Here is a 115,343-nt window from a genome sequence, read left to right as displayed (position 1 = left end):
CTTCAATGTGGTCGTATTCGTGTTGGATGATTCGGGCGGTGATGCCTTCAAACCACTCTTCTTTCAACTCCCAATTCTCATCATAATACTCGATAAGTATCTTCGGCTTGCGGGAAACATCCTCTCGGATCCCAGGAATGCTCAAACAACCCTCATTGAAGTCCCATTTCTTGCCTTCTTCTTCGAGAATGATAGGGTTGATGAACACTTTTACAAAGCCATCCAACTCTGGATGCTCTTCGCAGAATGGCGTGGCATCTACAATAAACAGTCTTATGCTGAGTCCGATCTGTGGCGCGGCCAATCCAACGCCCGAAGCGTTGTACATCGTCTCGAACATGTTATCCACCAACTGTCCCAATTCGGGGTATTCAGGGTCGATGTCTTCCGCTACCTTCTTCAAAACGGGATCACCGTAGGCAACGATCGGGAGAATCTTGGTTTTCGTCTTCGTTTCGCTCATCTGTTCAAACTGTTCTGCTGTTCCATGTACGATTGCAGGATGATGGTGGCACTCACCTTATCGACCATCGCCTTGTCCGCACGCTGTTTCTTCTTCAGGCCGCCCTCAATCATTGCTCCAAACGCCATCTTAGAGGTGAATCGCTCATCCATTCGGTCGATCTGTACATGAGGGAACTGCTTTTTCAGCCGTTCTGTCAGTTGATCGGCACCAGCGGCAGCCTGTGCGGGTTCGTTATTCAGGCGTTTCGGGTCACCGATCACAATGCAATCCACCGTTTCGGTTTCCATGTATTTCTTGAGGAAATCCATCAGTTCGTTCGGATGCACGGTTGTGAGGGCCGAAGCAATGATCTGCAACGGGTCGGTGGCGGCAATTCCCACGCGTTTTGTCCCATAATCCAATGCCAGAATCCGACCCATTTACCTGCTTTCTGAAGCGCGGCAAAGTTAAGGATTATCTTTGCGGCCATGAGAACAGATGAATTGCGAGAACTTATTGAGCAGGCGTGGGAAAACCGCGGAATGCTGAGTTCAGAAAAGACGGTTTCGGCTGTGCGGGAAGTGGTGGCGTTGCTTGATGCGGGTCAGCTTCGCGTGGCCGAACCGAACGGAGATGATTGGAAAGTGAACGAATGGGTGAAGAAGGCGGTGATTCTGTATTTCCCGATTCAGAAGATGGAAACGATTGAGGTCGGGCCATTTGAGTTTCACGACAAAATTGCGTTGAAGAAAGGTCACAAGGAAGCTGGTGTCCGTGTGGTGCCTCATGCCATTGCGCGCTACGGTTCGTTCTTGGAGAGTGGCGTTATCATGATGCCATCGTATGTGAATATCGGGGCGTATGTGGCCACAGGGACCATGGTCGATACGTGGGCAACTGTCGGTTCGTGTGCGCAGATCGGCAAGGGTGTTCATTTGAGTGGAGGTGTCGGTATCGGAGGCGTGTTGGAGCCGATTCAGGCTGCGCCAGTGATCATTGAAGATGATGCGTTCCTCGGTTCGCGAAGCATTGTGGTGGAAGGCGTGAGAGTGGGGAAGGAAGCGGTGCTTGGAGCCAATGTGGTGCTTACCAAAAGCACGCGTATCATTGACGTAACGGGTTCTGAACCCAAAGAAATGAAAGGCTACGTTCCACCACGTTCGGTGGTCATTCCAGGAACGTACCCGAAGGAATTCCCTGCGGGAACTTATAACGTGCCTTGTGCCCTGATTATCGGTCAGCGGAAGGAGAGCACTGACCAGAAAACTTCGTTGAATGACGCGCTGCGTGAGTTCAATGTGGCAGTTTAGCGGAATGGTCCGCAGCGGAAGGCATATACGTTTCTACAACCGTCACCCTGAATTCATTTCAGGGTCTAAAAAGATGCTGAAACAAGTTCAGCATGACATCCGCGGGTGTTGGCTGATTTTACGGGCCCTGAATGGATAAGATTCTCGTCATCCAGACCGCCTTCATTGGTGATGCCATCCTTGGAACTGCGCTTCTGGAGGAGTTGCATCGGCAACACCCAAACGCCAAGATCGATTACCTGGTGCGGAATGGGAATCAGTTGCTTTTTGAGGAACATCCGTTCTTGAATGAAGCGTTGGTTTGGGACAAGCAAGCTGCGAAATATGCAGGGCTTTGGCGCATGTTGGGTGAGGTTCGAAGCAGGAAGTATGACGCGGTTTACAATATTCAGCGGTATGCAGCCAGCGGTGTGATCACAGCGTTTTCAGGAGCCAAGCTGAAGATTGGTTATAAGAGCAATCCGCTTTCGTTTCTGTTCTCCAAAAGTGAGGAACATCGTTTCGGAAATGGATTTGAGAATGTGCATGAGGTGGATCGCGTGCTTGATCTGATTGGGGACATTCCGAATCGTGTCAATCCGAAACTCTATCCAACTGAGGAGGGCATTGAAGTCGTTGCTGAGTTCAAAACGCAACCGTTCATCACCATCGCGCCAGCTTCTGTTTGGTTTACCAAGCAGTTGCCTATTGAGAAATGGATAGAATTCGTTGCGAAAGTTCCGAACGAGTTGAAGGTTTACATCATTGGTGGAAAGGGCGATTCAGCCATCGCGCAGCAGATCATCAAGAACGCTGACCGCGAAGTGATAGATCTGACAGGAAAGTTGAAACTGCTGGAAACAGCTGCTCTGTTGAAGGATGCGAAAATGAACTTCGCCAATGATTCGGCACCTGTGCATTTGGCTTCGGCTGTGAATGCACCGATGACCGAGATTTTCTGTTCTACGGTTCCTGAGTTCGGATTCACACCACTTTCTGAGAACTCGCACATCATCCAAACCAACGAAAAACTGGATTGCCGCCCGTGTGGCATGCACGGCAAAGCGGCCTGTCCGAAAGGGCATTTCAAGTGCGCCAATGTTGATGTTGGCGAAATGGTTTCCTGTTTGGAATAGACGTTCTATGCGTTGTCGTGACGACAACTGAATGTGCGTTACGAGCGAGGACGCTCGCGATGGCAGCGTAGAAATGATTCCCCAATTGTAGGGGCGTATGGAAATACGCCCGTTTGTTGAGGTTTGGGCGTATTTCCATACGCCCCTACATAGATGGTATTGGTAAATTCGCGCCCCCAATGCAAATGCAGCAACATATTCAGCAGCCGATCTTCAAGCTGGTTTCCGATACGGCCAAGGAACTTGGCGCGGAGGCCTACGTGATCGGTGGTTACGTGCGCGATTGCATCCTCGGTCGCGAGACCAAGGACATTGATGTGGTTTCCACAGGCAAGGGAATTGAATTGGCACAGGCCGTTGCTTCGCGATTGGGCGGTTCGAAAATCAGTGTGTTCAAACGCTTCGGCACAGCCATGATCAACCACAGGGATCTTGAGGTGGAATTCGTAGGTGCGCGTAAGGAATCTTACAGCGAGGATTCGCGGAAACCTGCGGTGGAAGATGGCACCATCAAGGACGATCAGGATAGACGGGATTTTACCATCAACGCCATGGCCATTAGCTTGAATGAAGGTTCGTGGGGCGAGTTGGTCGATCCGTTCAACGGTGTGGAAGACCTGAAGAAAGGTATCCTCCGAACTCCGTTGGAACCTGCCAAAACTTACAGCGATGACCCGCTGCGGATGATGCGCGCCATCCGTTTTGCCACGCAGTTGGATTTCCAGATCGAGGAATCATCTTTCCAGGCGATCTATGAGAATCGAGAACGGATCAGTATTGTTTCCAAAGAGCGCATTGCCGATGAACTGAACAAAATTGTGATGGCGAAAGTGCCTTCCAAAGGGTTCAAACTGCTGTTCAATACGGGGCTTTTGCACCTCATATTTCCTAAAATGACGGAGCTTTTCGGGGTGGATGTCATTAACGGTAAAGGCCACAAGGACAACTTCTACCACACACTTCAGGTGTTGGACAATATTGCACCGAACACGGACAACTTGTGGTTACGCTGGGCGGCCATTATGCACGACATTGAGAAGCCGATCACCAAACGTTTTCATCCGAGGGTTGGGTGGACGTTCCACGGGCATGAGGACAGAGGTGCGCGTTCGGTCCCCGACATCTTCCGCGACCTTAAACTTCCGCTGAACGAGAAGATGAAGTACGTGCAGAAGTTGGTATTCCTTCACTTGCGACCTATCGCACTAGTGCAGGAAGAAGTGACCGATTCCGCTGTTCGTAGGCTGCTTTTCGAAGCAGGCGATGACATCGAAGACCTGATGATCCTGTGCGAGGCCGACATCACCAGCAAGAACGATGCGAAGGTGAAGCAGTACATGAAGAACTTCGAACTCGTTCGTCAGAAACTGAAGGAAGTGGAGGAGAAGGACCGCGTACGCAACTGGCAACCGCCTGTGAGCGGAGAGGAGATCATGAAAGCTTTCGGAATTGCCCCAGGCCGTGAGGTGGGCATCATCAAAGACGCCATCAAAGACGCCATCATGGACGGCCAGATAGACAATTCACGCGAAGCGGCCATTGCCTTTATGACCGTTAGGGGTGGGGAATTGGGATTGAGTGTGGTTGAAGAGTTGAAGTGACAAGTGGTCGTTCCGTTGATTTACGTATGAATGGCAAAATAAAATAGCCACAGAGACGCAGAAATCACAGAGGGTTTCACTGAATTTTCTGTGAAATCTGTGAAAATCTGTGTTTCTGTGGCCAAAAAATGTCTTTTCAAAAGTTATAACCGATAAGGGATGAAGCGAAAAAGTGAGGAGATTGAAACCATTGTCTCATCATCGGGTTTAACATCCGTTTTTCTTTTTTCCGTTATTCGTCCAATCGAATTTTAGGCATGGCAGTTTACCGATTCCGAGTTTACATTGAGGATGACCACGAGGTCTACCGCGACATTGACGTGCTTGGCAAGCAGCGTTTTGCCGATCTGCACCGCGCCATTGTGGAGCATTTCAACTTTCAGCAGGGGCAACCCGTGGAGTATTACAGCTCCGACCAGCAATGGTATGCGGGAGATACGGTGGTGGAGTTGGATGCCAACATGGAAGGCGACCACCAGCGCATTGTAGACCATATTACCGTTCCGCGCCAGCGTTTTGTGTGTGCCACCATCAGCTACAAAGAGGTGGAACTGGCCATCGAACTGCAAAAGGTGCTGCAGGAGGAACCAGGTGTCAAATATCCTACGTGTGTTCGGAAAGAAGGCGACCCGCCCTACTACACGCAGCCACCGCCAGAGCCTATTGCTTCGGATCCTGAAGATGAGCCTACGGCAGACATGGACATAGACATGTTTGATGATGACGGACCATCTGAAGAGGATATTGAGCGCATTCAGAAAGAGGCGGAGGCAGCCAGCAAGAAGGCCGATTTCAAAGCCCCGTCCATCGATTTCAGCAAGCTGGGAGCATTGTCTGAAGACGATGATGAGGAGGAAGATGAAGAGGATGATGATTCCAACGATGATGGCGAAGGAGGCTTCGAAGACTTCAATATGGATGACCTGATGTGATTCAGTTGACCAGTTGATTAGTTTACCAGTTGATCAGGGAATTAGTTGATCAGTTTGGATGAGCCCTATTTATCGTTCCAATCAATCGCAAATTGCAAATCGTCAATCGTCAATCGCCAATCCTTTACGTCATTTGCGGCCCCACGGCCGTTGGCAAGACCGATGTGGCCATTGAACTGGCCGAGAAGCTCCAGACCGAGATCATATCGGCCGATAGCCGACAACTTTACCGAGAGATTCCTATTGGAACAGCTCAGCCTACGGCCGAACAGCTAAACCGCGTCAAACATCACTTTATTGCCGAACGCTCTTTGGAGGAAGACTACAACGCGGGCATGTTTGAGCGGGATGCGTTGGAGCTTCTCGACCGACTTTTTGAGCAACACGATGCCGTGGTTTGCTGTGGCGGAACAGGGCTTTACATCAAGGCGCTGTGCGATGGGTTGGACAACCTGCCCGAGGCCGATGAAGAACTTCGCCAGCAACTGACCGAACGGCTGGAAACCGAGGGGCTTGCTTCCCTCCAACAGCAACTGCAGCAGCTCGATCCTGTGCATTACGCCAAGATGGATGTCCAGAATCCGCAGCGTGTTGTGCGTGCGTTGGAGGTGTGCCTTTCCATGGGAAAGCCGTTCTCATCCTTTCATAGTGGTGAGAAAGTGCAGCGACCTTTCAAGGTTATCAAGATCGGGTTGGAGTTGCCGCGCGAAGAGCTTTATGATAGCATCAACAAGCGTGTTGAGGTGATGCTGGCCAGCGGTTGGCTCGATGAGGCCAAGGCCGTGTTCGAAAAACGCCACCTCAACGCCCTCAACACGGTCGGTTATAAGGAACTGTTCGCCCACCTCGAAGGAAAAATGACCTTGCAAGAGGCCATCGAAAAAATAAAGACCAACACCAGGCGCTTCGCCAAACGGCAGATGACCTGGTTCAAGAAGGATGAAGACATTCAGTGGATGCAGCGTCCATCGGTCAGCGAGCTCATCAACTTATCGTAAAAAACCATCGGGTCGGAACAAGTTCCGAGGGCATTGTTCCTATCCCTAAAGAGGTTCCTATCACGTCAGGAGGACATTTCTGCGCGTAAAACCCCCTTCCTGATCGGTCAGGGAGGCATTTCTCATTACAGAATTGGGTCCCTAACGGGTCAGGAGGGCATTTCTGCATGAAAAAATCCCTTCCTGACGCGGCAGGATGTGGTTTCTTGTACAGGAATCGACATCCTGACCCGCTACCATGTCGATAGTTGTACAGGAAACGACATCGGAACGTCTTCCGAAGGCAATGTTTCTGCCGCCAAAGTGTTCGGAACATCTTCCGATGTAGATAATTGTACAGAAAACAGCATCGGAACATCTTCCGAAAGGCAATGTTTCTGCCGCTAAGGGGTTCGGAACATCTTCCGATGCAGATAATTGTACAAAAAACGACATCGGAACATCTTCTGAGGGCATTATCCGTACGGAACCATGGGTCGGAAGGTCATGCACATTCGATTCTGCATGCAAAAACCTATCTGTAATTCGTGCAAATGGGCCGTTACTTCTCGGTTTCCGTGTTGCGGAAGCCATCTTTCAGCTCCGCGCCTCTCAATTCAAGGTCGGTGCGGTTTCTGTTGGCGCAGGGCAGCGCATGATCCCAGCATTTATCGGTGGTGGTGGGGTAGTAGACGGTGGCGTCCACATTGGGCATGGTGGCAAATTCGGTGGGGCGCGTGGGTGGTTCCTCCTTTAGGATGGTTCGGCCAATGGCCAACATGGGAAGCAGGGCCGCCAACGGCAGGAACCGCAGCCATTTGCCAACCCGCAGTTGGGTTGCAAGCACGGCCAGCGAGTAGGCCAGAAAGAAGAAAACGATGCCGTAGATGAACCGTGGGTTCGGGCCCGACTGCCACCAGAAAGCAAAACTGATCAGCACGGTAAGTGCAAGAAAAAGGTTGAACGCCACGCGGTTGGTGCCTCGGTGGCGATCGATCATGAACATATCTGCCACAACCAGCAGAAAGCTGCCCGCAAACACAAATGCCATCAGTCCGAGTACGGTTTTGGATTGCACCCCGAACCAGAACGGCAGCCAATCGTTCATGGGGCGACCGTAGTTGGCAAGGTCGTAATTGCCGAACCGCGCATGCACGTCCACCATCTTGCGGGCGTTGGCGGCAAGCTCGTTCGGTACTTTCCAATCAAAGCTGAAAAGGTCCAGACTCTCCATCGGAAACACCAGATACCCCGTTTGCATCACGTTGCGCAATACCCAAGGCAGCGCCACCACTACGGCCAAGGTGGCGGCAAGGCCGATGGTGTTCCACCGCTGCTTTTTCAGTTCCATCCACGCCAGTGGAATTATGGCAATAACGTGGAGCACAGAGAGTACTTTAATGGTGGCCGCAAAAACGATGAGCAGCGCAAGGAGTGGCAGCGATGCCTTTTCGCGCTGCGTGGCAACAAGCGAAAGATAGGTGAGCGGGATGAGCGTGGAAGGCAGGTCGGGCGCGGTGCTGGTAAGAAAACGCAGCAGCAGAAAGAACGGAAGCGGGAACAGCGCCCAGATGGCATCGAAAAGGTCGGAGCGGTGCCGTAGCCGTTCAGCAGAAGCGATGCAACCCAACCCGATGAGGATGAAAAGGAAGGCATTGAGGTCGTTGCTGCCCGTTGGGTCGATGCCGTTCAGGTCGAACGCGGCCGAAAGCAGATGCCAATGCGAATTGAACCCCAAGCGGTCGTGGAGGTTTGCCAGCCCAGGCACCACAGGGTAGCTGTTGATCCATTTCATGAACTGGATGTAATACAGCCCCGAATCGTTATTGAGCGATGGCATTGCTGTAAAGACAACTGCTATGCCGATGAGTCCGATCAGCGCACCCCAACCGAATACCGACCATGTTTTCAGTTCTTGGAACATGGTGGAGATGGCTTTCTTGAAGGTGCGCGACAAAATGAGAATACAGATGAACATCAAAACCATGCTGAAATTGATGGTTATCGGCATCCATAGTGAAAGCAGTCCAAGAATGGTGGCGTTTACCGCAGCACCTACAATTGTTGCCAGAATGAAATTGTGAACGGGGCGTTCTTCCAGCGTTGCGTTTAGCTTTTTAAGGACCCAAAGTCCGATGGGAGCCCAAGTTTGCAGGGCAATGAGCCATGAAATTAGGATCAGGGGCAGTTTCATCCGTTAAAAATCGAAAGTATTCTTTCTTCTCGAAAGCTTCAGGTCTTGCAGTACCTGCGATTTCACATTGAGGTTGAAGTTCCATTGCTGCTGCTGCCCGAACGGAACCCATGTCATGCTGAACTCCCAGCAATGCAGGTCGCGGTAAATGGTCACCGAGGTGTAGCTCATCTTCTTGTTCACGAAATCGTAACCTGATGTGGCACCGAACTTCCACTTAGGTGTAATATTGATGTCTCCCTGAAATTGTAGCGTTTGCGTAAGACGGCTGGCGCTGGTGGCCGCATTGGTGTTGTTCAGTTGCAGGTTGTAGCTCAGGTTGAGGGTCCACGGCACGTTGAAATCCACGTAAGCGCCCTTGTTGGCGTTGATCTGCGCCAGTTCGCCCTCTGTTCCCTTATCGCTGGTATAGTCGGTCTGTTTGCTTTTGCCGTTGAGTTTCAAGGTCATGGCCACGGTGGCAGTGGTCAAACGCGTCAGCTGCTTGTTATCATACACCAACCATTTGTTGATCTTCCGCCCCAGCGAATCCTGCGCGTACGGAGTGAAGTTCATGATCACGTTCACGCCCAAACGTTCCAAGATGGTGGTTCTTCCGTTGATGTTGATGTCGGAGAAGTTGAGCGAATCCGCAAAGAAGTTGTAGCTGCTTCCCACGTTGAGCTGCTCGAGCAGTTTCACCTTTTTGAATCCCGTGATGGTATCCTTTTTCGAACGCACCTTCATCTCCAACTGGTTTCCGAAACCGAAGGTGGCTGCGCCCGTGTTGGTGGTGGGCGGCCTGCCGTAAATGCTCAGCGCATCCTGACTGTAAGAACCCACCGTGCCGTTGGTGCCATAGTAGCCTACCGCATCTTTGGCCATTTTGGGTTTGTAGGTAAAACCCACTTTTGGGTTGAAGACGTGTCGGATGCCGCGTATCGGTCCTTTTTTGAATTGCACCAACCCGTACAGCGTGGTGTTGGCGTTGATGCTGGCGTTCACATCGCGATTGCTGAAGAATCCATAGGTCGTGTCCACATCCAGCGTCTGGGTCTCATTGTTCCATTGCTTGTTCAGCTGCTGGAAGAACCAGCGCTCGTTGTAGGAAACAGACGGACTGATGGTGAAATACTTGAATGCCTTGAAGGAGGTGGAAATGGGAATGCTCTGAATGATCCCGTTGCGCATTTTGGTGAGCGATGACCGTGTAAAGAAAGTGGAGTCCACGGTCAGCAGGCTATTCTCCATTCGCATGGAGTAGCTCACCCCGATCTTCTCGTACCAGCGTTGTTTGCCCACTTGGTTCTTTCGTTTGAAAGGGTAGAAACGCTGCACGTTGAACGAGATCTGCGGCAGCGTTACGCTCACTTCGCGTGTTTTTGTGTTCTGGCTGTGCTTAATGTTCACGTTCAGGCTGTACGGTTTTCCTATCCACCGCTTGGAGAAGGCGATACTCGAGGTGAACGTGTTGGTGAGATAATCCTGAGCATTGTTCACCAGTCCGTTGGCAAAGAACGTGGCCGTTCCGAAGTTCACATCAGAGGAGAAGGAAGTGGTTGGCCGTGCCTTCGGGTCCTGCGTGTGTTTCCATCTTACGAAGTAGTTGTTCTGCACGCTATAATCAGGAAATTCCTTGCGGCTGTTGCGCAGGCTGCTGTGGCTCAGCTCAATTCGACCGCTGTACTTGTAGCGTTTCTTGTAATTGGAGGTGACGCGTACTGCATAGCTGCCATGCGTGTAGATGTCGCCCGTGAGGGCAAGGTCTATTTTGTCTCCAAGATTGAGGTAATACCCCATGTTCTTGAAGAAGAAACCTTGGGTCGGAGATTCGCCATAGGTGGGGAATATGATGCCCGATTTACGTCCCTGCTTGTTCGGAAACCACGCAAACGGAACGACCAAAGGTGTGTACACTCCTTCGAACATGAGAAAGGCGGGGCCGCTCACGATCTTATCATCGGGGATCACCTTCAACTTCTTGGCTTTGATCATGTAATGCGGATCCTCAGCATCGCACGTGGTATAGCCACCATCGGCAATGTAGTAGTAGCCTTCGTCCATCTTCTTCACCTTGTCGCCATGCAGGAAACCTTCACCTTCCTTGGTTATCACCTCAACGATCTTTCCTTTCTCTGTTTCGAAGTTGTACCGCATTTTACTGGCAGAGAAATTCTGATCGCCCGTTTTGAACTGCGGCTGCCCGATCTTGTTGCCAGCTGAGTCCAAAACTCCTTCCGCATACACTTCCTTGGTCTCCTGATCGATCTCGATGTAGGCCGCTTTGAGTTCAATGTCCTTGTAATTGATCTGCGCGTCTCCGAACAGAAAGACCTTCTTCAGATCCACGCTGAAGCGGATGGAATCCTTGGCGTGATACTTCACTTCCGCATCCAGATCGGTCTTTTTCTCTTTGGGAGGTTTGGGCATCGAATCGTTGACGGTAGAATCTTTCTTCGCCAATTCCTTGGCAAGATTGAAACTTGTATCCACCACCGTTGGAAAAACCGTATCGAGACGGCTTTTCTGCTTCTTGCCAATGACATTTGGCTGAGTATCAGTAGAATCCGATACAGCGGTAGGCTCCACGTTCTGAGCCCATCCACCAATGGCCCCGAACATCAACACAATACACAACAAATGGGTTCTGATCACGGGAGCCACACTAAACTTTGCTACCTCCTTCTATTCGGGGAAAAGGCGTTATTTTTAGGCGTTCAAAGCTAACCATTTCAGCGGGGAACACGGGTGGGATAATGATGCATTCGCAACTGGCTGGTAAACGGCCATTTCTTCTTTTTCTTGCATTCCTTCTGATTCCTTTTTGGGGATCGGCCCAAGGTGCGGATGCTCCTTTCCGAATTCGGACCATTGTTATTGATGCAGGTCATGGTGGTCACGACCCAGGTAATTTGGGAACAGGTCGCTACAAAACACGGGAGAAAGACATTGCCCTCGATGTGGCACTTCGGGTAGGCGGTTACATTCAAACGCAGTTTCCAGAAATAAAGGTCATTTACACCCGCGACAAGGACGTTTTTATCGGATTGAACGAAAGGGCAGATGTGGCGAACAAGATCAAAGCCGACCTTTTTCTGAGCATCCATTGCAATGCAGCGGCCAATTCTTCTGCCTATGGTGTGGAAACCTACGCGTTGGGACTTCACAAGAACCAAGAGAACTTGGAAGTGGCCATGAAGGAGAACTCCGCCATCTACTTGGAGGAGGATTACAAGACCAAGTACGAGGGTTTTGACCCGAATTCACCTGAAAGCATCATTGCACTCACCATTATGCAAAGTGCTTTTTTGCAGCAGAGTTTGGCCATTGCCAAGTATGTTCAAGACCAGTTCAAGAACCGCGTGGGACGAAGAGACCGTGGTGTGAAGCAGGCAGGTTTTCTGGTGCTGCGCAGAACGACCATGCCCAGTATTCTTATCGAACTGGGTTTTCTCACCAACTCATCAGAAGAGGACTTTTTGAATTCAGAGAACGGCAAAGCGTATATGTCCTCGGCCATCTTCCGTGGTTTCAAGGAGTATAAGGAAATGGTGGAAGATCCGCTGCCAGAAGGCTACGTGGAGCCTGCACCCAAAACAGAAGTTGCTGAAGCCAAACCGCTTGAAGAAGCGAAAAAACAGGCGGCTGAACTCGAAAAGGCCAGAAAAGACAGCATCAAGAAAGCGGACGAACAAGCGCGTTTGAAAGCCGTGGCCGATTCGTTGGAACAGGCCAAGCAGAAACTGATAGACGAGAAGAAGAAGCGTGAGGCTGAGTTGGCCAAGAAAGAGGAATTGAAGCAGAAGGCTGAAGCTGAAAAGCAGGCGCGTCTGAAGGCCGAAGCCGATTCGCTGGAGCAAGTAAAGCGCGAGAAACTTGCCGAAATGGAGCGCAAAAAGCGTGAGTTGGAGGAGCAGAAAGTGAAAGAACTGGCGGCTCAGAAAGCGCGGGAAGATTCCTTAAAGCAGATAGAAGTGGAGAAGGCCAAGAAGGAATTGGAATCCAAACAGAACGCAAAAGAATGGCTGGAGGAGATAAAAGAGGCCAAGGAAGAGGAATTGGAAGAGGCAAAGCGTAAGGCCGCGACCGAATCGGAAAAGGAACGCTTGGAGGCCATCAAGCGTGAGAAAGAGAAAGAATTGGAGGAAGCTCGAAAGAAGCAAGAGGCGGAGGCGATGCATCAGCGTGTCGATTCGCTTGCCGCAATAAAATTGGTACGTGAGCAGGCTCGCATCGATTCCATAGCGCGGATTCAGGCATCTGCCGAAAAGGCGAAAAACGATTCCATCGCAAAACTGGAAGCGGCAGAACAGGCCAGAAAGGATTCCATTGCCGCTGTTATCGCTGCGGAGCAGGCCAAGAAAGAAGCCATGAAACAGGCAGAGGAGGAGAAGGCGCGGCAAGCAGCCAGACAAAAGGCGCAGCAAGATTCCGTTGCAGCCGTGCGAAAAAAGGAGGCAAAGGACCTTCAGGTGACCATTGATGACAAGAAAGCGGCCACGCCCGAAGAGGCCGAACTGCTCTTCCTTCAATTGCGCAAAAAGCAATTGGAGCAACGCATTGCGGAGCTCAAAGGCCAGAATGTGGAAACCGTGACCAAGGAAGTGATAGAAGAACGGGCCACACAGAAACCAAAACCTGAGAATCCTGTGTCACAGACAGTTGTTCCAGGACTTATCTTCAGAGTTCAGGTGGTCACTTCTGCGAAACCGCTCTCGGCAACCGATCCGCAGTTCAGAGGGCAGCAAGTTTGGCAATACGAACAGGGTGGTCTTTATAAATATACTGTTGGTACTACGCAGGATTTTGAGGAAATCACTAAACTGCAAACCGATTTGAGAAACCTCGGTTTCAAAGGGGCTTTCGTAGTGGCATTCAAAGATGGAGAACGCATCAAGGTGTCGGAAGCCCGAGAGATGTTAAGCAAATAATATGAAGTATTCGAAAGAGATACGTACTGGATTTATTGCTATTGCAACCATTGTAGCGTTCGTTTGGGGCTACAATTTCCTGAAGGGAAATGACATTTTCAGCAAGCAGCGTATTTTCTATACAACCTATGAGAATGTGGGCGGGCTCACACAATCCAACGCTGTTACCGTTAACGGTTACAAAGTAGGGCTGGTAAAGGACGTGTATTTTGAGCCTGTCCTTCAGAAACATCTCATTGTAGAGTTCATGCTAACGGCAGATAATTACGAAATACCAAGAGGAACCAAGGCCGTGCTTGTTTCCGACCTCCTCGGTACAACCAGCATCAATCTGATAACAGGAAGCGAAGAAGGATTTTATCAGGAAGGCGATACGCTGGTGTCGGAGATAGAGGAGGATATGCTTACTGGACTGAACAACCTTTCTTCCAGCCTTGCCACCACAAAGGTGAAAGCAGACAAGCTGTTCGATTCGCTGGATTCGTTGGTCAATGATTTTCACTACGTATTTGCCCCGAGGAATAATTCGTCCTCGCTTAAAAGGGCCATGATGGATCTGGAGGCGACCATGGGTAACCTGAAGGAGGCATCGCTGAGGATCGATGGTATTCTGGCTGAGGATGGAAAGCTCGGTCAGATATTGGCCGATGTGGAAGGATTCACATCTACATTGAACGAGAACAAGGACGAGATCGATAACCTGTTGAACAATCTTTCCAGTTTTTCCGATACGTTAGCGGCCGCAGAACTGGCCTCAACCATCAATAATGCGAACAAGACATTTGCGGAGTTGGCCGATGCCATGGAGAAGATCAACAAGGGAGAAGGAACCATCGGAAAGCTCTTCGCCAACGATTCCATTTACAATAACCTCGAAGCTGCCACCCGCGACCTCGATAGCCTGTTTGTTGACATAAAAGCGAACCCGAACCGCTATGTGCATGTTTCGGTTTTCGGTAGAAAGGAAAAGAAGAAAAAGTAGTCACGTTTAGATATGGAGTACATCCCACAGATTCTGTTTCTCATCATGTTGGCGGTAGGTTTCGGCCTGTTTGCCAAAAGCGCGATGCGCATTCGTAGAAACGTCCTTCTCGGAAGAGACATCGACAGAAAAGACCGCGCCAGCGATCGAATGAACCTGATGCTCCGCGTGGCATTGGGGCAGTCCAAAATGGTGGTTCGGCCCATTGCAGGAACGCTTCACATCATTGTCTATGCAGGTTTCCTGCTGATCAATATTGAGGTGGCAGAGATCATCATCGATGGTCTTTTTGGAACGCACCGCATTTTCGCACCAGTTCTTGGAGGACTTTACACCGCTGCCATCAACTTCTTCGAGATTCTGGGTGTGTTGGTGATTGTTGCCTGTGCCATTTTCCTTTGGAGAAGGAACGTGATGAAGATCGGTCGTTTCCACAGCACCGAAATGAAAGGATGGCCGTTCAAGGATGCGAATTACATCCTGATCATTGAGATCGTGTTGATGTGTGCACTTCTGATCATGAATGCGGCCGAAGCCAACTTTCCAGACGAACATCGAGCTGCAGGACCATTCCTAATTAGTGGCTTGATTGCCCCAGTTTTCTCTGGAATGAGTTATGAAACGCTTCACCTGATTGAGCGCGTTTGCTGGTGGGCGCACATCGCGGGAATCTTGTTCTTCCTGAATTACCTTCCTTACTCCAAGCATTTTCACATCATTCTTGCATTCCCTAACGTGTACTTCTCCAAGCTCACACCCAAAGGTCAGTTCACAAACTTGGAGTCGGTAAAGAAGGAAGTGGAGTTGATGCTCGATCCGAATGCCGATCCATTTGCAGCACCTGCAGAGCCTGCTGGCGAAGCTGAGCATCAGCGTTTCGGGGCGAAAGACGTTCAGGACCTCAGTTGGGTTCAGTTGATGAACGCTTACAGTTGTACGGAATGTGGCCGCTGTACCTCAAATTGTCCAGCAAATATTACTGGCAAGAAGCTTTCTCCGCGCAAGATCATGATGGACACACGTGATCGTTTGGAGGAGGTTGGTGCCATTATCGATGTGAACAAAGGCACCTTTGTGGATGACGGAAAATCGCTTTTGCACGATTACATCACGCCAGAAGAATTGTGGGCATGTACTTCGTGCAACGCATGTACGGAGGCCTGTCCTGTCAATATCGATCCGTTGAGCATCATTATCGATCTTAGAAGATACTTGGTGATGGAAGAGTCGAGTATGCCAGCGGAATTGGCACCTGTAATGAGCAATTTGGAGAACAACGGTGCGCCATGGCAGTTCTCACCAGCAGACAGATTTAACTGGGCACAGGAAGGATAGATTGAAGTTGACAGAGTTGATAAGGTTGACAAAGAAATAAGTTTTGATAGCGCAGTTCCCCCTTTAAAAGGGGGGGGCGAGGAACGAGGCGGGGGATTAAAACGAGACGGAGGATTTGATATAAAGAACTATGAGTGAAGCATTGAAAGTACCAACGATGGCCGAAATGATGGCCGCTGGCGAAACGCCTGATATCCTGTTTTGGGTTGGATGTTCGGGTAGTTTTGACGACCGCGCCAAGAAGATAACCAAGGCGATCGTCAAGATTCTGAACAAGGTGGATATGAAGTTTGCCGTGCTCGGAACAGAAGAAAGCTGCACTGGCGATCCCGCCAAACGTGCTGGTAACGAGTTCACCTTCATGATGCAGGCCATGAGCAACATTCAGGTGCTGAACGCCTATGAAGTGAAGAAGATCGTGACCGGTTGTCCGCATTGCTTCAACACATTGAAAAATGAGTACCCTGAATTGGGCGGTAAGTACGAAGTGATCCATCACACGCAACTGGTTCAACAACTCATCAACGAAGGAAAGTTGAAGGTTGAAGGTGGTGAGTTCAAAGGCAAAAAGATCACGTTCCATGATCCATGTTATTTGGGTCGCGCTAATGGCGAATATGAAGCGCCACGCAGCGTGATTGAGAAGTTGGATGTTGAATTGGCCGAGATGAAGCGTTCGCGTGCCAACGGACTGTGCTGTGGTGCAGGTGGTGCACAGATGTTCAAGGAAGCTGAGCCGGGCAACAAGGAAGTCAACATGGAAAGGGCAGAGGAGGCTTTGGCTCTGAAACCAGATGTGATCGCCACGGGATGTCCGTTTTGCAATACCATGATGACCGATGGTGTGAAGTACAACGACAAACAGGACGAAACGCAAGTGCTTGACGTGGCCGAACTCATCGCTCAGGCGAATGATCTATAATAGCGCTCAGTCCACGGACGACAGTCGATAGAAACAAATAGAACCATGGGCTGTTGACTATGGACAATCGACTCTCAGTATGAAAACAACACTCGAAACATTCGAAGGATTCGCACCCAACTCAAGAGCTTGGGTGTATCAAGCATCTCGAAATTTGACTGATGCCGAAGCTGCCGAAGTGAAGCAACTTGCCAGCACATTTGCAGCTGATTGGAAAAGCCATGGCGCGCCTCTGAAAGCCGCTGCCGATGTGCTTTACAATCGTTTTCTGGTAATGATGGTGGATGAAGATGCTGGTTCAGCCAGCGGTTGCAGCATTGATAGTTCTGTAGCTCAGATACGCTCCATTGAGCGGAAACTGAACATCGACCTTTTCGATCGAATGAGCTTGGCATATCTCGATTCGGATGGTCAACTCCAAACCGTTCATGCCAATAAAGTTTCAGAAGCATTTGAACACGGAGCTTTGAACGAGCAGACCACGGTTTTCAATAACATGGTCACTTCCTATTCAGAACTTCAGACCAATTGGCGAATTCCGTTGGTGAAGAGTTGGGCTGGTTCGCGTATCAAGGTGGCTTAATTATCATTTCGAGCTATTCTTCTTATCTCGTCTTGTATATAATAACGTGGTACATTTCATTTGCTACATTGTAGCCGATGAAAATGACGGATGAGTTTAAGTTTATTTGGCAGGGTAATCGATTGCTTCTGATTGTTTTGCTATTGGCCTCTTTCTTCTCAATCTGGAAGTTAGGCTCAACGGACGTTGAGGATTGGGATGAGGCAAGACAGATCGTTACTGCTGTGGAAATGGCTCATCGCGGTAATTACATCGACTATTATTATGGGGATGAGATCGATACATGGAATTCGAAACCTCCTTTGCTCATTTGGTCAATGACCGCATCATATCAACTGTTCGGCCCAAGCGTATTCAGTTCTCGTTTGCCATCTGCATTGGCCAGTATTGTGTTTTTAGTTGTCGTGTTTTCTCTGGTCAGTTTGTACCGGTCCAAGCTGTTCGCATTTGGCACCTGTCTTATTCTCATGTCAAGCAGGGCCGTATTTGAGGCGCACATTGGCCGAACAGCAGATTTTGATGGGTTTCTGATATTGTTTCTGGCCGCGTTCGCGTACTTCTTTCTGCTATATCATGATTTCGGTTATCGCTGGGCGATTCTTGTGGCCGGAGCATTTCTGGGTCTGGCCTTTTACAGCAAGGGCACGACCTCCGTTTTTCTCTTACCGGGCACGTTGGTTTTTGTACTGCTTTCAGGTACGTTTCGTAAGGTGCTGAAGGATCCGAATGTCTGGTTGGCGTTCTTAATTTATGTAGGGATGGCATCCAGTTGGTTTTACCTCTCAGGAAAATATGGTGCCTCGTTTGATGCATCAGAAAGTCATTATGGGAGCGATGGAGCATTGAGCACCATGCTGATCAATGACACTTGGCAGCGGTTCATAGGCCAAGGCACATTTGGTGAGGAACGAGGAACTAAGCCGTTCTACTTTTTTGTCATACTGGACATTTTGATGGGCTTATGGAGTTACATTTTTTACGCAGGAGTTATTCTTGGTGCGTATCAATTGTTTAGAGGAAATTGGAAGGAGAAGATTCGTTCGATTCACAACAAACCTCTGCTGTTTTCAACTTCCATGATATTAACGGTCATGCTGATACTCGATCTATCGGCTGTAAAACTTGGTTGGTACTACGCTCCGATTTTCATGTTTGTGGCCATTTTGACAATGGAGACCATAGCTTACATATCGGAGAAAATTCGCCCAATGAAGTGGGTATTCGGTGGTTTGTTCTTGGTGCTGTTAATAAAGCAGTTCTTGTTTATCAACTCCCGTCCGGCCAAGACCACGAGTTGGCTTGAAGAGAATGCCAAGGAAATCTCTGGAGCTAACTGTATATCGGTAGATGGCGAACTGCGGCCAAGTGTCTACGCTTCTCTAAAGCTGAGAAACTACAATACGCACTTGTTGCCATCAAACGAAACCTGTGTTTCTCAAGGTCTGATGGTACTCAGAAAGGGAGAAGATCCGGCTGCTGTAAACTTGTCTTGCAACGAAGAGTTCTGTCTGGTGAAGTACTGAGTTTTATTACTGACCGATTCATTCGAATCACCACTCAAAAATATCTTCCAATTTCTCAGGCCATTCTTTATACGACAATGGAAGTCTCAAGCTCTCGCCAACTGGTAATCCTGTATCAGTACCTCGGCTGGAATGTGCATCTGCTGGTGAATGGCGCGTATCATGTCAATGCTTAGGCCGCGTTTCAGATTCAGGATCTCGCTTGCACGGCTGCGGCTTCCTATCACGTTGCCAAGGTCGGCATCGGTCATGCCGCGTTGCTCCATCATAAATCGGATGGCATCTATCGGATGTGGCTCTGACAACGGAAAACGTTCAGCTTCGTAAGATTCTATTAGAAGTCCAAGCACTTCCATTTCTTCCGTTCCCGTTCCGTCTGTTTCTGTCTGGTGGACAAGTTCATCCAACCGGGCAACTGCTGCGTTATAGTCGGCTTCTGTTTTTAATATTCTCAATTCACCGTTTGCCATTTCATATTGTGTTTGCGTCAATCTTGTCGTATTCTGCATGGGTGCCAATGAAGCGTATCAGCACCTGTTTGGCATTGAAGAGAACCTTCACCACCAATCGGTAATGGTTTCCCTTCAGGTTGAAACAGAATCGGTCGTTCTTCAACACGCTCACGTATGGAAACTGTTCCTTCACCTCGGCCGCGTTGTTCCATTTCGCATGCTTCACAATACTTTCCCAAGCTCGTAGCTGCACGTCAATATCACCATGCTTTCCTGCAAAGTCCCGCAATTTCCTTGATGTGATGATGTGCATGCTCTTACAAACTTAATAAATATTCCCAAAATGGGAAAATGCATCACTTTTGTGTTTTTGCATTGGCTCTTCACCACTCAAAAATATCTTCCACCTTTTCTGGCCGATCTTCAATTCGCCAGTCAAAGCCTTCCAATTTCATATCGTTCAGATTCACCTTGTTCATTGGGTAAAGCGTGGCATCTGGCTGGGTAAGGAAGGTGATGTCTTTCACCTTATTGTCGGAAATGATGATGATAAGGTTACTGGCCTTTGCTCGGTTCACATTCTCCGGTTTGCCACCGCCTTCTTCCGCAGCGTAATAGATGGTCTCGCCATTGCCTTCCACAAACACACGCCTCAGTTTCTGCTCCTTGAAAAACCCCGTCATGTAGCGTCCTTTTATCTGGTTGAACATGGCGCTGTCCTCTTCCGAAATGATCATCGAATTTTCCTTCATAAAGAGTTTGTCGATGCGGTTGTTCCTGTTCTGGATCCACATGCTGTCTGCCGTCAACTGGTTCTCATCCGACCAAAGAATCGGGTCTCGGTAGAGCCTGATCGTACTATCAGCGTATGAGTACACCAGCGAATCGCACTTGCCGCGCATGTCGGGTTTAAAGAATTTCACATGATGAAAAGCGAATAGAATTCTGCGGTCGATGACCGTATCGATGATGCTCAGTAGCGTATCGGCATGCAGAAAAAGTGAATCGCTTCCCATGGCCTGGATCATCACTGCGCTGTCTGTCAACAGCACCATATCGCCCACTTCGTAGTATTTGGCGCGGCCGCCCGTAAGAATGATGTCTTGCGAAGTATCGGCCACTTCCACATTTCCGATGGCGATGCCGTAGCTGTGCTTCTTATTGTAATACAGGCTGTCACCTTTGATAGACTGATCTTTACTGAGTACGGTGGCGTCATTGCTGAACTGCGAAATGTCGAGTTCCGTATCGTACCACCCGAAATTGCTGAGGACCGTATTCTCATCGCTGATGATCTTCGTTGGTCCGAGGAAGAAAGCAACTTCGGTTTTGGTGTTGTAACGCAGCGTGTCGCAATAAAGCGTGTATTGCTCGTTCACCAGTTTTACACTGTCCTTGAAAAACACTTCTTCAAATGTGCTGTAGTAGTAGCCGATTCGGCTGGTGAGCGTGTTTTCGCTGTCCACGATCTTTCCGCCCGTGTTGTACCACGCCTGCTCGCTTTTCATGTTGTAATCGAGCTTGTCGCTGGTCAAGGTCATTTCGTTATCGATCAATTTGACCTGCCGCTTGGCCTTGGCGAACTCCGTGTTTCCGTTGTAATTCAATTCCTCGCACCACATCTTGATGCTGTCGCCCTTGTTTATGAACACGTGCGAGAACGCATCCATGCTGTTGTCTTCATAGAGATAGGCGCTGTCGCAGTACATCAGCGCACCTTCATGTTCAAAAACCACGTTTCCCAGCAGTCTTCTCGCCTTGTGGCCGAGCGATTCATCATACTCAAGTACCTCGGCATTCCGCAACTCGATCTTCTTCACTTTCTTCTCTTCTTGCGCCAGCGCGAAAAAGGCAAGATGAATCAGACCGAAAATGAAGAGCAGACTTCGCATTGCGGCCAAAAATAGTGGCTCTGGGGTTGTTTTTGGAGAATTAAGGAGGCTTATCCAGCCTTTTTGAAGACAGCCTTTTCGAGTTCGATAATGCGGTCGTTGAAATCGGCAAGTTTCATCAATGCTCTTGTATTTTCAGCCAGTTGAACATTGGTTTTGCTCAAGTTTTTTTCAAGTTTGTCAAATCGCTTGTTGCTATCAGTTCGAAGGCCAGAAACTTCATCGCGAACTCCTTTCACATCATTTCGCAATTCGTGAACCTCTGCAAGAAGTTCGGCCATCACTTCGATCAATCGATCTTCATTTTTCATCACTTAAAGATAACTTATTGTGGTGAATCGCCTTGATGCCTTTCAATCGCTTCTTTCCATGAAAGAAACATGGCATTGAAATGTTTGAGGCATTCGTTTAGGAAGGTCGGGTCAACCACTTTCTGGAGGTTTTCCAAACTACCGATCTGCTCTGTCGGAACCTTATAGGATTGTTCCATCGGACCTGCTTCCATCTTTACAATGTAGCGTTCGTTGTAGCTGAACAGCGTAATGGTAATACTCGGATGGGGTATGCGGCCTACGACTCTCATGATTATTTACACTGAGGTTACACTGAGAAAGGAGTTGCACAGAGGATTTTCTTCACGTTTTCTGGGTTCTTATTAACCTCGATGTATCTCATTTTCTCCATCATCTCTGTGCAATTGTATTGTGATGAGCGCAGCGAATGCCTCTAAAACTTCATCACAATTTTGGCATTCACCCGTCTCGTGGTCAGATAGTTTGGAACTGCGTACTGGCGATTGGTAATGTCGGTTATCCACAGGTAGCTGAGCGTGTTGTTCGTTCCCAAAAGGTTGAACACCTCCAAACTGATCCAAATGGATTTGAAATGTTTGAGCGGGTTTTTCGGCCCTATCAACTTCTTCTTTTCGCCAAGAAGCATGTACGAGAAACCGATGTCGACTCTTCGGTAAGGTGGGATTCTCAGCGTATCGCGGTAGCGAACGTTATCAGGTGGTCCGAACGGCATTCCCGAACCGAAAACCAAGTTGAGGTGCATTTTCAACTGCGGAAGTTTCGGCACATAATCCTGAAAATACAGCGAGAAATTGACGCGCTGATCTGTTGGCCGCGGAATGTAACCTGGCTCGCGTCTCACGCTGTCCACAGCTACCTGATCTTCCACGCTGTAGCCGATCTTTTGTCCTTCGGCATTGTAGTAATCGTAGTAGTAATCATCCAGAATGTCTTCTTGAACGGTCATTACCGACATACTCGCCCAGCTTTCGATGCCTTTCACGAATTCTCCGTTCACCTTCAGGTCAAGTCCAGTGGCATAACCGCGGGCATTGTTCTGCGCGTAGTAGCGGATCTGAACGTTATTGATCTCGTACGGCACCAGGTCGTTAAGGTATTTGTAATAGACCTCGGCCACCAGTTTAAAGGGCCGTCTCCACGCCTTGAAATTCCAGTCCATGCCTGCTACTGCATGGTACGACTGCTGGGCACGCACATTGGTGTTGATGTTTCCGTAGATGTCACGCAGTTCTCGATAGAAAGGCGGCTGGTAGTACATCCCGCCCGAAAGTCGGAAAAGCATGTCGGCCTTTTTCCATTTCGGATTGAACGAATAATTGGCGCGGGGCGTAACGATAAACTGCTTGTTCACGGTCCAATAATGGTAGCGCAAACCAGCCGTGACGCGGTGCTTGCTGGTATCGGCAAACATCCAAGTGTTCTGAATAAACCCGCTTACGCGATTGCTCTGCAAACTGATCTGTGTTTTGATGAGTTTTTGCAGCTCCAACTGCTGCGAACTCAGCGGAATGGAATATCCTGCCGAATCGTTCATGTTCCATTCGCTCAGCCTGTCCTTGATGCTCTCGTGCTGGTACGTGATGCCCCATTCCAGTTTCCGTTGGCGCTCAGACCAACTTCCGATGTGGCGCATGGAGACCACATCAGCGATCAGGTAATCTCGTGCGTGATTCAAGAAGGTTCCGATGCCTCGGTTGTAGGCTACATCGCCAAAGCTGCTGGAACCGAAACTGTTGTCCAACTGGCCGATGAAATACTGCCCTTGAATGTCAAAAGTGTTGTCTGCTGTAGAGCGGAAAGCCGAAGCGATGAGCTTGAATTTCAGTTTGGAAGTTGGCCGATATTCGGTTGTCAACGCACCGAGCATCGTCTCAAATTGGCTGATGTCCTGACCATCGAAATAAACGGTCAACTGCAACGCATTGCTTATCGTTCCGAAAGAAGTAACGCGGTCCTGCGGCACGAACTGGTAGCGGTTCTGCGCGTAATTGGCAAGGAAACTAACGCTCCATTGTTCATTGATGTCGAAGTTCAAAAGACCTTGCGCATCAATGAAACGCGGGCGGTACTGCCCCTTCGTATCGAGACTGCTCAGGATGTATTGATTGGTGCGGTAGCGAACGCCAGCCAAGTACGAGAACCGATAATCCTTGGATGAACCTTCCACGTGTGCCGCTCCGCCCAGAAGGCTTCCCGTAACCGAAGCGGCAAATTTGCGAGGCCGTTTGTATTTCACATCAAGGACGGACGACATCTTATCGCCATACTTGGCCTCGAAACCTCCAGCAGAGAAATTCAGACTTCCCACCAGATCGGGATTCACGAAACTCAACCCTTCCTGCTGGCCAGAACGAACGAGAAACGGCCGGAAGATGAGTACATCGTTCACGTAAATGAGGTTCTCATCATAGTTTCCACCTCGCACATTGTACTGCGAACTCAACTCATTGTTCGAACTCACACCGGGGAATGTTTTCAGCACGGCTTCAATTCCACCGCTGACGGTGGGAATCTCCAGAGCCACTTTCGGGTCCACGCGCTGCATGGTGGTGGTACGGTTGGCCTCGTCATTCACCACCGCTTCACTCATCAGGTTCTCATTGATCTTGAGTGTGCGGTTCAGAACCTTTACCTCGCCAGGGGCAAGTGTTACTTCGTAGGTCTGCGCTTCATACTGAAGATGTCGGAAGCTGATCTTCACCTTCACATTTGCAGGGATCTCGAGTGAGTAATTCCCTTTGGCATCCGTGGTAGTTCCGCCTGGATAGCCCATTGGTGCCACACTCACCACATCAATGGGCTGATTGTTCTCGTCCAGCAGTTGACCTTTTACCGTTGCTTTTTGCGCCAGTACGCTGAAGCTCACCAACATCATCAGTCCGAGCGATAGCACCGCTCGCAGCGTTATGTTCTGGAATGTCATCAAGCGGATCAGCGTTTCTTCTTACGTTTAAAATCCCCGTTTTTCCACGCCTTAATGAACTTGGCCCAAGCAATTGGGTTCAAGAGATTATTGGGTGGCAGCTGACCCGCGTAGTACAGTTGGTTGCCATATTGATGCATGGCCACTTTGAAGCTCTCACTTCCATCGGCCTGCATGGCCTCCATCCGTTCTTTCATTTCGGCCCGCGCCAAGTTACGTTCTGCCCGCTGCTTGTCATCTTCTGGTAGCCGCAGGTTCAAAAATGCCTCTCTGAACTGTTCCTTGGTCGGCCATGGGTAGATAACGGCCTCTTGCAGCACAATCGTATCTGCATCCATCATTTGGATCAGTGAATAGTTCTTGCGGTTCAATGTGTCGGGGATGACGAAAAGCGCATCCTTAAAACCTACGTACGAGAACTGAATCGTATCACCACGATGCGCAACGAAAGAGTAGTAGCCGAAGTAATCGGACATCGTTCCTCGGTTAGAACCTTTGATGAGAATGTTGGCAAAAGGAACGGCTTCCAAACTATCTCGCGTCAGCAACACACCCGAAAACTGTAAGAGACTGTCGTTCACCGTCTGTGCATTTGTCTGCATGGAAAAAAGCCCCGAAATAACGACAACAAGTACAAGTACGAAAGGAGTTCTCTGCATATCGGTGGCTCGGTAACGCTTCAAATTCTGAACTATTGTATGAGATACATTATCGGTCTTGCCACCGAAGCTCCGCATCATACTTTTTGAACTGTGAGTCTTTACTGAGGATAAGGATTCCCTCGGTGAGGGCTTGAGCAATGATCAGTCGGTCAAATGGATCTCGATGGTGGAACGGAAGTTCAGATATCTTGATAAGATGCTGCTCATTGATCGGTAGAATTTCAATGCCACTCTTCTTAATTATTTCAAAAATCTCCTTGAGTTCTGATCGGAGTTCCAGCTTCCCCAGCGAGAATTTAATGGCCATTTCCCACAGGGAAGCGTGGCTCAGCAGACATTCATTGAGTGGATTCTCTATCAGTTTTTTAATGCCTTTTGGAAGTTCCGTGCTGTTTGTGATGAACCATATGACCGTATGTGTGTCCAGTAGTAATCTCATTCCATGTAGGGCAGAAAGTCGTCCAAAGGTTCGTCAAAATCAGGATTCATCTTCACCAGACCTTTTGCCATTCCGGCCTGACGTTTCTTCGCCTTTTCTCTTTGGTTGGATTTCTGTTTCAGAAATTCGATAAAATCTGCTGCCTCTCTTCTGAGGTCGGCAGGAAGCGAGTCTAACAGGGCATGTATCTGAGGGCTGTTCATCAGGAATAATTGCTCTTCAAAGATACTTATTGCGATACAAAACCTTCCATCACCTCCAAAATGCTGAAGATCATCTCATCATTCTCAGGCGTGTCCGATTCGGAGAGATAGGAGCGGAGGCGGATGGTCTCATTCTCCAGCATTTCCTGGTCTTTGATCGCTTCCCAGTTTTCAATCACGGTCAGTACTTCCAAACATTCCACGTAGTTGCCTGTGCAGGCCACGGTAACGAAGTCAGGCAAGCGATGACTGAGATCGATTCCTGTCTGCCAACAGGCAGAGAGCATCAACACACGAACAGTTGCGAACTCCGGATTGGAAAGTTGGTTCACCAATTCCTCCACAGCATTCTTGTCCTTCAGGTCGAAAAGTAGCTGAGAAAGTGCGTTCTCAATTGCCAGTTCTTTGGTGTTGGCAAGTGCATTCAGAATAGCAGGAACCAGACTGGCATCACCGCTCTTCTTCACTTTTTCGATGGCTGCGAGGGCGATCGTTTCGTTCTCGCTCATCAGGTCTGAAACCAGCGAAGCGCGTTTTTCCGTGTTCAATTTGCTCATTTTCGGGGCGCGAAGGTACTTATTTCAGCTTCGACTTCCGAAGACGGAACTTCCTACGCGGATCATCGTGCTGCCTTCTTCAATGGCAAGCAGATAATCGCCCGACATGCCCATGGAAATTTCCTTGAATGATGGCTGATCTTTGAAGCGCTTTGACCGTAGCGTTTCGAAGATGTTTTTCAGGTTTCGGAACTCCTTTCTGACCTGATCTTCATCTTCCGTAAAAGTGGCCATTCCCATTACACCGACCACTTGAATGTGTTTCCAACTCTTGAATTCCTCAGATGAGAGCAACTCTTCTGCTTCTTCCAAACTCAACCCGAATTTGTTTTCCTCCTCCGCAATATGGAACTGCAACAGAACGGGAATAATGCGGTTGTTCTTCTCTGCCTCCTTGTCGATTTCCTTCAACAGTTTGGGTTTGTCTACCGAATGGATGAGACTGACGAATGGCGCAATGTACTTGATCTTGTTGCTCTGCAAATGCCCGATCATGTGCCATTCAATATCTTTCGGGAGTGCTTCTGCTTTTGCCGTCAGTTCTTGCACGCGGTTTTCCCCGAAAATGCGTTGGCCAGCGTTGTAGGCCTCCATCAAGAGCTCATTCGGTTTGGTTTTGGAAACAGCCACCAGCGTTACATGCTCAGGGATCTGGGCTTTGATCTGCGCTATATTTTCTGCGATTTCACTCATTGCGTTTGCAAAGTAAACAACCCGAATTCAACCATGTTCTTTGATAAATTTGAGGCATGAGCATTCTGAAGGAAATGGAGCGGCATGGCAGCTACGCGCAATTGTCGCAGGGCAAGGTTCGGTACGAACTTTCAGGGCCGGAAAATGGCGAATTGGTTGTGCTGGTTCACGGATTTATGGGGCATCTCCATGTTTGGGATCATCAGGCCAAGTTTCTTCTGGAAAACGGTTATCGTGTACTTCGTTTCGATCTCTACGGCCGTGGATTTTCAGACCGTGTAAGGGGCGAGCATGGAAGTGAACTGTTCCAATCGCAACTGACCGACCTTTTCAATTTCCTCAACATCAATGAGAAGTTCCATCTGGTTGGATTGTCGATGGGTGGGGCCATCAGTACGCGTTTCACAAGCCATCATCCAGAAAAAGTGAAATCGCTCTTTTTGGTGGATTGCTATGGAATCCCAATGCCAGAAGATCCCGGTATCCGGATCGTTCAGCCCAAATTGTTCGGAGAAGCTTTGATAGGCATGTTCGGTGGCCTGATTCTCCGTAATGCTCCAATAAAAGGAATTTATGATAAGAAGGAGCACGGAGGGTTTACCAAATGGTTCTCAGCTCCGTTGGCCATCAAAGGTTCTAAGCGGGCGTTGCTTAGCACACTCCGCAATTTCATGCTCGAAAATCATGTGCCTCATTATGAGCGTTTGAACCATTTGGATCTGCCGAAGTTGATATTGTGGGGAGAGGAGGATCAAGTGCTTCCTATCGAATATGGAAGAAAAATTCAGGCGCTGGTTCCGAATGCGGAGTTCGTAACAATTGAAAAGTGTGGACATGTTCCACAATATGAAACACCGGAAAAGTTTAATCAGATAATGCTACAGTTTTTGAAACGAGAACTGTAGTTGACCATTAAAACGAAATTGAAATGAACCTATTTATCAAGATCATCATCTCATCATTGGCCGTTTTTCTAACGGCTTACCTGCTTCCAGGAATCTCGGTAGATGGCTACATGACCGCCATTTGGGTAGCTATTGTTCTGGCACTCCTCAACGGATTTCTCAAGCCGTTGTTGGTCATTTTTACAATTCCCGTAACGGTGCTCACGTTGGGTCTGTTCCTGCTTGTGATCAACGCGGCCATCATCATGTTGGCAGGTAATTTCGTTGATGGATTTTACGTGGACGGTTTTTGGTGGGCGCTGCTGTTCAGTTTGGTGCTGTCGGTCATTACTTCCTTGATGGAATCTCTTGGCGGAAAGACTGAAAGAAGAAACGGTTGAGAGATTTCAGTTACTACGTTGAGAAATTAGGGCTGCAACCGCATCCCGAAGGTGGTTGGTATAAGGAAACGTATCGTTCCGATGGCTTCATTCCAGGTTCTGTTTTGAATGACTTTGGTAGCGAAAGGAGCTTTTCAACGGGCATTTATTTTCTGCTGACCAAAGATAATTTCTCCGCGTTTCATCGAATCAGGAGCGATGAGATGTGGCATTTCTATGATGGTGATGGACTGCTGGTACACGAGATCACTACGGATGGAACATACATCAAACATCAGCTTGGTTTGAACTTGGAGAAAGGCGAACAACCACAGTTGGTCATTGGAGCTAATAGTTGGTTTGCTTCTGAAGTTGCCGATGGCGGCAATTGGTGTCTGGTCGGTTGTACTGTCTCACCTGGTTTCGATTTTGAGGATTTTGAAATGGCAGAGCGGGAAAAACTCGCTTCAGAACATCCTAAATATGTTGAATTGATCACTCGTCTAACGAGAAGCTAAATCTATCTTCGCAGCCGCATGGCGAAATACGCAAAATGGTTAGGTGGAACGGTCGGTTGGGCTTTGGGTGGTCCGATCGGAGCCTTGCTGGGTTTTGCCCTTGGTTCTATTTACGACAACGCAAGTGGTGACATCATGGAGTGGGGAGAACCCATTCCGAAAAGCGGGCAGCGCACGTATTCCAGAACCACAACGGGCGATTTTGAGGCCTCGCTGCTTATTCTGACAGCGGCTGTGATGAAAGCCGACAATACCGTCAAGAAATCTGAGTTGGATTTTGTGAAACGGTTTCTGGTCGGGCAGTTCGGAGCGGCAAAGGCACAGCAGCAGTTGCTTTTGCTTCGCGAGATTCTGAAGAAACCGATCGAGATACGTCAGGTGAGTTTGCAGATCCGAACGTATATGGATCACTCATCTCGACTGCAACTGATGCATTACCTGTTTCAATTGGCCAATGCCGATAAAGAAATGCACGGGAATGAGATCGATATGCTTACGCGGATTGCTTCCTATCTCGGTATCAGCAAACCTGATTTCATGAGCATCAAAGCGATGTTTGTGCTTGAGAATGATGAGACAGTTTATCAGATCCTTGAGATCGAGAAGACCGTTTCGGATGATGAAGTGAAGAAGGCATACCGCAGAATGGCGGTCAAGTATCATCCTGATAAAGTGAGCCATTTGGGACCGGAACATCAGGAAGCGGCCAAAGAGAAATTCCAGAAGTTGACGGATGCTTACGAACGCATCAAGCGCGAGCGCGGGTTCAAGTGAGTTTTTGTTGAACCAAGTTTGTGAGTTTCTTAGGAACACAGAGAACCTCTCTGTAAAACTTTATTTCTCAAAATTTTCTCTGTGCAATGAAAGAAAACGCTACTCGATCTGCATTCTACGAGTGATTACTTCGTTGCGGTCTTTGTCGATGACCTGAACCACGTAAAGTCCTTTTTCCAGTCCCGAAAGATCGATCTTGGCTCCGTGGTCGCCCAACACCTGCAGTTCAAAAACCTTTTCGCCAATGATGTTGAATACCGCCACATCCAGCGCAGCTGAACTGCCTGATATCATCACGTTGAAAACTCCGTTGTTCGGATTCGGGTAGATCTGCGCATCCCAGTTCGGAGACACGGTTGGTTGCATGCCTATTACTTTATCGCCACCGTTGCCATTGTGGTCAGCAGCAAGCCCGTCAAATGCAATCAAGGAAATCAGAATGTATGGTATCAGTCGCTTCATGGGCAGCTAAAGTATCGGGGTCAATTCTTAATAAAAATACGCAACGCGTTAAGGAATGTTAAGGTCGTTCGTCTAATACTTGCTGCATCAAACAATAATCAGTCCGACTTGGTTTGCACAACATATAAATGGCCACAGAAGCGCAGAAAACACAGAGTTTTTCACAGAAAAATCTCCGTGAAATCTGTGAAAATCTGTGTCTCTGTGGCTGAAAAATGTTGTTTCTAAAGTTGCAGACAAAAGCAGATCAACATGCTTACAATGAGCTTGTGCGTTTTGATTGCGCGCGAAATGGTAATGTTGCAGTATGAATTCCAATGAACCGCAGCCGCTGAAACTGGTAGAGACCAAGGATGGTTCGCAGACCATTCTGAATGAAGCGCTGAGTTCAACGTATCATTCGCGGCATGGCGCGCTTACTGAATCGGAGCATGTTTTCATTGATAAAGGTTTGAGAACGCAGCTTTCGCGAGGGAAAAAAGAGGTCTTCATTCTCGAAATGGGTTTCGGAACGGGGCTGAATGCGCTGCTCACGGAGAAGGAGCTACAGGGTTCGGACGTGAAAGTGGATTATCACACGTTGGAATTGTTTCCTCTGCCAGAAGAAGTTTGGAAAGACTATCAGCTTCCAGCTGAATTGAATTCAAGCCGAGAAGTTTTCGAGAAGTTTCATCAGGTAGAATGGAATCGATCGGTTGCTATCCGAGATGGATTCTCGTTGACAAAACATCAGGTTTCGTTGCTGGATTTTGAACCGACCGTTGGATTCGATCTGGTGTATTTCGATGCGTTTGAACCCGAAACGCAACCAGAACTTTGGACGCAAGAAGTGTTCGAACGCATCTTTTCGTGGATGAATCCCGAAGGAATTCTAACCACCTATTGCTGCAAAGGATATGTGCGCAGAAACATGCTCGCGGCAGGCTTTCAGGTCGAAAAAGTTCCTGGTCCGCCAGGTAAGCGTGAAATGATCGTGGCCACAAAGCCGTTTAACGTCAAGTAAGGGTTTGCCGCGGCAAACACCTGCCATATCTTTGCGCAACCAATGAAGAAAGGATTCTCACGTATTTCCCCGCTCTTTCTACTGCTTCTTCTGTTCGGTCTGTCGTCCTTCGGTCAGGATGTGAACCAAACAGATGCCAACGGCCTCAAACAAGGCAAGTGGAAGAAACTCTACAATAATGGTAAGGTGCGTTACGAAGGTGAGTTCAAGGATGACAAACCTGTTGGCACGTTTCATTACTACTACGAGACGGGAGATCTGCAGGCCACCAACAATCATTTGGGAAACGGGGAAGTGGCCACACACATCTACCATAAGAACGGGAAAATAAAGGCCAAGGGAATGTACAGACTGCAGATGAAGGACAGTCTGTGGCAGTATTTCAACGACAACGAACTGTTGGTTTTGGAGGAGTCATACATTCTCGATACGCTGCATGGTGTGCAGAAAACCTACTACGAGAACAAGCAGTTGGGCGAGGAGACACACTACGACCATGGTGTGAAGAACGGCCCTTGGAAGAAGTTCTTCGACAATGGAAAACCGTGGGTCGATGCCACGTACGAAAACGGAAACCTGCATGGCAAATTCGTGATGTACAACGAGGATGGAAAGCGGAAGTATCAAGGAAATTACCATCAGGGAACACGGGTTGGTGTTTGGCTCATTTTCAATGATAATGGCTCGGTAAAGACGCAAGATGTGTATGAAAATGGAGTGCTGAAGCGTCAGAAATTGGAGAATGGTGAATTCACGGAGTATTACGAGAACGAGATTCCGAAGAGTATTTACAATTACAAGGCAGGGAAAAAGCAGGGCGAATTCACAGAATTCTACAATAAAGGCGAGTGGGTGCAAACCGAAGTTCCAGGCAAGATGGGACAGCCCGATGAGCTGATGGAACAATTGGAAGGAACACAGGTTAAGGTGAAAGGCTGGTACAATAATGATCAGCTGAACGGCAAAGTGACCTATTATAACGAAGATGGCAGCGTAGACCGCGTGGAGGTCTGGGAAGACGGAAGCAAGGTGAGCACCATCGATTGGGAAGGGCAAGAGTAAGATGAGCAAAGGGAAGGTTCTGGTAGCGATGAGTGGTGGCCTCGACAGTTCTGTCGTTGCCATGATGCTGCATAACGAAGGTTATGAAGTGGTCGGAGTCACCATGAAAACGTGGGATTATGCTTCGGCAGGCGGCAGTACGCGCACCACAGGTTGCTGCAGTTTGGACGACATCAACGATGCGCGCCAGATGGCGGTCGACTTTGGGTTTCCGCATATCATCATCGACATCCGCGAGGAGTTCGGGGAGCACATCATCGACAATTTTGTGGATGAATACATCGCAGGACGTACACCCAACCCGTGTGTGTTGTGCAATACACATATCAAGTGGGACGCGCTTCTTAGACGTGCCGACCAATTGGGATGCGAGTTCATTGCAACGGGACATTACGCACAGGTCCGCGAAGAGAATGGCCGTTTTGTGGTCTCCAAAGGTTTGGATCAGGCAAAAGACCAATCCTATGTACTGTGGGGTCTGAGTCAGGAAAGTCTTTCGCGTACCATCTTTCCATTAGGGAAAATGCACAAGAAAGACATCCGTCAGATAGCGTTGGACAGCGGCTATGAGGCCATTGCCAAAAAGAGCGAGAGTTACGAGATATGCTTCATCCCCGATAATGATTACCGCGGCTTTCTGAAGCGCAGGGTAAAAGGCTTGGAAGAGCAGGTTGATGGCGGTCTTTTCGTGGATAAGGACGGCAACATATTGGGCAAGCATCGCGGATATCCGTTTTACACGATAGGGCAACGAAAAGGCTTGGAGATAGCTTTGGGTGAACCAATGTATGTTACTGGGATTCATCCAGATACGAACACGGTGACTCTTGGAAGAGAGACCGATCTTCTGAAAACAGAAATGACCGTTAGAGGTTTGAATCTTCAGAAATATGAAAGCCTTACTGAGCCGATGGAAGCATTGGTGAAGGTTCGTTACAAACATGCAGGAAGCATGGCGCGTATTGAGCAACGTGGTTCAGAAATGAACGTCCGTTTTTACGAAGAGGTGAGTGCCATCGCTCCAGGACAGTCGGCTGTTTTTTACGAGGGCGATGATGTGATCGGTGGCGGATTCATCAAGAAAGATCACTGAATGGGGTTGCGAATTACATATTCCGCTTCGCGGTACAAATATTACGAACGCGGGTATGTTCAACGCTTGCAGTTAATTCGTGATATTCGTACTGATTCGTAATTCGTAACCAAGATCAAAGCAAAAATTCTAATAGCATTTGTGGCCGTTTCGCTTTTCAGCGGATGCTACCGCGAAGACACGGAACTTCCATTCATCGGTTACGAATATTTCCCAACGGAACTGGGCAAATATGTGGAGTACAAGGTCGATTCCACGTGGCAGGATGATCCCATCGGGCCAACGGCCTTTGCAGAGGCGCATTATCTGCTGCGCGAACTCAACGAGTCTTATTTCACGGACGATGAAGGTCGGCAGGCTATCAGAGTGGAACGTTATTCGCGGTCAACTCCGCAAGGAGATTGGGGGATCAAGGATGTTTGGTTCAAGGTGCGAACACCAAAAGTTGCGGAACAGAACGAGGAGAACGTGGTCTTCATCAAGCAGAATTTCCCGATCGTTTCAGGCAAATCGTGGGACGGCAACAGCAAGAATACCTTGCAAACGCTGGAGGAAGCCTACAACCAACTCAACATCCCCGAAGTGTGGGAATATTCGTACGAGAACATCAACGAACCTTACACCATCAATGGGCTTACATTCGACTCAACGGTTACGGTGGTCCAATACGACCGACCTGCCATTTTCGGCCTCAATTTGATCGCCAAAGAAGTTTATGCGAAGAACATTGGCATGATCCATAAGCAACTCAACGTGTTCGATGTGCAGCAGAATCAGACCAACCCGAACGAGAAGGACACGGTGGGATTTTTCTTTGAGATGGTTGTAACAGGATATGGCGAATGAGACAACTGATTCTGACCATACTGCTGTTTGCCGCGATCACCGTTCAGGGGCAAGATTCGTTGAGCTATTGGATTCAGTTTTCCGATAAGAGCAACACGCCTTATTCCTTGAACCAGCCTTTGGAGTTCCTTTCTCAGCGCGCGTTGGACAGACGCGAACGGCAGCACATTCCGCTGAAAGAGAACGATCTGCCTGTTGATCCCGCATACATTCAGGCGGTTCTGAACACAGGCGCAGAATACAGAACACATTCCAAGTGGTTCAACTCGGTTTCGGTGATGGTGCCCAACCAGAATGTGTTGAATGCGATTCTGGCGTTGCCTTTTGTCGCGAACCATGAAGCGGTTAAAAAGCGGCAAGAAAAGGCTGTTCCTATCGTGAAATGGGAGGAAACGACTTCATACAAGACAGAGCAGCAGAACGAATACGGAGAAAGTGATTACGGCATGGCATTCAACCAGATCGATATGCTCAATGGTGTTACGTTGCATGATCCCGGTTATCGTGGTCAAGGAATGCTGATAGCGGTGCTTGATGCGGGTTTCCCGAACGTGAATGTCTTTCCTGTTTTCGACAGTCTCAGGAATGAAGGTAGATTGATTGGTAGTTGGGATTTTGTGGATCGGAACAATACCGTTTTCGAGAACAGCACGCACGGACAAATGGTGCTTTCGACCATGGCGGGCATCCTTCCAGGCGAATTTATGGGAACGGCTCCGAAGGCGAGTTACCTGTTGCTGCGTACGGAAGACGAATCGAGCGAAAGCCCGATTGAACTGGACTATTGGGTGGCAGGTGCCGAGTTTGCAGACAGCGCGGGTGCCGATGTCATCAACTCCTCGTTGGGCTACACCACGTTCGATAATTCCCTTTATGATTTCAGCTATGCCGATATGGACGGCAACACAACGCGTGGTTCGCGCGGGGCGGATATTGCCGCCTCCAAGGGGATTCTTGTGGTGAACAGCGCTGGAAATTCGGGTGATGATCCTTGGAAATACATTGGCGCGCCTGCCGATGGCGATAGCGTGCTGACCATTGGTGCCGTGGATGCAGATGAAGTGATAGCCAATTTCAGTTCGTACGGGCCATCTTCTGATGGTGATGTAAAACCGAATGTGTGCGCGCAGGGACAGTCAGCCGCGGTAGTGACTCCCTACGGAATTTCAGGCCAGAACGGAACTTCATTTTCCAGTCCGATCATGGCTGGAATGGCCGCGTGTCTGTGGCAGGCCAATTTGGATTCGGCCACCAATATGGATGTTTTTCATGCCATTGAGCAGAGTGCAGACAGGTACGGTCATCCTGACGATTCGTATGGTTACGGCATTCCGAATTTCGCCAAAGCGAATCTGATCCTGTCCAAGTTGAATCCGACCGATGAAGACAAAAGCGAACTGTTTCCCGTCTATCCAAACCCGTTTACAACCCAATTGCAGGGCACGTTCTATTCTTCGGGCAAACAGAAGGTGCTTATACGTTTGGTGAACAGCCTTGGGCAGGAAGTGCGAAGGTTTGAAGGAACAGCACAGGATTACTCAGGTGTTCATTTTCGCTTCACCGATCTCGCTTATCTCAATAAAGGACTTTACACGCTGCAGATCGATTCCGATTCGGGCAAATACCACCAGAAAGTGGTAAAGGTGACGGATTGATCACTTGCTCGGACGATTCGCTCGAATGAAAGCGGTCGGGTCTGTGAAACCTGTAGTTTCCTCCGAATATCCTCCACCAAGGTCCATGTCAACGGTGGTTCGGATTTCCAAGTGAAGGTGCGCCCAGTAAGCACCATCTGCATTGCCGATGGTTCCGATCTGATCACCACGTTTTATCCAAGTACCAGATTTCACCAGCATGGTGTCGCAATGAGCGTAAAGGGATTCTACCAATTGGTCTTTCTCCTTGATGTAGTGGACAACACGGATCACATTTCCCCAACCAAAGCCATTTTCTTCGGTAGAAACCACATAGCCATTTGCGATGGCATAAATGGGGTCGCCAAGGTCTGAGTTTCCGCCACCGGTTCCATTCCAATCATCACCCAAATGATCGTTCTTTCCAAATCCTTGAGCATTGTAGTAGCCTTTTGCATTGGGTGGTCCGACAGGGAAGTCGAAGCCATCTGAGATGAAATCAGGGTTTTCTGAAAACAGCCTTTGGTAATCCGTTCTTGAGTTAAATGAAACGAGTATCTGGAGAACAAGAAGAAGCAGAGAAGGAATTGCCAGTCGATTCATGCGGCAACAACGGCAGGTCAGCCATTTTATTTGGCTATTAGTAATGCAATTCAAGTTTTGTTAACTGGGCCGTGAGAACAACTGCAAACCCAAATGCCAGCGACATATAATGGCTTTTTCTGTTTTTAGGCTCTGGCACTTTGCTCGAAAGAAAGAGTAGGAGGCAATACAACATTAAAGTACCCAATAATGCAGATCTGTTATGTCGTTCTTCCCAACCATAGTCGAGTTCGAATACATCGAGAGTGCAAAGCCAATAGATTACAAAGCCAGCAATAATTATTGTCAGGTTAGCTACAATCCAAAATGTGTTTGTAAACGGTCTATGCATAACCCTAATTATTCTCCTTCACGCATTCGCGAACCTTCTCCGTTTTCTTCTTTTTGAGGTCATCCACGCATTCGAAGAGGGCTTTCAGTTCGGGGCGGCTGCCGAACTCCTTGGTGGCCTTGTTGGAGGGGAATTCCACGACCTCGGAGTTCAGATTGTCCGAGATCACATGCCAGTCTCCCTGTTCCACGCCATATTCGTCCTCACCACCTACAAGCATGTTCAGGTGCGCCAGTCCGTTCTCGTAGTAAACGATCTTACCTTCCATGATCATGCGGTACGGCTTGCTTTTCACAATGCGGTAAAACTGGTCGCCTACGCTGAAACCGTAGAGATTGGTCGCATTCACGCGACCCTCGTCCCTCTTCTTCACACGATAGTAGATGTTGAGGATTCCGAGTGTCCAATCGAACCCGATGAACTCATACATCGGCCGTCCTTTCTTGGCCTGGTAATCTTCGTAGGTGTCATAGATGATCAGTGAGAAATCGTCTTTGGCGAAGGTTTGAAAAGAGAAAACCGAGAGGAGCAGAACGGAAAGAATGTGTTTCATTTTAGGTGTTTGTTGTCGTTTCGAAATATACCAATTGCAATTATTTAAGAAATCGGTATTCCATTGGCTTGAAATGCGATGCATGCATTGCTAATTTCACGCCAAATTCGATTCAATATGTATTTCAAGCGTTTCACGGTACTTCTCATTCTCGCATTTTCATTCTCCACCGTTTTCGGTCAGCAATTGATCAGCTACACCAAGGTCGATTCTTTCTCGATGGAAAAACTGACGGAACGATGGAAAGGCATGGGCATCCCAAAATTCATTGCTCCCATCAAGAACGATGTGGATGTGTATGACGTGACCTATTGCACCACTTATGGCGATAGCAGCTGTGTGCTGGCATCGGGTCTGTACTTCGTGCCGATTGCGCCCAAGAAACCCGCGCCATTGCTCATATACAACCATGGAACTTCCACACGGCCACAACGAAAACTGGGCTATAATGGCGAGGAGCAGATCTGTTTGATGTTTGCCACCACAGGCTATGCCGTTTGCGAACCCGATTACGTGGGGTTGGGCCATGGCGAACGCAGACACCTGTACATCCATGCCGATTCTGAGGCCAATGCGGGCATCGATATGATGAAAGCGGTGGCCGAACTCGATAGCATCCTTGCCCTGAAACGCGACCCGATGATCTTCGTTTCGGGCTACTCGCAGGGCGGCCATGCCGCGATGGCGGTTACGCGCAAGTTGCAGGAAAAATATGCCGACCAGTACAAGGTAACGGCCTCATCGCCCATGTCGGGCCCATACGATCTGGATGGCGTGCAGGCCGATGTGATGTTCTACCCATATTCTCAGCCGCACTATTTGCCCTATCTGCTGTTGGGTTACAACGAGATCTACCGACTTTTCAGCAAAGACCGGTTCTACGATCAGGTGTTCTCAGAACCGTACCGCGATGCGGTGAAAGGCGCTTTCAACGGAGGCTATTCACATGAGGACATCAACAGCATGTTGCCCAATATTCCCAAGGAAATGCTTTCGGACAGTCTGCTCAATTTGTTTGTGAACGACCCCGATTTCGAGTTCAAGAAACTGTTGGTGGAGAACAGCATGGACAATTGGGTTCCCGAAATGCCCATGCAGATATGCTACTGCACGGGCGATGAGGAAGTGACCTATAAGAACGCCATCATGGCCTACGATTACATGAAAGCCCATGGTGCAGAGAACGTGAAACTGCGCAAGGCAGGCGGCAAGAAATTCACCCACCGCAAGTGTGCCGATTGGGCGGTCCTTTACACCAAGATGTATTTCGACAGTTTCCGCAAGGGAAGCAAGAAGGGACGCAAAGGCCCCGTTTTCAAGCGCATGCTTATCGGTATCGCCAAAGGCGTGATGAAGCGCTAGGAAACGAAAAACGAAGAAGGGTAAAAGAAAAAGGTCGGAAATGTCTCCGACCTTTTCTGTTCAATCCATCTTAGCGCCTTAGCGCCTTTGCGAGAGCACTATGGGCGCTCCACGCCAGAGAAGAAGAAGTTTCCTTCGATCTCAGCGTTCTCATCGCTATCCGAACCGTGTACCGCATTCTTTGCTTTGCTTTCTGCAAACTCAGCGCGAATGGTTCCTGCTACAGCCTCTGCAGGGTCGGTGGCACCGATAAGCGTACGGAAGTCGGCCACTGCGTTATCCTTCTCCAAAATGGCAGCAACGATAGGCCCTGAGCTCATGTAACCTACAAGCTCACCGTAGAAAGGACGCTCCTTGTGTACTTCGTAAAACTTACCGGCCTGCTCAGCGCTCAAGCGGGTGTATTTCATAGCCACGATACGGAATCCTGCCCCGTTGATCTTTGCCAAGATGCCTCCGATGTAGTTCTTCTCAACTGCATCTGGCTTAACCATTGTAAATGTTCTGTTAGTTGCCATTGGGTGTTTTTGTGTGTTTCAAATTTGCCGCGAAAATAGAAAAAACGACCACGACAGAAGTTTGAAATTCGAAATGAAGAAATACGAAACATCAATTACCCGTTTTCAGCCAGAATTTTGAATCTCCGTGTCTCTGCCTGAGATATATAACTTCGCAAACCTTAAAGGAAGAACAGATTGAGCAAGACGGATTTTACTGAACTGAAGGAATTGTTGGCAACGCCCCGAAAGATTGCCATCGTGTCGCACAAGAGCCCAGATGGTGATGCCATCGGTTCCTCGTTGGGATTGTACCACTATCTCATCGCCAAAGGGCATGAGGTGGCGGTGATAATGCCCAACGATTACCCGACATTTTTGAAATGGATGCCAGGAACCCAGAAGGTGGTGCTGCATGAAGGGAATGAGAAGAACGCGGAGGCTTTGGTGAATGCAGCAGAGGTACTTTTCTGCTTGGATTTCAATTCACCTGACCGTGCCTTTGGTTTGGAGGAAGTGATTCAGCGGTCAGGGAATGTGAAGGTGATGATCGATCACCATCCGCAGCCGAGCGAGTTTGTGGATTTCATGCTTTCCGATACATCAGCCTGTTCAACCGCGGAGTTGGTACATCGCTTCGCGGGAATGATGGGCGACAGGATTCCGAACAAGGAATCGGGCGAATGTCTTTATGCGGGGATCATGACCGACAGCGGCAGTTTCCGCTTTCCGAATGTGACATCCGAAACGCACCGCATTGTGGCCGATCTGCTCGACCTCGGTGTAAGGCAGGATGAGGTTTACAACCACATTCACAACACCAGTTCTGAACATCGACTGCGGTTGCTCGGCTATTGTCTGGACGATAAACTGACGGTGCTGAAGGAGTATTCCACCGCGTTCATTTCGCTTTCGCTGGAAGAGAAGAAACGATTCCATTTTCAGCAGGGCGATACGGAAGGAACAGTGAACTACCCGCTTTCAATCGAGGGTGTGAACTTTTCGGCCATTTTTATTGAAGCAGAAGGATATGTGAAAGTTTCATTCCGCAGCATTGGCCAGTTTGATGTGAATGCGTTCTCACGTGCCAGTTTCTCAGGCGGTGGCCATCGCAATGCGGCTGGTGGTCGTTCGGATCTTTCGTTGCAGGAAACGATAGACAAATTTGTGGCGTTGGTAAAGGAGAACGCGGACAAACTGAATTACTGATGAGGCTGGAGGAAGCGCGCGTTAGGGATGGAAGCGGCATCCTTTTTTGCTTTCGGCAAAAAAGATATAGCGGACAGCCCGACCGCGAAAGCGGAGTTTACGGAGCTTTTCGGGGGAACGCCCTGATGTTGCTTTTACTCGTGCTGGTCACGGTTTTTTCGGCATGCGACACGCAACCTGATGCGCCACCCGTGAATCCGAACAAGTTCAAGAAGCCGCTGGAAGAGGCGAACAAGGTTCTGTTGCAGAGCGAGGCTGAAGACATTGACCATTATGTGAAACGCCATAATTGGGAGATGGAGGAAACGGGTTCGGGCCTGCGGCTGATGATCTACGAGCACGGAAATGGCAAACCTGTGGAAACGGGAAAAGTGATCCGTTACAACTATGAAACGAGCCTTTTGACGGGCAGAACGTGCTACACTTCGGAGGAGCGCGGGGCGAAGGAATTCCTTGTCGGGCGCGGTGGTGTGGAGAGCGGTTTGGAAGAGGCGGTGCTGCATCTTCGGGAAGGCGATCGGGTTAAAATAATTTTACCTTCGCACCTCGCTTTTGGCTTGCTTGGTGATGACGATTGTATCCCGAAAAAGGCTGTTGTGGTTTACGACCTCGAAGTGATCTCGGTACTCGAACCAAATAAATAGAAACAGAAAAATAGATGAAAAAACTGACCCTTTTTGCCGCCCTTGGATGGATGTTGATGGTGGCCTCTAAATGCAACGATAAGGCTGCCACAGGCGAATCTGCCGAAGCCGCAAAGCCGACAACTGATACCATTACCACTGCTTCTGGACTGAAGTACATCATTTGGAAACATGGAAACGGGGAAGCTGCCGAGAAAGGCGATAATGTCTCTGTGCACTACGCTGGTCGATTGTTGGATGGTTCGCCATTTGATAATTCATACGACCGCGGTCAGCCGTTCACATTTCCGTTGGGAGGTGGCCGCGTTATCAAAGGTTGGGACGAAGGAATCGCCTACCTGCATGTTGGTGATTCAGCAACCTTGATCATTCCTTCGAATTTGGGATACGGTTCCATGAACCGACCGACCATTCCTGCGAATTCAACTCTGATCTTTGATGTGCAGTTGATGGATGTGAAGAAAGTGGTGAAGCCAACGCCCTTCAAAACGGAAGGTTTGGATACCATCGCAACAGGAACTGGACTGAAGTACATCCGCCTGAACAAGACTGATGGAACTCCAGTAACGCCAGGTTCAACCGTGGCCGTTCACTACACAGGCTATCTGTATGACGGAACCATTTTCGATAGCTCTGTTTCCCGTGGTGAGCCAATCAGCTTTCCGATCGGTGTGGGTCGTGTGATCAAGGGTTGGGACGAAGGCATCGCACTTCTGAAAGTGGGCGAGAAAGCCCGTTTGATTATTCCTTACCAATTGGCTTATGGTGAGCATGGCGCAGGATCAATGATCCCACCTCGCACCAACTTGATCTTCGATGTGGAGCTAGTGAGTGTGAAATAATCACAATCGCTTGATTTCAAGCGAATAAGGCTTTAAATTAGGGGTTCACAAGTTGAACCCCTTTTTTATTTCAGAATGAACCCGAATTACATCCTTTTTGCCATTCCCGTATTCCTGTTGACCATCGCTGCCGAGGTCATTCACAATTACATCAAGAAAGGAGGGGGGGATTTCAATTTCGAGGATAGTATTACCAACCTCAATATTGGAATTGGCAGTCAGGCCATCGGAGCGGTCACCAAGGCGTTTCTGCTGATGCTTTATGTTTGGGCGTATGAGAATCACCGATTCTTCACCATCGATTTCAGTTGGTACAGCGTCATCATTGCCATTTTCGTGTTCGATTACATCTTTTATTGGGCGCATCGCTGGGGGCACGAATGGAACATTTTCTGGGGTGCGCATATCGTGCATCATCAAAGTGAGGAATACAATCTGACCGTGGCGTTGCGCCAAAGTTGGTTCCATAACCTGATTGCGTTTCCACTATTCCTACCAATGCCGTTCTTGGGAATCGACCCGCTGAGTTTCGGTGCGGCCGCTGGAATTGTGACGCTTTATCAGTATTGGATTCATACCAAGGCTATCGACCGCATGCCGAAGTGGTTCGAATTCATTTTCAACTCGCCTGCGCATCATCGGGTCCATCACGCCACTAATGAGCAGTACCTCGATCATAATTACGCGGCCACATTCATTCTTTGGGACCGTATTCACGGGACATTCATAGATGAGGATGAAGAATGCGTTTACGGAATTACTACACCCCTGAACAGTTGGAATACGGTTTGGGCCAACTTCCATTTTTATGTGGAAATGTGGCAGGGTAGCAAGCAACTTAAAACCGTGAAGGAAAAACTGGCGCTCATTTTCCGTGGGCCAGAATACTTGGGACGGTTGCTTGGACAGGTGACCGACAATGGTAAAAAGGTGTCTAGTGTAGTTCATAAATACGCCACTGAAACACCGCTTCATTTGAAGATCTATGTGAGTTTGCAGTTCCTACTGCTCACGTATTTCCTCGCTGCTTATATGGGACAGATTCAGAACCTTACGCTGTTCTACCAGTTGGCGTTCTTCTTCCTTATCTGTTTGAGCACACTTTCAGTTGGTGCCATCATGGAGAACAAACCATGGTTCTATCCTGTGGAGATTGCCAGATTCCTCATGTTCGTGCCGCTGTACAACCTCTGCTATCATAACTATTTCGCTGATTGGTACGATTACACGCTTCCTTTCTCGATTGCCATTTCAGCCTTGTTCACAGGCTGGATGCTGGTTGACCTGTTGTATTTGAGGAAGTTAAGAGCGACAGAATTAGCTTAGTAGATCAATTGAAATCTTCTTAGAATCCATTCTATTTCTTCGGGTCGATTGGGGTTAAGATAAGTGCTGTTTGAATGGGTTTCTGGTTTGCAACCATCATGGATCTTTGGCCTTAGAAGTTACTGTTTTGACCATGATTGTGTCAATTAATATGCAGTCTGATTTCATTTCTATGAGAAGCGGTTTAGACATGTCGTCCTCTGCCAGCCAGACAGTTTGCGATTCATAACCCAAATAGCTGAATAGGACTTCTACAGGGAATTTCCGGTGTTTTGATGGAATTTTAAACTCAAAGTTCCCGTCAAAATCTGTAAGTACCCCAATGCTTTTGTTTTGCTTGAGGACAACAGTTGCTCCAAATAGACCTTCTTTTGTGTCAACATCTAAGACAACCCCTGAAACTACCTGTGCGAAGGAACCGATTGAATTCAACAGGAAGACAGTTGAAATGAGGAATTTTATCTTCATGAATTGAAGATAACGAATCAATTTCCCAACAAAAACATACAAGGTCGTTTGTGGAGATTGATCTTTTGGGTTTTCCACTCTGCAACAGCCAAGGTTTTGATCTGTTCGGTTTCCAAGGTGATGTCAACCGCCACACAGAGTTTGTGATTGCCGTTACAGGTTTTTAAGATGTCGTCAAAAAGGTGCTGGTTGCGGTAAGGCGTTTCCATGAAGATCTGCGTGTGGCCCGTTTTCGCAACGGCTGTGTCCATATCACGCAGTTTGTGTAACCGTTCGCGCTTGTCAATCGGAATATAACCGTGGAAAGTGAAGCCCTGTCCGTTCAATCCACTGGCCATCAGGCCGAGTAGGATAGAAGAAGGACCAATGAGCGGAACCACCTTGATGTTGAACTGATGCGCCTGAGCGATCAGTATCTGCCCTGGATCGGCAACGCCTGGACAACCAGCCTCAGACATGATGCCTACATCCTTTCCTTGAATGAGCAATTCAATCGGTCGAGAAATCTCGTGTTGTTTGGTTCGCTTATCAAGAAGGATCAACTCCAATCCATCGAAATCGCGTTTGTTTCCTGTGGATCGGATGAATCGTCTTGCGGATTTTTCATTCTCCACAACCAGATATTCCAACTCATCCAACAGTCGCAGATTCAGGTTTGGGAAAAGCTTGTCGTTGTTGGTTTCGCCCAACGAAACGGGAATCAGATACAGCGTTCCCGTGCTCATTTCAGTTCTTCTTCAATGAACACATCACAGGCGTAATCGAGCAGGTCGAACACGCGCCCGAAGCCATCATCATAGTATGGATCGGGAACAGACTTTCCCTTCACTTCATTTCCATAATCAAGCATCAGTTTCACTTTGGCCGCATCATCGGCATTTCGCGCCAAGCTCAACACATTGGAGCGATTGGAAGTGTCCATCACCAGAATGTGGTCGAATCGATCAAAATCAGAAACTTGAAAAGGCCGCGAACGTTGGTAGGAAATGTCGATGTTGTTCGAACGCATTTCTGCCATCGCACGGGCATCGGGCTGTTCGCCTTCATGCCAATTGCTTGTTCCAGCACTGTCTATAAAAACGTCAAGGCCCTGTTGTTGGGCCTTGTGTTTGAGAATGCCTTCCGCCATTGGGCTTCGGCAAATATTTCCGAGACATACCATCAGCACGCGAGGCGTTGCCATGGATTACTGGAGTTTGATCTTCTTATCGAGGTCAGAAATGTAACCACGGAACTGCTTGTCGGTCTCGATCAAGTTGTTCACCGTGCGGTATGCGTGAAGCACGGTTGCGTGGTCTTTTCCACCGCATTGTGCACCGATCGTTGCCAATGACGCTTTGGTCATGTTCTTGGCATAGAACATCGCGATCTGACGTGCCTGAACAACCTCGCGCTTGCGTGTTTTCGACTTCATCAACTCGATCGGCATATCAAAGTAATCCGACACCACTTTCTGAATGTAATCGATGCTGATCTCGCGAGCGGTGTTCTTCACGAACTTGTCGATCATCTGCTTGGCAAGTTCCAAGTTGATGGATTTCTTGTTCAACGAAGCTTGGGCAAGCAACGATATCAACGCCCCTTCCAGTTCGCGGATGTTGGTGGTGATGCTGTAAGCGAGGTATTCCAATACTTCGTCAGGAAGTTCAATTCCATCCTGATAGATCTTCTTGTGAAGGATGGCGATACGGGTTTCCAACTCAGGAGCCGAAAGGTCTGCGGCCAAGCCCCATTTGAAGCGGGAAAGCAATCGTTGCTCCATGCCTTGCATTTCCACGGGTGCTTTGTCGCTGGTCAGCACCAGCTGCTTTCCGTTCTGGTGCAAGTGATTGAAGATGTGGAAGAACACATCCTGTGTTTTGTCTTTTCCAGCCAGGAACTGCACATCATCCATGATCAACACATCGATCATCTGATAGAAGTGTACAAAGTCATTGTGGCTGTTGTTCTTCACAGCATCAATGAACTGGTGCGTGAACTTTTCAGACGAAACGTACAGAACGGTCTTGTTCGGATGCTTTTCCTTGATCTCGATACCGATGGCATGAGCCAAGTGGGTTTTTCCCAATCCAACACCACCATATAATAGGAGTGGGTTGAAAGCCGTTCCGCCTGGTTTGTTGGCCACCGCGTAACCCGCAGAGCGTGCCAAACGGTTGCAATCTCCTTCAATGAAGTTGTCGAAATTGTAGTTCGCATTCAGTTGCGATTCAACCTTCACTTTCTTCAACCCTGGAATGATGAACGGATTCTTGATCACGTCTGTTCTGCCAAGGTCAAGCGGCATGGAAACAGGTTGGTTTTTGGTGGTTGCCGAGTTGGTCGGTACGCGCACAGAGTATGGCTTACTGTTGTTGTAAGCGTTCTCCATAATGATCTGGTACTCCAGTCTTCCCTCGGTTCCAAGCTCTTTCTTCACTGTCTTTTTCAACAGCGAGATGTAATGTTCCTCCAGCCACTCGTAAAAGAATTGGCTGGGCACTTGAATGGTCAGCACGTTCCCGTCCAATTTTACGGGTACGATAGGCTCAAACCACGTTCTGTAACTCTGATAAGGAACGTTATCCCTGATTACTTCCAAACAATTGTCCCAAACCTCTTTACAGTCTTTCTTCATAAGCCTTCCGTCAACTAACTAAGGGTTAATACTTTAACGCTCTTGAAACACGGGAAAGCCTTGATACGCGCGGCTTTCAACCATTTCAGAGGGAGGCAAAAATTGGGAAAAGAAAGAGGAAAAAAAAATGAAAATGGTATTGACTTTATGAAACTTTTGGTGCAATATAAGAGCCCTTCGATGCCCGTGTTGCAACATCAATCTGCAGGTCTATTCTCCCCAGTTTGATTCCTGCCCAACCCACCTGACATATCATTACATTTTTGCCGTCTTTGTTAAGCACGTAGTCAGGCTGATCAAGGAAAGTGTGGGTGTGTCCACCAAGGATGATATCTATATTTTGACTGTTTGTGGCTACGTGTTTATCGCACATTCGGTCTACGTCAAAATTGTACTTCTCGGCATTGTAGTCGTAACCGAGGTGTGAAAGACACACAACGAGGTCGCAGTTCTGTTCATTTCTCAGATATGAAGCCTGCTCATTTGCTGTCGCGATCGGGTCGGTGTAGCGCACGTTCCCGTAAAGTTTTGGGTTTACCAAACCTTCCAACTCGATACCAAGACCAAAAACGCCCACGCGTATTCCGTCCAATTCAATCACCTTGTTTCTAAGTGTTGTTTCCGAAAGAGGCGTATCAGATAGTTCGTAATTGGAGTTGATGAACGGGAACTTGGCGTGAGGAAGCTGTTTCATCAGTCCTTCAATGCCATTGTCGAAATCGTGGTTGCCGTACGTGGCGGCATCGTAACCCATCTCGCTCATCAGCTTGAATTCCACCTCGCCACCGAAGTAATTGAAGTAGGGCGTTCCTTGAAAGATATCGCCACTATCAAAAAGCAGCACATTCTTCTCTTGCTCACGGATCTGTTTGATCATTTCCGCCCTGCGGGCGAAACCGCCCAGGCCAGGGTATTTGCTATCGGTTGTAGGAAACGGGTCAATTCGGCTGTGCACATCATTCGTGTGAAGAATGGTCAGTTTCTTCACACCCAATTCTGAAAGATTGCACGAACCAAGCGTACCAAGCGCTCCGATGGAAGCTCCTGCCACAGCTGAGTTGCGTATGAAGTTCCTGCGGTTCATTCGATAACGAGTCTTCCGTCCAGTTTTGAGGTGAGCGGTTTTCCGCTCAGACCAATGATCCTGAAATGATCCATGATGGCATCGCGGATCTTGATGCCCGTGCTGTACCGCGCTTCAGGTTCCTGGAAGAAGTACATCTTGTCGCCACCATCGGCCAGGTAATCGCTGGTCACTATATAATAGGAACGCGTTGGGTCGAGCGGTTCACCATCGATCTTACAATTGTAGCCGTTGGGTTTGATGGTCAGTTGCATGCCAGCCAGCGGCTGACCGCCTTTCTCGCGGAGGTAATCGAGCATTTCTTGCATTTTTTCGGGAGAAAGTTTGATGACATCCAGTTCGTTTTCGAAAGGCATGAGTTCGAAAACCTTGTTCACAGTAATGTCGCCCTGAGGAAGATCGACACGCAGACCACCTATGTTGATGAGGCACATGTCGGGCAGGATGGAATCTGGTAATTCTGTCTGTGCACGCTCAAGCAACAGGTCAGCAATAAGGTTGCCCAAGGTGCATTCTGGAATTCCTCGCGTAAGCGGAACATCATTCTGAACCAAAACGGTGTTCATGGTCAGGTCGAGGCTATCGCGATATGGCTTGATAATGGATTCTGCGGTCGGCTCATCCGCAATCGAGTCGTTCATTTCGATGGCCTTGTATTCGGTGATAGGACCCGAACAGGCAGCAAAAAGAATGAGAAGCCACATCCAACGCATGGCTGCAAGTTTACAGAACCAATTTTGTAAAGCGTTAAATCTTAAATGAAGAAATTCTAAACTGAGGGAATGTGTTTCCAGTCTGATTGCCAATTGCAGGTTGCCAATTGTCAATTGCAAATCTTTTCTTTGAACCAAATGTTTGAGCACAGCACGAAGATCCGAACGCGCTATTCGGAAGTGGATAGAATGGGGTATGTGTATTACGGCAACTACGCCACCTATTTTGAGGTGGGTCGCGTGGAGGCGATGCGCGTGCTGGGAATCAGCTATGCGGAGCTCGAAGCGCAGGGAATCATGATGCCTGTGATCCGTTACGAGATCGACTATAAGAAACCTGCGTTCTATGATGAAGAACTGACCATTATTACCCGCGTGAAGGAAGTTCCGCGTTCGCGGATCACATTCGAGTATGAGACTTGGAATGCGAAAGGCGAATTGCTGAATACGGCACTAACACAATTGGTTTTTGTGGATAGCGAAACCATGCGGCCTCAACGGGCGCCAGAGGTAATCGTAGAGGCTGCGAGGCGGTATTTGGTTGACGGAGTTGACTGAGTTGATAGGGTTGACAGAGCTCCTGATTGACCGTTCAGTGCGTCACCCTGAACTTGTTTCAGGGTCTACCCAACGCATACCAGACCCTGAAACAAGTTCAGGGTGACAATCGCTGATCAAAGCTTTTCCATCAAAACCTTATATAAAGCGGTCATCGCCTCAATGTCCTTTTTGTGGACGATCTCATCTGGCGTGTGGACATTATCCTCTGGTGCGCCCACGAAAACCCATTCCCAAGGGAAAGGAGATGATTGAAGTTCGAGACCATCGCTGCCGCCAGCACCTTCCACTTCGAGTTGAAACGGAATGCCGCTTTGGTTGGCAATTTCGATGATGTGATTGAGGTAGGTTCTGCGCGGTAGACCGCGGTCGCGCATGGAAATGGCCACGCCCAGACCTGGTTGTACGCCTTCGGTTACCCACGTAATGTCGGAAATGAGTGCTTGGCGCACACCATATTTTTCTTGAATGAATTTACCCAAGTAGGAAACGGCTCCGCCACCATGTTCTTCGCGCGTGCTGAAAACGATGATGCCTTCTTCCAGTGTTTCGGCCACTTTCAGGGCATTCCAAACCCCGAGGCGATTGTCCATGTAGCAGCACTGAACGGAATCTTCCGTTTCGCGGAAATCAGGTTTGAACGAAAGGTTTGTCCCGCGGTCGATCTTGCGATTGAACTTGTACTTGAGTTCGCTGGTGTCCTTGTTCACTTTCAGTTTGCAATCTATCTCGCCTTGCGAATCGTTACCGACCAACTCAAATCCTTTTTTCGTGACTGGACCACCGACCTTCACCAATTGTTTGCCGTAGCGCACGGTGAATCCGATGCTGTCCATATGCGCGAAAATGGCGGTACGAGGCTTGTTACCGAAAACCAGAATGATGTTCTCGTGGAACTCATCGCCAGCGAAAATGGTCGGTTTTACCTTCCAGTTCTTTTCGGCCTCGCTAATGTAATGGAGAACGAAATCGGTCATGGCGCGTTCGTCACCGCTTACTGCGCGAACGGCACAGAGTTGCTTCAATAATTCCATGGTGGAAATGTAGGTATTCCCCTTCTTTGAACGAGGGGTTGGGGAGGTCTATTCCTCTACTGCAAAGACGAAGATCTCCTCGTTCTCCTTTTTCATGAGATACTTTTCACGTGCGAATTTCTCCAAGAGTTCCTTGTCGTTCTGTAGGAGCTTGAGGTCTTCCTCGCTTTCTTTGATCTCGTTCACGTAGTGCTCCTTTTCAGCTTCCAGTTCGGCCAGTTTCATTCGGTTCTGAACGAGCGTAATGAAGTTGTTCTCATCAAAGAATGTCATCCAGACCAAGAAGATGGCAAGCGTTACAATGAACTTGTTGCTGGCGTAAGGCTTGATCTTGAGTACGATGGAGCGGAACTTTTTCATCACCATAAAATTAAAACCACCCGAGGAAAAGATCATTGTCCTTGGGCGGCTTTTTTAACAGGCGATCGTTCAATCTCAGCTTTCGGCCAAGAAAGGATAACGGTAATCCGTTGGCGGAACAAAATTCTCTTTAATGGTGCGTGGAGAAACCCAACGCAACAGGTTGATCATGGAACCGGCCTTGTCATTGGTGCCAGAGCCTCTTGCCCCGCCAAAAGGCTGCTGCCCGACAACGGCACCCGTAGGCTTGTCGTTGATGTAGAAGTTGCCAGCACAATTCTGTAGTTTCTTCATGCCGTGCTCAATGGCGTAGCGGTCTTGACTGAAGATGGCGCCTGTGAGCGCATAAGGCGAGGTCTTGTCCACAAGGTCGAGGGTTTCTTCCCATTTGTTCTCATCGTAAACGTAGATGGTCAGCACAGGGCCGAAGATCTCCTCACACATGGTGGTGTAATCTGGCTTGTCGGCAAGAATGATGGTCGGTTGAATGAAGTACCCTTTGCTCTTATCGTAGTTGCCACCAGCAATGATCTTCTGGCCGTCTGCCTTCGCTTGATCGATGTAACCTGTGATCTTATCGAACGCCTTTTCGTCAATTACGGCATTGATGAAATTGGTGAAGTCTTCCGCCACACCCATTTTGAAGGTTTCGAGGTCGGTGAGCACGTAATCGCGAACCTCGTTCCAAAGGTTGCTTGGAACGTACACGCGAGATGCAGCCGAACACTTCTGGCCTTGGAATTCGAAAGCACCACGCACAATGGCCGTGGCCAATTCTTTCGCTTTCGCGGATGGATGCGCGATGATGAAATCCTTGCCGCCTGTTTCGCCAACGATGCGAGGGTAACTTTTGTACTTGTGAATGTTCTCGCCAATGGTTTTCCAGATGTTCTGGAACACGCCTGTAGAACCCGTGAAGTGGATGCCACCGAAATCGGGATGGTTGAAAATGACGTCACCTGCAACTGGACCTGAAACATAAACAAGGTTGATAACGCCATCGGGAAGTCCTGCTTCCTTGAAGATCTCCATGATGATCTGAGCCGAGTAGATCTGGCTATCGGCAGGTTTCCAAACAACCGTGTTCCCCATTAAAGCAGGAGCGCCAGGTAGGTTACCTGCAATGGAAGTGAAGTTGAAAGGTGTGAGTGCGAAGATGAAGCCCTCAAGCGGACGCTGCTCTACACGATTCCAAGTTGGAGCAGGCGAGTAGGGCGGTTGCTGCTTGTAGATCTCCGTCATGAACTCCACATTGAAGCGGAGGAAATCGGCATACTCACAAACAGCATCAATTTCTGCCTGAAAAATGTTCTTGCTCTGAGCAAGCATAGTAGCAGCATTCATCTTGGCGCGGTACGGTCCGGCAAGAAGGTCGGCAGCTTTAAGGAAGATGGAAGCACGGTGCTCCCAACCCAAGTTGGCCCATTTTTCTTTGGCCTCCATGGCTGCATCAATGGCCATTTTCACATGCTCGGCATTTCCACGGTGGAAATGACCCAACGTGTGCTTATGGTCGTGTGGAGGAGCCATGCGCACCGTGGCATCTGTGCGAACTTCCTTGCCGCCAATGATCATTGGGGCATCGATCTCCTTGCTGCGAAGCACTTCAAGGGCCTTTTTAACTTCAGCTTTCTCCTTGCTTCCGGGAGCATAGCTCAGAACAGGTTCGTTGGTGGCTTTGGGTACGTTATAGAATCCTTTCGACATGGCTCAGATTTTCTGTTTTGAGCTGCGAAAGTACAGATGATGTATTAAACTGATCGTGACACGTCCCGCAGTCTATTTTCTTGACAGAAACCGGAGTTGGACACTGTCCAGTTCTGTGGTCATGGATCCATCGTGGAAGTAGAGTACCACCTTTTTCTCGTTGGTGTCATTCATCCTCCCGAACCTGAACAGGTATTGTCCCATCTGCGGCTTGCCGAACTCCTCGTCTGCAAACTGAATAAGATACCGATGGTCCCAAACACGATTGACCTTAGGTTCCACCTCGTTTATCTCGAAGACCACGTCAAGGTCATTTCCACGGTTGAAGTCATTGTAAAGCAGAACCTGTATGGCATCCACATTCTGAAAATCGGGAACCTCAGAAAGGTTGTAGTGCATGCCTGCGGTTTCCGGCTTTTCTGGCACCACCGTTTTGCCGAGTTTGGCCGTGTGGGTGATATTGAACTGTGACAGATCGACCGCTTCTTTCCAGGTCAGACCTTCAAATTGGGGTTCGGTTCGTAGAAATACTTTCCAATATTTTTCCTTGTCCATGTCCATCCAATTCAGGATGTACGCCTTGTACTGTTTGGTTTGAATCGCATTAACTGGTATGCACGCCAACATGAGAACGGCAACTGGCAACGAAAAATACCAGGCCGACCGCGTGAGCAGAATTCCTATTGGGATGAAGAAGAACGCGAAGTAATCTATGTATGCCCGCAACCCGTAACTGCAACCGTAGTACCACGACCACCAAGATGACAGCACGTATGTTATGGTGACGAAGTAGAAGATCCATGAAGTGGCGAGAAAGACCTTTTTCTGGACGAACCACCAGACCATTGCAAGCAACGAGACCATGAGAACCGGTGTGTAAACGAACAGTCCTTTCCGGTAACTGAAGAGGATGTCGATGAAATGCGGATCGACAAAATTGAACGACTCACCTTGATAGCTGTACACGAACCAATGGCCCGTTTGCAGGTACCAAACAAACAATTGAACAGAAATAACAGCCAAGGCAGCGGCTGCGCTGAGTACAACATACCGGAAATGTTGGAACCAGTGTGTAAGTGCACTCAAGAGGTTGCTCATCGACCCCGCGAGGAACGGAAGCATGAGTATGACCAGCAGATTGAGCTGTCGGATGCTTATTACGAGTCCGAATATGAGCCCCGCCAATATGAGTGAACTGACGCGGAAACGGTTCAGCGCATCTTTGGCGAAATACATGAATGCCGTGATGGCAAAGAGGGAGTAAACATGGCTGAAACTTGCCTCTGCATTCGCATAATGCGTGATGGGAGTTGCAAATACCAGCAGTATCTGAATGAATCGGATGGCCCAAGGCGAAACTTCGTAGAGTTGCAGCAGTTTTGACAGGAACAGCAGTGTGAGGAAGAGGTAAAAAAGCGTTGACCAAAAGATGGCTTTCTGGTAGTCAGTTCCGTAGCCATCTCCAACATCCCCTTCCATACTCTTCTTCACGCATGTGGCGAGAAAAAACGGGGATTCAAGGAGTGCTGTGCCCACCGCATATTTGTTTACCATGAACTCCTTGTAGGGTACGTATCCTCCGGGAGCTCCCAAAGCTTTGATCCGTTCGTATTTATGAGGGTCAACCTCTATGGGTGCGTCATTCCTAACCAGATCGTGATGAATGAACGCGGAGGGGAGATGATCGTAGTAGCCGATGCCATCGGAAAGGATGTAATTCTCTTGATTTCCGAAGTAGTTATTGATGCTGATGATGAATGCCAGCATGATGACCACTTCAAAAAACACATTGCCGAAAAGCGTTACAATTCTGTTCATGCGTTACGCTGCGATGATTGTGAATTCCACTTCACTTATTTGTGTAGAAGGTGCCTGAAACGAAAGTGTCCGTTAGCCATTGCTTCATGCTGACGAAGGTAATGTTTCGGATGCTGTGAGGTCGGCTGCCAGACATGTAGAGACCTCCAAGGTTTGGAATGATGGCGCAGAGAAGAATGACCTAATTGGAATTACAGCTTAAAACTCAGTTGAGCATGTACGGCACTTCCAGCACGAATTCGGGAATGTCTGTCTGAAAGAGAACCCCGTTCTCCGTACGCATCATTTGATAGAAGCCGCCCATTCGGCCAATGCCCGATTCGAGATTGCAGGCGCTTTCGTAAGAGTATGTTTCGCCAGGGGCAAGCACGGGTTTCTCACCCACCACACCTTCACCCTCTACAACGGTCTTGATGCCGTTGCTGTCGAAGATGTCCCAATGTCTGCGGAGAAGCTGTACTTCAAAGACGTTCTGGTTTTCGACCGTGATGCGGTAGAAGAACACAAAGTAGTTCTTGTCCGGTTCCGAGTATTCCTCCTTGAACCGAACCCTTGTGGTCACCTTTATGCCGTTTGAAACCTTGGTCATAGCGAAGTGCGCTGTGACAAATAAACGATCATTTTTATTAACCGTTGCCGAAAAATGTCAACTGAAAAGCTGACGTACAGTCGCCAAGAACGATTTTCTGACCTAAGGCGAGGCGATAATGGTGTGTCCGATAAGACGGTCGTAGCGCGAGCCCATCTGCTTATGGTAGAGGTAGAAGGTGTAGAGCTGGCGGGCGTTGTAGAAGGAGGCTTCGGTGAGTTCGGTGGAGCCTTCGGTCTCGCCATCCTTTAGGTAGATGTACTGGTAATTGTAATACCCCTGCTTGAGATAGGCCGAGGTTTCGTACACACCATCGCGATAGCTGTATTCGAGCCGGTATTCGGGTTTTATCTGCCACTCGGTAAGGCCACCGAAGAGGTAGAGACCGCCATCAAGCACGGGCTCGGGGTATTTGAGCTGGAAGTGGACCTGAGCATAATCTGCATCGGTAGTTGGGTCGAAACCTTCGCGGACATCAATGTAAAAGGCCCCGTTGATGTCGGGTTCGGTGATGTAACGCTCTTTGCTGAAAACCTTGTCGGGGATAAGGAAGACGTGGTTCTTCATGGAGTCGGGGTCGTACCAGATGCCGCTGACATTGGACTGCTGGTAACGAAGGCTCCGCGTGTCCACCCAACGGAACTCGTTGCTGCCTTCGAAGGAAACACCTCCCATATTATCATACGTAAGCAGTCCTTCTTTGATGAAGATGGGTTTGAGGTCGGTCTTGATGTTGTCCCAGCGGTAATTCTGTTGAATGTGCAGCGCAATGTCGCGCATGGGGTTTCGGATCTCGTAATCGGCATGATTGATCTCCACATCTATCTGATGATGGGTGAGCCGTTGGTTGATGATCATAGGCAGACGCACCTGCGCGTTGATCTGTACCAGATCCTCATACACACGGAACCTGCGGGTGAAGATGGGTTTCTCGCGGTTGAAGTCGCGATAGACGATAAGGACGTAATTGCCGGAGACCTTGAGGTTGAAGTTGCTATCTGGAAAGGAAAAGCTGTAATGGATGTACCGCTGCACGGTATTCATGGAGAAGTTGTACTGCATGATATTGCGCTCCAAAAAGCCGTTGATGTACTCGCTCTGCGGAATATCGGTAGGCACCCAGTTGCGGTCGCAATGCACCACGGTGTAGGTGTAATCCTGATAGGCACCATTGAGGTCATCGAAGGAAACTTCGAGTATCTCGCCCCCGCCCAAGGCAATGACAGGCATGCTCAGATCCACATTCTTAACCCCGATCTGCACGGTTTTGATGTTGGGCAGGTAGGTGCGGTCCTCATAGCGCAGATAGCTGTCGTTGAAGTATTCATCATCCTGCGCAAGCGTCAGAAGGGGAAAAAGGGAAACGGTGAAAAGGAAAAAGGTAAAGGCGTTGCGCATATCGGGCGGCAAAGATAGGAGTAACGGAGTGTGGGAGGAGATATTGGCAATTATGAGTGAAGCTCCACCCGGTAGCCTGTAATAAACGGTAAGAGTCACGCTTTAAAATAATATTTGCTGTTCTGTTGGCGTTTGTGATGGAGTAATTCCACAAACTACCTGCCATGGATACCTCTACTTTTCGCGCTGCGGTTGCAGCCATCGCTTTCATTTTCTGTATTTCTTCTTTTCAATTAACCTACGCTCAGGACGCGAGCATGCGGGTTGATATGAACATTAACCTGAAGGTGGATACCACCAAGGTAAGGCTCTATGAGATGCGAAAGGATGAGAGCGATAAGGTGAAGACCGTGACCCTGCGAATGAACTACGGCAGCGCACAGATACTGAACCCTGAAGATGCGGCCGAACTGAATGAAGGTGGCTGCAACATTCTGAGTGTGGATGTGGTGTACACCGATTTCAAGAACGAGGACGTTCAGGATATACTGAACAAGAAACGGGTGGCGGAGCTGTATTTCCTGTGCCCGGATGTGTTCAACCAAAAGATGGTCGATTGGAATTTCGTGGAGCAACTGGGTTATGCCACAGAGGATGGTGCCAAGAAACTGTTCCACGGCATTGTGATCAAGTATCTGAAGGTGCCCTTTTACAAGCCTGAATCTCCTGAGTCGATGTTCGGAGACCTTTCGGTTGAGAGCATCGGTGATACCTCGCTGTTCCCGATTCTGGAGAAACACATCAAATTTGACGAGGAGTTGATCTGTGTGGATCTTACCGGAAGCATGTCTCCCTATTACATCCAGGTTTTTACTTGGCTGCATCTGAAGCACAATAAACAGATGCTGAACTTCTCGTTTTTCAACGATGGAGATATGACGCCTGACTACCTGAAGCGCGCTGGAAGGGTAGGCGGGGTTTACCTGTGCAAAACGAATTCCATTGATACGATCACCAACTACGCTTTCAAGTGTATAAGCAATGGTTTCGGTGGCGATACGCCAGAGAATAACGTTGAATCGGTCATAAAAGGATTGGAGAAGTATCCGAAGACCAAACAGGTGGTGATGCTGGCAGACAATTGGGCGGATATGCGCGATTATTCCTTTATGAGCAAGATCGATAAACCTGTGAAGGTGATCGTTTGCGGAATGGATCTTTTCGGAGTGAAAAAGCCTATCAATACACAGTATTTAGACCTTGCCAGAAGAACCAAAGGGTCTGTGCATACGATGGAAGATGACATTCTGGATCTCGCGCTGAAGCGTGAAGGAGATGAGATTACCATTGATGGCGTTCCGTACGTTATACGGGGTGGGCGGTTTATGATGAAGTAGCCAGCGTTTATTTCCTGTAGCGCGTTTGAGCGCTCCGCAGCCGTGAGATTTTTCCCCTTGTTTAAAATGACCAAGTTGAAGGATGTGCATAGGTAATTCTGATGTTAAGGAATCGTTTTATTTAGAATGGTTCTAAATTAATAAGTGGTCAATATTCGTCATAGTGCCTATTCGGTTTCTCTTAATTTTGCCCGCGATTTTAAGGACGAGAAATCCGCATAAACATGTCAAAAGACATCAGGATCAAAAAGGGCCTGAACATCCCGCTAAAGGGTGAGGCCGACAAAGTGATCGGCAACTCAGAGAGGTCCGACACATTCATGGTCAAACCGATCGATTTCAAGAATTTCACCCCAAAACTGCTGGTAAAGGAAGGCGCAGAGGTACTTGCCGGAACACCGTTGTTCTACAGCAAGGATTATCCTGAGGTAAAGGTTTCCTCTCCGGTAAGTGGCGAAGTGGTGGAAGTTGTGCGAGGTGCCAAGCGTAAGATTTTGGGTATTAAGATCCTTGGTGACAAGGAGACACGCTACGCAGCGCTTGGTACAGCCGATGCTGCCACCATGAGCCGTGAGGATGTGAAGACGAAATTGTTGGAAAGTGGTCTGTGGGCGTTCATCAGAAGACGTCCGTATGCGACCGTTGCCCGCCCAAGTGACAACCCGAAAGCCATTTTCATTACAGGTTTCGACAGCGCGCCTTTGGCTGCTGATGTTGATTTTGTACTGAACGGAAAGGAGAAGGAGTTTCAAGCAGGTTTGGAAGTGTTGAAGCAACTGACAGACGGTACGGTTCATTTGAATCTGCACCGCACGTTGAGCACTTCGAACGTGGTGAAAAGCGCGAAAGGTGTTCAGGTAAACTGGTTCAGCGGTCCGCACCCATCTGGTAATGTGGGTGTGCAGATCCATCACCTCGACCCATTGAACAAAGGTGAAGTGGTGTTTACGGTAACGGCACAGGATGTGGCGTTGATCGGAAACGCATTCCTAACAGGTAAATATGATGCTACGCGCGTGGTGGCGGTGGCAGGTTCTTCGGTTTCCAATCCGAAGTATTCGCGCACCCTTCAAGGTAGCAGTGTTGCTTCCATTGCCAAGGATGTGAACGGTGGCAACAACCGTTACATCAGCGGAAATGTGCTTACAGGTACGAATGTGAGCGCTGACGGCTACCTCGGCTTCTACGATAAGGAAGTGACGGTGATCCCAGAAGGCGACCACGCCAAGTTCTTCATTACGGAAGGGTGGGCAAGCCCCGGTTTTGGCAAATTCTCCATGTCGCACAGCTATTTCTCTTGGCTGATGTCAGGCAAGAAGTATGCGTTGGACACCAATACCAATGGTGAGAAGCGCGCGCTGGTAGTCACAGGCGAGTACGAGAGTGTATTCCCAATGGACATCTACCCGCAGCACCTGCTGAAGGCGATCATGATCAGCGATATTGAATTGATGGAAAACCTCGGTATTTACGAGGTGGATGATGAGGACTTTGCGCTTTGCGAATATGTGTGCACGTCAAAGACGCCAGCACAGCAGATCGTTCGCGATGGATTGAAGCTCATTGAACAAGAATGTGGATAAACGATAAGGCACGATGAAGTTTTTGCATACAGCCTTCCAGAACATGAAAGCCCCGTTTGAGAAAGGGGGCAAGTTCGAGAAGTACAATAAGGTTCTTACCGCCATTGATGCGTTGGAGACCTTTGCGTTCACACCGGAAGAGGTGACGCATTCAGGTTCGCACATCCGCGATGGCATTGACCTGAAAAGAACCATGAGCGTGGTGATCACGGCCATGTTGCCATGTCTGCTTTTCGGTATGTACAACGCTGGTTATCAGCATTACCGCGAGTTGGGCGAATTGGCCACGGCCTCCTTCATGGACATGTTCAGCATTGGACTTGTAAAGGTGCTTCCGTTGGTGGTGGTGTCTTACGCGGTCGGTCTGGGCATCGAGTTCGGTTTTGCGATGTACAAAGGACACTCCGTAGAAGAAGGATACTTGGTGACAGGGATGCTTATTCCGTTGATCGTTCCGGTTGATATTCCTCTTTGGATGTTGGCCGTAGCGGTGGCATTTGCGGTTGTTTTCGGAAAAGAGGTGTTCGGTGGTACGGGAATGAACGTTCTGAACGTGGCACTTACGGCAAGAGCGTTCCTGTTCTTCGCCTATCCAACATTCATGTCGGGAGACAAGGTTTGGATTCACGGAGCCATGGAGAACGATGCGATTTCGGGAGCAACGCTGCTGGGTGATCTTGCCGCCATGAAAGGCGGTCTGGAGCATCTGCGTTTCACGGTTCAGGACATGTTCCTTGGATTCATTCCAGGTTCGGTAGGAGAGACCTCGACCTTGGCGGTTCTCATTGGAGCGGCCATCCTTCTTTTCACAGGAATTGCAAGCTGGAGAATCATGCTTTCGGCTGTTGTTGGTGCTTCGGCAATGGGATTGATCTTCAACGCGTTCGGAGCCAATGGCCTGATGCAGTTCCCATGGTATGAGCATCTGCTGGTAGGTGGTTTCGCCTTCGGAGTTGTGTTCATGGCAACAGATCCTGTAACGGCCGCACAGACCAACACGGGAAAACTGATCTACGGATTTTTGATCGGATTCATGGCCATTATGATCCGCGTGTTCAACCCGGCCTATCCGGAAGGAATCATGTTGGCCATTCTGTTCATGAACGTGATGGCACCGCTTATCGATCACTACGTGGTGGAGGCGAACATTAAGAGAAGATTGAAAAGACTAAACGTTAAAGCTGCGTAATCATGGCGGTTGATGTAAACAGTAATAAGTACACATTCCTCTTCGCCACGGTGATGGTGGTTATCGTTGCCACGCTTTTGGCATTGGCATCCGAAAGCCTGAAGCCGATGCAAACTGCGAATGTGAACAATGAGAAGCGTCAGAACATCCTCAAGGGAGTAGGCATTGAAGTTCCTGCAAATGAAGCAGAGACAGCCTATGATGAGTATGTGAAAGAGGCATTGGTGATCGGTGCAGATGGCAAGGTGAAGCAAACCGAACTGAACGCTTTTGATATTGATGTGTTGAAAGATTATAAATCGGGTCTTTCGAACATCTATACCAAATTGGACGTGCAGGAGTTCAGCAATATCGATGAGATCCGTAGCGAATTGGCTGCATTTAACGGTGGCAAGGGCGTCAACTTTCCATTGTACGTTATCGATAAGGATGGAGAGAAACTTTACGTTGTCCCGTTGGTAGGAACAGGACTTTGGGGACCTATCTGGGGGTACTTGGCCATTGCCGCTGACGGCAAGACGGTTGTCGGTGCCGTATTCGATCACAAGTCGGAAACACCTGGTTTGGGAGCGGAGATCGCACAGCCTGCCTTCCAGATTCCATTTAAAGGCAAGACCATTTTTGATGAGAAGGGAGATTTTACCGGAATCAAAGCTGTGAAAGGTGGAGCGAAAGGAAGTCCTCACGGAGTTGATGCCATCTCTGGTGGAACCATTACAAGTAATGGCGTAACCGAAATGATCATGCGTACGCTTAAGTTGTACGAACCTTATTTTCTGGGGCTGCAGGCGAGTGATGCTTCTGCGAGTGGAAGTATGGGAGTTGGAGAAAATTCAGGATTGGGAGAGGAGATTTCGCCAGATTCTGCGGCCGTGGCATTCATGGATTCCTTGGATGTGGAAAAAGTAGATACAACCGTAGTTGTTGATTAAAGAACAGAACTAAAAAACTTCACAATGAGCGAAGTAGCAGTTGAAGAAAAAGTAAAGCAGCCGAGCGAGCCATTGTTCTCTAAGAAGAACAAGGCGCTTATCAGTAATCCGTTGGATGATGATAACCCGATCACGGTACAGGTACTCGGTATCTGTTCGGCCTTGGCCATTACCGTGCAGGTGAAACAGGCGTTTGTAATGGCGCTGTCGGTAACGTTTGTGACGGCCATGGGTAACGTTATCGTTTCGCTGATGCGGAATTACATTCCGAACCGTATCCGAATCATTGTTCAGTTGGTGATCGTTGCGGCTTTGGTAATTCTTGTGGATCAGGTGTTGAAGGCGTTTGTTTACGACATCAGCAAGGCGCTTTCCGTATTCGTTGGTCTTATCATCACCAACTGTATCATCATGGGGCGTTTGGAGGCATTTGCGCTTGGGAACAAGCCTTGGCCAGCGTTCTTGGACGGTATCGGAAACGGCCTTGGTTACGGACTTATCCTCATTATCGTATCTGTTTTCCGTGAGCTCCTTGGCTCTGGAAAGTTGTGGGGCTACCCCATTTTCGGTCACAAAGTGGGAGCATTGCTTTCGGATGGCTCATTGGCAACCGAAGCATCGGGACTTTACGCATTGGGTTATGTGGACAACGGTCTGATGATCCTGCCACCGATGGCGTTGATCACGGTCGGTGTGATCATCTGGGTTCAGCGTTCACGAAACACGAAATTGATCGAGGCTTAAAAAGCATACGGCTTGAAACTAATTAGAAGCTACAGAAAATGGAATACATCAATATAATCGTAAAGGCCATCTTCATTGAGAACATGATCTTTGCCTACTTCTTGGGCATGTGTTCGTACTTGGCCGTAAGTAAAACGGTGAAGACAGGTGTCGGTCTCGGTGCTGCGGTGATCTTCGTACTCGGCATCACGGTTCCGGTGAACTACCTGATGGAGAACTACATGTTGAAGGAAGGCGCTTTGGCATGGTTGAGTCCAAGTTTGGCCACCATGGATCTGAGCTTCCTCAGCTTCATCATGTTCATCGCCATCATTGCCGCCATGGTGCAGTTGGTGGAAATGGCCGTTGAGAAATTCGCGCCAGCGTTGTATTCATCACTCGGTATTTTCCTTCCGCTTATTGCGGTAAACTGCTCCATTCTTGGAGGTGCGCTTTTCATGCAAGAACGTCAATATGCCAACATCGGTGAAGCCACGGCTTTCGGTGTGGGTTCAGGTATTGGTTGGTTCATGGCCATTGTGGCCATCGCTGCTATTCGCGAAAAAATCCGTTACTCAAGTGTTCCTGGTCCACTCCGTGGTTTGGGTATCACCTTCATCCTTACGGGATTGATGGGCATTGCCTTCATGAGTTTTATGGGTATCAAACTTTAACAGAGATCTAAGCAAAGCATGGTTCTTCTATCAACATCTACAGTAATTGCTACCAGCGTCATTGTGTTCCTGCTGGTCATTATTCTACTGGTCTCTACACTGCTTTTCGCAAAGGCCAAATTGGCACCCTCAGGTCCTGTAAAGGTGCTTATCAATGGCGAGAAGGAAGTAGAGGTCGAGTCAGGGGGCAGTATTCTCGCCACCTTGGGAAACAATAAGATCTTTTTGCCATCAGCCTGTGGCGGTGGTGGTACCTGCGCACAATGTAAGTGCCAAGTATTCGAAGGTGGAGGAGAGATCCTTCCTACCGAAACGCCTTATTTCTCGCGTAAGCAGATACAAGACCATTGGAGATTGGGTTGCCAAGTAAAGATCAAGCAGGATATGAAGATCGGCATCCCAGAAGAGATCTTCGGTATCAAGGAGTGGGAGGCAACGGTAGTTTCCAACTACAATGTGGCGACCTATATCAAGGAATTCGTGGTGGAAATCCCAGAAGAGATGCACTACGAAGCGGGAGGTTACATTCAGATCAAGATTCCACCATGCGAGGTGAAGTTCTCTGATATGGACATCAAGGCGCATCCAAAAGATCACCCAGGAGAGCCTGATAAATTTGAGTCTGATTGGGCTGAAGGTCCGTTTGCCATGCGTCATCTGGTGATGAAGAATGACGAAGAAGTGGTACGTGCCTATTCGATGGCATCTTACCCAGCGGAAGGAAGAAACATCATGCTGAACGTGCGTGTTGCGGCTCCACCTTTTGACAGAGCCAAGAACACGTGGGCTGACATCAACCCAGGTATCGCTTCGTCTTACATTTTCAACTTGAAGCCTGGTGATAAGTGTACCATTTCAGGACCTTATGGTGAATTCTTCATCAAGGAGACAGAAGCGGAAATGCTTTATATCGGTGGTGGAGCAGGTATGGCGCCAATGCGTTCGCACATTTATCACCTCTTTAAAACCCTGAAGACAGGAAGAAAAGTTTCTTATTGGTACGGTGGTCGTTCACGGGCTGAACTGTTCTATATCCACTATTTCCGTGAGATCGAGCAGAACTTCCCGAACTTCAATTTCTACATGGTGCTTTCGGATGCCAAACCTGAGGATAACTGGAAGGTGAAGAAAGACATCAATGATCCGGAAGGTGATGGCTTCGTTGGGTTCGTTCACAATGCAGTGATCGATCAGTATCTGAAACATCACGATGCACCAGAGGAGATCGAGTTCTACTTCTGTGGACCACCGATGATGAACCAAGCGGTCATCAAGATGTGCGATGACTGGGGAGTTCCACCAGAGAACGTATCGTTCGATGACTTCGGTGGATAACGATAAACAATTGAATGTTCAAAGCGGCCCAATTTTGGGCCGCTTTTTTTGTTTAGAAGCCGATAGTTTTGAGTGATGCGAAGTGTAATTCTTATCGGTTTCCTGATTTCGGGTCTTTCTGCTGCAAATGCACAGGAGGTTGATTCATTGTCAATGGATTCGGTCGCGAGTGTTTTCGAGGTTGATTCCATGATCCATTTGGCCGAGTCGCTTATAGGAGTTCCATATAAATATGGTGGCTGTTCGCCCGAAGGGTTTGATTGCAGCGGATTTGTGGGCTATGTGTATTCCAAATTCGGGGTTGAGCTGCCGCGTTCCACAGCCGAATTGGCGAACATCGGTTCAGAGATTCCCTTGGACAGTTGCCAAAAAGGCGATATCATTCTCTTTGCAGGAAGGGATAAGAAAAAGCGTCCTGTTGGACATGCTGGAATTGTGGTAAGCGAATCAGGCGAGCCCCTTCAGTTCATCCATAGCGCCACCAGTAATGCACGTGGCATTATTGTCACCGCATTGGATTCTTACGACTATTATCTGTCGAGATTCGTAAAGGTTGTTCGTATAACTGATTGATAATCAGCGTTGAAATATTATTTCGGAACGGGTCCGAATTGTAAAACAGATCATTCGGCTATCTACTTTTGACGCGAATTATTAATCATTCTCTAACAAATGAAAACAACAAAAATGTTCTTGGTTGCAATAGCAACTTTGAGCTTGGCAGCTTGCTCATCAACTGCCACTACTGAGGAAAATCAATCGGTAGAAACTACAGAAGTAGCTCCAGAATCTGTGGAAGTTGAACCGTTGCATGGCGCATCAACAGATACGACCGAAACTGCTACGGAAACGGCAACAGAAGCAGAGGCAGCTCACTAAGAAATGAAGACCAAAAAGAAGCCCCCGTCACGCAAGTGGCGGGGCTTTTCATTTTCAGTATATGTGCTTGGCTGCGTAAGGTTAAATTTGCCGCAATGAGAAATTCAATACTTGCCTTGGCCGCATTGGTTCTCTTCGGTTGTGCTGGTGCCACTCGCAAACAGGCAACTGGTTATACACAGGGAACCACATATTCGATAATTTACTACACCAACGGTGCAGATGTTCAGTACCAGATCGATAGCCTGCTTTTGGCTTTCGACCGTGTGCTTTCCACGTATCAGAAAAGCAGTTACATCAGCAAGTGGAACCGAAATGAGACCGCTGGTCTGGAGCAGCCTCAGATGTTCAAAGAAGTGGTGAACCGCGCATTGGAGATCAACGCGGCAACAGATGGTGCATTGGATATCACGGTCAGTCCATTGATGAAATATTGGTTCGAGCGGGATTGGAGTACTTCGCATGTCGATTCAGCAGATGTGGATAGCGTGCTTGCGCATGTTGGAATGAACTTGATCCGTTTGGACGGTTCGGACTATGTGAAAATCGATTCCAATGTTCAGTTGGATGTGAATGCTATTGCGCAAGGCTATTCGGTCGATGTGGTCTCTCGTTATCTCGAAAGTCTGGGAATCTATGATTACTTGGTGGAAATTGGTGGAGAACTTCGAGCTTCAGGCAGGAAACCAGACGGTGAGTGGTCGGTTGGAATAGATGAGCCGAATGAAGGCAGCGTCAGTCATGAGGCTACGATATCTATTAACCTGAACGATAAGGCAATGGCAACTTCTGGCAACTACCGGAAATTTGTGGAGATCGATGGTGTGAAGTATGGTCATTCACTGAACCCAAGAACAGGATTTCCGGCAATGACAGACGTTTTGAGTGCCACCATCATTGCCAACGATTGTATGACAGCAGACGCCTATGCCACGGCCTGTATGGTTTTGGGGTTCGGGAAAGCTCAGAAACTTGTCTCAGAGAATAAAGAACTGAACGGTATTCTCATTTACTCCCAAGGAGATGGGAGCGTGAGTACTTGGAAATCCGAGGCTGACTAAGCGGTCGTGTCAGGTTTCTGGCACTGCTCATCTGGCATCGCACCGCACAATGAACAGGCCTTGCCTTCCTCATTCAAGAATGGACTGTTGCTGGCACAAGTACCCGCAAACTTTCCGTCTTTCTTTAAGATGAGCTTGATGGCGATTCCTGCGAATCCAAGTCCGAGTAATAGTATTGCTGCTAAAACGGCTGCCATTTTTTGTGCTTTAAGCGGTTACTGAACTAACGTTCTGAAACAAGGTTTGTTCTCTATCCGGACCGACCGATACGACCGATACGGGAACACCGACCTCAGCTTCTATGAAAGCGATGTATTCCTGTAGTTCCTGTGGAAGTTCATTTCCCTGTGTCAGTTTGGTCAGGTCGGTTTTCCAACCTTTCATTTCTGTGTAAATCGGCTCTACCTCTTCATTCAGGTCGAAAGGAAGATGTTCGGTTAGTTCGCCATTTATCTTGTATTGGGTGCACACGTTGATCGTATCGAACGTGTCCATCACATCGGTTTTCATCATGTTCAGTTCGGTTACACCGTTGATCATGATGGCGTATTTCAATGCAGGAAGATCCAACCAACCGCAACGTCTTTTTCGTCCGGTTGTCGAGCCATATTCGTGACCGATCTCGCACAGTTTTTCACCAACCTCATCAAACAACTCCGTGGGGAATGGACCAGAACCAACACGAGTACAGTAGGCTTTGAAAATGCCGATCACATTTCCAATACGGTTTGGAGCCACACCCAAACCTGTACAGGCACCGGCACAGACCGTGTTGGAAGAAGTAACGAATGGATATGAGCCGAAGTCAATATCAAGCAGCGAGCCTTGCGCACCTTCTGCCAAAATGGATTTTCCTGAACTCAATTGTTCATTCAGAAACTGCTCACTATCGATCAGGTCAAAACGCTTCAGTGTTTCCAAACTGGCGAACCATTCCGCTTCCATGTCAGCAGCAACACCTTCGGCTCCGTAATGACCGAGCATCTGCTCATGCTTTTCCTTCAGGAAACCATATTTCTCTTGGAAATTGACCAGAAGTGTATCGCCTACGCGAAGACCGTTGCGACCCGTCTTGTCCATGTACGTAGGCCCAATTCCTTTAAGTGTGCTACCGATCTTGCTTTTTCCTTTGGCCGCCTCAGATGCTGCATCCAAAAGTCGGTGAGAAGGAAGGATCAAGTGAGCCTTCTTCGAAATTTTCAAACGCTTGGTGGCATCAATGCCGCGTTCCTCCAATTTGTCGATCTCCTTCTTGAAGATGATCGGGTCGATGACCACACCATTGCCTACTACGTTGATGGCATTCTCACGGAAAATTCCCGAAGGAATGGTGTGCAACACGTGTTTGATGCCTTCAAACTCCAACGTGTGGCCAGCATTCGGCCCACCCTGAAAACGCGCAATTACATCGTACTTGGGAGTGAGTACGTCAACGATCTTTCCCTTGCCTTCATCGCCCCATTGGAGCCCTAAAAGCACATCCACTTTTTTCAATTTTGTTCTGAATTAAAGATTTGCAGCGGCTTCCTCCACCGAACCATAGATCTTGAAGATGGAGTCAAGTTTTGTCATCACCATCAACTTTTTAACCTTGGCAGAGATGCCACCGATAACCAGTTCGCCACCTGCGTTACGTGCAGAGGTGAACATGCCGATAAGCAGGTTCAGACCCGTGCTGTTCACGTACTCAAGTTCAGCCAGATCCATGAGGAATTTGTCCGTGCCATTCGACAAAAGTCCCTCAAATTCTTTGATGACTCCATCGGCCTGAGACTTCTCGATCAATCGACCTGAAAGCGTGATGAGTTTACCACCTGCGTGGTCTTCGATTTTATAGTTCATGGGTTTGTTGGCTGGTTCATTTTATTGCACTTTCCTGTTTCGGCCAGTTTGCGGCAGGCACCGTAAAAGTTCAATGAATGATTGGTGATGTTGAAACCGAGTATGTCGCCTGCCATGTTCTGGATCTGCTGAATGCGCGGATCGCAGAATTCGAAAACCTTTCCGCAATCCTGACAGATCAAATGGTCGTGCTGAGCATACTTGTATGAGCGCTCAAAATGAGCAATGTTCTTTCCGAACTGATGCTTGGTCACAAGCTTGCAATCAAGCAGAAGTTCAATTGTATTGTAAAGTGTGGCCCGACTGACGCGATAGTTCTCTTCCTTCATCTTCACGTACAACGATTCGATGTCGAAATGACCATCGAGTGAGTACACCTCGCTCAGAATCGCATATCGTTCAGGGGTTTTTCTGTGACCGTGCTCCTCCAAATAATTGGAGAAGATCTCTTTCACATTCTCGAATATCTCTGTTTCTGGTTCAGAAAGCATCGCTCCGATTAAGGTTCAAAGGTACTTATTCGTACGGTTCGGGCGATCAATCCCACTTTAGGAATTTCAACAATTTCGTAACACCGTTAGATTCGGCCATGATGATGTAAAGCCCTTGCTGAAGACCATCCAACGGAACGTAGATCTGCTGGTTGGTCACCTGTGGAAAATAGCGGTAGAACTGGATCAGTCCGTTGCGGTCGTAGATGTAAATGTTCACATCCGCATCGTACTTGGTGGCCACCGTGGTGTAAAGGATGTCCGTGGCAGGATTGGGGTAGATGTACATCGCCACCTGCTCGCACGGCCGTTCCTGATACTGAAGCACCGTGGCATAATCAGCGAAGCAACTGTTGCGGTAGGTAACGCCATCGCAGCCGCATACAGGAAGAAAATCGGGGTAGCAAGGCGGCTGATAATTCGGGAAGTTGAGCGTGTCTTTGCATTGCGCATTCGCCAATGAACTCATCAACACCAATACAAAAAACACCGCCAGCCGTTTCATTGCGATGAAGTTACGCTGTCTGGAATTACAAACCGATGGCGGTTCCCGAAATATAATCCCAAGTGCCTGTTGGTAAAATGTGAAGTGTCTGCCGTGATCTCTGCGGAAAACAGCCAACCCGAATCGGGGAGAGGTTGCAGTTCAATAACGGAATCGGTAGGCGATAATGCTGAAATGAATTCCATCCGTTGGTCAACGGCTTTCGCATAGATCGAAGTTGTGCGAACTTGATAGAATCCCATTCCGACCTGAAAGAAAAGCGCAAGCATTAGCGAAAGAACGACCAGTTGGTAGAGTTTGCCTTTGGTTTCGATATAAAGCCACGTGCCCAGTTGATAGGCAAACACGACAGAGAATATGAGGATAACGAAAGTGAGCGGAAACCAGGCGCGTTTCGGTCCCATATCGCCCATGGAAAATGCCATGGAAAATGCCATGACGAAGACCAGCAGATCGGCAACGATCCAAAGTTTGCGGTCTTCCCAAAGCAGTTCTTTCCATGAAATGAGTTGAAAACGCAACTGCTTTCTGCCCAAGAATGCAAATGGCGCAGCCCCAACAAGAAAAGCTGGCAAGGTCAGCGGAATTTCCTTCAACGTGAACTTGATGTAGTTCCAAAGTCCGACAAGTATCTTATCCGAAATGGAAAGTTGCGGAAGGTGCGAGAAGCGGACCTTCGCACCTGACCCGATCACATCAATGCCGAATCCGATGAGACAAGCTATGGTTGCTGCATGCAAAGCAGTTCGGTCAACCTGAATGGAAAATTGCTTTCTATGGGTGATAAATCCTAAGAAGAAGAGTACTACAATGGTGGAAATGGCAACCGTTTCGCTTGCGCCACCTGCGTACAGAAAAAGCAATGCTGTCAACGGTATTCGAATCAGTTTCCAGCCTTTCATGAGGATGATCGAACCTCCAAGGACAGCCGAAAAACTTCCCCAGAAATACATGGGGTTTACCGTGAGCCAAAACCAAGTATCGTCTCTGGAAAATGAGCCATAGAAAATGACTGCAAGCAGATACATGGCAAGAACAGTGGATTGCCAATTCTTGAGTGATAATTTCATCTGTGCGATGACTGCTTTCACAAAAGCGAAAACAGCTGCGAAGGCAAACATCAGCGAAGCGAAATGAAAAAGTAGCAGCGAAGTAGGCGAGGAGTAGCTGTTCAGAACGGAGTTGGTCATCAATGTGGCCGACCAGCGCGGATTCCAGTTCTGGTAGTAGAACTGCATCGCACCCCAAATGCCGAGTTCTTTGGTTTTTACGAAATAGTGAAAGTCATCTGCGGCCAAACGATCATTGCTTGCCACCAGCATAAATATGATGACGAAGGCAACGGCATTTGCCGCCATCAACCAAAAGACCGTTCGTTCCTGCTTGTCCGTCACCGTGCTAAAATAGAAAGGGCTGCCCCGATTCGGAACAGCCCTTCAGTAAGTTCAAAAGTTGAATTTATTTTACTTGATCGACAATTGCTTTGAACGCTTCTGGCTCGTTCATCGCAAGATCTGCAAGAACCTTACGGTTGATGTCGATTCCTTTTTCGTTCAGTTTACCCATGAAAGTTGAGTAAGACATTCCGTACTGGCGAACACCAGCGTTGATACGCTGAATCCACAATGCGCGGAACTCACGCTTACGCGCTCTTCTATCGCGGTATTGGTACTGAAGACCTTTTTCAACGGCATTCTTTGCTACCGTCCAAACATTTTTTCTTCTTCCGAAGTAACCTTTGGCCTGCTTGAGGACCTTTTTTCTTCGTGCCCTTGAGGCAACTGCATTTACTGATCTTGGCATTTCTTTTTTGTTTTTGGCGTTAAGCGCCCGTTTTCATGCGGGACTTTCTGGCTTAAAACCGGGTTGAACTTCAATTAAACCTTTAGCATGTGCTTCACGTTCGCGGTGTCTGCAGCACTTACCAATGTTGCGTGCGTCAGATTTCTCTTCTGCTTCGTAGTCTTCTTGGTAAGAATGTGACTCTTGAACGCGTGCTTACGCTTAATTTTTCCAGAACCGGTGAACTTGAAACGTTTCTTCGCGCTGGAATTTGTTTTAACCTTAGGCATGACGTCTATTATTGTTGAACTTACTTTTTTGTCTTCTTTGGAGAGAGGATGATGAACATCTTCTTTCCTTCCATTTTTGGGAGCATTTCCACTTTTGCCAGTTCTTCCAACTCGTTGGCGAACTTTAGAAGTAGGATCTCTCCCTGATCCTTATACACTATCGACCGTCCTCGGAAGAATACGAACGCCCTTACTTTGGCGCCCTGCTCCAAAAACTGCTTCGCGTGCTTGAGTTTGAACTCAAAATCGTGGTCGTCAGTGTTTGGGCCGAACCGAATTTCCTTGACCACGATTTTGGTGGCTTTGGCCTTCAGTTCTTTTTGCTTCTTCTTCTGCTCGAACAAAAACTTCTTGTAGTCGAGTATCTTACATACCGGTGGTTCGGCATTCGGTGAGATCTCTACAAGGTCAAGTCCTTGCTCTTCCGCCATTTCCAAGGCTTTTCGTATCGGATACACGGCTGGTTCAATTCCTTCACCAACCAAACGCACTTCGCGCGCGTCTATCCTCTCGTTGATCTTATGGGGATCTTCGGTTCTTACGAATCTCCTCGGATTTCTTGGTCTTCTAATGGTTTATTCTGTTTAGTTAAACGTTATCAATTCAATTTCAGATCCGCTTCAATATCCTCGTGAATGAGTTTGGCAAATTCTTCAATGCTGAATGTTCCAAGGTCTCCTTCTCCCTGTTTCCTTACTGATAGCTTTCCTGAACTCACTTCCTGCTCGCCCAGAATCAGCATGTAAGGAACCTTCATCAACTCCGTATCACGGATCTTCTTCCCGATCTTTTCGTTACGCTCGTCAACGAGGGCGCGAATTTCGTAATTCTTAAGCAAACCTGAAAGCTTTTTCGCTTCGTCATTGAATTTCTCGGAAATGGGCAGAATTGCAACTTGATCCGGTGTCAGCCAAAGCGGAAATTTACCCGCACAGTGCTCCAAAAGCACCGCCACAAAACGCTCCATGCTGCCGAATGGCGCGCGATGGATCATCACAGGCGTGTGTTTTTGGTTGTCAGAACCGACATATTCCAACTCAAAGCGCTCAGGTAAGTTGTAGTCAACCTGAACGGTTCCCAACTGCCAGCTTCTACCCAAAGCGTCCTTCACCATGAAGTCCAGTTTTGGACCATAGAAAGCGGCTTCTCCGTATTCGGTCACGGTTTTGATGTCGCGCTCGGCAACAGCTTCCACAATGGCAGCTTCAGCCTTCGCCCAGTTCTCATCAGAACCGATGTATTTCTCCTTGTTGTCAGGGTCGCGAAGTGAGATCTGTGCAGTAAAATCCTCGAATTTCAAGGCGTTCAATACATATAGAACCAAATCGACAACCTTCACGAATTCGTCTTTTACCTGATCTGGACGGCAGAAAATATGCGCATCATCCTGTGTGAATCCGCGGACACGTGTCAGACCATGCAACTCTCCACTTTGCTCGTAACGGTAAACTGTTCCGAACTCGGCCAAGCGAACTGGTAGGTCTTTGTAAGAACGAGGTTTGAACTTGTACACCTCACAATGGTGCGGACAGTTCATCGGTTTCAGCAGGAATTCCTCGCCTTCGTGTGGCGTGTTTATCGGTTGGAAACTGTCCTTGCCATACTTGGCGTAGTGGCCAGAGGTCACGTAAAGTTCCTTGGAACCGATATGTGGTGTGATCACCATTTCGTAACCAGCCTCCACTTGCTGTTTTTGAAGGAATGCTTCCAAACGCTTGCGTAGGTCGGCTCCTTTTGGAAGCCAAAGTGGCAATCCTTGACCGACCTTTTGCGAGAAAGTGAACAGTTCCAACTCTTTCCCCAGCTTTCTGTGATCACGTTTCTTGGCCTCTTCCAACATCACCAAGTATTCCTTCAACTCTTTGTCCTTCGGGAAGGAGATGCCGTAAACACGGGTCAGCTGCTTGTTCTTCTCATCACCGCGCCAGTAAGCACCGGCCACATTCATGATCTTCACAGCTTTGATGATTCCTGTGTTAGGAATGTGTCCGCCACGGCAGAGATCGGTAAAATCGGAATGGTCGCAGAACGTGATGTCACCGTCTGTAAGGTTCTCGATCAGTTCCACTTTGAACTCGTTGCCTCGGTCTTTATAAAACTTAAGTGCATCAGCCTTGGAAACCGACTTCATTTTGAACTCGGCCTTTTGCCGCGCCAACTCCAAAAAGGTGTCTTCGATCTTCTTGAAATCGGCATCGGTGATGGTTTTTCCTTCAGGAAGATCCACATCATAATAGAACCCATTCTCAATGGCAGGACCAATGGTCAACTTTACCCCTGGATAAAGATGCTCCAGCGCCTGCGCCAAAACGTGCGCAGAAGAGTGCCAGAAAGTTTCCTTTCCTTCCTTGTCATTCCATGTGTAAAGCACCAATTTGGCATCTTCCGTAATGGGCGTTACCGTTTCTACCTTGGTTCCGTTCACGCTTGCAGAGATCACATTTCGCGCAAGTCCTTCGCTTATGCTCATCGCCACATCCATGGGAGTTACGCCACTTTCAAACTTCTTCTGGGCACCGTCAGGTAGTGTAATTGTTATCATTTCGATATTCAGATTTGGGGCGCAAAGATAGGATTCGCGCTGTTCGGGGCTAAACCTTCTGGCCTCAAAGTTTGATGGTATCGGAAACGGTCGTTTGCCCTTTGATAGTTACCGTTAATCCGAGGAATATGTCGTTCATCGATAAACGGAAACGGAAAATTAAATCTCCCGTTAAGCATTCCATAACCCTTAAAAATCAAAACGTGATGGATCTTCTTACTAAAATTATCTCAAGAATTTACGCTCAGGTGTTTGTGGTGGTGTTGGTATTGTGCGGAGTTTCGGTGAGCGCTCAAAATTATGGAACCTTAACCGTCAAAGGCAACATCCTGTGTGATAAGAAGGATAAGAAGGTGATGAGTTCGGTTACCATTTACAGGTACTATCATCAGTCGCAAAGTGTAGAATTGATGAAGCAGCAAATGGTTCCCCGTGACGGACGTTTCAGTTTTGATGTTGAGTTTGATAAGGATTACATCATCGATGTGGCCTCAAACACGGGCGTTCACAAGCGATTCAATGTGAATACCGAAGTGATGAAGGGGTATAAGTTTGACAATCAGAAGTTTGAGTTTGATGTGAACGTGCAAGAAGGTGACATGGAAAATCCGGAAGAGGCAGCTTGGATCTACTTCGATCCATCGGTGAATGATTTCGCTAAGTCGCCTCAGATGCCAGTTGCATACCAAGAATAATAACGAGGCTGATCGAGAAACCTCGGAACTGTAGAAACCCTTCCACGAATGTGGGAGGGTTTTTTGTTTTGGAGTTTGCCAGCCGTAATTTTCGGCATGGAAAAACCGAGTGGATTGAAAAAGCTTTGCGAAGAGGCACAAACTCTCGAAAAAATGAAATCATTGAAATGGTTTCAACGTCCCATACAGTATTGGTTCGGGGCAAAAGGGCTTGATGCGCGCATTCGAAATCTGAACCAGCAATGTTTCCGTTTGGCGGACAATTATCTGCTGAAGAATGACCCAGCGTATCTTTCAATCGCCAATGAGAATTTGAAATTGATGGCTTCAGCTGGAGTTTACTTTAAAGTGACCTCAACCACCATGGCGGTGCTGCATTCGCATAGCACCCGATACAAGGGAAACATATCTGAAAATGGATATGCTTACTGCTACACGGATCAGGGCAATTTTCCGCTCAACCCCGTTGCCGAATACATGTTCCCGAAACGAATTCAGGGCAGCGTTGATCATTGGGGAAATTTGAACTTGAAAGCGGTTTCTTCCGGGTTCGGATTTATTCAGACACTGCCAGTGGATTACAAAGGAGTGATTCATTCCAATGGTACCATCGAACTCAACATCAATGAGACTGAATCTGACTTTCTGAGTGGAGGCCGATTGATGATCGATAAGATGATGGCGAATGTTTTCGGTTCGAATGATTCTGCAAAAAGACAGTTTGCTGAGAATCGGAACAAAATGAGACAGAAGGTGAATGAACTGACCTTATCTGTTTCGAACGGAGATTCTCAGTTTCCCATGAATTTGTAGGCAAGAAACAGGGCCAAATAGATGGTCAGATAGAAGCGGTAGTAATTCCGCGTCTTTTCAAATTCCGGATTCTCAATTCGCAAAAAACCAAGCAACGCTTTGGTCTCTTTCACAAAATAAGGTTTGATGTTGATGGTCCAGTCATCTGTTTCATACACCATCTTTCGGAATCGACTTCGGAACGTACCCAACGGCAAGCCCCAGATGATGAACAGGATCAGCCAGATATTATCCTTTATCCATTGCATGATGTGGAAACATCATCATGAAACAAATGTTCTGAGTTCGAAATACTACGTTCGGGAGAGGCTCTGCCAGAGTTTGTAAGCCAAGAAGACCAGCAGAAACTGGATCGGAAGTCGGATGTACGCGGCCATGTGACTTCCAATGGCCGGGTTTTCGCGAAAGATGTCTGTAATGTGAAGTGGCAGGAACGCGATCATCATCACCAGAATCAAAAGCGAAGCACGGCTTCTTGAGGCTGGGAAGAACATGGCCAGACCGACAAGCATTTCAACAACGCCTGTCACATAATTGACCGCCAGTTTGGGAAGAAAATCAGACATGAACGGGTCGTACATGTGTGGCATGATGAAATGCATTGCGCCAGCAACGATCATCAGCAATCCAAAAACAATTGTTCCTACTTTCTTCATGCTCAGCTCTTCAGTTTTTCCAGCATCTTTTTAGCCCGAAGGTGGAAGTGTCGGTCTTCCAACAGGTATTCTGGGTCCGGTTCCATCGACAGTGCCTTTTTCAGATACGGAACGGCTTCTTTTTCCTTCCCGTTCTCCACAAGTGCTTCGGCATAGAAGTAGTTGTTACCGATGTCGTTCGGATAGCGCGTTACCACGTCTTTGGTCATTTCCAAGCCGAGTTCATCGCTGGGCCAACTCATAATGAACGGAATTTTGGGAGCCATCAGGTTCAGCACCGCCAAGGCGCGCTGTCCAATGGCATGTCTGAATTCAGGGTCGAGGCGGATCAGCGTTTCCGTCTCTGACTTCACCCTATCGGCAATGCCTTCGCTGGCTGCTTTGAAAATGCCCAAGCGTTCGCCCCAAAGTCCAATGGCCGTCATGTTCTCGAACCGAAGTTCTGCACTGTTCGGGTATTTCGGAACCAACTGCTCGCCTACCTTTTTCGCTTTCTCATAAATGTCCCGTTTTTCGGTATTGTCTTCAAGCACGAAACGCCCTTTATAGATGTAGCTGCGCATGAGGTAGACGCCTGCGTCCAATTCGTTCTCGTGTGCCGCCAATGCCTTTTCGAAATAATGGATGGCATTGGAAATAGGTTCGTTGGCCGCCTTTACGCCCTGCGCGCCTTCGGTGCGTTTTGCGTACCACGTTATTGCCTCCTCATAATTGCTCTGCGCCAAGGCGGAGGAAATGACAATAAAATGTGAGACAATGAAAAGGATGGTGGTTTTCATGTTCTGATAAACAGGATAGTTTCCGTTCTGTTTACCGAATCCGGCCAATTAGGTTATCGGTGTTGGTCGAAATGGACGTAATGATTCCATCGGTTCAACCTTATTAGATCACTTCATGGAGTTGGTTTCCAGCAGTCCATTCAACAATTCAATATAGAGCCCCATGGTTTCAAGACTTTTCCAATTCGGGTCTTTTGAGTAAAGACTGAGGAGGTCGGGGAATGGCTCTAAAAGCCGTTCAACGGTTGATGGAGTTAAAGGATGGATTCGTCCCAAGGTCATGTCAAATACGTAGGGTTTGGATTTACGAGTGTCAAGAGGTTCGCTTTCCTGACTTACCCATCCTCTGCTACCTGGCCAATCAACGTAATACTGAGGTCGACCGATGAAGAAAACATACGAACCCAATTTTTCAATCTTCACAAACCCGCGCTTCATCCTTTGAAGGCCAATATTGATAAACAGATTCTCACCGTTCCAAGCAAGTTGACAGGTTCTTTCAAAATCAGTAGCCAAGAGGTCCTTTCCCAACGGGTTCAATTTATAAAGTTCAGGGATGTACTTGTCTTTCCGAGGTTTCAGCGAGAAACTGGTAGTATGGAAAGGCCGATTCTTACCAAAGTCTTCAACCGTTGTGTAGAATCCAATCGTATGGTTTTGACAAAGACCGCTTGAACGCGGGAAGAATAGGAGAGCACAATAAACAAGTAACCTCATCATTATTTGTCAAACTCAATTTGCGCCTCCACGGCAAAATGGTCACTCAGATCCTGGCGGTCTTTGCTCCATTGCCAGCGTGGCATACGCACGTAGCGGTTGATTGTGGCATTCACCCCATTCGCCCCATAGAATACGAAGTCGATAACGCCCTGCTTTTTCTTGTCGCCACGTTTAATCTTGATGTCGTTCACATAACTATCGCTACTGTATTTCTGTTCGCTTAGAATGGGGCCGTCTGTCATTCCCAAAATGCGGACAAGTTGGTTGTAGTAGGTCGTGTCTTGGAATTTCTTGGTATTGAAATCGCCAGCCGCGATCTGCGGAACGCCTTCTTTTCTGTATTGCTTAAAGAGTTCTCCCAACTCTCGGTACTGGCTGACCTTGGCATCTCTATCGCCACCAGCCTCCAAGTGCGTTCCAAGTATCTGGAATTTCTGTCCGTTGAATTCACCTTCGGCCAAGAGTGCACCTTTGCGAGCCCAGCAATCGATGCCTTCGCAGTAGTCGAAATCAATTTCGGCCAATGGCTCCAGCGGAATCTTACTTACTATCCAAATGCCGCTGTTCGTCTTGAGCGAATACCACCTCCTGTTGGCCGGGCCGAGGATGTAAGGGTAAGTGTCCTTCATCCTGCGCTTGATCTTTCTTCTGGCTGCGCCATGAAAAGCCTCTTGGAAAACGATGATGTCGAAGTCAGAATCCTTGAACAGATCACCGAGACGTTTGGCCCTGCGCTGCTTGCCCGTGAACTTGGCCAAAGGCGGCAGCATGTGAATGTTGTAGGAGAGGACCTTGAGTGGTTGTGTCTCCTTGGCCGTTAGCTCTGAAGGAGTGGAGTTGAGGGTTTGCGCTTCGGCAATGGAAAACCAGAAATGAAAAACGAAAAACGTGAGTATGGTCAACAGTCGATAGTCCATGGACCATGGTCGGTTGGAGGAAAGATTCATGGATTTCGTGCTTTTAAGGATGGCGTTCTATTTTCGTTTTCCTTCCTCTCTGGGAGTTAGGAGGGGGCTATGTTTGTATCACTCCAGGGTTGAATTTCTCTACAGGCGCATGTTCGGCAGCCTCAATTCCCATGCTTATCCACTTACGTGTATCCAATGGATTGATGATGGCATCTACCCAAAGGCGCGAAGCTGCGTAGTAGGGTGAGGTCTGCTCGTCATAACCCTGCGTGATCTTGTCCAAGAGCGCTTTTTCATCCTCTGGCGAAAGCTCTTTTCCTTGTGCTTTCAGGGTGCTGGTCTGTATCTGTAGCAGCACTTTTGCAGCCTGCGCACCGCCCATTACGGCAATGTTTGCCGTTGGCCACGCCACAATAAGGCGCGGGTCATAAGCCTTTCCGCACATGGCGTAGTTACCGGCCCCGTAGCTGTTGCTCACCACCACGGTGAACTTAGGCACGGTACTGTTCGAAACCGCATTCACCATCTTGGCACCATCCTTAATAATGCCGCCATGCTCTGAGCGCGACCCGACCATGAATCCCGTTACATCATGCATAAAAAGCAACGGTATCTTTTTCTGGTTGCAGTTCATTATGAAGCGTGCGGCCTTGTCGGCACTGTCTGAATAGATCACACCTCCGAACTGCATTTCGCCCTTGGCGCTCTTCACAATTTTGCGCTGATTGGCCACAATGCCCACTGCCCATCCATCAATACGCGCATAGGCCGTGATGATAGTCTTGCCGTATTCCTTCTTGTATTCGTCAAACTCGGAGTTGTCTACCAATCGTTTGATGATCTCTCGTGTGTCGTACTCTTTGGTGCGCAACTCAGGCAGCACACCCAACATTTCTTTCGGATCGGCCTTTGGGGCCTTCGGTTCCTTACGGTCGAAGCCCGCTTTCTCGTACGAGCCGATCTTGTCCATCAGGCTGCGGATGGTCTTCAATGCATCAGCATCGTCCTCGGCCTTGTAATCCGTAACGCCCGAGATCTCGCAATGTGTGGTGGCACCGCCCAGCGTTTCGTTATCGATGTTCTCGCCAATGGCGGCCTTCACCAAGTACGATCCCGCAAGGAAAATGGTGCCTGTCTTGTTCACGATCAGCGCCTCATCGCTCATAATTGGCAGGTAAGCACCGCCAGCCACGCAGCTGCCCATAATGGCCGATATCTGCGGAATGCCCATGCTGCTCATCTTGGCGTTGTTGCGGAAAATGCGCCCGAAGTGCTCCTTATCAGCAAATATCTCGTTCTGCATGGGCAGGAAAACACCCGCGCTGTCTACCAAGTAGATGATAGGCAAGCGGTTTTCCATGGCAATTTCCTGCGCGCGCAGGTTCTTTTTACCAGTAATGGGGAACCAAGCGCCCGCCTTCACCGTGGCATCGTTGGCCACGATCATGCACTGCTTTCCGCTCACGTAACCGATAACCACCACCACGCCACCGCCAGGACAACCGCCCTGTTCTTCATACATACCGTAGCCGGCAAATGCCCCGATCTCGATGGTTTCCGTTCCCTTGTCGATCAGCGCCTCCACACGTTCGCGGGCCGTCATCTTGCCTTTGGCGTGCTCCTTATCAATCCGTTTCTGACCACCACCGAGGTAGATCTGCTCCAATCTGCTCTCCATTTTAGAGATCAGCTGCTTCATCACGTCCTCGTTCCTATTGAATTCCAGATCCATATCGTTCTTTTTTCGGGATGCCAAATATAGCAGTATGAGCATAGCATTTGGGCGTTCCCCGCAGCAGCTTTGGTATTGCTTCCCACGCACAGCATCGCGGGGCCGGGCTGTCCGCTATATCTTTTTCCAGTACCCTGATGTTCTCAAAGGGTACTGGAAAAAGGATGCCGCTGCCATCCCTAACGCACGGCCAGGGAGGCGTTTCTGCGTCAAGAAATGCCTCCCTGACAAGTCAGGATGTCGATTCTTGTACAGAAAAGTGCTTCCTAACCCGTCAGGGAGGCGTTTCCACGTGCAGAAATGCCCTCCTGTCCACGCCTGAACCACCTATTTCTTCCCCGAGGAACGAGGGGCCTTAGAGGCGCCTCCCTCGTCAGCGAAACAATTGGTCAAGTGCTGAGAATGAACTTCCGAATCTCTCCACCAACCACCTTCGGCCGCTCCAGCGGCACCAGATGGCCGCTGTTCGGTATCTCCATCAGCTTCCCGGTGCGGTTAATGCGCTTCCACTTTTTCCAAACCTGCGGTTGGATGGTATCGGAGGTTTCGCCTCGGAAGGCGATGAACGGATGTTTCAGAGCTTGGAGTTCCTTCCACGGGTTCGAAACCGTGATGAAGATCTGCGCCTCCCATTCTTTGGTGTACTTGAGTTTAATGCCCGAACCTTCGTCCACCATCACCGCGTTCACGTAGTCCCAAAGGGCCTCATCGCTCATTTGTGCAAACACATTCTTCTCTCGGAATTGGGTGAAAGCTGCCTCGCGCGATTCCCAACGCTCCTTGCGTTGAAGTGCTTTCTTTGCCACGGGGCTGATGCGTTTCATGATGTTCTGCGGGGCAAGTCGGGTCATCAAATACACCCAACCCGGCAGGATGACGGGCTCGATGAGCACCAGTTTGCTGAACAGGTCGGGACGTTTGTTGGCCGCAATAATGGTGCATACCGCCCCGAACGAGTGCCCCATGCCGATGATGTTCTTCAGCCCCTTTCCGTCCAAAAAACGGATAAGATCATCCGCTGCCTCATGCCATGTTCTGAACTTAGAATAGTCTGAATTCGGCCAAAGTGGACGCGCCTGCATGCCTATCACGTGGAAATCCGCGGTCAGTTCATTCACAAGCACGTTATATGTTTCGGCTGGAAAACCGTTGGCGTGCGCCAGATGAATGATCGGTCCATCGCCTCCAAGATCAACGAACGGGATCTCAGATTCCATCATTTGTGGGTGAGTTCGAGGTTCTGGAGGTAATCGATGGAGCGCGGCCCTTGGCAGAACATCAGATCGAGGATGCTGAGGTCGGACGCAAACGCAAAGCGGTCGCTAAAAACCTGAATGTACGTTGGGAATTCCGCTACAGGCGAAGTGGTCTCGTATTGCTTCTTGTTCCACGCATTGCGGAGGTCAATGCCGTGGAATTCCGTTTGGTAGCTTTCGGTGAATGCAGGCTTGAAATCGATTCCCAAGATGTCGCAAACTGCCTGTATCGACTCCAATCCAAGCTCGAAATGGTTGGTGTGTTCCTCTTGGAACAGCGGCAGCAGTTCATCTTCGTAATACTCGAAATAGGGCGAGTTGCGGTAGGCCGCTTCCAAACTGCGCCAATGCAGTTTGCGCCAGTCTTCCGCATTATGGATGGCCGATTGCGAAATGGGCTGCCGCTCGGTGGCCTTCGCGCGGGGCACCAACAGATTCAATGGGCCGTTGGCTCCCATTATCGCGCAGCGCGAACGCAACGATTGCTTCACGAAATGCTCGTGTTTCTCGATGGTCACATCATCGCGCAGCAGATACGCGAAGTAACTGATAGGAGGGAAGTAGCCGATGGGCAGCAGCGCTTTCATGGCCGCGAAAATAGCTGTTGCGTGACAGTTGGACCACGGTGGGTTCTTACTTTTGAGACAGAACCGTTCGCCAAATGAAGTTGAAAACCACCATTCTACCTGTTCTTTTAAGTATGCTTTTCGTCTCTGCGCAGGCGCAGTATCTTCCAAACGGACCGACAGATGCCGAGCGGCAGATGGTGTATCATGCGCCTTCGTCAGCAGGTTATACCACGCCTCCCGTTTCGGTTGTGCGCACGCCTGCCGAGTGGGAAGAGATCGATGGGCTGTGTGTCCGTTGGGAAGGAACGTGGTCTCAATCGGTGCTGCGCGAAATTGTACGCAACGCCAAGGAGGAATGCACAGTATATATTGTGACAGAACATGAAAGCACGGTTTCCACCAATCTCAATCAGTATGGCATCAATACCAACAATATTGTGTTTGTGAACGAGCCATCCAACAGCATCTGGATGCGCGATTACGGCCAATGGAACGTGTACACGGATGACGTGGATTCGCTGCTTTGGGTGGATTGGATCTATAACCGTCCGCGGCCGTACGATGATGTGCTGCCCGAAGCACTTTCCAACCTGCTGAACATCCCGCTTTACCAGACCACGCAAGTGCCGTACGATCTGGTGAATACGGGCGGTAATTTCATGGTAGATGGTTTCGGGACGGCTTTCGCATCCGAACTTGTTTTGGAGGAGAATGATGCGACCAATACGTATGGAACTTCGAACCATTCAGAAGCTGAGGTGGATCAGATCATGCAGGAGTTCATGGGCATCGACCGTTACATAAAAATGCCAACGTTACCGTATGATGGCATCCACCACATCGATATGCACATGAAGCTGCTGGACGAGGAAACCTTGCTGGTGGGTGAATATCCGCAAGGCGTGGCCGATGGGCCGCAGATCGAATCGAACTTGGATTATGTGCTGAACAACTTCAACTCCGTTTACGGAACCAGTTATAAGGTCGTTCGGATTCCTATGCCTCCCCAGAACGGACAGTATCCGAACCAGAACGCAGATTATCGTACGTACACCAACTCCGTTTTTGTGAACAATACGGTTCTGGTTCCGCTCTACGAGGAACAATGGGACACAACCGCGCTGCGCATCTATCGCGGAGTGTTGCCAGGTTACAACGTGGTTGGAATTGACTGCAATGAGATCATCACCGCTTCGGGTGCCATTCATTGTATTACCAAAGCCGTTTCTTCAAGCGATCCGCTGTTGATTCGTCATCAACCATTGGAGGATGAGGTCTATTCAACAAACGATTACCAGATCGATGCGCTGATAAAGCATGCCGATGGAATTTCCAATGCCTCGGTGTATTGGACAATCGATACCGCTGCGGGTTATGCTCCCGTTAGCATGTCGCTTACCGATCCCATCAATGATACTTGGACAGGCTACATTCCGTATCAGCAGGCAGGGGAGAAAGTGTTCTATTACATACATGCGGAAGCCACCACAGGAAAGCAGCAGAACCGACCGATGCCGGCACCGGCCGGTTATTGGAAATTCAAAATTCTCGGAAACCCGACAGAGGTTGCTGAACACACATTGGATGGAGTCGCCATCTATCCGAATCCTTCAAGCGGCCTGATTAAAGTTGCTGGGCTTGACCGAGGGAATTGCCAAGTTTCGGTGTTCGATGCACAGGGACGGAACGTGTTGACGCAAGCCTTGAATGGAGCCGTCAGTACACTTGATCTGCGAGGTTTTCCCGCTGGAATTTACTCTGTGAACATCAACGTGGAAGGTGCACAACGCACCATGCGTGTGGTAAAGTCTGAGTAAGCGTTATTGCTTGCAGATTTCGTTCCGCATCTGAATAGCTCGCTTAAAGTCACCGAAACTGGCTGCCTTGATAACATCAGCACAAGCATCGTCTTTGTTTCCAAGAATTAATTTCTCCACCGCTCGATTCAGATAAGATTCTTTGTCGTTGGGATTGATGGCAATGGCCTTAGAGAAGTCACGAATGGCATCTTGGTGCTGATCGCGTTTAGAGTAGGCGATACCACGATTGTAAAATGCATCGGAGTAATTTGGGTCCACCACAATGGCCTGCGTGTAATCTGCGATGGCATTTTCATATTCTTCTTTTATTCCGTACACAATACCGCGGTTTACGTATCCTTCTGGGCGCATTTTGGCAAAGCGAATTGCCTCAGTAAAGTCGCTAATGGCTTTGTCATATTGATTCATCTTACGATAAGAAATGCCACGGTGGATATAGGCGTCATAATTGGTACGGTCAGCTTTAATGACCATGTCATAATCTGCAATGGCCTTTTCGTGATCTTTTAGATTAGCATATGCTCTTCCTCTGTTCAAGTGGGCTTCAATATTGTCAGGTTGAAGTTTAATGGCCGCATCCAAGTTCTTGAGGGCTCCTGTTGAATTTTCCCTTTGATTATATAGGTTCCCTGCTGTCAGATATGCTTGGGCGTAACTTTTGTCCAAATCGGTAGTCCGTTCAAAATCCGAGAGTGCGTCATCAATTTGGCCGATAGCGGCCTTGGCTACTCCACGCCAGTACCAGGCATCAACAAATGTCGGGTCTTTGTCCAAGCACTTGTCAAAGTCTGCAATGGCCTCATTCATTTGTCCAGACTGGGCTTTTTGAATGGCCGAATTGAAATACTCGGCCGCAGTCTGAGCAATCGATTGCTGTGCTATCAGCAAAGAGGCAAGGAGTAGGAATGTTCTCATAAATTGGATATTGCGTGTTTCTACGTAAGACTTGTTCTTTTGTTGCTATGTCACCCGAACGCCCATCACCACGATGTCGTCCACCTGTTCAAGGTTTCCTTTCCAGTTTCTAAGGTTCTTGGCCACCAGGTCATATTGCCTGTCCACAGGCTCTTTATGGATCTCGGTTAGCATGGCCTTGAATCTTCGGATCATGAACTTCTTTCCGTTCGGTCCACCGAACTGATCGTAATACCCGTCTGAGAAGACATAGATCATATCGTTCTTCTGGAGTTGAATTCGGTGGTTGGTGAACTGTCTGATCTCTTCTCCAACGAACGCACCTACAGGAAAGCGGTCTCCTTTCACCTCGATCAACTCCTCATTTCTGAAAATGTAAATAGGATTGTAAGCGCCAGCGTATTCCAATTGGTTGGTTTTTCGGTCCCAGCAGCACAGGGCAATATCCATACCATCTTTCACCGAAGACTCTTCATAGGTCTGATGCAGCGTATGTGTCACTCCTCGGTTAAGATACTCCAGTATATCCGAAGGTTTTGTAAGACCAACCTGTTTGATGGCCTGCTGCAAGAGGTTGTTTGCCACTATGGACATGAAACCGCCCGGTACGCCATGGCCGGTGCAGTCAACCGCGCAGAAAATGGTCTTGCTACCTACGTTCTCTGCAAAGTAGAAATCGCCACTTACAAGGTCTTTTGATTGGAAGAAAACAAAGGATTCGGGGAGAATGTCCTGCACATCGCGCCAAGCTGGGAAAATGGCCTTCTGTATACGTTTGGCATACTTGATACTGTCTGTAATGTCCTTGGCGTATTTGGCTATCTCATCGCGGCTGCGCTCGATCTCGCTTTTCTGCTCCTGAATTTCAATGGTCCGTTCCTGAACCACTTTTTCCAGGTCGGCCTTGTCCTTCATCAGTCGGTAGGTTCTGTAACGTACGAACATGATGACCGCAAAGGAGATGATAAACGCAAAGATGACCCAGAAGATCCACGATAGCCAGAACGGACGAGCGATGCTGAACGAGTAGGAGACAGGTTCGGGCGTCCAAGGACCGTCATTTTTTGATGCAATGACGTTCAATGTATAGTTTCCGTAACCGAGCCCTGGCAACTGGAGTTTCTCATTGGAGCCATACCCTTTCCAAGATTCAGAGCTTCCCTTCAATTGGTACTTGTACCTGATGTTGTCAGGATTTCTGAGGGAGATACCAGCCAGTTCAAATTCAAATTCATATTTCTTGTTGCGGAAGGGCAGTTGCAGTCCTTTGGACATTTCAACAGGTTCGCCATCTATGAACATTCTGCTGATGGAAAGTTGTGGTACCGCCTTTATCATTTTATCGATGGCAGGGTTGAACTTCACCACATTGTGTGTTGATGATATCCAGATATTTCCTTCGCTGTCCTTAAAAAGGAACGATATCATGCTGTTCTCTGTGGGGGCCAGCTCCTCGCGGTTGATGATGCGGTTTACCTTCAGATCAGGAGATATCTGCGTGAGCGATTTCTGGTGGCTTACCCAAACGTAGCCATCATTGTCGAGCACCATTTGATAGCAGTAGTTGGAGGGCAGGCCGTTCTGCTGGTTGATGTTGCGGACAACGCTTCCGTCCAATACGGAGATTCCGTTGCCCATTGTAGCGAACCAAAGACGTTTGCTCCCATCCTCCAAGATGTACTGCACATCCACTATGAGTTGAGAGTCACCGCTCTCTACAAATTTGATAGTGTTTTTCCATAGATAGGCCACACGGTTTCCCTGGCATGCTATCCAAAGCCGATTGTCCGAATCTTCGAAACTGAACTTCACGTTATTGTGTGGAAGGCCATCCAAGGTCGAGTAATGCTTCTGAAGCTGTTCTGCGAACGAAAACTCCAGTAATCCGGCCTTGGAAGAAATGTACATGGCATTTTCTGTTGGCATGATGCTGTTGATGGCATCGGCCAGATTACCTTCATTGTATGCTACCTTTTCAAAATTCTCACTGCCAACTTGCAGCGTGTAAATGCCCGAACTTTTGGTGCCGACCCAGATCTTGCCATACTTGTCCTCGGCAATGGCAGAAACTTGGTTGCCTCCCACGTGGAAGTACTGATAACTGTTTCCATTCTTAGCGTATTCCGATGTACGGAAGATGCCTTTATCGATGCCTAACCAAACGTTGCCTTTGGAATCACGGAACAATTGGGTGATAGACTGTTTGCGCAGCCAATTGTCATCGAAAGGTTGATGGAAGACCTTTTCGTAGATCTGAACGATGCCGCCTCCGAAAGTGGCGATCCAAATGTTGTTCTCGTTGTCTTCAAAAATATCGCGGATCAGATGGTCCTGATCGATCAGTTCCTCAAAACGGGTTTCGATGAAATCATCTTCATCCTTTCCGTAGTATTCGATCCGCATCAATCCTTTTCCGAAAGTGCCGAGCCATATCCTTCCTGCATGGTCGGTGAAGATGGTCTGCACATCATCAATATGCTCTTCATCGTGCAGTTTGAATTCAACCACCCGCTGTTCCGTTGTAAACGGAGAGAAAACCCGATGAAGCCCGGCATCTTCCGTACCGACCCAAAGCACATCTTTGCCCGGTTCGTATTTGAGTGCTGTTATCTTGGTCTCAGGTAGGCCATCGATGTGGTGCAAAACTTGAAAATCGTTCCCGCTTTCGAAGCGTACCAGCCAAAGACCATCATTACTTCCAATAATGAACTCCTTTAGTTTGTAAGGAATTACCGCATTGATGAGCATGTCGCGCTCCGACATGTCGTATCGGCAAGTGTCTGCTCCATCGGTCCAGAAAACGTAACCTGAGCGCGAAAACGCCCATATTCCATCTTTTGCATCCTTAAAAATGTGCTTTATCTGCCCGGTGATTCCGGTCTCATAAACTTCGAGTTCGTTGTTGAACCGACCGATCGTACCGTCAAATCTTCCGAACCAGATCTCATCTTCGGAACGATGCATGGAAGTGACGTAATCCAACCCGACCGAGTCTCCAACGGCATGTATGTTCTGAAAGTTCTTCCCGTCAAAGCGGTCGATGCCACCCTTGGAGGCAATAATGAGATGTCCGGAAGCAGCCTGCGTAATGGCTTCGGTGAAGTTGCTTGATAGACCGTTGGATTCGTCAAAATCGCGCGTAGAGAAGTTCTTCTGCGCCAGCACGGAATGGGCTGCCAGCAGCAAGAAGGACAGTATGGGAACAACCGCCTTTCGAAATTCTCCGCATCTCGATGTAAACGTCAATGTTCTTCAAATACTGGATTGTTCTCAAAACGTTCCTGCTCCCGCCATTTTTCCAACTGGTTGATGGTATACTTGAACCGCTGCACGCCACCAATGGGGATGGTGTAGAAGCGCATGTACTGTCCGTACTGATTCTTGAAACTGAAGCAGACGTTATTGTTGTTCTTGGCCTTTTCTTTGGTTCTAACGAACTGAATGTCGAGTGACGAATTCCGTTCGGTGGGAAGGATCTTGTGGGTGCTGCTCTTCCAATTGGCCTCGTTGCTCATTTCCACCCATTCGCCTTTCTTCTCGTAAGAAACGATCTTGATGATGCCATCATCATCCCAATCGAAATTGAACTGCTGTATGGAGACCACATCATCCATAATGTAAGGGTAGAGGTGGCAGACCGCGTTCTTCTCGTCCGGCATCCTGAAGGTCCACTCATAAGCAAAAGCATTGGCGCCTTCAATGGCGCTGTTGACATTGGGACCGCGACTGAAGAAGTAGTTGTAAAGATTGCCATCGTTCCCTTCTGTGCCTTCTGCCACGATCTTGAAAAGGTAGGCTTTGAACTCCTCCACGTATTCGCCCTCCTTTGGGTCGAGTGGACCGAAACTGTACCAATTGTTATCGTATTTGTCCGATTCTCCGAACGAACGCGAATCCAGCAGTGTTCCGGCCTTGTACTTTCCGGTAGGTTCGGTCTGCTGCGCATCTGGTTCGGTCCAAGCGCCTTTGCCTCCGTAAATACTGAATTTTGTCTTGGTATCTACACCATTGTAAACTTCATCATACTGTCCACCGATGTCCGGATCGAAAACTCTTATGTAGAACGGATCGGTCTCCGAAGCCGGGACAGAGAGGAAAAATACCTGTGAAAAATCATCATCACCATAATTTTTACTCGCCTGTTTCCCAAAGGTCACAAGAAACTTGATGTTGCTATTGGCTGGGGGAACAGGCTGTGAAAAACCATCGGAACAGAAGAACACTGCCAACAGAAAAACAAGCGGTAATCTGGTACGTCTGTGTGTGTAGAGTAAAAGTCTGGTCATTGAGATTTCGATCGTGGCACGATTACGCATTCGGTCAATTATTAGTTACAGAAATTCTGGGATTTGCCCGTTTGCAACTTCCGTACCGTTTTAACAATGATTTGAAGTTTGGAAAAGCAGAGAATCCTAATTTCGAGGTCGGAATGAAGTTGTTGAAACTACTACTTGGTCTGCTGCTCTGTACAGCGCTTATTTACCTCGGAAACACACGCCTCGGTTCGTTGCCACCGATCATGAAATTCGTGGATCCGTATCACGGGTTTTGGCAGAATGCGGTCCTGAAAGACCACCAATCGGTTGATAACTTCACTTTCGGTCAACTCTCCAACGAATCTCACGTGGTGATGGACGACCGAGGTGTGCCACATATTTTCGCCTCCAACAATCACGATCTGTATTTCCTGCAAGGCTACCTCACCGCCAGGGACCGACTTTGGCAGATGGAGTTTCAGACGCACGCTGCCGCAGGTAGAATCTCAGAGATTGTTGGCAAGAAGGCGCTGGCGTTCGATCTGGAACAACGAAGAATTGGCATGGTCTGGGCAGCGGAACGCGCCATGGAGATGATGAAGGAGGATTCGCTCTGCATGGAGGAGTTGACCGCTTATGCAGACGGTATCAACACGTACATCCGTTCGCTTCAGCCAGAGGATTATCCGCTTGAATATAAACTGCTGAATTACGCACCCGAAGAATGGACGGTGCTGAAATCGGCCCTTCTGCTCAAGTACATGGCCAAAATGCTAAATGATACGGAGCGCGACCGTCCGAACACAGAGGCTTTGAAACTGTTGGGTGCAGAAATGTTCTTCAAACTTTTCCCCGATCAACAGTATTTGGATGATCCGATCGTGCCAGGTTTCGAACCAGATACTTCAGGTTTTGCTTCGGAAACGGAGACTGTTGGAATGGCAACGGAATCAGATTGGGAAATGACCAGCATTCAGCCGCATTTTGTGGGAAGCAACAACTGGGCGGTTTCTGGAAACAGGACAGAAACGGGTTCGCCCATTCTGTGCAACGACCCGCACCTGAAACTTTCGCTGCCGTCCATTTGGTATGAGATTCAGTTGCATGCACCAAACATCAATTGCTATGGAGTTTCGCTTCCTGGCTCGCCTGGAATCACCATCGGCTTCAACGACAGCATTGCATGGGGCGTTACCAACGCAGGGCGCGATGTGAAGGATTATTACACCATCCGATTTGATGATGAAAAAACACACACTTATCATATCGGTGATCGTGAGTACACGGCCGAACCGCGCATTGAAACATTGAAGGTGCGGGGACAAGCGGATGTGATTGACACGGTGCTTTACACGGCCTATGGGCCGATTGCTTACACGAACAAGGAAACGGGCGAGAATCTTGCGCTTCGTTGGTTCGCCCACGACCCTTCGGACGAGCTGATGTGTTTTTACGAACTCAATCGCGCCAAGAATTACAACGATTACGAAAAGGCATTATCGCACTACAGTTGTCCTGGGCAGAATTTTGTGTTTGCCGATGCGCATAACGACATCGCCATTTGGCAGCAGGGCAAATTCAAGATAAAACCGAAGAACTACGGTCGTTTTGTGCTTAATGGAAATGAGATGGGGCATCTCAACGAGCGTTTCATCCCGCAGGAACAGAACCCGCACATGCACAATCCTGAGCGTGGATTTGTGAGTTCGGCCAACCAACCCGCCACCGATTCGGAATACCCGTATTACTATTCGGGTGTATATGAGGAGTTCCGAAACCGCACCATCAACCGCTTTTTGCGCAGCGATAGCAGCGTTTCGGTGCAGGATATGATGGATCTGCAGCTTTCCAATTACAACCTGTTGGCAGAGGAAGCATTGCCGCTGATGCTGGCGCTTTTGGATACATCCGAATTTCAATACAAGGAATATGAAACCTTGGCATGGAACGAACTGCAAGGTTGGGACTATCGCAATGACAAAGGATTGATCGCACCGACCGTTTTCGAGATATGGTGGGACGAGTTCAATAATTTGGTTTGGGATGAGTTCAATAGCAAGGATTGGGATCAGGATAAATACTACCGAGATTCTTGGATGGAACTTTCGGAAACGGGCAAGGCGAAAGTGGACATGAGAGACCCGCGTTATGTGTATCCGATGGCTAAAGTGACGCTCGATCTGTTGAAGAACGATCCTGAGAACATCATCTTCGACCATCATTCATCCAACAACAGCCGCGAAGATGCCAAGCAGATGATCCATGATTCATTTTATTGGACGGCAATGAAGTTCGGAGACATCATCAAATACAAGTTCAATCGACCGCATTGGGGGCATTATCAGGGAACGCGCATTCAACACTTGGCGCGTTTGGATGCGTTGAGTTCCAAGAAACTCTTCGTTGGCGGAAATGAGAATGCTCCGAATGCGACCACAAGCACACACGGTCCTTCGTGGCGAATGATCGTTCAGCTCAGCGAGAACGGCCCGACCGCTTATGGTGTCATTCCTGGCGGACAATCTGGAAATCCAGGAAGTCCACTTTACAGATCATCCTTGCAGAAATGGGCAGATGGCGAGTACAATCAATTGCACCTATTGCATAGTGCAGATGAAGTAGAAGAGGGATGGCATACGTTAACCTTTAAACCGACTGCCGAATGAATCTGTTGATCAGGGTGATATTGATCGCTGGACTCAGCGCACTCACGCAGACCTACTTCCCTTGGTGGACGGCCGTGTTGGTGGCGTTGGCGGTTGAAACTGCTCTCGGAAAAGGCGATTCCACCGCATTCTTTTCGGGATTTTATGGCGTTGCCATTCCGTGGATGGCGCTCTCGCTGTTCATAGATGTTAAAAGTGATTCCATCCTTACAATGCAGATTCTCGAGTTGTTTAAATTGCCCACGTTCGGCATTGTGATGGTCATTATCACTGGTTTCCTTGGAGGTTTGGTGGCTGGTGTTGCTTCCATGACCGGAGGCTGGATCAGAGCAGCAATAAGCAAATAGAATGGACAATCCGAAAACAGTATCGTTGGCGTTGGGAAGTGGCGGGGCACGTGGCTTGGCCCACATCGGGGTCATTCAGGTTTTGCAGGAAGAGGGTTTCGAGATTGGCAACATTGCCGGCACATCAATGGGTGCCTGCGTTGGCGGAATTTACTGCGCCAATAAACTCGATAAGTTCACCGATTGGGTACTACAGCTCAATCGAAGAGACACGCTCAGATTGATGGATTTCACCATGTCTACGCAAGGTGTGCTGAAAGGCCAAAAAGTGCTTGAACATCTGAAGTCATTGCTCGGAGAAATTCGCATTGAGGATTTTGATATTCCGTACACGGCCGTAGCTACGGATGTAAAGACCAAGGAGGAAATATGGATGCGGACAGGCGACCTTTACACGGTCATCCGAGCATCTTCGTCCATTCCCACCTTGATGATGCCTTCCAAATTGGGCGACCGTATTCTCATTGATGGCGGTGTGCTCAATCCGCTTCCGCTGGAACCGTTGATGCCGCGTACCACACCGCTTGTGGTGGCAGTAAACATCAACGCGCATGCCGAAGGTCACGTCCGTTATCGCGAGGTAGAGTTGGAAGATGAGCATGAGGATCATTCTGACGAAGAGGCGCGTGATTACACTTCGCGGATGGTGAATACGGTGAAGAGTTGGTTGAACATGTCCAAATCGGAACAGGAACAGCCGGTGGATAAGAATCAGGAGACCACGCTCAACTATCTCGGTATGCTCAATAAGACCTACGATTTCATGCAGGACCGCATGTGCGAGCAGAACATCGAGATATACAAACCCGACATTGTAGTTAGCATTCCGCGTCACGTAGGCAGTACACTCGAATTCTATCGGGGGCAGGAACTGGTGGAAGAAGGCCGAAACGCCTGCAAGAAAGCGCTGGAACAATGGCGTGCTAAAACAGAAGTTGTATGATCACCATCGTAATTGTCATCATTACAGGTTTGGTTTCCGTTCTGGCATTTCAGAACCGTGAAATGATGTCGAAGCTGATGTTCAACGCCTATTTGGTCAAACATGGTGGGGAATGGTATCGCGTCATTACCCACGCGTTCATCCATTCTGGTTGGATGCACTTGGCCGTGAACATGTGGGTGCTTTGGCTCTTCGGGAAGATGAGCGAAAGCTACTTTACAGGCTATCGCGGAACGGTAGGTGCATTTGGTTATGTTGCGCTCTACCTTGGAGGAATTCTGTTCTCAACCCTTCCATCATTTCAAAAGCATCAGGACAATTTCAACTACAATGCCGTTGGTGCGAGTGGCGCGGTGGCGGCTGTTCTGTTCTCTTCCATTTACTTCAATCCTACCATGGATCTATTTCTGATGTTCATTCCTATTCCGATTCCTGCTGTATTGTTCGGTCTCGGTTATTTGGCGTTGGAATGGTACCTCGATAAGAACTCGAACGACAATATTGCACACGATGCCCATTTCTGGGGCGCAGCTTTCGGTTTCTCTTATTCCATATTGATGGTTCCGTCTCAGTTCAAGGTGTTCATATCCATGATCGTTGACCGTTTCTTCGGATGAAAAAAGCCCTGTTTCTTGACCGCGATGGCGTGCTGAACCGGGAACGTGGCGAGTACACGTTTGAGTTGGATGATTTTGAGGTGCTGCCAGATGTGTCCGCAGCGTTGAAAGAGGCGAAAAGGAAGAATTATCTGCTTATTGTTATTTCCAACCAAGGCGGAATCGCGAAAGGAATCTTCTCAAAGGAAAGGGTAGAGGAGTTGCACGGAAAGCTGAGTTCGGAGCTACAGAAAAGTAATATCGATCTGGACGAGATCTATTACTGTCCGCATCATGATGACGTTGGAAAATGCCTGTGCCGTAAACCACAACCATTGATGTTGCAGAAGGCCATTGCCCGATTCAATATCGATGTTTCCCAATCAGTATTTATCGGTGATGGCGAGCGTGACATCTTGGCGGCAGAGGCCGCGGGAGTTCGAGGAATTCGCATTGACGCGAACAGCGGAATTCTTCAACTTTGCCGCGAATTACCATGAGCCGATACCAACTTTTCAACGGCCAGTTTTATCCTGCGGATGAGAAACTTCTCAGCGTTTCCAACCGAGGCTTCCGCTATGGCGATGGATTCTTTGAGTCGATGCGGATGTCCAATGGTTCCGTCCCATTGATAAAAGGACATTGGCAACGCTTATTGCGGGCAACGGATTTCCTTCAAATTAGAATTCCTCAAAATCTGAATGAGAAGACCTTCGGGCAATATGCTTCGGAGCTTTGCAAACAGAATAGCTTGGAGAATGCGCGATTGAGGTTTCACGGCTTTCGCTTGGGTGAAGGCAGATACGCACCTGAAGAGAGCCTTTTAGGCTGGTCATTGGTCTGCGAACCAGCGGAGTTCCCTGAATACAGATTGAACAGGAACGGGCTTCATGTGGAGGTATGCACCACGCACAGCATCAATCCAGCGCCACAGAGTTCGTTCAAATCGAGCAACTCATTGCCTTATGTCATGGGCGGTGTTTTTGTTCAGAAGAATGGCTTGGATGATTGCTTCCTTCTCGATGCGAACGGTTATTTGGCCGAAGCCACAGGTTCCAACATTTTCCTATTGAAAGGAAATGAGCTGATCACGCCAGATCTGAGGAATGGTGGCGTTCCAGGCGTTATGCGTTCGGTGGTTATTTCGCAGGCAAAGCAATTGGGATTAAAAGTGACCGAGCGTTTGGTGGAAGTAAAGGAATTGAACGATGCGGACGAGTGTTTTCTCACAAACGCAGCTCGAGGACCGCAATGGGTTGCTGCCGTTGGCAAGAAACGCTACTTCAAACGATTTGCCTCAAAACTCACGGATGAGATAAATAGGACCTACAGGTTGATCTGATCAATTCAGCCGCGGGTCTTCGGGCAGATTGACCATGTAAGAATAAGGCTGCCCCATCTTGCTCAGAATATCGGACCACAGACTTTCAGGCTTTGTGGTGAAGAGCAATTTGGGAGTGGCACGACCTATTATCCAACTCTTACTTTCCATTTCACTCTTCAACTGGCCCTCTGCCCAACCAGCATAGCCCACAAACAATCGGATATCCTTGGGTTTCAGTTCGCCAGATTTCATAAGCTGTTTCACGGTTTCGAAATCTCCGCCCCAAAAAACACCATCCATCACTTCGGTAGAATTTGGAATACGGTCACCGAACCGATGCAAATAATGCAGTGTTTCCTTCTGAACAGGACCGCCCAGCGCCAACTTAGAATCGAAGACAGGCGCATTCTCAATAGCCTCATTCAGATACATCGGAATCGGCTTATTCAAGATCAATCCGAAAGAGCCGTTCTCACTATGCTCTGTCAACAGTATCACCGATCGTTTGAAATATGGATCTTGCATAAAAGGTTCAGCAATAAGCAATCTTCCGCTCCTTGCTTTCAACCTTTGTTCTGGCACGTTGAATATGTCGGTAACGTTCATGATACACTAATAACGCAATTTTTCTGCCAGTTGTTGGATGCATGTCAAATTGTCTTTTACACAGTTCATCCACAGTCTTTTAAAATGAAAAGCCCGACCTGTATGGTCGGGCTCTTAGAATTCGTACAGAGATGCTCCTATTTGGAATCTGCAGTTTTCTTACTTGCCGCTTTCTTCGTAGTTGTGGCCTTTTTTGCGGTTGTTTTTTTGGCTGCCGTCTTTTTAGCTACAGGTTTCTTGGTCACCTTTTCTTCTGCGGCTTCTTCAACGTTTGCTTTCGCCTTTGGTTTGGCTGCTGCTTTTTTCTTTGGAGGAATGACCACCGAAACAGCAGTTTTGCGCTTGCGTCTGACTCCGTACGAGCCTCTGGCAATTTTCCCCCTACGTGATTTGATATCTCCTTTTCCCATGATCTGTTTGATTTTTGGTTCGAGTTCGGACAAACTTAGTAAAATAGATTTTTTGGGTTTGGAACATGGCGACAGAGACAAAAAAAGCCCCATCGGACAATTCCGATGGGGCTTGAAAAAATTGGAAAAGCCTCCTATTTCGTAAGAATCAGTCTTTCCGAAACATTCAACTTTTCACTTCGCACCATTAGCGTGTAAACGCCAGATGCAAGATTATCTGTTGAGATGGTGTTGGTTCCTGCCATCTGCCCTTTGCTCTGTTCGGCCCAAACCGTTTGTCCTACAGAATTCACCAATGTAAACGTGATGTCCTGTGAAGATGCAGCCTTGAATCTGTAGGTGAAGTTTCCGTTAGATGGGTTCGGATAAACTTTGAAATCGAACTGTTCATCTTCTTTTACACCCACAGTAAGCGATGTGCAACCTTCTACATCAATATCATCCAAGAAAAGGAGGAATTGATCCAATGCATTGTGGTGGAACGCGAAATACAAACTCTGGTAGGCGTATGTTCCTGAAGGTAACTGAACCGATTGCTGCGTCCAAACGGTATCGCCATCTGTGGAAGCATCATTGTCAGCAACACTGAACAGTGCAGTTGCACCGCTGAAATCAGCTACTGCAGTACCTGAAGTTCCCACAAGAACCTCATAGCCGTCTCTGTAGCTGTTATCGCCCATCATGTGTTTCCAGCTCAATTGGCCGTCTCCATCAAGCATGGTTACAGGGCCAAAGGTCAACCAGTTGTCCGCAGCTACTGTAGTATTGGCGTGCCAAGAAGTAGAACCTACGAACCAGTTGGTGTCGCCAGGAGCCACAACTTCGTAGAAACCTGCCATCCAATTTGAAGTGTAACCGGCATTGGCAAGATTGGTGGCAACGGCCTGTTGGTCGTTGTCAATCGCTTGGAAATCGAAGTTTGGAAGATCCGTACTGTTTACACTGAAATTCTCACCGTCATAGGAGGCAAGAGTGCCACACGTGGTGGTTGGGTTTGACCCACCTCCAACACAGAAATTATGCGTGGCCGAGGCACCGAAATTCCCATTGCTGGCCGTCATTTGCACAAGTGTGGCGTTGCTTCCATCAACAATGGTGTAATCACCATCAACGTTACATGAAGACGGGTAAAGTGTTCCGTTGATGCCATCACTGTTGGCATCGTAAATTGTAAAGTCATAACAGCCCTGAGCAAGGCAGAAAGCTTCTGTTATTGTTCCAGATCCACCAGGTAGATTGTCGGTGTAAGGCCCACCAGACTCTACAACAGTATTTGAGGAGTTTCTGATCTCCCATGTGGTCTCCGATCCCCAACAGTCCAAAGTAAGTGTCAGTGTAACTCCACTACCTCCGGTGGAAACTGTAAAGCTTCCAGAGCTTTGGTCGTTGCCCGTGTCCTGATCGGTGTTGCTTCCATTCAATGTTCCAGAAACAGTTTTCGCTGTGAACGTATGACCACCGGAAGATGTAGTAAGTGAGTTCAACGTTACTGTAGTAGTACTGCCCGAACTCAGACTTCCGCTCCAATTGTAGGTAGATGGTCCATTCGAGTCAATGTAATACTGAATTTGAACAGATGTAAGCGTGGTGGTTCCATAGTTGTTCAGCGTTACAACCGGGGAGAACGTAGTTTCACAGATTGTTCCAGTAGGAGTAGAAATAGCGGAGATTCCTGCATCGTAATCGTTGGAACTTGTTGCACCGCAGTTATTTGTGGTGGTCAACGCATTACGAACTCCTGCGCAGGTTGCCCGTACAACATCCGTTTGATCATATGTAAACATGTTCTGACAGGATTCTTCGGTGTAATCCATGTAGTTTTCTACAAGTGAGTTGTTGCACGCGGGGGAGTTGCAGTATGAACCCTGAACTGTAGGAGGGGTGTCACATATGTAATCACCTTGAGTGTTGCAGTTCGTTTCAGAGTTGCAAGTATTAGTGTTCTCAAATGGATGGTAAAGCCCAAGGAAGTGACCGACTTCGTGAGTTAGTGTCCTCCCGGTCAAAGCAGCCCAGTTGCAAAGTCGGTAACCATGACTTTGGTTCGGGTCATTTCCTGTGCAGATATTAAGAATGACCACACCGTCAAGTGATGAGTTTTGCGTGACAGGATTTGTTGGCAGATACGCATACCCGGCAGTTCCTCCACCCCAGTTGTTAGGATTGGAAATATCTGCACCGTTTCCATCAATCTCAGAAACAACCCAAACATTCAAATAATAGCGGTTGTCCCAACGGCTAAGATTCTTCACAGACTGCTCGTTTGAACTTGTGATACCATTTGAGGAATATCCGCTTACCGATGTTCCATTGACGCGGTTGATACCTGAGTGCGGGTTTCCGTTAGGGTCTACACCTGCAAGACAAAACTGGATCTCAAGGTCAGGACCAGCACCTTGAGCAATTCCGCCATCGGCACTCGTTCTTCGGTAATCACGGTTCAAGGCGTCAACAGCACTTTGGATCTGTGCATCGGAAATATTCGTTCCAGAACCTACTGACTCTCCTTTGTGAATGACGTGAAACACGACCGGAATGGTGTAAACGGTAGCCGCAGTTCTCACACCTGATTCCAATTCAGCCATTATTCTTCTGGTTTCCATTCTGGCATCCTCAACACCTTGTCTGTATAGCGGGTCAGCTGCCATCAGCGCTTCCATTCTGCTTTTCTGTTGGCATTTTTCGCCTAAAGGTTGATTGGAACCGGCAGCGGAAGAAGTGCTCGGCCTAACGGGAATTGAACTCGCATTGATGTTGACCTTGCGCAGATTGTTCATCCCATTCTGTCCGAACGAAACGGCAGGAATGGTCAACACTACAAGTAGGAATAAGTAGATTTTTCTTGTCATTTGATGAGTGGTTTGAAATCGAGACAAACAAACAAAAAAAACTATTTGAACGAGGTCGTTCGGCTGTCACCGTTTAAACTTTTTGTCAGTTTGGTACCATTTGATACATAATTGAACACCTGTACTTTGCCAACAGCATGACGATCGGTCAAATGTTTAAAACTCAGTTCATAAGCTGTTCATAAGCTGTTTACAGAGCGGTTCATTCTTTGTTTAAAAAACTGAGCTGAAAATTTTGGCTGCAAAGGTATTGCTGACATACCTTTGGTTCTACCAAGTGAGAGATAAAGGGCTGGTTGATAGACCACTTTCCGAGAAACTCTACGGAGATTCAGAAGAAAGACACTCGGAAACCTTGAAGCCTTAGGGTTAGAGAGGTGAGGCAGAACTGAAAGAAGCGGAACTTCGGTAAAGCAGAAGTCGGGAAAGCCAACGGAGTAAGCAGCTTGCTGCCGAAAAGGAAGGGGAAGCCGTAATAACAGCAGCTTGGCGCTGGTTTCAGACCACGGTCTGAATTCGAAGCGAGGCGGAGATTGATCGACAGATCGGTCTCCGCTTTTGTTTTATCCGATCAGCTGTGCCGACTCATGGCCGATGCTGGTTCCAATGGCAACACCCATTCCACCCAGCCTTACGGAACAACTCACATTATCAGACAGGCTTCGGACGATAGTCTTTTTGGAGGTTCCAACTCCCATGATACCTGCCCAGCGGTGGTCTACTTCAAATTCCGTTTCGGGAAGAATGATCTCCCGCAACTTCTTTTCAAGGTCGGTTTGAATCAGTTCGGTCAGGCCGATTTCAGAAGTGGTTTCCTCGTCAAAACTCAACTGGCGGCCACCTCCAAAAAGCAAACGGTCGCCCACGTTTCTGAAATAGTAGAAACCTTCATTCATGTGAAAGGTTCCTTTGATCTTGAGGTTTGCGATGGGCTCGGTTATCAGTACCTGTGCTCTGGCAGGTTTCACATCCAGTTGGGGAAGCAACTTTGTGGCAAACCCATTTGTGGCGATATGAAGTTGTCTACAACTGATGATCCACCCATTTTGGAATTTGACCTCCACGGAGTGCCGATTATCCTGAAATTCTTCTACTTCCAGCGAGTTGAGAATGATGACGCCCGCAGCCTGTGCCAGATCAACAAGCGAACGCATCATTTTTCCCGTATCGATGGCACCTTCGTGCTGGTTTAGAATAAGATGTTCCACACTATGAAATCCGAATCGCTTGCTGTTATTCTCAACGGAATACGTGTTTCGAAGCCCTGTCGATTCCCAAATGCGTTGGTTGAGATAATTCAACTTCTCATTGCTTTCTTCAAATAGCTCGAGATCCGACTGCAAGAAGAGCTCATATCCACCGCACATTTCCAATCCTATGGCTTCATCTCCCAACAGATTCCGCAATGCATTCAGGCCATTTACGCGTTTGGTAACGGTTGCAAACACCTCTTCTTCGGTGGATGTTTTCAGATCTGCGAGCAGTTCGCTCGGGCTACCGAAACAGGCAAACCCCGCATTTTTCGTGCTTGCGCCTGATGGAAGGATGCCTCTTTCGGCAATGACCACCTTATGTTTCGGGTGCTTTTTTCTGTAATAAATGGCGGTCGTGAGACCTACAATGCCGCTTCCCACGATCAACAGGTCAACATCACGCAGATACTGATCGATCTCCCAGAAGCTTAATGCAGGCGAATGGTGATATTTGCTCATTGTCGAAATAGCTTGGTTTAAGTTCGTGAAAGTGAAACAAAAACCAAATTTGCGTGTAATAACAAATCGATGCGCAAATTTGTGCTAAGATGGCGTTGAGTAGATTGATGACACGGATTTTTACGTTTCTGCTTCTGGTTGTGTTCGTTTCGGTGACATCGGTATCGATGGCGCAGGACCGCGGTCTGGATATTTCAGGTTCCGTAAAGGAAGGCTGGAAAGGATTGGATGGAGCAAAACTCACGCTTTATAAGAACGGAAAGGTAGATCAGACACTGACCACAGAATCCAACGGTAAGTTCAACTTTTTCTTCCAGCCTGATGCCACATACATGCTGGATGTGAGCAAACCAGGTTATGTTGCCAAGAAGATCGAGTTCAACACGGCTGTGCCCGCAGATGCTTCCATGGTGTGGGATTTCGATTTTATCGTAGAGCTTTTTCAGGATCAATCTGGGCTGAACAAGGCCATATTCTCCAATCCAGTGGCCAAGGTGCATTACAACGAGCGCCACAATGAGTTCGATTACGACCTCGATTATTCCATGGAATTCCAGAAGCAGGAAGAGAAGGTTTTCGAGGAATTGGAGAAATTGAACGAGGACAAGTTCAAGGAAGAGGAAAGATTGCGCAAGGAGGCCGAGCAGTTGGCCAAGGAACAGGCCAAGCAGGCCGAAGCAGCGGCAAAAGCTCAGGCCAAGGAAGAAGCAGAGCGTTTGGCGGCTGAGAAAAAAGCGAAGGAGGAAGAAGAAAAGCGTCTGAAAGCAGAGGTTGAAGCAGCTGCGAAAGCCGAAGCGGAACGGTTGGCCGAGGAGGAACGCAAACGCAAAGAGGCTGAAGCGGAGGCCAAACGGCTGGCGGAAGAACAGAAAGCCAAAGAGGCAGCGGAGCTCAAGACCAAGGAGGACAACTATGCTTCCATTCTGAAAGAGGCAGACCAACTTCTTGCTAAGGAAGAGTACGAGCAAGCGAAGGCCAAACTGGAAGAAGCCTCAAGAATTTTCCCCGATAGAAAGGATGCGGCTTCTAAGGTGGCTCAGGCAGAAAAGGGAATGGCCAAGGTGAAAGCCGAGCAGGAAGAACGTGCCAAGAAAGAAAAGCAGTTCAATGATCTGATGGCGCAGGCAGCCGATCTGACGGCAAAGGAAAAATACGAGGCCGCCATCAACATCTATGAGACCGCTGCGGATGTGAATCCCAATTCGGATGAACCTGTTGCCAAACTCAAGGAGCTGAAAGAGACCATCGCAGCAATTGCCAAGCAGGAACAGGAGAAACTCAAACTCAAGCAGCAGTTCGATCAATTGATCGCAGATGCACAAAAGGCTGAATCTGCCGAAAAATATGAAGAGGCACGCGGGCTGTACCAAGATGCAGGTGATGTGATTCCTGATGCCGATCTGCCCAAGGAACGCATCAAAGCCATTGATGCAATTCTTGCAGAGATGGCCAAAAAGCAGAAGGAAGAACAGGAGCGTAAACTCAGAATTGCGGCTTTGCTACTGGACGGAGACAAGTTGCTCACGGCTGGAGAACTCCAACAAGCGCAAGGAAAGTATCAAGATGCGCTGGCTTTGGATCCCGAATACAAGGAGACCAAAGACCGTATTCAAGCAGTCCGTGCACGAATTGAGGAAGAGCAGAAAAAGGCGCAGCAGTTAGCTGCCAAGCAAGAGGAATTCACCAAACTTATTGCAGAGGGCGGTTCGTTGCAATCGGCTTCCAAGTTCACCGAGGCCAAGGTCAAATATGAAGCCGCTTCCAAACTTGGGGTTGATGATGCCAGTGCAAAAGCGCATTTGGCGGAGGTTGAAAGCCTCATCGCGAAAGCAGAGCAGGAGCAGCGGGCAAAAGAGAAATTGGCCAAGGAAGTGGCCGATCTGGTTAATGATGGCGTTCAACTCGTCCAGAAAAGCAAGCTCAGCGAAGCACGACAGAAAGCAAATGATGCTTTGGCGTTGATGCCAGAAAGCAAAGAGGCGAAAGGACTTGTAGAGCAGATAGACCGACTGGAGCAGGAACAGGCTGCAAAGCAAGCGGAGGAAGAAAAACGAAAGGCAGAGGAGCTTGCCAAACAGCAGGAACAGTTCAACGCTTTGATGAGCGAAGGAGCTACGCTTCAATCAGCTTCAAAATTCGATGAGGCCAGAGCAAAATATGAGGCAGCCTCTAAAGCGGGTGTTGATGATGCTGCGGCCAAGGCCAAGATGGCAGAGGTTGATGGTTTGATCGCCAAGGCGGAAGAGGAAAAACGCGCACAGGAAAAACTGGACAAGCAGGTAGCTACCCTTGTTCAATCGGGCTCAGATCTCTTTGAAAAAGGAAAATTCGATCAGGCCCGCGAAAAGCTGAACGAAGCAGTTTCGTTGAAACCAGAAGGTGACGAAGCGAAAGCATTGATTGCGAAGATCGATCAGAAGGAACAGGAACTGGCAGCAGCTAAGGCCGAGGCCGAAAAGCGCGCGGCAGAAGAACAGGCACGCTTGGAAGAGGAAAAACGACTTCAGGCCGAAGCGGAAGCAGCCGCCAAAGCAGAGGCAGAACGGCTGGCCGAGGAGCAGCGTCTGAAAGAAGAAGCTGAGAAGGAAGAGAAACGCGTTGCGGATCTAAAGGCCAAGGAAGAAGCAGAGCGTCAGGCAGCCGAGGAGAAGGCCCGCAAGGAAGAGGAGAAGCGACAGAAAGCGGAAGCGGAAGCAGCAGCGAAGGCCGAGGCTGAAAAACGTGCAGTAGAAGAACAGGCACGCCTGGAAGAGGAAAAACGACTTCAGGCCGAAGCGGAAGCAGCCGCCAAAGCAGAGGCAGAACGGCTGGCCGAGGAGCAGCGTCTGAAAGAAGAGGCAGAGAAGGAAGCGAAACGCGTTGCGGATCTAAAGGCCAAGGAAGAAGCAGAGCGTCAGGCAGCCGAGGAGAAGGCCCGCAAGGAAGAGGAGAAGCGACAGAAAGCGGAAGCGGAGGTAGCCGCCAAGGCCGAGGCTGAAAAACGTGCGGCAGAGGAACAGGCACGCCTGGAAGAAGAAAAACGACTTCAGGCCGAAGCGGAAGCAGCCGCCAAAGCGGAGGCAGAACGGCTGGCCGAGGAGCAGCGTCTGAAAGAAGAAGCTGAGAAGGAAGCGAAACGTGTTGCGGAGCAGAAAGCCAAGGAAGAAGCAGAGCGTCTGGCTGCCGAGGAAAAAGCCCGTAAGGAAGAGGAGAAGCGACAGAAAGCGGAAGCGGAAGCAGCAGCCAAGGCCGAGGCCGAAAAACGTGCGTTAGAAGAACAGGCACGCCTGGAAGAAGAAAAACGTCAGCAAGAAGCAGCAGAACTGGCCGCAAAAGCCGAAGCTGAAAAACGGATAGCTGAAGAAAAGGCCAAGTTAGAAGAGGAAAAACGACTTCGCGAAGAACAGCAGGCTGCTGCCAAAGCAGAGGTGGAACAAAAGGCCCAAGAGAATAAGTTGGCTGAACAGAAGGCCAAGGAGGAAGCAGAACGTTTAGCGGCCGAGGAGAAGGCCCGAAAAGCAGAAGAGAAGCGATTGAAAGCGGAGGCAGAGGCCGCAGCTAAGGTCGAAGCTGAGAAACTCGCGGCCGAAGAAAAGGCGCGTCAAGAACAGGAGAAGAAACTACGTGAAGAGGCAGAAGCTGCAGCCAAAGCGGAGGAAGCACGCAAAGCCGCTGAAGAAATGGCCGAACTGGAAGCGCAACAGCGTTTGAAGGAGGAGCAGGAACGAAAGGCCGCGGAGGAGGCCCAGAAACAGGCCGAATTGGCGAAGACCAAAGCCGAGGAGGAAAAACGTATGGCGGAAGAGCAAAAGCGTCTTCAGGAGGAGGCCAGAAGAAAGCAGCAGGAAGATGCTGAGCGACTGGCGAAAGAAGCGGAAGAAAGAAGACTGGCAGAGGTTCGTGAGCAGGAGCAGGAAAGACGCGAACTCTTAGCTGAGCAAGAGGCATTGGCTGCTGAGGCAAGGAGAAAGGCTGAGGAAGAAGCCCGCCAAAAAGCGGAAGAGCAACGCAAGGCAGAGGAAGCTCGGTTGGCCGAGTTGGAGCGTCAACGTCAGCAAGAAGCTGCGGAACTTGCCGCCAAGCGCGAAGCCGAGGCCGAGCGGTTGCGTCAGCAGCAGGAGATGGAAGAGATCGCCCGTCAGCAGGCTGCCGAAAGGAAATGTAAGCAGTTGCAGGCTGAGCAAGATTCCATAGCGCAAGCGGATGAGGAACGAATGGAGGCCGAGGCATCAGCCATCTTGGAAAAAGAAATGACCGAGCGCGAAACGCGGATGAGAGCGGAGGTTGAGGCGAAATTGAAAAAAGAGTTCCAAACGGAATTTGAAAAAGAGCAGAAGGAAAAGCAGTTGGCCGATCAACAGGAAGCTGCGGCAGAGGCACAATTTGAGCGTGAGCAGGAACTGAAAGAACGCAGAAAGGAGCAGGAGCGTGCACAGAAAGTGGCTATGATGGAAGCGCGCAAGCGGCAGGAACTTGAGGCTTGGGAACGCAGAGAAGAGGAACTTTCAAAGCAGCAAGAAGCGCGGGAACTGGCCGAAGAGGCGCGCAAGAAAAAATCTGAACAGGAACGATTGGAGCATGAGGCTGAAATGGCACGTGCAGAGGAAGTGGCCCGTATTGCTGCCGAAAAGAATGCCGAACGTGCCGCAGAACTTGAGGCCAGAAGGTTGCGCGAAGAAGAGGAGAATGAGCGTAAAAAGGCACTTGCCGAAGAATGGAAACAGCTTCGGGAGCAGGCAGAAGAAGAGCGGAAACTGGAGCAGCAGCGCTTGGATCAAGAGAAGATCGAGCGTGCGCAGAAGTTGAAAGCGGAACAGGAAAAGGCAGAGGAGCAGGAACGCATCCGCAACGCAGAAGAAATGGCGGAAGCAGGTCGCATTGCGCAGGATAAGAAGGAACTCGAACGTAAACTGCGCGAAGAGCAAGAGCAGAAGCGAAAGGAAGAGATCGCTCTCAAAGAAGAGAACTATCGCAACAAGATGGAGTTCGAGAAGAAGGCAAAGGAGCTTGCCGCGAGTTCAGCTGAGTCAAACCGTGCCGAATACGAAGAGAAGGTCCGCGCAAGGCTGAAGGCTGAATACGAGGAGAAACGAAAGGCACTCGAAGCCATCGAGGAGCAGAAGAAAGCCGCGTCAGCTTCGATGGAGGAGAAGCCAACGCAGTATCAGATGGATCTTGCAGCATCATATCCAATGGGCGTGACCGAAGAATCTGAAGTGAAGGAGAACCGCGAGATCAAGCATGTCATCGTCAAACGCAAAGAAGGCGTTGCTGACCGTTACACGCGTGTGAAATGGAATTGGGGCGGTGTGTACTACTTCAAGAACGACAAGAGCACGTCCAAAGACATCTACGACCTTGGCATACAATGGTGATCATCGCGTCATGATTTTTCGGGTCAACTGTTCCTCTCCAGACGAAATGCGCACCAGGTAAATGCTTGTTGCAACTGGCAGATCAACGACCGTAGTGCTGCTTCCAGCAAGCGATTTCGAACAGATCGATCTTCCCGCATAGTCTACAACGGTGAGTTGTAGATCATCATTCAGCACATTCCTTATCTCAATCCAATTTCCTGTTTGAAGAATCTGAATTTCTTGGAGTCGGCTGGTTTCCGCTACTCCCAAATGCGTGGTGGAAACTTGAAGATACGAGGTGTCCGAACCACAGTCAGAGTAAGCAACATGCATCACCTCGTAAGTGACATCATCATTCGGGTATTCGTGAGTGGGATTTTCTTGGGTTGAGGTGCTTCCATCACCGAAATCCCAGAAATGGTCGGTCGCATTTTCGTTCAGACCATAAAAATCGAATGTAAATGAACCGACCATCGTATCGGTGGCATTGGAAACCACATCCTGATGGCCGATATACCAGTTGCTCAAACTGTCCAGCACCACATCTTGCGCAAGCTGTTGCAAGGTTTCGGCATCGGTTTGCCCAATACTGGAATAGTATGGAATGCCAACAGGCGATTCGCGGAAAATGGTAGCGTAGAAAATGCACGCATTCAAGTAAGTGCCCCACGCACTCGGATGGCTGCCATCGTTTGAATAAAGTCCGTTCCAGAATGTACTGTTCGTGAGTTTCATCTGCTGCCAAGCGGCACCGCACGGAGCAACAGTGGCATCGTTGTCGGAACCCATTTGAAGGTAGCTTTGGCGAAGACGCGCATTCATGCCTTCGAACGTGCAAAGCGGTGGGTAATTCGCACAGTTCGACTGGTCGCCATCGCGTCTTCCCCAGGTCATGAAAAAGACAGGTTCCGTGCATGCGTAATTCGATTTGATCGAATCGACCAGAACCTGTGCAAACGGAAAACAATCGCTGGCCACCTGCGATGGCGGGAACGATGGAATCTGACTTTGTTCCTGAAGCACCACGTAATCCCAATTGCGGCTGGCAATCTTACTCAGCGAGGTGGCGTTGGTCGAATGCTGGTTAAAGGTGTAGCCTCCAGGCGTGTTCTGATCGTGGTAGATGGTGTCGCCTCCCGCCAGAGCCAAGTTGTAAAGCGTTCCTGGCAGGTCGGACGTGTACGTGTAGCTGTTTCCGAGAAATAAAATGGATGTCTGCTGCGCGAATGAGTTCAGCGAAGCAAAAACGAGCAAAAGCGTTAAGGATTTTTTCATGGTAAGAGTGGTTGATTACAAGCCAAGACGACAGCCGTCAGAAATGGAGGCGTGCCTTGGGCGTGATGGAAAGCCCATCAAAGGCATTTTCCAAGAATTTGAAATAACCGACAATGCTGATCATGGCCGCGTTGTCGGTGCAATATTCAAACTTGGGAACATGCGACCGAATGCCATATTTCTCCGCCAGCCCATCGAACCGTGACCTCAGTTCGCTATTGGCCGAAACACCTCCCGCAAGCGCAATATCTTTCACATCATAATGGATAAGCGCATCCTCCATTTTCGAGAGCAGATAGGAGATGATGTGATGCTGATATGAGGCGCAGATGTCGTTCAGATTCTCATCAATGAACTTTTCATTCTGCCTCATTTCTGCTTGAAGTTGATACAGAAATGATGTTTTGATACCGCTGAAGCTGAAATCGAAACCGTCTGTTTTCGGAATCGCATAGCTGAATTTGGAAGCATCGCCTGTTTTGGCCAATCGATCAATAACGGGGCCGCCAGGATAACCGAGGTTCAGGATCTTGGCAGCTTTGTCAAACGCTTCGCCAGCCGCATCGTCAATGGTTTTGCCCACAACGGTCATTTTCAGAGGAGCTTCTATCAGCACGATCTGTGTGTGGCCGCCACTCACCGTCAGGCACAGAAATGGGAATTCGGGCATCGGCTTGCCTTCATCAATGAAGTGCGCCAGAATGTGTGCTTTCATGTGATCCACACCGATAAGCGGAATGCCCAACGCCAACGAAAGCGTCTTTGCAAACGACCCGCCCACGAGCAGACTTCCCATCAGGCCGGGACCTTCGGTGAAAGCGATGGCATCCAATTCTTCCTTGCCAACGCCTGCGGTTTTCAGCGCATGTTGCACCACGGGCACAATATTCTTCTGATGTTCGCGTGATGCCAGTTCAGGAACCACGCCACCATATTGCTCATGCACAGCCTGATTTGCCACTACATTTGCCAGCACGCGATTGCCTTGCAGAATGGCCGCAGAAGTGTCATCGCAAGAAGACTCAATGGCCAAAATGAGCGGTGAACTTAGCGCGGCATTGTTATTGGTTACCTTTGAGGTCACAGTTTTCGCAGGTCGATGATTTTCAAAAGTATCAAAAAGGCATTCGCTTGGGTGACGTTTCTGACGTTGCTTCTGGTGCTGCTCATCGGTGGCGGATATGTGGCACTTCGGAGTCCGCGCGTGCAGACGCGCATCACCCAGTACATTGCTGGTTATCTTTCTGATGAGCTGAAAACCACCGTGAAAGTGGAAGGTGTTGATATCGGTTTCTTTAACAGATTGATCTTGGAAGGGCTGTATGTGGAAGACCTGAAAGGCGACACGCTTGCTTATCTGAAAGACCTTCAACTTGGGTTGAAATACCTGAGTTTGGACAAGGCACAATTGCAGTTTACTAAGGTTCGGATTGATGATCTGAAGTTTCATCTGCACAAGTATGAAGGGGATGAGAAGCTCAATCTTCAGTTCCTGATCGATTATTTCGCTGGACCGAAAGACACCACCAAAGTGGCCAAGGCGTGGGACATCCGCTCAGATGCATTGGAACTGAGAAATGCCTCGTTCCAACTTCGGAACCATTATTCGGAAAAGACACCGATAGGTATCGATTACAAGGATCTGGATGTGCGCAGGATCAATCTGTTGATAAACGGAATTCGCATGGATGCGGATACAATCTATGGCAATGTGGATCAATTGAACTGCTACGAGAACCGTGGGTTTTACCTGAAGAATTTCCAAGGAAAGGCCAAGGTGAGTCCAGCGGAGCTGAAAGTGGATGACCTTGCCATTGAAACGGCCACCAGCAATCTGAAACTCGACCTGCATTACACGTACCATTCGTGGTCGGATTACATTTCGTTTGTCGATAGCGTGAACATGGGTTACGATTTTCAGGAATCGGTGATCGATTTTGATGACATCGCTTTTTTCGCGCCTGCGCTGAACGGATTGAAAGAGAAATTGCGCATTTCGGGTCACGTGGATGGACCTGTTTCTTCCATGAACGCGCGCGACCTGAAGATCGCCTACGGAAAGGTCACTTCTCTGGAAGGAGACATTGACATAGATGGGCTTCCGAACATCAATGAGACCTTCCTGCATCTCAATCTCAAGCAGTTCACCACGCGCTATTCCGATCTGGTGGCCATTCCACTGCCACCGTTCAATTCTGGTAAGCGGCTTTCGGTTCCTGAGAATCTTTCCAATCTCGGAAAACTGCGGTTCCAAGGATCCTTTACGGGTTTCGTCAACGATTTTGTGGCTTACGGAAAGCTGAAGACAGACATCGGTCAATTGCAAACAGATATCAGCCTGAAGCAAGGGGAAACTCCTCAGGACTTTGCTTACGAAGGTGAGTTGCGTTCCATCGATTTTGACCTTGGGAAATTCTTTGAGACCGACAAATTGGGCCGTGTAACGCTGAATGCCAAGGTGAATGGAAAAGGACTGAACAAAGAGGACATCAACGCAAACTTGGAAGGCCACATTGCCTCGGCCGAACTGGTGAGTTATGACTACAGGAACATTGAGGTGAACGGCACGTTTGCCAAGAGCAAGTTCGATGGGTTTCTGGCCATCACCGAGCAGAATATCGACCTCGATTTCACGGGAAGTTTCGACCTCAGTCAGAAATTGCCGCAGTTCAACTTCCATTCGGATGTGCGCCACGCCAACCTTTACGAGCTCAATTTTCTGCGCAAGCGCGAAGGAGCGACCGTTAGCGGTGTGCTGGATGTGAATTTTACTGGCGATGACATCGACAACATTCTCGGTCGCATTGACATTGACAGTGCCAAGTACCAGCAGGAAGGAGATGAACTTTATACGGTCGATGCCTTTTCGTTGGAAGTGACCGAAGAGGAAGGCAATTCAAAGCGATTGCGGCTACGTTCAGAGATGATCGATGCGGATTTCAACGGCAAATTCACCTTCAAGAACATTCCGAAGGCGGTGAACAATATGTTGAAGAAACACCTGCCGAGCTATGCGGCAGATTTTGAGACATTGAAGGAGAATGAAGGACTGGAGTTCAATTTCGATATCGCACTCAAGAATACCGAACTGCTCAGTTATTTCTTCGCAAAAGACCTGATGGTGAGCGACAGCTCCAGTTTTGTGGGCAATTATTCTTCGAGCAAGAATGAGGTCTATCTGAGCGGGAAATTGCATGAAGTGCGGTTCAAGAATGTGGTGTTGGATGATGTGGACATTCAGGCGGAAAACCCTGGGAAGGAATTCGAGCTGGGGCTTTCGGCAAGTAAGGTCAACCTTACAGACAGCATGTTTCTGGCGGCCTTTCAAATTCGTTCGTTCACGTTTGATGACAGTCTGGGCGTGGTGCTTACTTGGAACAACAAGACCAAGATCGAGAACCGTGGTTTCATTCAAGGTGTGGCATCGTTCCCAAAGAACGAGGTGGTCAGTTTCCACTTGGAGGAATCGCGGGTGAATATTGCCGATATGCGTTGGATGGTGGCGGAGAACAACCTTCTGCGTATCGATACCACGGCTTTCGAATTCTCGGATTTCCGCTTCTTCAATCGGGCACAGAGCATCGGGCTCAATGGTATCATCTCCAAGGATCCCCAATCGAAATTGAACGTGAAATTGGACAATTTCGACCTGAAGAACTTCAATCTTCTGACGCAAGGCGGAGGCATTACGCTGGATGGAAACATCTCAGGTTCGGCCCAACTTTCTGGTCTCTACGACAAACTGTTCCTCACTAACCAATTGAAAGTGGATTCGCTGGTGCTGAACGATGTGCTTATCGGTGATGGTGAACTGAACAATTCGTGGATCCCTTCCACGCGGAGCATACAGGTGTTCGGCATGTTCAAACGGGCAGATATGACCTCGCTGAGTGTGGTGGGCGAGTTTCTGCCAGGTGCCGACCGCAAGCAGAATTTCAACCTGCGCGCCACGGTGGAAGAGCTGCCTTTGAGTGTTTTCGACCCGTACATTCAAACGGTGCTAAGCGATGTGGTAGGAACCGCCAAGGCGAACCTGACGCTGAAAGGAACCACGAAAGCTCCTGAACTGGAAGGAACGGTGATATTGAATGAGGCCAATCTGCTGTTCACGTATCTGAATACGCATTTCTCCATCAGTGATACGGTGGAGGTGCACAAGGACGGTTTCTTTTTCCGCGACCTGACCGTGATGGATGAGCTGGGCAAAAAAGGCAAGGTGAATGGTTGGGTGAAGCACGATGCGTTCAAGAATTTCCGCTTCGATGCCAATTTAGATGTGGAGGATTTCTTTGCGCTGAACACCAACTCGGCCATGAACTCGCTGTATTATGGAAAGGCGTACGGTTCCGGGCAGGTTCATTTTTTCGGTGACCCGAAGAACATGCACTTGGAGGTGGCCATGAAAACTGAGCGTGGCACCCGCTTCAATATTCCGCTTTTCGGTGCCAAGAATGTGGATGAATCGGAGTTCATCACTTTCGTAAAACCCAAAGGGGAGAACGACAAGATCGAGTTGGAGAATGAATTTCAGGTCAACTTTAAGAACCTGACGCTTGAACTGGACGTGGAAGTGACCTCTGACGCGGAGGTGCAACTGATCTTCGACCCGAAAGTGGGCGACATCATCAAAGGCAAAGGCGATGGGAACATCCGCATGACGTTGGACAATTCGGGTCACTTCCGCATGTTCGGAGATTATTACATCAACAAGGGCGAATACCTCTTCACACTACAGAATATCGTCAACAAGAAATTCTTGATCAAGCAGGGCGGAACCATCAACTGGAGCGGAAGTCCGTACGATGCAATCATCGACATTACTGGAACCTACGGAGTGCGTACATCGCTCTACGACCTCATGTATCCCGATACGAGCAATTCCAATTACAAGAGGCGTATTCAGGTGGACTGCATCCTGCACATGACGGGAAATCTTATGAATCCGAACATCGATTTCGATGTGGGACTGCCGAACTCCGACAACCAGACATTGACCGAGGTGAAGAACCGCATCGGGGTGGGGAACGTGCAGGAAATGAACCGACAGGTGTTCGGTCTGCTGGTGCTGAACCGCTTCTTCCCCATTGAGAGCCAGAACCAGGCGCTACAACAGGCGGGAGGGTTCTTCTCATCCAGTTCAGCCGAGATGATCTCGAACCAGTTGAGCAACTGGCTGTCCAAGATCAGTAACGACTTCGATATCGGGGTCAATTACCGACCTGGCAACGAGATCACCAGCGATGAGCTGCAGGCATCGTTGAGTACGCAGCTGTTCAACAGCCGCATCATCGTGAACGGAAATGTGGGTGTGACCAACACGCAGTCGAGTTCGAGTAATATTGTGGGTGATGTGAACATCGAATACAAGATCACTTCCGATGGCCGTTTCCGAGTTCGTGCCTTCAACAAGAGTAACGACATCAACACGCTGACGCAGAACGCGCCCTTTACGCAAGGTGTCGGTATCAGTTACCAGCAGGAATTCGACCGCATCGGTGATCTTTTCAGAAGACGCAAGAAGAAGGATTATGATCCTCCGCAGGGGAATTGACAGGTTGATTTATTGCACAGAGATTTATTGGAGAGATTGAGGTTCACAGAGGGGAATCTTTGCGCTCTTTGATTGAACTCTTCGCCTTTGCGGTAAGAGCCTTAAGTCTCTGTGGGTCTCAAAATCTCATAACTTCTCTGTGCAACAGAAATCGTTAAAGCACCTGCTTAAACGGCAAACATTTCACGGTCATGATGCCCGCCATGACGGCCGGGTCGGCCTGCGCGAAGAGTTCGGCCATGGTATCGTTCTCGGCCTCAAATACGACCATGCCGAAGTTGCTGGTATTATCCACAGGCAGGTCGGTCTTACCCACGTACTTCACGGTTCCGCGTTTGTGCTGGCGTTTCAAACGCTCAAAATGGTCTTCAATGATCTTGTTCTCCTTGTCTGTCCAACTGCTTGGGTCTTGGAATTTCGGAACAAGGTTGATGATGTAGATGTAGTCTCGCATGGTGGTTGAATGGAACTGAAAAATTAGGAATTAAAAATTAGTCCATGGTCCACGGTCCACGGTCCACGGTCGATTTTAACGGACTTGCTTACCGTGGACTGTGGTCTGTGGATCATCTCACTCCAAAATTGGGCACCGCTCAAACGGTTTTTCCCGATCGAAGAGATAGCGGTATGTGGCATGGGTGCGCCAGATCTCAGCACCGAGCTGTTCGCAGACCTTCATCATTTTGGGGTTGAAATCCCCGATCCAGTTCATTTCAATGGTCTTGTATGGCAGGCCCTGATTCCACGCAATGTCAGAGTAGGAGACCACCATGGCACTTTCCACACCTTTGCCGTGCCATTCGGGAATTACTCCGAAAACCAATCCGAGCATCTTCTTGCAATGCCCCATTTTCATGTGGTAGGCGAACTTCAGTTTCCCAAGCCAGTTCATGTTTCCGTTCACGTATTTGAACAGCTGGTTCAGTTCGGGGATGGAAAGAAAGAACGAGATAGGCTGGTCTTTGTAAAAACCGAAGTAGATGAGACGCTCGTCAGCAATCGGTTTCAGTTTCCCGAACATCTTCTGCGCCTGTTCCAGCGTCATGGGTTTTACGCCAGAATGGCCGCCCCACGCCTTGGTATACACCTCATGGAAATACACGGCCGCCTTGTCAAAATCCTTCTTCTTAATGTATCGGAAACTGATGTCGGGATTGTCCAAAGCTTGCTTGGCTCGCTCGTAAAACCGTGGCTCGAAGTCTTTCGTTTTCTGTACATCGCGGCCATAGGTGTACTGCTTGAAATAAAGCTGAAAACCATAACTCTCGTAGAGTTTCTGGTAGTAGGGCGCATTGTACAACATGCCATAGTTCTGCTCCGCGAAGCCATCGATCAGCACACCCCAGTTCTTGTCGCGTTCGCCAAAATTCACGGGGCCGTCCATGGCCTCCATGCCACGCTGCTTGAGCCAATCCCGCGCAGCGTCAAAGAGGATGTTGGCGGCCTCTTGGTCATCAATGCAATCGAAAAAACCTGCACCGCCCGTGGGCTGGTCTTCCGTGTTGTAGGTCTTTCCGTTCACGAAGGCCGCAATGCGCCCGATGGTCTTGCCGTCCTTTTGCAGCAGCCAACGGATGGCCGCGCTATTCTCATAATTGAAGAAGCGGTTGGTCTTCGGGTCGAAAACATCTTTGGTCTCCTGATCGATGGGGCGGATGTAAAGCGGGTCATCCTTGTACAATCGGGTGGGGAAGAGCACCCATTCGTTCTCCTGCTGCTTGTCCTTGACCTCAACGATTTCCATGCAAAATTGAATTTCAGCGAACATAGCAAGAATGAACGTACGAATTGACATTTGTCAATTGAGCCGTATACAGTCGCCTGTTAACCGACCACCCAATAAACCTACTTTTGCCCCATGTCATTCATCAAGGATAAAGTAGTGCTGATAACGGGCGGGAGCTCGGGAATCGGCAAGGCGTGTGCTGAGCGGTTCGGTCGCGAGGGCGGACGCATCTGCATCACAGGCAGAAATGCCGAGAATCTGGAAGTTGCGGCCGAGGAACTCCGCGCCAAGAACATCGAGGTGATCACCGTGCAGGGCGATGTGGCCAACGAGACGGATTGCGTGCGCATAATCAACGAGACGCTGAACAAATACGGCCGCATCGATGTGCTCATCAACAATGCGGGCATCAGCATGCGGGCGTTCTTCCTGCATCTCGACCTGACTGTGATCCGCCAGTTGATGGAGGTGAACTTCTTCGGCACGGTGTATTGCACCAAGTACGCGCTGAAGCAACTGCTGAAGTACAACGGTTCGGTGGTGGGCATCTCTTCGGTGGCCGGATATCAGGGACTTCCTGGACGCACGGGTTATTCGGCATCCAAGTTTGCGATGGAGGGCTTTCTGAAGGCGTTGCGCTTGGAGAACCACAATACGGGGCTGCACGTCATGATCGTGAATCCGGGTTACACCGAGAGCAACATCCGCAAGGCGGCCTTGGTGGCAGATGGCAGCAGTCAGGGAGAATCGCCACGCGATGAGGGTCGGATGATGACCTCGGAGGAGGTGGCCGACCACATTTACAACGGGGTGAAGAACCGCAAGCAGCGCGTGGTGCTTACCCGCGAAGGAAAACTGTCGTATTACCTCAGCAAGCTGCTTCCGGGGTTTGTAGACAGGCAGGTGATTAAGACCATTGAGAAAGAAGGTGATCTACCTAAATAGGTTTCAGGTCATCAGCTTTCAGGTATCAGGAATTATTGCACAGAGAATAAAGAAGAGATGGAGATTCACAGAGAAGGACTCAGTATTCTCAGCGTAAACTTGCGGTTCAATCATTTCTCAAATCATCAATCGTAAATCGTAAATCAATATGAAGGTTTTCCTCATAGGATATATGGCCAGCGGCAAGTCCACGGCCGCAAAGAAATTGGCCAAGGCATTGGACCTTACCGTGGTGGATCTGGATGCCGAGATCGAGAAAACGGCAGGTATGTCCATTCCAGAGATCTTCAAGACAGAAGGGGAGATGGCTTTCCGCAAGCGGGAGCAGACCGAACTGCGCAAGTGGTTGGAGAAGGACGGTTTTGTGATGGCCACAGGCGGTGGCACGCCCTGTTTCTTCGAATCGATGGATGAAATGAACGGAGCGGGAACCACCGTTTACCTACAGATGGCACCCAAGGCCATTGTAGACCGTGTGCTGGCAAGTAAGGACGAACGCCCCATTCTGAAAGGACTATCTGCCGAAAAGATGCTGGAGAAAGTGGAGAAGCAGTTGGAGAAACGGGAGCCTTTTTACAGCCGCGCCAATGTGGTGGTAAATGGGGTGAATCTGGATGTGGAGGAGTTGGTGGCTCAACTCAAATAAGAATTAGGTTTTGACCCCCTCGGCCTTCGGCCACTCCCCCTCTCGAAAGGGGAGTGTTGGTGGGAATTTGCAACGTTGGTTCAAAGAGACTGCTCCCCTCCTTGGGAGGGGTTGGGGGAGGTTCACTCCAAATAAACCGCCATTTCGCCATTCAGTTCCACGCGCACGTGTTCCTGTAGCGTGGTGCTCAGGTGTAGCCCCACATAATCGGCCTTTACGGGAAAACGCTTGTGATCGCGGTCAATGAGTGCCACGGTGCGCAGCGCCTTTAATCGCACCTCCAAAAAGTATTTGATGCCATAGATCAGCGTCTTGCCGCTGTTCAGCACATCATCCACCAATATCACCACCTTGTCCTCCACATCGGCCTTTTCAAGTTCTACGGATGGGTCACCGCCCAGCGGGTTCTCCTTATCGATCTTCACAGAAACCAGCGTTACCTTGATGTCGGAGAAGTTCTTGAGCCGCTCGCACAGCAACTCGGCCAGTGTGTAGCCCATACCGGCAATGCCGCCCACAATGATCTCCTTCTCATCATAATGGTTCTCATAGATCTCGAATGCCAAACGGTCTATCTTCTGGTTGATCTGCGTTTCATTGAGGACAACGGTCTGTACTGCGCTCATCGGATTGGAATTTGGGTGCAAATTAGCCAAAATGATTATCCGCAATCCGACCCCGTAAATTGGTTACGGTGCATGGTTCTTGGTTTGTGTCAAAACTAAGAACATGATGACATTCAAGGATTTTTTCGAGCGGTTCGCTGACGAACAGAGCTGTCTGGAACATTTTGT

110 protein-coding genes (1 of these 110 running past the window's edge) are annotated in these 115,343 nt (G+C 48.7%); 49 read left to right on the top strand and 61 right to left on the bottom strand.

The window, feature by feature from the left end; all coding sequences use genetic code 11:
* Positions 1-463, bottom strand: partial view of a peptide deformylase gene (locus GC178_02615; GenBank protein MBI1286449.1) — the 5' portion only. The gene continues 116 nt to the left of window position 1, outside the view; only the first 463 of its 579 coding nucleotides appear in the window; its start codon is at positions 461-463; its stop codon lies beyond the left edge, outside the window.
* A complete protein-coding gene (gene ruvX, locus GC178_02610) occupies positions 460-885 on the bottom strand; it encodes a Holliday junction resolvase RuvX (protein MBI1286448.1) in 426 nt (141 codons plus the stop codon). Before ruvX ends, GC178_02615 begins: the two co-directional genes overlap by 4 nt.
* 48 nt (positions 886-933) lie before the next feature.
* Here ruvX and GC178_02605 point away from each other — a divergent pair, with 48 nt between their 5' ends.
* The 5 genes from GC178_02605 to miaA all read left to right on the top strand — a co-directional run bounded on the left by GC178_02605 (position 934) and on the right by miaA (position 6,401).
* Positions 934-1,755, top strand: a complete 822-nt coding sequence (locus GC178_02605; GenBank protein MBI1286447.1) for a 2,3,4,5-tetrahydropyridine-2,6-dicarboxylate N-succinyltransferase — start codon at positions 934-936, stop codon at positions 1,753-1,755.
* Positions 1,756-1,886: 131 nt separating this feature from the next.
* A complete protein-coding gene (locus GC178_02600) occupies positions 1,887-2,870 on the top strand; it encodes a glycosyltransferase family 9 protein (protein MBI1286446.1) in 984 nt (327 codons plus the stop codon).
* A gap of 179 nt (positions 2,871-3,049) precedes the next feature.
* A complete protein-coding gene (locus tag GC178_02595; GenBank protein MBI1286445.1) occupies positions 3,050-4,471 on the top strand; it encodes an HD domain-containing protein in 1,422 nt (473 codons plus the stop codon).
* A gap of 257 nt (positions 4,472-4,728) precedes the next feature.
* Positions 4,729-5,403, top strand: a complete 675-nt coding sequence (locus GC178_02590) for a hypothetical protein (GenBank protein MBI1286444.1) — start codon at positions 4,729-4,731, stop codon at positions 5,401-5,403.
* A gap of 98 nt (positions 5,404-5,501) precedes the next feature.
* Positions 5,502-6,401 (top strand): tRNA (adenosine(37)-N6)-dimethylallyltransferase MiaA, encoded by a 900-nt coding sequence (miaA, locus tag GC178_02585; protein ID MBI1286443.1) that lies wholly within the window; start codon positions 5,502-5,504, stop codon positions 6,399-6,401.
* A gap of 541 nt (positions 6,402-6,942) precedes the next feature.
* Here the strand turns inward: miaA and GC178_02580 are convergent.
* Positions 6,943-8,574 carry a hypothetical protein gene (locus GC178_02580; GenBank protein MBI1286442.1) on the bottom strand — a complete coding sequence of 544 codons (1,632 nt, stop codon included), beginning with the start codon at positions 8,572-8,574 and terminating at the stop codon, positions 6,943-6,945.
* 3 nt (positions 8,575-8,577) lie between these two features.
* On the bottom strand, positions 8,578-11,175 hold the full coding sequence (locus GC178_02575; GenBank protein ID MBI1286441.1) for a hypothetical protein: 2,598 nt from the start codon (positions 11,173-11,175) through the stop codon (positions 8,578-8,580).
* Positions 11,176-11,312: 137 nt separating this feature from the next.
* Between GC178_02575 and GC178_02570 the strand changes: the two genes are divergently transcribed.
* From GC178_02570 to GC178_02545, 6 genes are all read left to right on the top strand, one after another.
* The gene (locus tag GC178_02570) at positions 11,313-13,484 is read left to right on the top strand and encodes a hypothetical protein (GenBank protein MBI1286440.1); all 2,172 of its coding nucleotides are present in this window, start codon (positions 11,313-11,315) and stop codon (positions 13,482-13,484) included.
* A gap of 1 nt (position 13,485) precedes the next feature.
* On the top strand, positions 13,486-14,466 hold the full coding sequence (locus tag GC178_02565; protein MBI1286439.1) for an MCE family protein: 981 nt from the start codon (positions 13,486-13,488) through the stop codon (positions 14,464-14,466).
* Between the two features lie 12 nt (positions 14,467-14,478).
* Entirely contained in the window at positions 14,479-15,801 is a 1,323-nt protein-coding gene (locus GC178_02560; protein MBI1286438.1) for a 4Fe-4S dicluster domain-containing protein, read from the top strand.
* Positions 15,802-15,931: 130 nt separating this feature from the next.
* The gene (locus GC178_02555) at positions 15,932-16,723 is read left to right on the top strand and encodes a (Fe-S)-binding protein (GenBank protein ID MBI1286437.1); all 792 of its coding nucleotides are present in this window, start codon (positions 15,932-15,934) and stop codon (positions 16,721-16,723) included.
* A gap of 79 nt (positions 16,724-16,802) precedes the next feature.
* Entirely contained in the window at positions 16,803-17,306 is a 504-nt protein-coding gene (locus GC178_02550; protein ID MBI1286436.1) for an ABC transporter ATPase, read from the top strand.
* 77 nt (positions 17,307-17,383) lie between these two features.
* A complete protein-coding gene (locus GC178_02545; protein MBI1286435.1) occupies positions 17,384-18,829 on the top strand; it encodes a hypothetical protein in 1,446 nt (481 codons plus the stop codon).
* Between the two features lie 86 nt (positions 18,830-18,915).
* Here GC178_02545 and GC178_02540 read toward each other — a convergent pair whose 3' ends face one another.
* The 11 genes from GC178_02540 to GC178_02490 form a co-directional block, all read right to left on the bottom strand.
* Entirely contained in the window at positions 18,916-19,299 is a 384-nt protein-coding gene (locus GC178_02540; GenBank protein MBI1286434.1) for a transcriptional regulator, read from the bottom strand.
* Position 19,300: 1 nt separating this feature from the next.
* Entirely contained in the window at positions 19,301-19,594 is a 294-nt protein-coding gene (locus GC178_02535) for a type II toxin-antitoxin system HigB family toxin (protein ID MBI1286433.1), read from the bottom strand.
* Between the two features lie 70 nt (positions 19,595-19,664).
* Positions 19,665-21,173 carry an organic solvent tolerance protein OstA gene (locus tag GC178_02530; protein MBI1286432.1) on the bottom strand — a complete coding sequence of 503 codons (1,509 nt, stop codon included), beginning with the start codon at positions 21,171-21,173 and terminating at the stop codon, positions 19,665-19,667.
* 50 nt (positions 21,174-21,223) lie between these two features.
* Positions 21,224-21,484 carry a hypothetical protein gene (locus GC178_02525; GenBank protein ID MBI1286431.1) on the bottom strand — a complete coding sequence of 87 codons (261 nt, stop codon included), beginning with the start codon at positions 21,482-21,484 and terminating at the stop codon, positions 21,224-21,226.
* A 14-nt stretch (positions 21,485-21,498) separates the two neighbouring features.
* Entirely contained in the window at positions 21,499-21,756 is a 258-nt protein-coding gene (locus GC178_02520) for a hypothetical protein (GenBank protein ID MBI1286430.1), read from the bottom strand.
* Between the two features lie 143 nt (positions 21,757-21,899).
* The gene (locus tag GC178_02515) at positions 21,900-24,410 is read right to left on the bottom strand and encodes a TonB-dependent receptor plug domain-containing protein (protein ID MBI1286429.1); all 2,511 of its coding nucleotides are present in this window, start codon (positions 24,408-24,410) and stop codon (positions 21,900-21,902) included.
* Between the two features lie 8 nt (positions 24,411-24,418).
* Entirely contained in the window at positions 24,419-25,150 is a 732-nt protein-coding gene (locus GC178_02510) for a carboxypeptidase-like regulatory domain-containing protein (GenBank protein MBI1286428.1), read from the bottom strand.
* Positions 25,119-25,511 carry a PIN domain-containing protein gene (locus GC178_02505; protein ID MBI1286427.1) on the bottom strand — a complete coding sequence of 131 codons (393 nt, stop codon included), beginning with the start codon at positions 25,509-25,511 and terminating at the stop codon, positions 25,119-25,121. The genes GC178_02510 and GC178_02505 overlap by 32 nt, the downstream gene beginning before the upstream one ends.
* Positions 25,508-25,714, bottom strand: a complete 207-nt coding sequence (locus GC178_02500; GenBank protein MBI1286426.1) for a DUF2281 domain-containing protein — start codon at positions 25,712-25,714, stop codon at positions 25,508-25,510. The genes GC178_02505 and GC178_02500 overlap by 4 nt, the downstream gene beginning before the upstream one ends.
* A gap of 26 nt (positions 25,715-25,740) precedes the next feature.
* Positions 25,741-26,271, bottom strand: coding sequence for a hypothetical protein (locus GC178_02495; protein ID MBI1286425.1), 531 nt, complete (start codon positions 26,269-26,271; stop codon positions 25,741-25,743).
* Positions 26,272-26,295: 24 nt separating this feature from the next.
* A complete protein-coding gene (locus tag GC178_02490) occupies positions 26,296-26,964 on the bottom strand; it encodes a YggS family pyridoxal phosphate-dependent enzyme (protein MBI1286424.1) in 669 nt (222 codons plus the stop codon).
* A 56-nt stretch (positions 26,965-27,020) separates the two neighbouring features.
* Here GC178_02490 and GC178_02485 point away from each other — a divergent pair, with 56 nt between their 5' ends.
* From GC178_02485 to GC178_02470, 4 genes are read left to right on the top strand one after another with little or no spacing between them, the layout of a single operon-like run.
* Entirely contained in the window at positions 27,021-27,869 is an 849-nt protein-coding gene (locus GC178_02485; GenBank protein MBI1286423.1) for an alpha/beta fold hydrolase, read from the top strand.
* A gap of 23 nt (positions 27,870-27,892) precedes the next feature.
* Complete coding sequence (locus GC178_02480) at positions 27,893-28,249, top strand: phage holin family protein (protein ID MBI1286422.1); 357 nt, start codon at positions 27,893-27,895, stop codon at positions 28,247-28,249.
* Positions 28,246-28,746: a hypothetical protein gene (locus tag GC178_02475; protein ID MBI1286421.1), complete on the top strand. Its 501-nt coding sequence runs from the start codon at positions 28,246-28,248 to the stop codon at positions 28,744-28,746. The genes GC178_02480 and GC178_02475 overlap by 4 nt, the downstream gene beginning before the upstream one ends.
* A gap of 18 nt (positions 28,747-28,764) precedes the next feature.
* On the top strand, positions 28,765-29,520 hold the full coding sequence (locus GC178_02470; GenBank protein MBI1286420.1) for a DnaJ domain-containing protein: 756 nt from the start codon (positions 28,765-28,767) through the stop codon (positions 29,518-29,520).
* 99 nt (positions 29,521-29,619) lie between these two features.
* Here GC178_02470 and GC178_02465 read toward each other — a convergent pair whose 3' ends face one another.
* The gene (locus GC178_02465; protein ID MBI1286419.1) at positions 29,620-29,982 is read right to left on the bottom strand and encodes a T9SS type A sorting domain-containing protein; all 363 of its coding nucleotides are present in this window, start codon (positions 29,980-29,982) and stop codon (positions 29,620-29,622) included.
* A gap of 307 nt (positions 29,983-30,289) precedes the next feature.
* On the opposite strand from GC178_02465, the gene mnmD reads away from it, so the two are divergent.
* The 5 genes from mnmD to GC178_02440 all read left to right on the top strand — a co-directional run bounded on the left by mnmD (position 30,290) and on the right by GC178_02440 (position 35,641).
* A complete protein-coding gene (mnmD, locus tag GC178_02460; protein ID MBI1286418.1) occupies positions 30,290-30,985 on the top strand; it encodes a tRNA (5-methylaminomethyl-2-thiouridine)(34)-methyltransferase MnmD in 696 nt (231 codons plus the stop codon).
* 42 nt (positions 30,986-31,027) lie between these two features.
* Positions 31,028-32,047, top strand: a complete 1,020-nt coding sequence (locus GC178_02455) for a hypothetical protein (GenBank protein ID MBI1286417.1) — start codon at positions 31,028-31,030, stop codon at positions 32,045-32,047.
* Between the two features lies 1 nt (position 32,048).
* A complete protein-coding gene (mnmA, locus tag GC178_02450) occupies positions 32,049-33,140 on the top strand; it encodes a tRNA 2-thiouridine(34) synthase MnmA (GenBank protein ID MBI1286416.1) in 1,092 nt (363 codons plus the stop codon).
* 141 nt (positions 33,141-33,281) lie between these two features.
* On the top strand, positions 33,282-33,986 hold the full coding sequence (locus GC178_02445) for a hypothetical protein (protein MBI1286415.1): 705 nt from the start codon (positions 33,282-33,284) through the stop codon (positions 33,984-33,986).
* The gene (locus tag GC178_02440; GenBank protein ID MBI1286414.1) at positions 33,983-35,641 is read left to right on the top strand and encodes a S8 family serine peptidase; all 1,659 of its coding nucleotides are present in this window, start codon (positions 33,983-33,985) and stop codon (positions 35,639-35,641) included. Before GC178_02445 ends, GC178_02440 begins: the two co-directional genes overlap by 4 nt.
* On the opposite strand, the gene GC178_02435 is transcribed toward GC178_02440, so the two are convergent.
* Positions 35,642-36,223: a peptidoglycan DD-metalloendopeptidase family protein gene (locus tag GC178_02435; protein ID MBI1286413.1), complete on the bottom strand. Its 582-nt coding sequence runs from the start codon at positions 36,221-36,223 to the stop codon at positions 35,642-35,644. It abuts the gene before it with no gap.
* A 335-nt stretch (positions 36,224-36,558) separates the two neighbouring features.
* A complete protein-coding gene (locus GC178_02430; protein ID MBI1286412.1) occupies positions 36,559-37,107 on the bottom strand; it encodes a hypothetical protein in 549 nt (182 codons plus the stop codon).
* A gap of 78 nt (positions 37,108-37,185) precedes the next feature.
* Between GC178_02430 and GC178_02425 the strand changes: the two genes are divergently transcribed.
* A complete protein-coding gene (locus GC178_02425) occupies positions 37,186-38,469 on the top strand; it encodes a hypothetical protein (GenBank protein ID MBI1286411.1) in 1,284 nt (427 codons plus the stop codon).
* 98 nt (positions 38,470-38,567) lie between these two features.
* Here the strand turns inward: GC178_02425 and GC178_02420 are convergent, their stop codons facing one another.
* Complete coding sequence (locus tag GC178_02420) at positions 38,568-38,987, bottom strand: nucleoside-diphosphate kinase (GenBank protein ID MBI1286410.1); 420 nt, start codon at positions 38,985-38,987, stop codon at positions 38,568-38,570.
* A 177-nt stretch (positions 38,988-39,164) separates the two neighbouring features.
* Between GC178_02420 and GC178_02415 the strand changes: the two genes are divergently transcribed.
* The 4 genes from GC178_02415 to GC178_02400 all read left to right on the top strand — a co-directional run bounded on the left by GC178_02415 (position 39,165) and on the right by GC178_02400 (position 42,987).
* Positions 39,165-40,175, top strand: coding sequence for a bifunctional oligoribonuclease/PAP phosphatase NrnA (locus GC178_02415; protein MBI1286409.1), 1,011 nt, complete (start codon positions 39,165-39,167; stop codon positions 40,173-40,175).
* Positions 40,175-40,819, top strand: coding sequence for a peptidylprolyl isomerase (locus tag GC178_02410; GenBank protein ID MBI1286408.1), 645 nt, complete (start codon positions 40,175-40,177; stop codon positions 40,817-40,819). Before GC178_02415 ends, GC178_02410 begins: the two co-directional genes overlap by 1 nt.
* Before the next feature lie 131 nt (positions 40,820-40,950).
* A complete protein-coding gene (locus GC178_02405; protein ID MBI1286407.1) occupies positions 40,951-41,661 on the top strand; it encodes an FKBP-type peptidyl-prolyl cis-trans isomerase in 711 nt (236 codons plus the stop codon).
* A 75-nt stretch (positions 41,662-41,736) separates the two neighbouring features.
* Positions 41,737-42,987: a hypothetical protein gene (locus tag GC178_02400; protein MBI1286406.1), complete on the top strand. Its 1,251-nt coding sequence runs from the start codon at positions 41,737-41,739 to the stop codon at positions 42,985-42,987.
* 96 nt (positions 42,988-43,083) lie between these two features.
* On the opposite strand, the gene GC178_02395 is transcribed toward GC178_02400, so the two are convergent.
* The 6 genes from GC178_02395 to GC178_02370 all read right to left on the bottom strand — a co-directional run bounded on the left by GC178_02395 (position 43,084) and on the right by GC178_02370 (position 47,869).
* Positions 43,084-43,455: a hypothetical protein gene (locus GC178_02395; GenBank protein MBI1286405.1), complete on the bottom strand. Its 372-nt coding sequence runs from the start codon at positions 43,453-43,455 to the stop codon at positions 43,084-43,086.
* Positions 43,456-43,472: 17 nt separating this feature from the next.
* Entirely contained in the window at positions 43,473-44,180 is a 708-nt protein-coding gene (locus GC178_02390; protein MBI1286404.1) for an SAM-dependent methyltransferase, read from the bottom strand.
* Positions 44,177-44,638, bottom strand: a complete 462-nt coding sequence (locus tag GC178_02385) for a low molecular weight phosphotyrosine protein phosphatase (GenBank protein ID MBI1286403.1) — start codon at positions 44,636-44,638, stop codon at positions 44,177-44,179. Before GC178_02385 ends, GC178_02390 begins: the two co-directional genes overlap by 4 nt.
* Positions 44,639-44,641: 3 nt before the next feature.
* Positions 44,642-46,072 carry a chromosomal replication initiator protein DnaA gene (dnaA, locus tag GC178_02380; GenBank protein MBI1286402.1) on the bottom strand — a complete coding sequence of 477 codons (1,431 nt, stop codon included), beginning with the start codon at positions 46,070-46,072 and terminating at the stop codon, positions 44,642-44,644.
* Between the two features lie 145 nt (positions 46,073-46,217).
* Complete coding sequence (locus GC178_02375) at positions 46,218-47,156, bottom strand: twin-arginine translocation signal domain-containing protein (GenBank protein MBI1286401.1); 939 nt, start codon at positions 47,154-47,156, stop codon at positions 46,218-46,220.
* On the bottom strand, positions 47,153-47,869 hold the full coding sequence (locus GC178_02370) for a hypothetical protein (GenBank protein ID MBI1286400.1): 717 nt from the start codon (positions 47,867-47,869) through the stop codon (positions 47,153-47,155). The genes GC178_02375 and GC178_02370 overlap by 4 nt, the downstream gene beginning before the upstream one ends.
* Before the next feature lie 138 nt (positions 47,870-48,007).
* Between GC178_02370 and GC178_02365 the strand changes: the two genes are divergently transcribed.
* Positions 48,008-48,427: a YbgC/FadM family acyl-CoA thioesterase gene (locus GC178_02365; GenBank protein ID MBI1286399.1), complete on the top strand. Its 420-nt coding sequence runs from the start codon at positions 48,008-48,010 to the stop codon at positions 48,425-48,427.
* 116 nt (positions 48,428-48,543) lie between these two features.
* Here GC178_02365 and GC178_02360 read toward each other — a convergent pair whose 3' ends face one another.
* The 6 genes from GC178_02360 to GC178_02335 all read right to left on the bottom strand — a co-directional run bounded on the left by GC178_02360 (position 48,544) and on the right by GC178_02335 (position 55,333).
* Entirely contained in the window at positions 48,544-49,461 is a 918-nt protein-coding gene (locus GC178_02360) for an aminopeptidase (protein MBI1286398.1), read from the bottom strand.
* A gap of 48 nt (positions 49,462-49,509) precedes the next feature.
* Positions 49,510-49,857, bottom strand: a complete 348-nt coding sequence (locus tag GC178_02355) for a septum formation initiator family protein (GenBank protein ID MBI1286397.1) — start codon at positions 49,855-49,857, stop codon at positions 49,510-49,512.
* Between the two features lie 39 nt (positions 49,858-49,896).
* The gene (gene pruA, locus GC178_02350; GenBank protein MBI1286396.1) at positions 49,897-51,528 is read right to left on the bottom strand and encodes an L-glutamate gamma-semialdehyde dehydrogenase; all 1,632 of its coding nucleotides are present in this window, start codon (positions 51,526-51,528) and stop codon (positions 49,897-49,899) included.
* Between the two features lie 72 nt (positions 51,529-51,600).
* Entirely contained in the window at positions 51,601-53,346 is a 1,746-nt protein-coding gene (locus GC178_02345; protein MBI1286395.1) for a hypothetical protein, read from the bottom strand.
* A 205-nt stretch (positions 53,347-53,551) separates the two neighbouring features.
* Positions 53,552-53,935 (bottom strand): Co2+/Mg2+ efflux protein ApaG, encoded by a 384-nt coding sequence (gene apaG, locus GC178_02340; protein MBI1286394.1) that lies wholly within the window; start codon positions 53,933-53,935, stop codon positions 53,552-53,554.
* 102 nt (positions 53,936-54,037) lie between these two features.
* On the bottom strand, positions 54,038-55,333 hold the full coding sequence (locus GC178_02335; GenBank protein ID MBI1286393.1) for a DUF5103 domain-containing protein: 1,296 nt from the start codon (positions 55,331-55,333) through the stop codon (positions 54,038-54,040).
* A 164-nt stretch (positions 55,334-55,497) separates the two neighbouring features.
* Between GC178_02335 and GC178_02330 the strand changes: the two genes are divergently transcribed.
* The 10 genes from GC178_02330 (at position 55,498) to GC178_02285 (ending at position 65,046) form a co-directional block, all read left to right on the top strand.
* Positions 55,498-56,670 (top strand): hypothetical protein, encoded by a 1,173-nt coding sequence (locus tag GC178_02330; GenBank protein ID MBI1286392.1) that lies wholly within the window; start codon positions 55,498-55,500, stop codon positions 56,668-56,670.
* Positions 56,671-56,894: 224 nt separating this feature from the next.
* A complete protein-coding gene (locus GC178_02325) occupies positions 56,895-58,253 on the top strand; it encodes a Na(+)-translocating NADH-quinone reductase subunit A (GenBank protein MBI1286391.1) in 1,359 nt (452 codons plus the stop codon).
* Positions 58,254-58,266: 13 nt separating this feature from the next.
* Positions 58,267-59,442: an NADH:ubiquinone reductase (Na(+)-transporting) subunit B gene (locus GC178_02320; GenBank protein ID MBI1286390.1), complete on the top strand. Its 1,176-nt coding sequence runs from the start codon at positions 58,267-58,269 to the stop codon at positions 59,440-59,442.
* Between the two features lie 2 nt (positions 59,443-59,444).
* Complete coding sequence (gene nqrC, locus GC178_02315; protein MBI1286389.1) at positions 59,445-60,374, top strand: NADH:ubiquinone reductase (Na(+)-transporting) subunit C; 930 nt, start codon at positions 59,445-59,447, stop codon at positions 60,372-60,374.
* Between the two features lie 24 nt (positions 60,375-60,398).
* The gene (locus GC178_02310) at positions 60,399-61,118 is read left to right on the top strand and encodes an NADH:ubiquinone reductase (Na(+)-transporting) subunit D (GenBank protein ID MBI1286388.1); all 720 of its coding nucleotides are present in this window, start codon (positions 60,399-60,401) and stop codon (positions 61,116-61,118) included.
* 38 nt (positions 61,119-61,156) lie between these two features.
* Positions 61,157-61,771: an NADH:ubiquinone reductase (Na(+)-transporting) subunit E gene (gene nqrE / locus GC178_02305; GenBank protein MBI1286387.1), complete on the top strand. Its 615-nt coding sequence runs from the start codon at positions 61,157-61,159 to the stop codon at positions 61,769-61,771.
* An 18-nt stretch (positions 61,772-61,789) separates the two neighbouring features.
* On the top strand, positions 61,790-63,106 hold the full coding sequence (locus tag GC178_02300) for an NADH:ubiquinone reductase (Na(+)-transporting) subunit F (protein ID MBI1286386.1): 1,317 nt from the start codon (positions 61,790-61,792) through the stop codon (positions 63,104-63,106).
* A 75-nt stretch (positions 63,107-63,181) separates the two neighbouring features.
* Positions 63,182-63,679, top strand: a complete 498-nt coding sequence (locus GC178_02295; GenBank protein MBI1286385.1) for a glycoside hydrolase — start codon at positions 63,182-63,184, stop codon at positions 63,677-63,679.
* A gap of 99 nt (positions 63,680-63,778) precedes the next feature.
* Positions 63,779-63,985 (top strand): hypothetical protein, encoded by a 207-nt coding sequence (locus GC178_02290; protein ID MBI1286384.1) that lies wholly within the window; start codon positions 63,779-63,781, stop codon positions 63,983-63,985.
* Positions 63,986-64,080: 95 nt separating this feature from the next.
* On the top strand, positions 64,081-65,046 hold the full coding sequence (locus GC178_02285) for an FAD:protein FMN transferase (GenBank protein MBI1286383.1): 966 nt from the start codon (positions 64,081-64,083) through the stop codon (positions 65,044-65,046).
* Here GC178_02285 and GC178_02280 read toward each other — a convergent pair.
* The 10 genes from GC178_02280 to thrS form a co-directional block, all read right to left on the bottom strand.
* Entirely contained in the window at positions 65,043-65,243 is a 201-nt protein-coding gene (locus GC178_02280; GenBank protein MBI1286382.1) for a membrane or secreted protein, read from the bottom strand. The two genes, GC178_02285 and GC178_02280, sit on opposite strands and share 4 nt — an antisense overlap.
* Before the next feature lie 10 nt (positions 65,244-65,253).
* Positions 65,254-66,540, bottom strand: coding sequence for an adenylosuccinate synthase (locus GC178_02275; protein MBI1286381.1), 1,287 nt, complete (start codon positions 66,538-66,540; stop codon positions 65,254-65,256).
* Positions 66,541-66,552: 12 nt separating this feature from the next.
* Entirely contained in the window at positions 66,553-66,888 is a 336-nt protein-coding gene (locus GC178_02270) for an STAS domain-containing protein (GenBank protein MBI1286380.1), read from the bottom strand.
* Positions 66,885-67,379, bottom strand: a complete 495-nt coding sequence (locus GC178_02265) for a transcriptional repressor (protein ID MBI1286379.1) — start codon at positions 67,377-67,379, stop codon at positions 66,885-66,887. Before GC178_02265 ends, GC178_02270 begins: the two co-directional genes overlap by 4 nt.
* Before the next feature lie 46 nt (positions 67,380-67,425).
* Positions 67,426-67,884 (bottom strand): T9SS type A sorting domain-containing protein, encoded by a 459-nt coding sequence (locus tag GC178_02260; GenBank protein MBI1286378.1) that lies wholly within the window; start codon positions 67,882-67,884, stop codon positions 67,426-67,428.
* Positions 67,881-69,278: a hypothetical protein gene (locus tag GC178_02255; GenBank protein ID MBI1286377.1), complete on the bottom strand. Its 1,398-nt coding sequence runs from the start codon at positions 69,276-69,278 to the stop codon at positions 67,881-67,883. Before GC178_02255 ends, GC178_02260 begins: the two co-directional genes overlap by 4 nt.
* Before the next feature lie 64 nt (positions 69,279-69,342).
* The gene (gene rplT, locus GC178_02250) at positions 69,343-69,687 is read right to left on the bottom strand and encodes a 50S ribosomal protein L20 (protein MBI1286376.1); all 345 of its coding nucleotides are present in this window, start codon (positions 69,685-69,687) and stop codon (positions 69,343-69,345) included.
* 74 nt (positions 69,688-69,761) lie between these two features.
* Positions 69,762-69,956 carry a 50S ribosomal protein L35 gene (gene rpmI, locus GC178_02245; GenBank protein ID MBI1286375.1) on the bottom strand — a complete coding sequence of 65 codons (195 nt, stop codon included), beginning with the start codon at positions 69,954-69,956 and terminating at the stop codon, positions 69,762-69,764.
* A gap of 20 nt (positions 69,957-69,976) precedes the next feature.
* Positions 69,977-70,528, bottom strand: coding sequence for a translation initiation factor IF-3 (locus tag GC178_02240; GenBank protein MBI1286374.1), 552 nt, complete (start codon positions 70,526-70,528; stop codon positions 69,977-69,979).
* A gap of 26 nt (positions 70,529-70,554) precedes the next feature.
* Entirely contained in the window at positions 70,555-72,498 is a 1,944-nt protein-coding gene (gene thrS, locus GC178_02235) for a threonine--tRNA ligase (protein MBI1286373.1), read from the bottom strand.
* A 206-nt stretch (positions 72,499-72,704) separates the two neighbouring features.
* Here thrS and GC178_02230 point away from each other — a divergent pair, with 206 nt between their 5' ends.
* Both GC178_02230 and GC178_02225 read left to right on the top strand, forming a co-directional pair.
* Positions 72,705-73,193 carry a hypothetical protein gene (locus tag GC178_02230; protein MBI1286372.1) on the top strand — a complete coding sequence of 163 codons (489 nt, stop codon included), beginning with the start codon at positions 72,705-72,707 and terminating at the stop codon, positions 73,191-73,193.
* A 153-nt stretch (positions 73,194-73,346) separates the two neighbouring features.
* Positions 73,347-74,006: a hypothetical protein gene (locus GC178_02225; protein MBI1286371.1), complete on the top strand. Its 660-nt coding sequence runs from the start codon at positions 73,347-73,349 to the stop codon at positions 74,004-74,006.
* On the opposite strand, the gene GC178_02220 is transcribed toward GC178_02225, so the two are convergent.
* The 8 genes from GC178_02220 to GC178_02185 form a co-directional block, all read right to left on the bottom strand.
* On the bottom strand, positions 73,985-74,254 hold the full coding sequence (locus GC178_02220) for a hypothetical protein (GenBank protein MBI1286370.1): 270 nt from the start codon (positions 74,252-74,254) through the stop codon (positions 73,985-73,987). The two genes, GC178_02225 and GC178_02220, sit on opposite strands and share 22 nt — an antisense overlap.
* A 45-nt stretch (positions 74,255-74,299) precedes the next feature.
* Positions 74,300-74,662 carry a hypothetical protein gene (locus GC178_02215; protein ID MBI1286369.1) on the bottom strand — a complete coding sequence of 121 codons (363 nt, stop codon included), beginning with the start codon at positions 74,660-74,662 and terminating at the stop codon, positions 74,300-74,302.
* Between the two features lie 2 nt (positions 74,663-74,664).
* On the bottom strand, positions 74,665-75,489 hold the full coding sequence (locus GC178_02210) for a hypothetical protein (protein MBI1286368.1): 825 nt from the start codon (positions 75,487-75,489) through the stop codon (positions 74,665-74,667).
* A 60-nt stretch (positions 75,490-75,549) separates the two neighbouring features.
* Positions 75,550-76,161 carry a hypothetical protein gene (locus tag GC178_02205; GenBank protein MBI1286367.1) on the bottom strand — a complete coding sequence of 204 codons (612 nt, stop codon included), beginning with the start codon at positions 76,159-76,161 and terminating at the stop codon, positions 75,550-75,552.
* On the bottom strand, positions 76,161-77,108 hold the full coding sequence (locus GC178_02200) for a hypothetical protein (protein ID MBI1286366.1): 948 nt from the start codon (positions 77,106-77,108) through the stop codon (positions 76,161-76,163). Before GC178_02200 ends, GC178_02205 begins: the two co-directional genes overlap by 1 nt.
* A 67-nt stretch (positions 77,109-77,175) precedes the next feature.
* Entirely contained in the window at positions 77,176-78,801 is a 1,626-nt protein-coding gene (locus GC178_02195; protein MBI1286365.1) for an acyl-CoA carboxylase subunit beta, read from the bottom strand.
* 389 nt (positions 78,802-79,190) lie between these two features.
* Positions 79,191-80,021, bottom strand: coding sequence for an alpha/beta fold hydrolase (locus GC178_02190; GenBank protein ID MBI1286364.1), 831 nt, complete (start codon positions 80,019-80,021; stop codon positions 79,191-79,193).
* A complete protein-coding gene (locus GC178_02185; GenBank protein MBI1286363.1) occupies positions 80,018-80,644 on the bottom strand; it encodes a hypothetical protein in 627 nt (208 codons plus the stop codon). Before GC178_02185 ends, GC178_02190 begins: the two co-directional genes overlap by 4 nt.
* A gap of 74 nt (positions 80,645-80,718) precedes the next feature.
* Here GC178_02185 and GC178_02180 point away from each other — a divergent pair, with 74 nt between their 5' ends.
* Positions 80,719-82,443 (top strand): T9SS type A sorting domain-containing protein, encoded by a 1,725-nt coding sequence (locus GC178_02180; GenBank protein MBI1286362.1) that lies wholly within the window; start codon positions 80,719-80,721, stop codon positions 82,441-82,443.
* Positions 82,444-82,446: 3 nt separating this feature from the next.
* Here GC178_02180 and GC178_02175 read toward each other — a convergent pair whose 3' ends face one another.
* The 3 genes from GC178_02175 to GC178_02165 are packed head-to-tail and all read right to left on the bottom strand — an operon-like array spanning position 82,447 to position 87,647.
* Positions 82,447-83,361, bottom strand: a complete 915-nt coding sequence (locus tag GC178_02175; protein MBI1286361.1) for a tetratricopeptide repeat protein — start codon at positions 83,359-83,361, stop codon at positions 82,447-82,449.
* Positions 83,362-83,406: 45 nt separating this feature from the next.
* Positions 83,407-86,547: a SpoIIE family protein phosphatase gene (locus tag GC178_02170; protein MBI1286360.1), complete on the bottom strand. Its 3,141-nt coding sequence runs from the start codon at positions 86,545-86,547 to the stop codon at positions 83,407-83,409.
* 56 nt (positions 86,548-86,603) lie between these two features.
* Positions 86,604-87,647: a hypothetical protein gene (locus tag GC178_02165; protein MBI1286359.1), complete on the bottom strand. Its 1,044-nt coding sequence runs from the start codon at positions 87,645-87,647 to the stop codon at positions 86,604-86,606.
* Between the two features lie 143 nt (positions 87,648-87,790).
* Between GC178_02165 and GC178_02160 the strand changes: the two genes are divergently transcribed.
* The 6 genes from GC178_02160 to GC178_02135 are packed head-to-tail and all read left to right on the top strand — an operon-like array spanning position 87,791 to position 93,511.
* The gene (locus GC178_02160) at positions 87,791-90,283 is read left to right on the top strand and encodes a penicillin acylase family protein (protein MBI1286358.1); all 2,493 of its coding nucleotides are present in this window, start codon (positions 87,791-87,793) and stop codon (positions 90,281-90,283) included.
* Positions 90,280-90,630 (top strand): hypothetical protein, encoded by a 351-nt coding sequence (locus GC178_02155; protein ID MBI1286357.1) that lies wholly within the window; start codon positions 90,280-90,282, stop codon positions 90,628-90,630. Before GC178_02160 ends, GC178_02155 begins: the two co-directional genes overlap by 4 nt.
* A 1-nt stretch (position 90,631) precedes the next feature.
* Positions 90,632-91,573 (top strand): phospholipase, encoded by a 942-nt coding sequence (locus GC178_02150; protein MBI1286356.1) that lies wholly within the window; start codon positions 90,632-90,634, stop codon positions 91,571-91,573.
* A complete protein-coding gene (locus tag GC178_02145; GenBank protein ID MBI1286355.1) occupies positions 91,570-92,190 on the top strand; it encodes a rhomboid family intramembrane serine protease in 621 nt (206 codons plus the stop codon). Before GC178_02150 ends, GC178_02145 begins: the two co-directional genes overlap by 4 nt.
* Positions 92,187-92,669 carry an HAD-IIIA family hydrolase gene (locus tag GC178_02140; GenBank protein ID MBI1286354.1) on the top strand — a complete coding sequence of 161 codons (483 nt, stop codon included), beginning with the start codon at positions 92,187-92,189 and terminating at the stop codon, positions 92,667-92,669. The genes GC178_02145 and GC178_02140 overlap by 4 nt, the downstream gene beginning before the upstream one ends.
* Positions 92,666-93,511: a hypothetical protein gene (locus GC178_02135; protein MBI1286353.1), complete on the top strand. Its 846-nt coding sequence runs from the start codon at positions 92,666-92,668 to the stop codon at positions 93,509-93,511. Before GC178_02140 ends, GC178_02135 begins: the two co-directional genes overlap by 4 nt.
* On the opposite strand, the gene GC178_02130 is transcribed toward GC178_02135, so the two are convergent.
* The 4 genes from GC178_02130 to GC178_02115 all read right to left on the bottom strand — a co-directional run bounded on the left by GC178_02130 (position 93,512) and on the right by GC178_02115 (position 99,070).
* A complete protein-coding gene (locus tag GC178_02130) occupies positions 93,512-94,099 on the bottom strand; it encodes a YqgE/AlgH family protein (protein MBI1286352.1) in 588 nt (195 codons plus the stop codon).
* A gap of 137 nt (positions 94,100-94,236) precedes the next feature.
* On the bottom strand, positions 94,237-94,602 hold the full coding sequence (locus GC178_02125) for a 30S ribosomal protein THX (GenBank protein MBI1286351.1): 366 nt from the start codon (positions 94,600-94,602) through the stop codon (positions 94,237-94,239).
* Between the two features lie 41 nt (positions 94,603-94,643).
* Entirely contained in the window at positions 94,644-97,358 is a 2,715-nt protein-coding gene (locus GC178_02120; protein ID MBI1286350.1) for a T9SS type A sorting domain-containing protein, read from the bottom strand.
* Between the two features lie 563 nt (positions 97,359-97,921).
* Positions 97,922-99,070, bottom strand: coding sequence for an FAD-dependent oxidoreductase (locus GC178_02115; protein MBI1286349.1), 1,149 nt, complete (start codon positions 99,068-99,070; stop codon positions 97,922-97,924).
* 89 nt (positions 99,071-99,159) lie between these two features.
* Here GC178_02115 and GC178_02110 point away from each other — a divergent pair, with 89 nt between their 5' ends.
* Positions 99,160-104,424: a hypothetical protein gene (locus GC178_02110; protein ID MBI1286348.1), complete on the top strand. Its 5,265-nt coding sequence runs from the start codon at positions 99,160-99,162 to the stop codon at positions 104,422-104,424.
* Here the strand turns inward: GC178_02110 and GC178_02105 are convergent, their stop codons facing one another.
* The gene (locus GC178_02105) at positions 104,425-105,681 is read right to left on the bottom strand and encodes a T9SS type A sorting domain-containing protein (GenBank protein MBI1286347.1); all 1,257 of its coding nucleotides are present in this window, start codon (positions 105,679-105,681) and stop codon (positions 104,425-104,427) included.
* A gap of 37 nt (positions 105,682-105,718) precedes the next feature.
* Entirely contained in the window at positions 105,719-107,131 is a 1,413-nt protein-coding gene (gene tsaD, locus GC178_02100; protein ID MBI1286346.1) for a tRNA (adenosine(37)-N6)-threonylcarbamoyltransferase complex transferase subunit TsaD, read from the bottom strand.
* On the opposite strand from tsaD, the gene GC178_02095 reads away from it, so the two are divergent.
* On the top strand, positions 106,781-111,232 hold the full coding sequence (locus GC178_02095; protein MBI1286345.1) for a hypothetical protein: 4,452 nt from the start codon (positions 106,781-106,783) through the stop codon (positions 111,230-111,232). The genes tsaD and GC178_02095 overlap by 351 nt on opposite strands.
* 154 nt (positions 111,233-111,386) lie before the next feature.
* Here GC178_02095 and GC178_02090 read toward each other — a convergent pair whose 3' ends face one another.
* Entirely contained in the window at positions 111,387-111,686 is a 300-nt protein-coding gene (locus GC178_02090) for a hypothetical protein (GenBank protein MBI1286344.1), read from the bottom strand.
* A 117-nt stretch (positions 111,687-111,803) separates the two neighbouring features.
* Complete coding sequence (locus tag GC178_02085; protein MBI1286343.1) at positions 111,804-112,976, bottom strand: hypothetical protein; 1,173 nt, start codon at positions 112,974-112,976, stop codon at positions 111,804-111,806.
* A gap of 123 nt (positions 112,977-113,099) precedes the next feature.
* Here GC178_02085 and GC178_02080 point away from each other — a divergent pair, with 123 nt between their 5' ends.
* Both GC178_02080 and GC178_02075 read left to right on the top strand, forming a co-directional pair.
* Positions 113,100-113,903: an SDR family oxidoreductase gene (locus GC178_02080; GenBank protein MBI1286342.1), complete on the top strand. Its 804-nt coding sequence runs from the start codon at positions 113,100-113,102 to the stop codon at positions 113,901-113,903.
* 148 nt (positions 113,904-114,051) lie between these two features.
* Positions 114,052-114,549 (top strand): AAA family ATPase, encoded by a 498-nt coding sequence (locus GC178_02075; protein MBI1286341.1) that lies wholly within the window; start codon positions 114,052-114,054, stop codon positions 114,547-114,549.
* A gap of 122 nt (positions 114,550-114,671) precedes the next feature.
* Here the strand turns inward: GC178_02075 and GC178_02070 are convergent, their stop codons facing one another.
* The gene (locus GC178_02070) at positions 114,672-115,175 is read right to left on the bottom strand and encodes a phosphoribosyltransferase (protein ID MBI1286340.1); all 504 of its coding nucleotides are present in this window, start codon (positions 115,173-115,175) and stop codon (positions 114,672-114,674) included.
* Between the last annotated feature and the right edge of the window lie 168 nt (positions 115,176-115,343).

The sequence above is a fragment of the Flavobacteriales bacterium genome, from assembly GCA_016124845.1.
Lineage (GTDB): Bacteria > Bacteroidota > Bacteroidia > UBA10329 > UBA10329 > UBA10329.
The sequence above is the reverse complement of the archived record's forward strand: the minus strand, read 5'-3'. Positions and strand labels throughout refer to the sequence as shown.

Excerpts from the sequence above, each read along its gene's own strand:
- ruvX (MBI1286448.1), bottom strand. The coding sequence starts at position 885 with ATGGGTCGGATTCTGGCATTGGATTATGGGACAAAACGCGTGGGAATT.
- GC178_02605 (MBI1286447.1), top strand. The coding sequence starts at position 934 with ATGAGAACAGATGAATTGCGAGAACTTATTGAGCAGGCGTGGGAAAAC.
- GC178_02600 (MBI1286446.1), top strand. The coding sequence starts at position 1,887 with ATGGATAAGATTCTCGTCATCCAGACCGCCTTCATTGGTGATGCCATC.
- GC178_02595 (MBI1286445.1), top strand. The coding sequence starts at position 3,050 with ATGCAAATGCAGCAACATATTCAGCAGCCGATCTTCAAGCTGGTTTCC.
- GC178_02590 (MBI1286444.1), top strand. The coding sequence starts at position 4,729 with ATGGCAGTTTACCGATTCCGAGTTTACATTGAGGATGACCACGAGGTC.
- GC178_02580 (MBI1286442.1), bottom strand. The coding sequence starts at position 8,574 with ATGAAACTGCCCCTGATCCTAATTTCATGGCTCATTGCCCTGCAAACT.
- GC178_02575 (MBI1286441.1), bottom strand. The coding sequence starts at position 11,175 with ATGTTCGGGGCCATTGGTGGATGGGCTCAGAACGTGGAGCCTACCGCT.
- GC178_02570 (MBI1286440.1), top strand. The coding sequence starts at position 11,313 with ATGCATTCGCAACTGGCTGGTAAACGGCCATTTCTTCTTTTTCTTGCA.
- GC178_02565 (MBI1286439.1), top strand. The coding sequence starts at position 13,486 with ATGAAGTATTCGAAAGAGATACGTACTGGATTTATTGCTATTGCAACC.
- GC178_02560 (MBI1286438.1), top strand. The coding sequence starts at position 14,479 with ATGGAGTACATCCCACAGATTCTGTTTCTCATCATGTTGGCGGTAGGT.
- GC178_02555 (MBI1286437.1), top strand. The coding sequence starts at position 15,932 with ATGAGTGAAGCATTGAAAGTACCAACGATGGCCGAAATGATGGCCGCT.
- GC178_02550 (MBI1286436.1), top strand. The coding sequence starts at position 16,803 with ATGAAAACAACACTCGAAACATTCGAAGGATTCGCACCCAACTCAAGA.
- GC178_02545 (MBI1286435.1), top strand. The coding sequence starts at position 17,384 with ATGAAAATGACGGATGAGTTTAAGTTTATTTGGCAGGGTAATCGATTG.
- GC178_02540 (MBI1286434.1), bottom strand. The coding sequence starts at position 19,299 with ATGGCAAACGGTGAATTGAGAATATTAAAAACAGAAGCCGACTATAAC.
- GC178_02535 (MBI1286433.1), bottom strand. The coding sequence starts at position 19,594 with ATGCACATCATCACATCAAGGAAATTGCGGGACTTTGCAGGAAAGCAT.
- GC178_02530 (MBI1286432.1), bottom strand. The coding sequence starts at position 21,173 with ATGCGAAGTCTGCTCTTCATTTTCGGTCTGATTCATCTTGCCTTTTTC.
- GC178_02525 (MBI1286431.1), bottom strand. The coding sequence starts at position 21,484 with ATGAAAAATGAAGATCGATTGATCGAAGTGATGGCCGAACTTCTTGCA.
- GC178_02520 (MBI1286430.1), bottom strand. The coding sequence starts at position 21,756 with ATGAGAGTCGTAGGCCGCATACCCCATCCGAGTATTACCATTACGCTG.
- GC178_02515 (MBI1286429.1), bottom strand. The coding sequence starts at position 24,410 with ATGACATTCCAGAACATAACGCTGCGAGCGGTGCTATCGCTCGGACTG.
- GC178_02510 (MBI1286428.1), bottom strand. The coding sequence starts at position 25,150 with ATGATGCGGAGCTTCGGTGGCAAGACCGATAATGTATCTCATACAATA.
- GC178_02505 (MBI1286427.1), bottom strand. The coding sequence starts at position 25,511 with ATGAGATTACTACTGGACACACATACGGTCATATGGTTCATCACAAAC.
- GC178_02500 (MBI1286426.1), bottom strand. The coding sequence starts at position 25,714 with ATGAACAGCCCTCAGATACATGCCCTGTTAGACTCGCTTCCTGCCGAC.
- GC178_02495 (MBI1286425.1), bottom strand. The coding sequence starts at position 26,271 with ATGAGCAAATTGAACACGGAAAAACGCGCTTCGCTGGTTTCAGACCTG.
- GC178_02490 (MBI1286424.1), bottom strand. The coding sequence starts at position 26,964 with ATGAGTGAAATCGCAGAAAATATAGCGCAGATCAAAGCCCAGATCCCT.
- GC178_02485 (MBI1286423.1), top strand. The coding sequence starts at position 27,021 with ATGAGCATTCTGAAGGAAATGGAGCGGCATGGCAGCTACGCGCAATTG.
- GC178_02480 (MBI1286422.1), top strand. The coding sequence starts at position 27,893 with ATGAACCTATTTATCAAGATCATCATCTCATCATTGGCCGTTTTTCTA.
- GC178_02470 (MBI1286420.1), top strand. The coding sequence starts at position 28,765 with ATGGCGAAATACGCAAAATGGTTAGGTGGAACGGTCGGTTGGGCTTTG.
- GC178_02465 (MBI1286419.1), bottom strand. The coding sequence starts at position 29,982 with ATGAAGCGACTGATACCATACATTCTGATTTCCTTGATTGCATTTGAC.
- mnmD (MBI1286418.1), top strand. The coding sequence starts at position 30,290 with ATGAATTCCAATGAACCGCAGCCGCTGAAACTGGTAGAGACCAAGGAT.
- GC178_02455 (MBI1286417.1), top strand. The coding sequence starts at position 31,028 with ATGAAGAAAGGATTCTCACGTATTTCCCCGCTCTTTCTACTGCTTCTT.
- mnmA (MBI1286416.1), top strand. The coding sequence starts at position 32,049 with ATGAGCAAAGGGAAGGTTCTGGTAGCGATGAGTGGTGGCCTCGACAGT.
- GC178_02440 (MBI1286414.1), top strand. The coding sequence starts at position 33,983 with ATGAGACAACTGATTCTGACCATACTGCTGTTTGCCGCGATCACCGTT.
- GC178_02435 (MBI1286413.1), bottom strand. The coding sequence starts at position 36,223 with ATGAATCGACTGGCAATTCCTTCTCTGCTTCTTCTTGTTCTCCAGATA.
- GC178_02430 (MBI1286412.1), bottom strand. The coding sequence starts at position 37,107 with ATGAAACACATTCTTTCCGTTCTGCTCCTCTCGGTTTTCTCTTTTCAA.
- GC178_02425 (MBI1286411.1), top strand. The coding sequence starts at position 37,186 with ATGCATGCATTGCTAATTTCACGCCAAATTCGATTCAATATGTATTTC.
- GC178_02420 (MBI1286410.1), bottom strand. The coding sequence starts at position 38,987 with ATGGCAACTAACAGAACATTTACAATGGTTAAGCCAGATGCAGTTGAG.
- GC178_02410 (MBI1286408.1), top strand. The coding sequence starts at position 40,175 with ATGAGGCTGGAGGAAGCGCGCGTTAGGGATGGAAGCGGCATCCTTTTT.
- GC178_02400 (MBI1286406.1), top strand. The coding sequence starts at position 41,737 with ATGAACCCGAATTACATCCTTTTTGCCATTCCCGTATTCCTGTTGACC.
- GC178_02395 (MBI1286405.1), bottom strand. The coding sequence starts at position 43,455 with ATGAAGATAAAATTCCTCATTTCAACTGTCTTCCTGTTGAATTCAATC.
- GC178_02390 (MBI1286404.1), bottom strand. The coding sequence starts at position 44,180 with ATGAGCACGGGAACGCTGTATCTGATTCCCGTTTCGTTGGGCGAAACC.
- GC178_02385 (MBI1286403.1), bottom strand. The coding sequence starts at position 44,638 with ATGGCAACGCCTCGCGTGCTGATGGTATGTCTCGGAAATATTTGCCGA.
- dnaA (MBI1286402.1), bottom strand. The coding sequence starts at position 46,072 with ATGAAGAAAGACTGTAAAGAGGTTTGGGACAATTGTTTGGAAGTAATC.
- GC178_02375 (MBI1286401.1), bottom strand. The coding sequence starts at position 47,156 with ATGAACCGCAGGAACTTCATACGCAACTCAGCTGTGGCAGGAGCTTCC.
- GC178_02370 (MBI1286400.1), bottom strand. The coding sequence starts at position 47,869 with ATGCGTTGGATGTGGCTTCTCATTCTTTTTGCTGCCTGTTCGGGTCCT.
- GC178_02365 (MBI1286399.1), top strand. The coding sequence starts at position 48,008 with ATGTTTGAGCACAGCACGAAGATCCGAACGCGCTATTCGGAAGTGGAT.
- GC178_02360 (MBI1286398.1), bottom strand. The coding sequence starts at position 49,461 with ATGGAATTATTGAAGCAACTCTGTGCCGTTCGCGCAGTAAGCGGTGAC.
- GC178_02355 (MBI1286397.1), bottom strand. The coding sequence starts at position 49,857 with ATGATCTTTTCCTCGGGTGGTTTTAATTTTATGGTGATGAAAAAGTTC.
- pruA (MBI1286396.1), bottom strand. The coding sequence starts at position 51,528 with ATGTCGAAAGGATTCTATAACGTACCCAAAGCCACCAACGAACCTGTT.
- GC178_02345 (MBI1286395.1), bottom strand. The coding sequence starts at position 53,346 with ATGAACAGAATTGTAACGCTTTTCGGCAATGTGTTTTTTGAAGTGGTC.
- apaG (MBI1286394.1), bottom strand. The coding sequence starts at position 53,935 with ATGACCAAGGTTTCAAACGGCATAAAGGTGACCACAAGGGTTCGGTTC.
- GC178_02335 (MBI1286393.1), bottom strand. The coding sequence starts at position 55,333 with ATGCGCAACGCCTTTACCTTTTTCCTTTTCACCGTTTCCCTTTTTCCC.
- GC178_02330 (MBI1286392.1), top strand. The coding sequence starts at position 55,498 with ATGGATACCTCTACTTTTCGCGCTGCGGTTGCAGCCATCGCTTTCATT.
- GC178_02325 (MBI1286391.1), top strand. The coding sequence starts at position 56,895 with ATGTCAAAAGACATCAGGATCAAAAAGGGCCTGAACATCCCGCTAAAG.
- GC178_02320 (MBI1286390.1), top strand. The coding sequence starts at position 58,267 with ATGAAGTTTTTGCATACAGCCTTCCAGAACATGAAAGCCCCGTTTGAG.
- nqrC (MBI1286389.1), top strand. The coding sequence starts at position 59,445 with ATGGCGGTTGATGTAAACAGTAATAAGTACACATTCCTCTTCGCCACG.
- GC178_02310 (MBI1286388.1), top strand. The coding sequence starts at position 60,399 with ATGAGCGAAGTAGCAGTTGAAGAAAAAGTAAAGCAGCCGAGCGAGCCA.
- nqrE (MBI1286387.1), top strand. The coding sequence starts at position 61,157 with ATGGAATACATCAATATAATCGTAAAGGCCATCTTCATTGAGAACATG.
- GC178_02300 (MBI1286386.1), top strand. The coding sequence starts at position 61,790 with ATGGTTCTTCTATCAACATCTACAGTAATTGCTACCAGCGTCATTGTG.
- GC178_02295 (MBI1286385.1), top strand. The coding sequence starts at position 63,182 with ATGCGAAGTGTAATTCTTATCGGTTTCCTGATTTCGGGTCTTTCTGCT.
- GC178_02290 (MBI1286384.1), top strand. The coding sequence starts at position 63,779 with ATGAAAACAACAAAAATGTTCTTGGTTGCAATAGCAACTTTGAGCTTG.
- GC178_02285 (MBI1286383.1), top strand. The coding sequence starts at position 64,081 with ATGAGAAATTCAATACTTGCCTTGGCCGCATTGGTTCTCTTCGGTTGT.
- GC178_02280 (MBI1286382.1), bottom strand. The coding sequence starts at position 65,243 with ATGGCAGCCGTTTTAGCAGCAATACTATTACTCGGACTTGGATTCGCA.
- GC178_02270 (MBI1286380.1), bottom strand. The coding sequence starts at position 66,888 with ATGAACTATAAAATCGAAGACCACGCAGGTGGTAAACTCATCACGCTT.
- GC178_02265 (MBI1286379.1), bottom strand. The coding sequence starts at position 67,379 with ATGCTTTCTGAACCAGAAACAGAGATATTCGAGAATGTGAAAGAGATC.
- GC178_02260 (MBI1286378.1), bottom strand. The coding sequence starts at position 67,884 with ATGAAACGGCTGGCGGTGTTTTTTGTATTGGTGTTGATGAGTTCATTG.
- rplT (MBI1286376.1), bottom strand. The coding sequence starts at position 69,687 with ATGCCAAGATCAGTAAATGCAGTTGCCTCAAGGGCACGAAGAAAAAAG.
- rpmI (MBI1286375.1), bottom strand. The coding sequence starts at position 69,956 with ATGCCTAAGGTTAAAACAAATTCCAGCGCGAAGAAACGTTTCAAGTTC.
- thrS (MBI1286373.1), bottom strand. The coding sequence starts at position 72,498 with ATGATAACAATTACACTACCTGACGGTGCCCAGAAGAAGTTTGAAAGT.
- GC178_02230 (MBI1286372.1), top strand. The coding sequence starts at position 72,705 with ATGGATCTTCTTACTAAAATTATCTCAAGAATTTACGCTCAGGTGTTT.
- GC178_02225 (MBI1286371.1), top strand. The coding sequence starts at position 73,347 with ATGAAATCATTGAAATGGTTTCAACGTCCCATACAGTATTGGTTCGGG.
- GC178_02220 (MBI1286370.1), bottom strand. The coding sequence starts at position 74,254 with ATGCAATGGATAAAGGATAATATCTGGCTGATCCTGTTCATCATCTGG.
- GC178_02215 (MBI1286369.1), bottom strand. The coding sequence starts at position 74,662 with ATGAAGAAAGTAGGAACAATTGTTTTTGGATTGCTGATGATCGTTGCT.
- GC178_02205 (MBI1286367.1), bottom strand. The coding sequence starts at position 76,161 with ATGATGAGGTTACTTGTTTATTGTGCTCTCCTATTCTTCCCGCGTTCA.
- GC178_02200 (MBI1286366.1), bottom strand. The coding sequence starts at position 77,108 with ATGAATCTTTCCTCCAACCGACCATGGTCCATGGACTATCGACTGTTG.
- GC178_02195 (MBI1286365.1), bottom strand. The coding sequence starts at position 78,801 with ATGGATCTGGAATTCAATAGGAACGAGGACGTGATGAAGCAGCTGATC.
- GC178_02190 (MBI1286364.1), bottom strand. The coding sequence starts at position 80,021 with ATGATGGAATCTGAGATCCCGTTCGTTGATCTTGGAGGCGATGGACCG.
- GC178_02185 (MBI1286363.1), bottom strand. The coding sequence starts at position 80,644 with ATGAAAGCGCTGCTGCCCATCGGCTACTTCCCTCCTATCAGTTACTTC.
- GC178_02180 (MBI1286362.1), top strand. The coding sequence starts at position 80,719 with ATGAAGTTGAAAACCACCATTCTACCTGTTCTTTTAAGTATGCTTTTC.
- GC178_02175 (MBI1286361.1), bottom strand. The coding sequence starts at position 83,361 with ATGAGAACATTCCTACTCCTTGCCTCTTTGCTGATAGCACAGCAATCG.
- GC178_02165 (MBI1286359.1), bottom strand. The coding sequence starts at position 87,647 with ATGACCAGACTTTTACTCTACACACACAGACGTACCAGATTACCGCTT.
- GC178_02160 (MBI1286358.1), top strand. The coding sequence starts at position 87,791 with ATGAAGTTGTTGAAACTACTACTTGGTCTGCTGCTCTGTACAGCGCTT.
- GC178_02155 (MBI1286357.1), top strand. The coding sequence starts at position 90,280 with ATGAATCTGTTGATCAGGGTGATATTGATCGCTGGACTCAGCGCACTC.
- GC178_02150 (MBI1286356.1), top strand. The coding sequence starts at position 90,632 with ATGGACAATCCGAAAACAGTATCGTTGGCGTTGGGAAGTGGCGGGGCA.
- GC178_02145 (MBI1286355.1), top strand. The coding sequence starts at position 91,570 with ATGATCACCATCGTAATTGTCATCATTACAGGTTTGGTTTCCGTTCTG.
- GC178_02140 (MBI1286354.1), top strand. The coding sequence starts at position 92,187 with ATGAAAAAAGCCCTGTTTCTTGACCGCGATGGCGTGCTGAACCGGGAA.
- GC178_02135 (MBI1286353.1), top strand. The coding sequence starts at position 92,666 with ATGAGCCGATACCAACTTTTCAACGGCCAGTTTTATCCTGCGGATGAG.
- GC178_02130 (MBI1286352.1), bottom strand. The coding sequence starts at position 94,099 with ATGAACGTTACCGACATATTCAACGTGCCAGAACAAAGGTTGAAAGCA.
- GC178_02125 (MBI1286351.1), bottom strand. The coding sequence starts at position 94,602 with ATGGGGCTTTTTTTGTCTCTGTCGCCATGTTCCAAACCCAAAAAATCT.
- GC178_02120 (MBI1286350.1), bottom strand. The coding sequence starts at position 97,358 with ATGACAAGAAAAATCTACTTATTCCTACTTGTAGTGTTGACCATTCCT.
- GC178_02115 (MBI1286349.1), bottom strand. The coding sequence starts at position 99,070 with ATGAGCAAATATCACCATTCGCCTGCATTAAGCTTCTGGGAGATCGAT.
- GC178_02110 (MBI1286348.1), top strand. The coding sequence starts at position 99,160 with ATGGCGTTGAGTAGATTGATGACACGGATTTTTACGTTTCTGCTTCTG.
- GC178_02105 (MBI1286347.1), bottom strand. The coding sequence starts at position 105,681 with ATGAAAAAATCCTTAACGCTTTTGCTCGTTTTTGCTTCGCTGAACTCA.
- GC178_02095 (MBI1286345.1), top strand. The coding sequence starts at position 106,781 with ATGATTTTCAAAAGTATCAAAAAGGCATTCGCTTGGGTGACGTTTCTG.
- tsaD (MBI1286346.1), bottom strand. The coding sequence starts at position 107,131 with ATGAAACTTCAGATCATCAATCCGAACCTTAGTAAACTGCAATTGTGC.
- GC178_02090 (MBI1286344.1), bottom strand. The coding sequence starts at position 111,686 with ATGCGAGACTACATCTACATCATCAACCTTGTTCCGAAATTCCAAGAC.
- GC178_02085 (MBI1286343.1), bottom strand. The coding sequence starts at position 112,976 with ATGGAAATCGTTGAGGTCAAGGACAAGCAGCAGGAGAACGAATGGGTG.
- GC178_02075 (MBI1286341.1), top strand. The coding sequence starts at position 114,052 with ATGAAGGTTTTCCTCATAGGATATATGGCCAGCGGCAAGTCCACGGCC.
- GC178_02070 (MBI1286340.1), bottom strand. The coding sequence starts at position 115,175 with ATGAGCGCAGTACAGACCGTTGTCCTCAATGAAACGCAGATCAACCAG.